This window comes from Sporosarcina sp. P19 (assembly GCF_002743165.1).
Lineage (GTDB): Bacteria > Bacillota > Bacilli > Bacillales_A > Planococcaceae > Sporosarcina > Sporosarcina ureae.
The window spans coordinates 115,343-230,685 of sequence record NZ_PDYR01000003.1; the positions used below are offsets into that span (position 1 = coordinate 115,343).

The window sequence follows — 115,343 nt, forward strand, 5'->3', positions numbered from 1 at the left end:
TCTTCTCATAATGTCATATCCTTTGTAGTTAATATCACTCGGTGTAATACATGAATCCGATCGCGCCTTCTCCAGTGTGGGTACTAACGATCGGTGTCGTAAATGTCAGCATCACTTGAATGCCCATCTCTTCAATCTTGCATTTAAGCGGCTCCGCCATCGCGAGGCCATTTGCATGCGCGATCCCGACACTACGAATTACTTTCCCTGCTGTTTCCTTCTTAAACTCATCAAACAAATACGAGACTACTTGTTTATGGCTACGTACCTTCGCGACCGGTGTATACACTCCGTCCTTCAGTGACGCAATAGGCTTGATATTCATCAGAGAACCTAACATCGCTTTCCCTTTGCCGATACGTCCACCTTTCACCATGTTATCAAGAACATCCAGTACGACGAATAAGGAAGAACTTTTACGTACATGATCAAGTGTCTCCACAATCTCTGCTACCGTTTTGCCTTCTTCGACCAGACGGCATGCTTCAAGCACTTGGAAAGACAGTGCGTGTGAAATATACATCGAGTCGATGACCGTAACGTCAGCGCTTGACGCATGAGCTGCTGTTTCCGCAGATTTCACTGTACCGCTCATGCCGCCTGTCATATGAATCGAAATAATTTGCGACCCATCCGCACCCAGTTCATCATAGAGGTTCTGGAATACGCCGACTGCTGGCTGTGAACTTTTCGGTAATTCTTTGGCACCGCGCATCAAGTCGAGAAATTCTGCTGGTTGGATTTCTACGCCGTCAACATAGGATTTTTCATTGATGGTTAGCGTTAACGGTACGACATGGATATTGTATTGAGCAATCTGTTCATCCGTTAAATCTGCAGTCGAATCCGTGACGATATGAATTTTTTTCATGATTTCTATCTCCTTCGCGTGTGGCTTTTGCGATTTTTTTCGCTGTATTTGGTATAGTGTGTTGCAGGAGGTGCTATCAGAATGGAAGAATCATTCGATTATAAGAATCTGCAGGAAGAACGTTGGAATGCGATCACGCATGCCATCGGATTCTTACTCAGCATACCTGCACTGGTGTTGCTGATCTTAAAAGGTGTGAAACAAGGCACCGGAATCGCCATAACGAGCTTTACGATCTTTGGCGTGTCCATGTTGTTACTATTCCTCGCAAGTACATTACTACATAGTATGCCGGTAAAATTGAAATCTTTTTTCGCAATTCTCGACCATTCCGCCATTTATGTACTAATTGCCGGAACGTATACGCCATTTTTATTGGTTACCTTACAAGGGGCACTCGGCTGGACGTTATTCGGCATCATTTGGGGATTGACCTTGTTCGGCATCTTGTTCAAGATCTTTTATATTCATCGATTTGCCAAACTATCGCTCGCCCTCTATCTCATTATGGGCTGGCTCATCGTGTTGGCGATTAAACCATTATATAATGCACTGCCTACTCAAGGCGTATGGTTGCTCGTGATCGGTGGGTTGTTCTATACAGCGGGCGCGTACTTCTTCATGTCACGCCGTGTACCGTATAATCACGCGATCTGGCACTTGTTCGTCATGGCAGGCAGCGCATCGATGTACTTTAGCGTTCTTCTCTATGTATAGAGAGGAACGTTATTTTTTATCCCAAATTTGGTACGTATACGCGGTGCCGTCTTTCGCATAATGCGGCTCGGACTTGCTTGTTAACGCATAGTCTTCTTCGTATTCTGGGAAGAACGTATCACCTGGATAATTTTTCTCAATGACGGTCACATACAATCTGTCTGCATCATCTGCCATCGACATCTTGAAAATCTCCGCGCCACCAATGACCATCACTTCGTCCGCATAGTCTTTAGCGAGTTTCACAGCGCTGTCCATATCATGAACGACCGTTACGCCGTCCGCTTCGTAGTCTTGATTGCGCGTGAGGACAATATTCAATCTACCTTTTAACGGGCGACCAATCGATTCAAACGTTTTACGCCCCATGATCATCGCCTTGCCCATCGTCTTCTCTTTAAAATATTGTAATTCTTCCGGAATATACCATGGCATCTCATCGTCCTTGCCGATCACTCGGCCTAGGTCATGTGCTACTAATAATGAAATCATTGTATGTCCTCCTTAAACTGCGATCGGTGCTTTAATTCTCGGATGCGGATCGTAACCTTCAATCGAAATATCCTCTGCCGTCAAATCAAAGATCGACCGACCATTGTAATTGACTTTCAGTGTAGGTAATTCTTTCGGCTCTCTCGCTAATTGCTCATGTACTTGATCGATATGGTTCTGATACAAGTGTGCGTCCCCTAATGTATGGACGAATTCGCCTACTTCTAAACCACATTCATGCGCAATTAAATGAATAAGTAATGCGTACGACGCGATATTGAACGGTACGCCTAGGAAGACGTCCGCGCTGCGTTGGTAGAGCTGGCATGATAACTTGCCGTCCGCTACATAAAACTGAAACAGTAAGTGACATGGTGGCAGCGCCATTTCATCGACTTCAGCCGGGTTCCACGCTGTGACGATGTGGCGGCGAGAGTCAGGATTATGTTTGATGCTGTCGATCACTTGTGCGAGCTGATCGATGACACCGTTCGCGCTATCCCACGCTCTCCATTGCTTGCCGTAGACAGGACCTAGATCTCCGTGCTGCTTCGCAAATTCTTCATCTGCTAGGATTTTCTCTTTAAATGAAGCGAGTTCCGCTTTATAAATCGTCGCGAATTCTTCATCTTTTAATACACGGCGGCCAAAATCTGTCATATCCGGTCCTGTATACACCGCACTGTTTACATACCGCTCAAATGCCCATTCATCCCAAATACCATTCCGTTCTTGAATCAACGTACGGATATTGGTATCTCCTTTAATAAACCATAGTAATTCCGAGACAATCAAACGAAACGCCGTCTTTTTTGTCGTTAGCAAAGGAAATCCTTGCGCTAAATCAAAACGCATCTGATAGCCGAAGACACTGTATGTCCCCGTACCCGTACGATCTCCCTTTTTTGTTCCTGTTTCCAGAATATGTTGACATAGATCTAAATATTGCTTCATGCTTCAAGCTCCCTTTACGTGAATATATCCCACTAAGTATATACTAATCATCGCCTAAAAAAAAATATTCACACCTGTTATAAATCAAACAAAAAAACACACCACGAAACGGCTGATTACGAAAGCCATTTCGGTGGTGTGTTTTTAGACCAGTAAATATCGCCAACTGAGTGATGCGCGACAAATCCATCATCCGCTGTATGGTAATGGAAGTTATAGAAGTAACCGTCAACAGGTCGTTTTTCCGTACGAACATGAAACTTGATCAGATCTTGATTCGCTGTTTTGTCATAGACGTGAAAAATCTTTTCCGCATAATCGCCTGAAGGCTGCTCAGTGATTGCGAGACGGCGATCTGCTGCATTATGTACGGTCGTTTGAATTACCGCTTCGATTCGTGGGAAAATCTCGTTATCGAATTCATTCTGGATTACGGGGCCGATACGCTGCCCAAACTTTTCATATGTTAATAGACGTGCGTGTGCGACCAATTGCTGTTCTTCGGTATAGCTGTCAAGCGTCAGTAAGTCATTTCGATTGTCTTGCAGTTCAAGGGAATACTCCATGCCTTCTGCGTGGGTTCCGGATTCATTCGGTTCATGCTTGTCTTGAAAGTTTGTCCAAATTTCATGATTGGGTGTAATGATGCCCAGTGTCAACACGGCGACAGATGCGATCATCAGCCGCTGTAACCATTGCTTCATTTCCATCACTCCTTCAACATTCCGTCATACATCTACATAACTCATACGAAAAGCGTCACAAAAGGTTTCATCTTTTACTATTTCATTGTACAATAAAGTCAAACTTCAATCATCAATTTTCACAAAATGTTCTCTGATTGCAAGTTAAGCGGATTTCAATCAACGCGCTACATATAAAGGAGGTCGCAACAATGGATGTTAACTTACTATTAGGTATTGGTATGCTGGTATTGACTTTGTACTTGAGCTCCCTTAATTTCACGCACTAATTCAATAGCGAAGAACGCCGTATAGCCTCGACAGGCTGGCGTTATGGTAAAACAAGAAAAAGACTGTATGGCTTAATAAAAAGCTATACAGTCTTTTTTCTATGTTAGTCGTTAAGTAAAGAAACGAGATCGCGCTACAGCCCATCTCATTTCTCAAGCACGCCATAATGCACTTTCGTATACGGGCGAATTTGCTGAATAAAGCCGAAGCGTTCGAACATCGGTGACTGGAAGTGGTCTTTCAGGACGACACGGCGTCGGCATACACGCAAAGCTTCTGCTACCCATTCTTCCGTGACAGTATCGGTCACACCAATTTCCCGCAAAACTTCAAAATTGGAAGACTCTTCGATCGGTGTCGTGAACATCGGATCGAGGAATACAACGTCACGTGAGTTCGTTTCGCAAGTTTTCAAGAAATCTACGGCTTCCGCATGAATGACTTGAACTCGTCTCATCGCTTCTTGCAGTAGTGGAAAGTCGATTGGGAAGTTATGCAATCCGACTTTGGTTAGAAAGGCGACGATTTGATCCACTTCGATCCCTTCCACTGTTCCTTTTTCTCCTACGGCGCTCGCCGCAATGATCGCATCGGAGCCGAGGCCAAGTGTGCAGTCGAGGAAAGAGTCTCCCAGTTTAAGATCGGCTGCCGCCACAAGTGGATCTATTTCACCTTTTAGGATACGTTTCAAGCGATAGGTAGCAGAGTTCGGATGAAAGAAGAACGACTCGTTACTACCTTTTTTGTAAAACGAATAGCGGTCCTTCCCCGCCACTAAAACATCTGCTTGATAGACGTCTTGTAGTGTAGGGATAGACCGCTTTTTTCGCTCGACGACAGGTGCCTGTAACGCGTCCGCTGCTTGATGCATCAGTGCAGTGGAATGTTCATCAGGGCGTCCTGCTGTCGTAATGATCACGTTCACTGAGCGACAACTTTAGTTAAGACGTCAACTAGGTGATCTTTAATTTGATCTTTCTGGAAGTTCTCGATTTGTTCACGTGGAATAAAGTATACAACTTTCCCTTCATTCCAGATTGCAATGGATGGTGAACTCGGTGGAATTTCTGGGAAGTACGAACGGAACGTTTCCGTCGCTTCTTTATCTTGACCTGCAAACACCGTAAATAGGTGATCCGGTTTCACTTCTTCTATTGCCTCGCGTACTGCTGGACGTGCTAAACCTGCTGCACAGCCACAGACAGAGTTGATCACAATAATAGCGGAACCTTCCAAGTCTTTTAGCGTATCGTCGACTTCTTCAGCCGTTGTTAGTTCTATAAATCCTACAGTTGTTAGTTCTTCGCGCATCGGTGTAACGATTCCACGCATGTACTCATCATAAGCGTTCATTTGAATATCTCCGCCTTTCATGGGGTTAAGTGTTTTATGTCGTACTGATTTCAATAGTAAAGGATAGAAGGAATTATTTCACGTGATTGAGTTAAATAGTTTTGAATATCAAAGTTCACGGAGGTGATAGTAAGCCGATTTTTAGATTCATTTTCGTTTCTTTCATACGTTTTATTTTTAATAATATTGCCCCGACTATTGTTTCGTCGTCCATATTCATCTTCAACAGTCTGCGTGCAGTTTGGTCAATTCTTCTTTTCTCTGCCGCTTCTTCTTACAGCTAGCAATGCAAAGTATATAAAATTGAGTGAAATGAACTCTACTCTATCTACACAAAAAAAGCACCTGTGTATTACTTTCACACAGATGCGTTAACAATTCATTTATTTTCAAAAATCTTCTCAGATAATTCTTCTCCTAACAACAATAACTTTCTCTCTTCATACGAGACGGGATGCCTTCTAACGTAGAATACATATAGGCCAATAATCATTAAGAGGATGACTGCCAGTATACTAAGTTCTGTCAAGGTTAGCCCGCCCAACGGATTTAGTGGCGTATAGAGTACCATTAGCCCAACCAACGACACTAAGCTAATTATTCCAACGATTTTACCGTAGCGAACTCTGAAAGGACGTTCTAATAAGGGGTGGTTTTTTCTAATTTTTAAAAATGCAATGACGACTAGCAACCAAGATAACGACATCATAAAGCCTGAAATATTAACAATACTTGTGAAGATCGTTTGGCTTGTTCCAAGAAATGCCGCTATACTACTAATGATAAACAATAAGAATATTGAGTAGGTAGGCGTTTGATTTTTTACACTCAAGTGTGCAAATCGTTCCGGAAGGTATTTCGCCCTTCCAAGTGCGAATATGACACGACTCCCCCCGATATAAGCTGCATTCCAAGAAGTTAACATCCCGATCAATGCTGCCAACGCGACAAGAGTTTTAGGAATTTGATTTCCATTAAACATAGTTACAAGTGATTCTATGACAACAAGCTGACTTTCCTCACGAACACCCGCAGTAGAAGAGAACGATGCACCAGCGATGATAAAAATATAGAACAATGTGCTTGCCCACACTGTAGCAATGACGACTCTTCCGATCGTTTTCGAATCAATTGTCGTTTCTTCCACCGCTTGCGCTACAATATTGAAGCCGGCCATAAATCCAGGTACCATCAGCATGACGAGTATAAGTCCAGAAGTAGATGTGAATAGTGGTTTGGCGTTGTCGAAATTACCAAGTGATACACCAGCAAACACATAAAATACTGCTGCAAGCAGCAAAACTCCGACTGTAATTGTTTGGAAAACCCTGGAAAACTCTATTCCTTTATAATTCAGTAAAGCGAAAAGTAAATTAATAAAAATAGAAATTAAAATATAAGAAACATATACAGTCTCACCGCCTAATTCATACAGCGGGCCATATTTTATCAAAGGAAAACCGAGAGATACTAGGATTAAAGGAAACATCAGCGTCTCTACAATCAAAAGGGTCAATAATGCATAGCCTACTGTTGCACCTGATAAAAATCCCCACTTATCTCCTAACCCAATAAATGAAAAAGATACATCTCCGCCCGCCCTTGGCATGGTTGAAGATAATTCAGCATACGTCAAACCAACGAAACTGCAGATAATTCCACCTATAATAAATGCAATAATTCCACCGAGACTTCCTCCAAATGTAGACCATGGCCCCGCGTAGATTACCCACGACCAACCAATGACTGCACCTACTCCAATTGAAAGTAGATCTACTGTGGTCAACGATCTTTTTAATTGAGTCTCACCCATAATTTCCACCTCGACTTTTTAAGTAAGTTTAAAATCGAATAGATTATTTGCGTTTTTCCAGAAGAACTTTTCTTTTACTTCATCTCTAAGTCCCCAACTATCAATCTCGGCAATAAATTCGGCAATCGGCATTCCCAGTGTCAGCCAATCAGACCCGAATACTATTTGATCTTGAAGAAGTGTATTCGCATATTGAAGGAACATCTCCCACCCCGTATTTTCCATGCCGATATACTTTGGCCGAAAAGCCGATGTATCTACAAATAACCGATTATACTTCAAACAAAGTGCGACTAGATCCGTTGTCCATGGCCATCCGCCATGTCCCGCAATTATTTTCAAGTTGTCAAAATCCATCAATGGTTCTTCTAAGTATTTCGGATGATCGACAAATACTGAGGTTTCTTTAAAATAGTTAATGGAGGCATGGATCCAAACTGGAATATTATGCTCGTCACAGAAAGAGTAAAGGGGATAATATTTTTTGTCATTCGCGTGTAATCCATGATCATATGGCGCAATTGCAACGGCTTCAAATCCTTGTTCTAAAACTGCTTTTTTGACGACTTTTAAGCTCTCCGTCCCTATGTGTGGATTATAACCAGCAAAACCTATGAATTGTCCTTTGTATTCCTTTAATAAACATGCCGTTTCTTCATGCGACACGGGGTTACTGTATTTTGAGCGTCCATAGTCCAAGTTATGAATTGCATGCTTCACAACATTTGATTTCTGAAGCATCCCAATGAAATTTTCCATAGAATAACTTTTTTCCAGTTGGGTAAATAGTTCATTTATGACATCTTCAAGAGGTTCTTCTTTTATTTTCTCCACAAGTTTTTGTTTTGGCCAACCAAGGAGCTGTGCCCACCTAGGCGCAAACAATTGAAGATATTCTGTATTCTTTTTATCGATCGTTACCACTTTCTCAAATTGGAAAATTGGAACTGTGTTGGATACATCTATAATCATGTCATCACTCCTTGTATCTTTTTTCAAATACCGGTGTCTTGTGTAGGGCGCGCTCGATAGTTCCAGCTTGTACCCACTCAAACTTTGGCGTAAAACGTAATTTGTCATGTAAGGTCTTTTTAATATTCAAATCGAGCTCTTGCAATTGTTGTGGTGAAATCCCTTCTTTATGTTCAATTTTGATGACAAGTGGCGGGACTACTCGTGGTGGTGGATTTTCTAGGACTATTCTCATTTCTCCAGTAACATTCGGCATGAATTCGGTAATCACTTCTTTTATTGCGGCAGGATAGATATTAGTACCTTTGACAATTATCATGTCATCCGAACGTCCAATCATCTTCACTCTCCGCCCGGTAAATCCGCATCCTGGACAAGGTATAGTATATACCTGCACTAAATCTCCAGAACGATAGCGGACACGTGGCAGTGCTTGCAAATTGAATTCAGTAATCACTATTTCACCGATTACACCATTCGTAATTTCCAATGGTTTTTGATTATGTGGATCAATCAGCTCGTTCGGGAAGGTTCCTAATTCAGGGGCCGTGCAATGAACACCATAATATTCATCCGAATCGCAAGAAAATCCTATTTCCCCTAGATAATCATAAACGCGGCATCCAAATTCCTCCTCTATTCTATTTTTCACTTCCGGAATGCCAATTCCCACTTCGCCTACAGTAAATATTGCCTGAAGACCTAAATCTGAAATTGGTCTATCAAATGTTTCTCGATACTTTTCTATTAAATACTCGGCTAACGATGGTGTAGTCATAAGAGCTGCAGGTTTCGTCAATCTGGCATAATTGATGATAGCATCCGATCCGCTTCTGATATCAACATCAATCGGCAGGCAACCGTGAGCTTTTATTCCCTGGATAATGGAACTCGTTGCGTAAATCCCGAGGGCGTGTGCAAAAAGGACTCGTTCCCCCTTCATGATTCCGCCATACGACAGCATATGGGAGATGAATTGACTCATAAATGTTAAATCATTCTTCGTGAATGTATAGGTAAATGTCGGTTGCCCACTAGTACCGCTAGTCGTTCCCGTAAACGCGATATCATCCGGGGAGCTGCATAGATGCATGCCAAATGGATGACCTCGCTTCTCTAGCGACTCTTTTTGACTGATACGTTCACGTTCCTTATCTAGAAAAAGCGGCAGTTTGAAATAATCATCAAATGAGTGGATTTCTGCAATGTTGATTTCATGTTTCTTGATCTGATCGGAATAATACATAGAATTCCGATTTATATATTTCAATTGATCTTTCAATAAAAAGAATTGATATTCTTCTATTTCTTCATCAGTCATTCTCCTGATGTCAGGGTTGTGATACGTTACTTGTCTACTAATTAGATTCGTCATTGATAAACAACCTCCTCATTAATTGCAAGCGTTTACATTTCTGATTATATACTCTATTATGAATGTAAGTATAATATCTAAAATTGATGAGTTTATAAGTTATTCTTATAAGTAATTATCTCAAGGAGGGTTTCTCATGCATGTAGATCAAATAAAATATCTCCTCACCGTAGCTAAGTACTTATCTTTCTCAAAAGCGTCCGATGCACTATTCATTTCTCAATCCGCCATTAGTCAGTCCATTTCAAAGTTAGAGAAAGAATTGGGTTTTACACTCTTCGTTAGATCAACAAAAAAAGTAGTAATCACGGAAAAAGGTTTATATGCAATTGAGATCATGAAAAAGATAGTCGCGTTAAACGATGAACTGTTATCCATACACACAAGTGACGAAGCAACTCACACAGTCCGACTATCCGTCGTGAAAGGGCTATATTTACCCTTCATATCTGATTTATTGAACGACACGAAATTCGGGTCTACTATGAAGTTTACCGAAAAGGACACTGCCTCTATCATTGATGATATTAAGATGGGAATTACAGATATAGGCGTTATACCGATTTACGAAGAGAACAATGACATGGTGAATACGTTACAAGTACTACCGCTTATAGATATTAAATTGTACGTTTTCGTAAGTGCTGATTCTCACCTCGCTAGTAAACAACACATCACCAGCCAAGACTTAGCTAATGAAAATATCGCCATGTATGACGGCCCTTACTTAAAGTGGTTGGTTCGTCTTATTAAGCAACACACTACAGATATAGATATCTTGTTCTATTCTACCAATCAAGAATTCATCAGGAATTTCGTCTTGAATAAACGGGCAATCTCTATTGATACGATCGCTGAGAATGCTATAAATCCGTACATCACATCCAAGGAAATTATATCCATCCCTTTACTGCTTGACTTTTCCCATAGCAGTTTTTTAGGCCTTGTTACAAGGAATGAAGATCAAAACAACCCTTTCTTCAAGGAAATCCTGAAACTTATTGAGTCACTTGTTACTTTAGATCAAGATAAACAAGAATTAGTCGATTCTCTTCGATGAGAGGTAGAATAACTTTAATAACCACACTATTTGTGACGTAATATGGCATACATCATTACAAAATACTACTGCTATAGCTGTATGAATCATCATTCATTCATGATAAAGTTATCTTACTATTCTATAAAAATGATAAGGAGTGTGAAATATGGGCAAATTAGTAGATAAGATTGCGGTCGTAACAGGTGCGGCACAAGGAATTGGAGAGAAAATCGCGGAACGTGTACTTCAGGATGGGGCTTCGGTCATCATGTTGGACGTTAATTTTGACAAGTTGCAACAAACGGCTTCCGCATTAGACTCTTCAGGTGAAAAGGTATTCGCTATGAAGTGCGACGTAGCCGATCCAGACGAAGTGACGAAAACATTTTCTACTATTTACGAGAAGTTCGGCAAGGTTGATATATTGATTAATAATGCAGGTATAACGAGGGATTCATTTTTCCATAAAATGACGCCGGAGCAATGGCATTCTGTACTGGACGTCAATCTCAACAGCATGTTCTATACGTGCCAAGCCGTCATTCCGCATATGCGTGCGCAGCAATACGGCAAGATCGTCAATGTCTCTTCCTCTTCCAGCTGGGGCAATTTGGGACAAGGAAATTACAGCGCGTCGAAAGCGGGTGTACTTGGTTTGACTCGAACGCTAGCTAAAGAAAACGGCGGTAAGCAGATAACGGTCAATGCGGTAGCGCCAGGTCAGATCAATACCGATATGACGAAGGATTTGCCAGAAGATGTGAAGAAGATCGCGACGATGTTAACGCCTTCTGGTCGTATGGGTGATCCCGCAGAAGTAGCTTCGGTTGTTGCGTTTTTAGCTTCAGATGATTCGAGTTTTGTAAATGGCGAGTGCATTAGTGTTAGTGGCGGATTTTTGATGGTGTAATGTAAAAATATACCTGCGTGAGAACTTTTTGATTGTCCTCACACAGGTATATTTTTTACGTCAAACGCTTGCTCAGAGGCTTGAATCTAATAGCTTTTTGCAGTCTAGGAATTAATATAATAGACAGAATCGTAACTCCAATATCCAGTGGTAAATAAGCAACCATCCAGGACCAAGCAAGTACATAACTGAAGCCAGCAGGCGCTTCTACCCAGTATACATACGCAAAATACATATAATTCGTACCGATTATGTAGTTCACTGCTATTGCGAGAATGCCTGCCCCCGTATAACTAAGCCACGACTGTTTACACTCAAAGAACTTCCCTACGATATATGCTACGAAGATAAAGGAAATAATGTAACCAAACGTCGGGCTGATGAAACTACCGAGTCCTCCTTTAAATTGTGCGAAAATCGGAGCACCTGCTAACCCAATAAATAAATAAGCGAACATAGACATGGCACCTAATCGGCTACCTAGTAATCCCCCTGCTAATATTGCAAATAGTAACTGAAGCGTGACTGGCACACCACCGATCGTCAGTAGTGGCGCAATGTTCGCCCCCACCCCCATCAATGCCGCAAATAATGCGCAAAGTACAATTTCTTTTGCTTTCATTTTCTGATCCTCCTACTTTCTATTGTTGTCTTTCAAATTATATGTTAACATAATTCAGTATTTAGTTAACACATATTTCAAAAAGGAGATAATAATGTGTCGATATTATTCATTACTGGAACAGATACTGATGCCGGAAAAACCGTAGCCACTGTGTTACTCAGTGACTTTTTATCTGAAAACGGTCGGCATTTCGTCCCGTTTAAACCTATCCAAACAGGAGCGGTTTTACGCAATGACCACTTTGCAGCGCCAGATATTATGACGTATGAGCTGGCATCGGGCAAAGAACAACTTTCCCCCGACTATTTATTCACCACGCCTTGCTCGCCTCATTTGGCTGCTAGTTTGGAAGACAGACAAATCGATAGCAATAGATTGACTCAATCCATAAGGAAACGTAGCGAAAGTCATGACGGCATCGTAGTAGAGGGAGCGGGAGGATTATATGTGCCGCTTACCTCAGAAGGCTATTGCATGATTGACTGGATGGAAGAATTGATGGCACCTGTGGTATTAGTGGCACGAGCGGGAGTTGGGACAATCAACCATACACTCCTTTCAATCGAAGCAATGAAAGCTAGAGGGATTCGAATTGCAGGGCTTTTATTCAATGATATGACGCAAGACCACCCCAATGTCATTAAAGATAATGTGGAAATGGTCTATAAGCTGAGCGGTGTCCCAGTGATTGGGATCATTCCCTATCAGAAAGACATTCAAGAAACGTTGATGGATTCGGAAAAGAGAAAGAAATGCTACGAAGAATGGAATTATACAATTTTAGAGGAGGCGTTACAGAGTGGAAGCAAACCAATTACTCAAGAAAAGTAAGCAATATATGTGGCTACCATTTACACAAATGTCGGATTACGAGAAAGACCCGCTCATCATTGCAAGCGGAGAAGGCGTAACAGTTACGGATATACATGGCAAAACGTATTTGGACGGCTATTCCTCTTTGTGGCTAAATGTACATGGCCACCGAAAAAAGGAATTAGATGAAGCGATCCAAACGCAACTGCAGTCCATTGCTCATTCGACGTTACTCGGTGCTGCAAATATACCCTCGATTTTGTTGGCGGAGAAATTAGTGAAATTAGTGCCCGAAAGATTGACCCGTGTATTTTACTCGGACAGTGGCGCGACGTCTGTTGAGATAGCGGTGAAGATGGCGTATCAGTATTGGCAGAATAAAGGTCTGGAGAAAAAAACACGCTTTGTGACAGTTAGCAACGGATATCATGGTGATACGGTCGGTACGATGAGTGTTGGTTCTATTGAACTGTATCACAAAGTCTATACTTCCCTATTATTTGATGCGCTCGTCATTCCATTCCCATCCGTTTACCGCCACCCTTCAGGTGATGAGAATATCGTGCGAGATGAAAGTCTGCAGGAACTGCGCTTGCTATTTGAAGAACTCCATGAAGAAATAGCCGGAATGGTGCTTGAGCCGATGATTCAAGGAGCAGGCGGGATGAATACGATGCCAGCAGGTTATTTAAAGGGCGTTGAAAAGTTGTGCAACGAATTTAACGTTTTACTCATAGTCGATGAAGTAGCTACCGGTTTCGGTCGTACTGGGAAAATGTTCGCTGTTGAGCATGAAGGAATCCAACCCGATCTGATGACTGTAGCAAAAGGACTTACAGGGGGCTATTTACCAGTCGCCGCTACATTCGCGACCGAAGAAATCTACGATGCGTTTTACGGAGAATATGAGGAAATGAAAACATTCTTCCATGGACACTCCTACACGGGGAACCAGCTGGGATGTGCAGTAGCACTAGCTAACTTGGAAATTTTCGAGAAAGAGCAACTCGTAAAGCAGTCAGAGGAAAAGTCTACGTTTCTTAAAGAATTACTAGTGGACGTCAAGCAACTTCCGCATGTGGGAGACGTCAGACAATGTGGCTTGATGTGCGGAATTGAAATCGTAAAAGACAAGCACACAAAAGAGTCTTTCCCATTAGAAAGCCGTGTAGCTTACCGGGCTACATTGGAAATGAGAAAGCTCGGTTTGCTGACAAGGCCGCTCGGGGATGTCATCGTCCTGATGCCGCCTCTGGCTACTTCAAATGAACAGTTAGCGGAAATGGTTGCTCTAATGGTAGAAGGAATTAAGGCAGTAACAGAAGAATCGGTAGCTATAGGTAGTCTTCAGTAACCACTACAGATTTTATAAAAAGACTGCGCTCAAAACCATGATGGTTTCTAGCGCAGTCTTTTTGAATTACCTATTGTGTTAATAATTCTTTTATTAAATCGGAAGTAATAATACTATTTGCTTCTACAAACAGATAGAAGGTAATCATCACTTCACAAACCGCTCCACCATTTCCCTAGTTACATTAAAACGTGGTTCCGACTGATTTCCATCCACTTCTTCTACTCCTATTAATACGGAAATTACCCGTTCTCCATTGAATACCCCACTACCCGTAAAACACGAACCTGCCGCATCGGTATATCCAGTCTTTAATCCATCCATGCCAGCCATTTGCATACGCATACCAGGCAAAAGAAGATTCGTATTCCACATTTTCATTCCTTCGTCGGACATAAAGTGCGTCATACTGGTGAATTCCAATACTTCAGGATGCGTTGCGATGAGTCGGTCAGCGATAACTGCCATATCACGAGCGGTCGCCAAATTGTTTTTATTGTCCCCCCTGCCAAGATAATTGCCATCTAAACCATGTGGATTATAGAATACGGTTTTCTTTAACTTAAACGCACGTGCTTGTTCATTCATGATCGCAACAAAATCCTCTTCTGTCCCTGCCACAATTTCAGCTAACGCAAGCGCTGCGTCATTTGCTGATATGACCGTCATCGCCGTAAATAGTTCACGTACTGTATAGCTTTCATTCGCTTTCATGCCAAGCTTCGCAGCACTAGCGAACTGTGCCATATCCAGCACGGTGGGACTTGGCTGATACGTAGTTTCCCAGGAAATCGTTCCGTTTTTGATCGTATTCAAAACGATATATTGTGTCATTAATTTTGTCATGCTAGCAATCGGTAATGATTCTTTGCTGTTTCTCTCATATAACACCTCACCTGTATGTGCATTCAAGAGAATCATGGCCTTTGACGAAGCACTCCAATTCTCATCTATTACTTGCACATCATTCCATTGGGTCACCACTGCATAGATGCCCAAACAGATGAGTAACACTAATAGTAATTTCTTCATTTATACACCCGCCTATAGTATTCATTATGAAGTAGAAGTGTGAAGAATGGTAGTGAACGTTTCTTAAGATTGTATGAAGAATAGTAAAATACTCTTAATGTAGAAAACGTGCTCTACTCTTAGTGAAAAGGTTTCATTTAGTTTGTCTAGTAGAAAATTGGCAGACCGCTAGCGGGTTATTTATTACTAGAAACCTCTTCGCTTGCTAACTACTTTAGAACTGAATTTCGAAAACCGAAATATAATCTCCCTATATTTGTAAGCGTTTGCTATACTCTAACTATTCAGTCTATCGCACTATTAAAATGCGATAATCTACCTTAATTGGAAAGGAGAGCTACTGCTGGAGAAAATTAAAAACATTTCTGAAAGGGTGAAGTGATTGAAGAAACGATTGAATTGGATTCTAGTGCTTCCATTAAGTTTTTTGCTTTTATTCAGTACATTACCAGGAACGATATTGGCTAGCGATTGGGATACGGACTATTCAAATTATCGTCAAGTAGCAACTGGACTTGATGGTATGGTAACGACAGCGCATCCATTAGCATCGAAAGTCGGTGCTGATGTATTAGCGAATGGCGGGAATGCGATTGACGCCGCTGTCGCTATTCAATTTGCACTGAACGTGACAGAGCCTATGATGTCTGGTATTGGTGGCGGAGGCTTCCTCATGTATTATGATGCCAATACGGATAAAACACAGATCATCAACAGCCGTGAACGCGCACCAGCAGGAGCTACGCCAAATATGTTTTTAGATGAAAAAGGTGAACCGATACCCTTCTCTAAACGTGTGGAAGGTGGAAATTCAGTTGGGGTACCTGGAACGTTAAAAGGACTGGAGGAAGCACTTTCACGCTTCGGTACTCTTCCAATGTCTGAATTAATTGATCCTGCAATTGACTTAGCGCGAAATGGTTTCCCGATTGACTCGGTACTAGCGGAAGCTATTGAAGAAAATAAGCTCAAACTAGCTTTCAAAGAGTCTGGAAAAGTATTCGTACCTGACGGCAAGCCTATGCGTGAAGGCGACTTATTAGTACAAAAAGATCTAGCGAATACATTTGAATTAATTAAAAACCAAGGTACAGATGTATTTTACAAAGGAGAAATTGCACAAGCTATTGCAGGCGCAGTACAACAATATGGCGGCACTATGACACCTGAAGATTTACGTACATACGCGATTACGATGGATGATCCAATTTGGGGCGATTACAAAGGCTATCAGATCGCCAGCATGCCACCTCCTAGCTCTGGAGGCGTCTTCCTTCTTCAGATGCTTGGTATTCTGGATCACTTCAATCTGTCTCAATACAACGTAAAATCATGGCAGAAATATCACCTACTGGCGGAAACTATGCACCTCGCATACGCTGACCGTGCCATGTATGCTGGAGATCCTGATTTTGTCGACGTTCCATTAAAAGGACTATTGAATCCACAATATATCCAGGAACGCACGAATTTGGTCAACTTAGATCACGTGATGAAAGAGCCAAAAGCTGGAGATCCATGGAAGTATGAAAATAAACCGAATGCGACTGTAGCTACAGTACAGCCTGTTCCAGACAAACTCGGTGAAACGACGCACTACTCCGTAACGGATCAATGGGGCAATGTTGTGTCTAACACGACAACTATTGAACAATTATTTGGTAGCGGAATCATGGTACCAGGTTACGGAATTGTCCTGAATAACGAACTAACTGACTTCGACGCAGTACCAGGCGGAGCAAACCAGGTGGAACCAAATAAACGTCCGCTCAGCAGCATGACACCTACTATCGTATTTGAAGATGGCAAGCCGGTTCTTACGGTTGGTTCCCCTGGTGGACCGACAATTATCACATCAGTCCTACAAACGATTATTCACTCGATTGAATACGGTATGGAGCTTAAAGCGGCTGTAGAAGAGCCTAGAATCTATACAAACAGCACATCATCCTATCGTTATGAGAGCGAGATTCCACAAGAAACAATGGATTACTTGCGTGTACTTGGTCATCAATTTGGCGACAAGCCGACTACGATCGGGAACGTACAAAGTATTCTAATCGATCAAAAGGAAGGCGTCTATAAAGGCGTTGCTGATTCCAGCCGTAACGGAGCCGCAATTGGTGTGAGTAAATAAATTATTAACTATAAGGAAGAGCATCTTATCCCCTGCTTTATGAGCTAGGGACGAGGTGCTTTTTTTAGTTAAACACACGTCATATGTAAAAAAATGTTGACACTTTTCTATAACGATTTTTGGCTTTCTAACATACATACGGAAATACTCTCTGAAATCACAAGAGAAATCAGTTGAATTCCGATGTTATGGGCATAATAGCTAATAAAACGTGTTACTGGAAAAGGGGTAGGTTCGTGAAAACAAGCTGGAATATTTTCAAATTGGATTTGAAGCATATTAGCAAAAATTGGGTAGCTGCCCTATTGATTGGCGGGCTGACCTTTTTACCTTCTTTATATGCCTGGCTGAATATCTACGCAACCTGGGATCCTTATGCCCATACCGACCAATTACCCGTTGCGATTGTCAATGAAGATGAAGGTACGATGGTACGTGACAAACACATTGATGTCGGTAAAGAACTGATAAAAACGTTACAAGATAATAAAGAGATGGATTGGTCATTTACCACAAACCAAGAAGCGATGGATGGAGTAGAATATGGTGACTATTTTGCGGCAATTTTTATTCCAAAAGACTTTTCCAGCAAACTTGCGACGGTCACTTCAGGAGAGCCTGAAAAAGCGGAAATCCACTATTTCGTCAATGAAAAGCTGAATTCTATTGCCCCTAAAATCACGGAAAAAGGCGCTTCTGTCATTGTCGACAACGTAAGCCGCCGTTTTATCTCTACTGTTAATGGCGTGGTACTCGATTTGTTTAATGAACTTGGTATAGAAATCGAGAAAGATTTACCTGACATCAAGAAATTCGAGCAATATATTTTTGATATACAGAAGCAATTACCAACGATTCACCTGACGTTGGAAGGAATCGTAACCGATGCAAATTCTGCGAAGCACATCATCAACAAAGCGCAACAGCTACTGCCTGAAGCGAAACGAACTACGAATTCAGGACTCAAAACGATTAATGATACGATCGATCAGCTGACAACATCGCAGAATCGACTAGAAGCGGCTGCACCGCGTATTAAAGCAGATTTGGAGAAAATAGCTGCTATTACGAATGAAACGAATGATTTTCTTAAACAGATTCAGCAACTATCACCTGACTTCACTGAATGGAAACGTGCGAAACAAGCGGTTGACGACCGTGTAACTGGCAGTATGGAAAAACTGGATGGACTTGAGCAAGACCTGCTGAATATCAAGAATGTAGCTGAACAATTAAACGGTGAACAAGCGAATGGAACAGATGCCACTCTGTCCCAGCCAATAGACGCCGCATTACTAAAAGTCGACAATCTTAAAAATCTACTAAATGAAATTCAACAAAATGCACGTACGATGGACTCGCTCGTTCAAGGTGAAGAAGAGCGGCTGCGCAATAGTATAAATGATTTGCAAAAGATTGCCGAGAACACATCCATCCAAGCCGATTCATTCCTAAAAGAATATACCAACACGATAGAACCTTACATCCGCAAAGAAATTGCCCAAGCATTGAAGACACTTACTAGTGCCAAAGCGTTGCTGTTAGAAGTACAGAACACCATTCCCGAAGTACAACAAACTTTAAGTAGTGCAGACAAACACTTGACGCAAGGTACACAGCAAGTCGAGAACGCATTAAACCAATACCCATATGTCTATGAAAAAGTAAACAAGCTCGCAAATCGTATCGAGGATATTCAAGGCACAACAGATATTAATGAAATCATCGACTTACTGCAAAATGATACACAAGCCGAGCGTAGCTTCTTTGAGGAACCGATAATATTGAATGAAACGAAGCTATTCCCGATCAAAAACTATGGTACCGGCATGACACCTTTTTATACAGTACTTTCGATTTGGGTCGGTTGTTTATTGTTAATTTCCTTACTCTCTACAGACATTAACCGGGAAGGTACATTCACATCTAGACAAATTTATGTAGGTCGGCTTTTCACATTCGGTTTGATCGGTTGCATACAGACGTTAATCGTGACGACTGGCGATATCGTGCTGCTTGGTGTAACCGTCAAAGAACCGCTACCATTTTTCTTATTTGGTTTATTAATCAGCATAGTGTTCATGTCAATCGTCTATACGCTCGTCTCAGTGTTCGGTGATGTAGGCAAAGCGTTGGCCATTGTCTTACTCGTGCTACAGATTGCAGGATCTGGCGGCACGTATCCAATTATGCTGCTACCTTCATTTTTCCAGTGGATCAATCCTTACCTACCTTTCACGTACGCAATTGACTTGATGAGAGAGGCGGTTGGCGGAATCGTCTGGGCCCGAGCTATAAAGGATATGTTGTTTTTAGCAGTCGTTGGAATGCTCATAATTAGTTTCGGAGTAGTATTTAAAGAAAAAATGAATAAAGCAACCAATCACCTCTTAGCGAAATCACGTGAGACCGATCTATTTCATTAAACTATTGCCTATAATTTGCCTGCTGACAGTAAAGTATTTCTATAACCGCACTGAAGTAGTGATATTAGGTTAAGGTGAAACATATGACTTTCAACTTAAATAACATGCAGCACAACAAAACCTCCCTACGATAGTAAGGAGGTTTTACGTTGTCTTACTTATATAATTTGGCACTTTAGCGCGTCTGTAGAATAAAAAGTATCTTGTTGAATATACGTGTAGTTCCCTTGCTTGATCAATCGGAACTTTTTCATATCATTACTTACCTTATATATACCAAGCACCAATTCCTCGAGATATCCTCTATTTTCAATACTAAAAAAGACGACAATCCATTCACATTCGAATGAATCGTCGTCTTTTATTTTTGAGAAATCAAAGCGTATAGTGACATTGATTTTTCACATGCTAATCTGGCTGGTTAGAACCGATTACTTCGTATAACCGTTCATTTGAGATTGAGCCTGACGCACTAATCGCTTTGTAATTTCTCCGCCGACGGATCCGTTGGCACGCGATGTGGAGTCTGGTCCAAGGTTTACACCGAATTCGTTAGCGATCTCTTCCTTCATCTGGTTGATCGCTTGTTGTACGCCTGGTACTAAAAGTTGGTTTGAGTTGCTGTTGTTGTTGTTTGTCATGTTGTCCACCTCCTTCTGACAATAGAATGAGCATTTTTTAAAAAAACATACTAAAAACTTTTAGAAACCATTATTTTTTATTTACTTCATAAAAAGAGCACTCGTACAAGGAAAATAAACAACCTCTACCGCAAGTACTTTGGCAGAGGTTGTAGGCTTATGAATGGATCTTCCCTTCTATTAGTGTTCCCTTGCACAATTGTTTACTCCGCTCTAACTCTTCGGTCATTTGTTTCTTCACGTCACTTGACCAGCCAAGTTGAACAGCTAGGAAATCGATGACAGGCTCTTTCCATTGATCGACCCAGTCGATGTCAAAGAGCAATGCGCCCGTACGTCTCCAGAAGAAGTCTACTGGTGTGCAAACGAATTCTTTTGAAATGGAATACCACACTTGCGCGTAAATTTCGATCGGTAAATTGGCTCTCTGCGCGTCAGCCTTCCCGTTTTGAATTACGCCGAACAAATCATGTATGTTCGAACCATAATGTGTCACGAGCGCATAAGCTGTTTTCTTCGTTAATCCTAGACTCATCCCTTCTTTTACCTTTCTCTGAACGAAAGTCTCAAACGCTTTCGAACCACCTACATGGCCACCTGAAATAGGGAGCTTTTTTGTACGGCTAGACGGCACCTTCTTGCCATATTGAGTCTTAAGATCTGCTGCGATTTGATCGACAATCGTTTCTGCCATTTTGCGATACCCGGTCAACTTACCGCCAGCAATCGTTAATAAACCAGAATCCGAGATCCAAATTTCATCTTTTCGGGATATCTCTGAAGCGCTCTTTCCTTCTTCTTGTATGAGAGGTCTAAGGCCCGCCCAACCCGATTCAATTTGCTCTTCGGAAATCTCAAGTTTCGGAAACACAAAACGAATGGCCTTCAGCAAGTACTCTTTGTCTGCCTGTGTGATCTGCGGCTCGGTCAAACTTCCTTGATAATCTGTATCCGTCGTTCCTATGTATGTTTTGCCATCCCGCGGAATTGCCAACACCATGCGACCGTCTGGTGTATCAAAATAAATAGTTTGTTTTAAAGGAAATACACATTGATCAAAGACTAAATGAACGCCTTTAGTTAAATGAAGCTTCTTATGATCAGGCATAGCATCTTTGTGGCGGACTTCATTGACCCATGGACCTGCTGCATTGATTACTTTCTTCGCGCAAATCACTCGGGATTTTCCCGTTAGCTGATCGACCGCTTCGACTCCCGCCACTTTTCCGTCTTGATACACGAAGTCTGTCACTTTTGTATAATTTAATACCGATGCTCCATGCTGGACAGCTTCTTTTATCACTTCAATAGTTAGGCGCGCATCGTCTGAACGATACTCTACGAATTTGCCTGCACCAAGGAGACCTTTTGGATTCAATTTTGGTTCAGCCTGTAATGTCTGTTTTTTTGAAAGCATACTTTTACGTTCTGACCTCTTTACTTTGGCTAACATATCATAGACACGTAAACCGATCGAACTGCTAAATTTCCCAAAAGTTCCTCCTTTATAAATGGGCAACAGCAGCCATGTGGGCGTCGTCACATGTGGTCCGTTTTCATAAACTACCGCACGTTCTTGTCCAGTTTGTGAAACGATTTTAAATTCGAGTTTTTTTAAATAACGCAATCCACCATGAATCATTTTCGTAGAGCGACTAGAAGTCCCCGCTGCAAAGTCCTGCATTTCTACTAACACTGTATTCAGCCCCCTGCTCGCTGCGTCGAGTGCTATACCTGCTCCAGTCACACCGCCTCCAATTATAAGTACATCAAATTCTTCTGTTCGTATATTTTCTAGTATGTCTTCTCGTTTATAACGAGGTTGTTGATTAATCATATGTAGTCAAACTCCCATCTTTACTCGTTCAATAGCATAATACTACAACTAATCGAAATATTTTTAAAGTTAATTGACAAACTATTTAATTCGTGTGATAATTTCTACATATTTAGTAGGAATTATTGTCACATATAGTACAACTAGAAAAATCGGCGCGTAGACTTTTACCACAGCATGAGATAGACATTTGTTTGTAACAGACCTATCCCCTTAGTGGATTGGTCTTTTTTATACTATAGGAGGTTGTATGGATGGACGTAGTTGTCAACGAACAGAAATATACTACATATCGCTTTTTAGAAATCGAGGATATTAAACAGTATGTTAGAAGCCTAGATCTTTTTCCTGAACCTGAAGATATAAAAGTAATCGAAGTGAGTGATGGCAAGATCAATCACGTTTATAGATTATATAATGAATTCAGGTCCATCATTTTTAAACAAGCAGTTCCTTACGCACGAGTTGTCGGAGAGTCGATGCCTCTGCCAATTGACCGTGTACGCGTTGAAGCGGAAGTGATGGAGCTCTACGAAAAAATCATTCCGAAAAGTGTTCCTTCCGTCTTACATTTAGACGTAGTGATGGCGGTCGTCGTGATGGAAGACATGCTTCCGCTTGAAGTTGGACGTACTGCATTAATCAATGGAAGTGAGTCCGCACATTTCGCTGCTGATATTGGCAAAATGTCAGCTGAAGTACTTTTTAAAACATCCGATTTCTACATGCCTTCTTCTGATAAAAAGGAGCTACAAGCACGATTAGCGAACCCAGAGATGCGGCAGTTGACTGAGCAACTGGTATTTGATTGGCCTTATAGCGACCACGAGACCAATGAGTGTGAGGACGGTATGCGCAATGAGGTGAAATTCCTCAGTCAGGATCAGCGCTTATTACTTGAAGTAGCTCAACTTAAACATAAATTCATGACAAAATCGGATGGCCTCATTCATGGCGATTTGCATAGCGGCGCAATTTTCACAGGAGAAAATCGAACGGTCATTTTCGATACGGAGTTTGCACTTTTCGGTCCATTTGGTTTCGACCTTGGACAATTCATTGCGAATTTGTTTTTGAATGGCATTGCCTTCCCTGCGTTTAAGGAAAAGCGTTTTGAACAAGCAAAAGAAACATGGTATGCATTTGTGGAAACATTTTCAAATCTGTGGCAGAACAATACAAATGAGCGCTATACGAAAGTCGATGGATTTTACACCATTATTATAGAAGAGATATTTACTGACCTCATCGGCTATGCTGGATGTGAATTAGTACGACGAGCAATCAGTATCGCACAAATTCCAGATATGAATACCGAAGAAGATGAAGACTTGCGCATGGCCGCTAGAAAGAAAGTCTTAGAGCTTGGAAAATATATGATTATGGAACGTAAACATATCCATTCGTTAGAACAATTAAGTCATTGGTTTCAAGCATCTAGATAAATACTAAAGGAGGCAATTCGATGGGCGTTACAGCGACCTATTTATTCCCTACTCATCCTGATCAGGAAAAAATTGCAGAACAACACGCGCTTGGGTTGACGATTGGTTCATGGACCGATATCCCCCATATTGAGCAGCAACAATTGAAACATCATAAAGGTGAAGTAGTATCAGTAGTTAAAGGCGAACAGAAAGACACGGTGACGATTTTTTATCCGTCAGCTAACTTTTCTGCGGATTTACCGGCAATTTTTACTACCGTGTACGGTAAATTATCCTTTTTCGAAGGCTATGAACTGATTGATTTGCAGTTTGACAATTCATTACTTGCACAATTCCCTGGCCCACGTTTTGGTGTCAATGGAATTCGTGAAAAGCTCGGCGTCTATAATCGCCCACTATTAAAAGCGATTTTCAAAGGAGTTATGGGACGGGATTTATCCTTTTTCTCCACTCAACTCCAAGAATTATTAGCGGGTGGTATCGATTTGATCAAGGACGATGAAATTCTTTTCGAAAATGAATTAACTCCTTTTCATAAACGTGTAACTATAGCTAAAGACATAATCGATCATCATTATGAGAAAACAGGTGCACATGCTTTATATGCCGTCAATTTATCAGGTAGATCTCATGAATTGCATGAAAAGGCAGAGCGCGCAACCGAACTAGGTGCGAGCGCGTTACTATTTAATGTGCATGCCTATGGTCTAGATACGCTACAATCACTACGAGAAAACGATAACATCGGCTTACCTATCCTGGCTCACTCCGCTTTGTCTGGTGTGCTCGCTGGTCAAGCTGGTAGTGGATTTTCCTATCCTTTACTTGTCGGTAAGTTGACGCGGCTCGTTGGTGGTGACCTCTCGCTATTCCCGAGTCCTTATGGAAATGTGGCCATCTCACGAAGAGATGCGTTAGGGATTAACGAGGAGTTAATAAAAGACAATGGACTTGAACGAACGTTTGCCGTGCCGTCTGCTGGTATTCATCCAGGAATGGTACCGCAATTGCTTGAAGACTTCGGTGACAACTTGGTAATCAATGCAGGTGGCGGAATTTTTGGACACCCTGATGGTCCAACACTTGGTGCACAAGCTTTCCGCGCAGCAATCGATGCAAGTGTTGAACATATTCCGTTACAAGAAGCTGCAAAAACATCTAGACCTTTGCAGCACGCATTGGATCAATGGGGCACTATTGACGTTAAGTAAAGTGGAGGGTAAACAATGAGTAAAGTAGTAATTTTTTGCGATTTTGATGGGACGATTACGAAAAAAGATAATATCATTAGCATCATGAAAGAATTCGCATTGCCTGGCTGGAAAGAGATTACAGATGATATTTTACAGCAAAACATTTCGATCCAAGATGGTGTGCGTCAGCTGTTTTCGTTAATTCCGAGTACGTTACAGGAGGACATCGTCTCTTTCGTAATGCGAGATGCAGAAATCAGAGAAGGATTCAGCGATTTTGTTCAGTTTACGAGGGAGCAGAATATTCCACTCTATGTTGTCAGTGGCGGGATCGATTTTTTCGTTCATCCTGTACTTGAGCGTTTTGGACCTTTCGATCATATCTATTGCAACAAAGCGACATTTGACGAAGAACGAATTGCGATCCATTATCCGCATGCTTGTGACGCGGATTGCACAAAGCAAGATTGTGGTTGCTGTAAACCGTCCATCATGCGCAAGCTCTCAGACGAGCAACAGACACGCATAGTCATCGGAGATTCGGTAACAGATTTTGAAGCAGCGAAATTGGCTGACGTAGTCATTGCAAGAGACTTCTTAGCGGAAACTTGCGAGAAACTGGACATTCCTTATACGCGCTTTGAAACATTTACTGATTGCATCGATATTGTGAAAGAACAACTGTAATTTCAAATAGATAGGAGCGACTACTAATATGGCAACGATTACGATTCAAGGGACGAACGAAGTGATTGAAGGACAACAAGAAGTTACCCAGTTCCTAACACAACAGGAAGTTATTTATGAACACTGGCCGATTGATCAATTACCTGCTCATCTCCGTGAAAAGTTCAATCTGACAGATTCTGAGAAAGAAGAGATTCTTCGCACTTTCAAATCGGATATTGACGCAATTTCTGAACGCCGCGGTTACAAAGCTGCAGATGTTATCTCGTTATCCAAAGACACACCGAATATTGAAGAAATGCTGAAAAACTTCGAACGGGAACATCATCATACCGACGATGAAGTCCGTTTTATCGTCAGTGGACATGGCGTGTTCGTTATCCAAGGTAAAGATCAGCGCTTTTTCGAAGTGCATCTAGATCCTGGTGATTTAATATCTGTACCTGAAAATATTCGTCATTATTTCACCTTGGCGGCAGATCGCCAAGTAGTTGCACTTCGGATTTTCGTTACACCTGAAGGCTGGGTTGCAGTGTATTAATTTAAAAATTACTGTTCAAAATGAAAAGCACCTTTTCTCATATGAGAAAAGGTGCTTTCGATATATCTAGAAAAATTAGACGGAAACGGTTACACAGAAAAAATTATTATTAATCAAAATAATACCAGACAGAAGCACCTTACATAACAATTGAACTCTAACGAGCAATTCAACTTCTTAAAAGTAAATAACTGGTAGACTTGACGCACGCATTCGGGCCCACTTCCCCTCACTTTTCTATTTTTGACGCAGCATAATTTGAAACACTCCTCACGCACGATGACGGATTCTTCGCCAAACCCGAAGAAGCTTCTCGTTTTCTCGTACGTAGTTTTTAGATATTGCCGTAAATAATAAAAGGTGTTGCTGTGCGCATTTCTGCGTTTGCAATACCTTTTCTATTTTATTTATTATGACTGCTGAAACCTATAACTTCTGTGATTTAATATTTCTTGTATTACGTAATAAATTATCTGATTATTGCGTGTAATACCTCCGTTAAGGGTATGTACTGAATAGAGAGTAAAAATGAGTGAGGTGAGTTAATTGGCAAATTTCAACGAAGAATCCATAAAACTACAAGCGGAGTTACAATCGAAAGATCTAAAAAAAGCGGTAGACTACTCGATGTTTTCATTCGAATCAACAGAACAAGTAGAAAAGCTGACAAATATTGTTGGTCAACAACGTGCGCGGTCCGTGATGAATTTTGGCTTGCACGTGAATAAACCCGGATATAATTTATACGTCGCGGGAATAGAAGGCGTCGGGAAAACGTCGTTTGTCACTACCGTCGTAAATGACTTTTCAGAGAGAAAAGCTACCCTTTTTGACTGGTGCTATGTAAATAACTTTGAAGATGAGTACAAACCTAAAGTGCTAAAACTTCCCGTTGGATTGGGTAAACAACTTCAAAAATCGATGGAAGACCTGTTGAAGGATTTAAAAGTAGACATCCCCACTGCCTTTAATGAAGAAAATCGATTAGAGAATCGTTCATCGATCATTCGAAAGTATAAAGATCAAGTGGACCAAGTGTATAAACAGACCAATGAAATAGCTACAGAGAACGGATTTATACTTAAACAGTCCGATTCCACGATTGCTACAATTCCGATTGACGAGGACGGAAAACCTATAAGTGAGGAAGCTTATAACTTATTGAATGAGGAACAACTGGCAGCTATTGAAAGTAAATCTGCCAAATTACAAGAAATTATTCTAGATGCGACGAAAACCATACTTCATTTTGAACAGGATTTGAAAAAAACGTTGGTACGCTATGATCATCAGACGGCTATTACGACTATCGATTTTCATATTGATGAATTAAAAAAGAACTACAAAGACTGTCCTGAAGTGATGCACTATATTAAAGCAGTACGAAAAGATCTCGTAAATAACTTTCACACGTTTTTACCCAGTCCATCTAAAAAGGACGAAAAGCAGCTAGGCAATCTGTTCAAAGACGAAAATCAAGCGCTAAAAAAATATACGATTAACGTGTTAGTTGATAATAGCGAAACAACAGGCATGCCTGTTATATCTGCAGATAACCCTACCTTTTATAACATAATGGGTAAAGTGGAATATGAAAATCGAATGGGTGTCATGAGTACTGATTTCACGAAAATAAAACCGGGCTACTTGCATGAAGCGAACGGAGGGTATCTTCTCATTCAAGCAAAGGATATTTTTTCGAAAAGACAGTCTTGGGAAGGATTAAAAAGAGCATTATTGATCCATAAATTACAAATTGAGAATATTGGTGAACACGCAAGCATCATTGCTACCGCATCCGTAAATCCAGACCCGATTCATCTCAATGTAAAAGTGATTATTATTGGAAATATGGATATTTATCAAGCTCTTTATCATCATGATGAAGATTTTCGTAAACTATTTAAAATTCGCGTAGACTTTGATGTGGAAATGAAATACAACCAAGAAAATATTGCAGGGCTAGTAAGTTTCATTCATACCCATTGCAAAAAACACGGACTTCGACATTTTGATCCGACAGCTGTCGCAAAAATCATTGAATACAGCTCGCGTATCTCTGGCGATCAAAATAAATTGTCCACTCGCTTTAATTTACAAGTAGAATTACTTTACGAAGCGGATACATGGGCAGGAATAATGGGAGACGACCTTGTTTCGGCCAAACATATTGAAAAAGCTATTCAGGAAAAGAGATATCGCTCGAACTTATATGAAGAAAAAATTCAAGCGAGTATTGACGAAGGAAGTATTTTGATTGATACGACTGGAGAGAAGATTGGACAAGTAAATGGCTTGGCAGTCTATGATTTAGGGCAATATCATTTTGGTAAACCCTCACGTATTACAGCCACTACATTTATGGGCAAGAAAGGCTTTGTCAATATTGAAAGAGAAAGCCAAATGAGCGGTAACACGCATAATAAAGGTGTGTATATATTAGGTGGCTATTTAGGTCAAAAATTCGCTCAAAAGTATCCATTAGTACTGACTGCACATATCGCTTTTGAACAATCCTATGGTGGCGTGGATGGTGATAGCGCGTCAAGCACAGAATTATATGCAATTCTCTCAAGCCTGGCAGAAATACCAATTAAGCAAGGGTTAGCTGTAACTGGATCTGTCAATCAAAACGGGGAAATTCAGCCAATCGGCGGCGTTAATGAGAAAATTGAAGGTTTCTATAATGTATGTAAAAGTAGAGGACTAACAGGTGAACAAGGCGTCCTCATCCCCCATCAAAATGTGAAAAATTTGATGCTGAATGACGAGGTCATTGAATCTGTTCGTGTTGGACAGTTCCATATTTATAAAGTGCGCACGATTGAAGAAGGAATAGAAATTTTAACTGGTGTACCGGCTGGACATCCGAATGAACATGGAGACTATGACATAGAAACCGTCTATGGAAAAGCTGCAGCGAAATTACGGATGTTTATGGAGTTTTCTAGAGAACAGGAGAAATGAAAAAGGATCTGCGTATGAAATGCTTGTGAGGGTTACACCTCATAAGCGTTTTTAGTGCAGATCAATTCTTTGATTACAAAACTACATAGACGTCTCACTATTCAGTCAATAGTAATAGAGCACTAAAATACTCCTATGTATTTCCAATTAGCTTACATTTTCAAGTCATTTCTGTTACATCTCCTTCAAAGTTGACGAAAGGTTGTACAATGAATGTACGATAGTTTTCTCGAGGAGCCTGATTATGAATAAGAAACGTTTAACCTGGGTAGATGTCACCAAAGGTTTTTTAATGATTCTTGTCGTCATTGGACATTATCCTGGACAGTTGGATTTCCCACTTGTTAAGTATATTTACTGGTTTCACATGCCAGCTTTCTTCATTTTAAGCGGATTGTTTTTTAAGCCTGTAGTTGAAAAAAGTTTAATGAAAATTTCGATTCAAAAACGGTTCATGCAGTTGATTGTTCCTTATTTATTTTTCCTCGTCAGCATTACGCTAATCCGTTACGGGATAGAGATTGGTTCGGGCAACAAAGACTTATCATGGTATGTAAATGATATGTGGACACTTGTTGTCGGCGGACGTTTTGTACGGGGGGCCTATGGTGTATTCTGGTTTGTTACGACGCTATTCTTTACGTATTTGTTTTTCTTATGGATGACTAAAAACTTTAACCGCACGAAACAACTTATTATATTAGCCGTTTTTTATAGTATCGCCCACTTTGAAAGCTTGTTCGCTATGCATGTCATTGGGGGTTCCCCATCTGAAGCGGCGCAAACGATCCCGATGATTTGGAACATCGATGTCGCACTGATGGCAGTTGTCTATTTTTCACTCGGCTATTACTTGAAGAGTTTTTGGATGAATGTCTCGCATAAATGGTTGTTTGCTGGTGTGCTTGTTAGTATATCAGCCGTTTTACTCGATAATTATAACATCATTGACTATCACTTGAGTATGAAATTTTTACGCTACGACCATTTCGTCTTAGACTTGATCATCCCGCTTTCTTTCACAGTCGTGTTAGTTGGTATTTTCCAACTCATAGCAGCTAAATCATCGTTAAATTGGCTACAAAAAATTGAAAAGCATTCCTTGACCATTATGTATTTGCATATCTTTACAGATATTTTATTAAATGATTACTTTACGTATGGGATCATTGGTTTCACCGCATTCGGTTTGTTCGTTCCCATTGCAGTTTCGATCATCATCCAAAAGTTTCTTCCCTATGGAAAGCTGTTCCTTGGTGGATTCTCACAGAAAAAGACTACTGCTGATCGAGCAATAACGTAAAAAAGTACCTGTGCACGAAACTTTCATGAATGGTTACACATTCACGTTTGTTTATGGCACAGGTACTTTTTTATGAATACAGCAAGGAGTTACTCCACCTGTTGTATTTTCAGCCCTTCAATAGTACACATGATCTCTTTGTAGTAATTTGAACGGATAGAAAAACCGCTATATTCTTCATGAGTCGTGCAGGAAAACCAAGCAAAGTTATTCTTCTTAAAGGTTAAATCTTCAGGTAATTTGGGAGCCACCCAGTCATACAGAGTATTTGCGTGGTGTTTTAATAACCTACAGGTAATTTCGTTTGACTCCATAACAAAAACAGTTGCAGCTGGCCCTTTTGTCGTTGTATTCGCCCACTCTTTCGTTTGATAAACTTCCAAAGTGTGCGGTTTGAATTGCTCAAGGATATCCTGATTGTAGGTGAGTTCTTTCCGTGTAACGAAATAAAATGTATCGGAATGCTCACATAGCACATGTATAAGTTTTCTATATATCTCATCTGTAGGGTTCTCAGTAATATCCCAGCACTCCATCTCCCCACCTCTTTTCTAGTAGAATATTCTAGATGCCCATTATCTTAATAAGATGGTAACGTTTATGAATATGCTAAATGCAGCCACAATGAACAGAAAAATCGCTAATCCTTTTCTTTTTTCTTTCAATTGACTCCATCCCAAAAGTAAAAGCATTACGCCCAAAAGAATCTGCACATATGGCAAAGTGACATTTTCACCAGTTAGTAAACTATAACAGGATACAGAAGCTACTATGACGCCTAATATAGCAATTATTATGTACATTATTTTTAAAGTCCTCCATTTCCTCACATCAACTACTCTCGACCGTGATTGGCAATGCTATATTAAGTATTTTCAACAAAGCCCTCCGCTAACTCAACACTCGCTCCATATGGTATTGAAACACTATAAACACTTTATTTAAAACCGTATCATTAGCTGGAAAATCTATGTCACATACAACCGAGACAACTGCGTTCCATATATCGTCGTTGTCCAATACATCTTTTCTGTACATTTTCGGCTTTATAAGATCTATCCCTCAGGTATTTCAAAAGTAGTACGTTTGATTTTCCTTTATTCTCTAAATTTCAATAGGCTCTATTTTTCCATGATAGCAAATACAAAGATTTTACTACTAGTTTAACAGGAACACCTCTGAACATCATCCCTATAAAATATATGCCGGAAGAATAAACAACTGTTTTTGCTTACTTTAACAGCCATGGAATATTTAATTGTATTTCAAATTGAACAGTTGGCTTAGGAAAATCTACTGGAACTAAATCTAAATCTTCTTCGCTAAAACTTATTTCTACCTCTTCAGAATTAGGTGTTGAAACACCACTTTCGCTAGTAGTCGGTATCTGTAATTGCGGGCCATCAATAATTTTGCCAACTATATGATAAAATGCACCATATAAATGCGTGCCATTGTCATTTGCCATATACTCGGAAATCTCCCCTTCTTTACGTGGATCAATACCCAGCAAATTAAATAGATGTTTAACTTCTGGTGAGAATGTGTCACAAGCTAAAATATAATTAGTACAATAAACGCAGTCGCAATCTTCTGTGATCACGTGGTACTTATCATAAAATTTCCTTGTTTGGCTTTTATCTATTTCAAGTACATAGCGCCCCACTTTAATTCGATCCATAATTTTACCCTGCCCTTTGAGTTGTTTCGGCTTATCTACTTCTCTTAAGCCTAATACGTTGCAATAAAACTGTTTCCCTTCTTTCTCTGCACCCTTCGGAATAGTAATTTGTGCATGATGTAATCCAAGAATCATCCTCTATGCATTCATAACTCTACTTTGTTTTCAAGTGTTGCTTGGATACTTGCACAATAACTTGATTTAAGGATGATCGATTGATGTTGTCCCTATTATCTCCGTATAAAAAATCATCTATCATTTCACTTATTGCATACCAACGATCGTGTTCTTCATTGAAGAAATGATCTCGAACAATTGTGTATACCTCGTTAGCATTTTCAATTGCTATACGTGGATCATCCACAATTTGACTTAACAAATATCGTACATAATGTTTGGCGCTTTCATCATATGAAGGTCCCGTAATGTTTAGCTCGTACCAAGCCCTATTAAAATACTCTTCTACTTCAAATATATTCAGAGGTTCTGTTAGAGAAGCAAGCATATTTAGATAATGCGTAGATATTCCATTTTGCAACATAGTAGAAGCCCACTCTATATAATCAATGGCTAGTACTTTCCTTTCAAACTTCTTATAATACAAAACTTCAGTCTCCATAACCTGTCTCCTCGCTTTGTAGGTAACTGCTTATCACTATATTCTTGAATATTACCTGATGATAGAATAAAATCTTCGAAGGTTTATTGAGCTTTTGTAGAATTCATATCACCAAATACTTTATAAATAACACTACCAAAAGCAAATTGAATAGGGATTAACGAAAATATAATAGCTATAAACTGACTGAGTGTCTTGACCCATCCTGTCAGGCCAAGCCTATCATTAATCAAGTAATTTGCTAGTTGAATAAGGCCAAATACAATACCTACCGCGACTATAAATGCAAGCAAGATGAAAACAATTTGCGAAACTTTGATCTTTTTTATATTTTTCATTTTACTAATACTACCATCAGAAATGGAAAAGCACATATAAGTTAACGGCACTAATAATAAATACCAATCTGTATAACCAAATGCGATCCACGAAACACCTATTCCTAAAAGTAGAATCCATCCAATGGTGTTAAAAATCTTTTTATTCATCTAACCACCAGCCTTCCTAAAGTAAGTTATAGCACTGTTTGAAACTTTATTGTTTTTTGCGGGAAACATGGTGTTGTAGCCCGCAAGTAAAATTGAGCCTATGCCATTCCTAATCCGAAAATAGCCCTATAACTAGTAGCGTGATCAATATGTTGTTCCCTCGCATTACATAATTTCACCTAATATAGACCAGATACGTATGCAGCAACTCCATCTAGTCATCCTATCATGTACAGTAAATTATCTTTCTTAATTTTCATACGAATGAATGCTACATAGGTTTCATTTCATCTTTAAATAGATCGATTAGTGAATCATTTTATGTATTGAAATAAAAGTCCAGTTATTTTTCGAGTCCAAAAACAGTATATACTGCAACACTAAACCCGCTGTAATTTTTTAAATCAATCTAAAAAGCACCTGTATGAGAACGTTCATGAATGTATACAAACATGTCCGTTTTTCACACAGGCGCTCATTTTTTATTTCATTATAAAGCTACTTTTTTCAATGCTTTTAACTGTTCCGTATTAAAGTGGTAGGTTTCATTGCAAAAATGACAATTCGCTTCTGCCTGTCCATCTGTTTGAATCATGTCTTGAATTTCTTCACGGCCTAAACTGATAATCGCATTGGAGATCCGGTCCAGAGAGCATTGACACTGAAATTGAACGGGCATACTTTCTAACACCGTGACATTTTCCGATCATAGTACGTGTTCAAGTATTTGTTCAGGTGTGCTTCCTTCTTCGAGTATATAAGAAAGTGGCGCAATCATTTTCATTCGTTCTTCAATCCTAAAAATTACTTCCTCATCTGCGCCCGGCATGAGTTGAATAATAAATCCACCTGCGGCTTTAACTGTATAATCTGGATTCACTAACACGCCTACTCCCACAGCAGAGACCGTTTGTTCAGATTTAGCAAGATACGATGTATAATCTTCTCCAATTTCCCCGGAAATGAGAGGGATTTGTCCTACGAAAGGATACATCAGCCCCACATCTTTTGAGACTGTTAGCAATCCATTCGTTCCAACTGCCTTTCCGACTTCGTTCAATTCTATGGCAATTTGGGGATTCGAGACATATCCTCGAACTTCACCTTTTGCGTTCGAATCCACAATAATTGTACCGAGTGGGCCGCCACCATTAATTTTTACCGATACTTTCTCCTCACCCTTTAACATAGAGCCAAGAATTAAACCAGCAGTCATGGAACGTCCAAGGGCATCTGCAGCTGTTGGCCAAGCCGCATGCCGTCGCTGTGCTTCTGCTACTGTTGTAGTTGAATTCACGGCGTACGCGCGCACTTGATTTTGATACGCCACCGCTTTTACTAAATAGTCATTCATTCTATACACCCTTTCTATAGCCCTACACGTTTAGTTGAGCTTTGTTTCTCGTAATTTTTCGGGTGTTACATTATTTCCAAATGGATCGAGACTTTTTATACTATCATATGATTTTCAATATGCATAATGTTCAACTTCGCTCACTAAAAAGAGTGTTCAAGTCTATACATCCATTAAAAAAGCTAGCATGCAGATGGTAGTAGACCGACTGCATGCTAGCTTTGACTTTTAGTTCTATGAACGTACCGGTTGAACTTGCGATATCGTCAATCCATCACCAATCGGCAACAATACTGACGTCAAACGAGGATGCTGTGCTGTGTATTCATTGAACTTCCTCATGTTCTCTGTGTATTGCTTATCTAGGAAGGACGGGTTGGCTACTGAACCGCCCGCCAACACGTTATCAGCTACAATTACCGCATTCGGTTCAGCTAGCTCTAAACAGCCGTCTAAATAGTTTTGGTAATTTTCTTTATCCGCATCAATGAAAAAGAAATCGAATGTTTTCCCTTCCGCTTTCAATGCTTTTAAGCTATCTACAGCAAGTCCTGTCTTATACGTCACTTGTTCACCAAATCCTGCCTTCGTTAAATTAGATTTCGCTAACGTCGCAAATGACTCCTCTAATTCCAGTGAAGTCAAATGTCCTTCCTCGTTAAATCCTCTCGCAAGACATATACCGCTATATCCGCCAAGTGCACCAATTTCAAGAACATTTTTGGCACCCGTCAACGAAACGAGCATCGTTAATGTTTTGCCCGACGCTGGAGAAACCGAGATCGAACGCATACCATTTTCTTGGATGGATAACAGCACATCCTCTAGAACTTGATCAGTTGAAACAAAGGTTTGGTCAATATATTGGTTAATAACTTTCATTTTATAAATTCTCCTCCAACTAGTCGATTGAATGCAGCATTATTCATTTAACACACTTTCCGCCAGCACTTTAGATTTATCCCCATAAACTTTAGTAATATGTACATCTCCCCATGCACATAACGAGCTTAAAATGGCTTCTAGACTTTGGCCGTACTCACTCAATTCATACTCAACTTTAGGCGGTACTTGATTATAAACAATTCTATTGATCACTCCGTCCGCTTCTAATTCACGTAATTGTTGAGTTAACATCTTTTGTGTAATGTTTGGCATCAATCGTTTTAATTCACTTGTCCGCTTTCTACCATGTGTCAAATGACAAAGTATTACACACTTCCACTTACCACCTATTACTTCCAATGTTGCTTCCACACTAATATTATATTTTTTGCTCATTTCTATCGCCTCCTCTTTTGATAGGCACTAAAAGGTGCCTACATTACTTTAAAGTGCGTACTTCTCTTTTAGATTTCTATACTTCATACTAACATTTGCAAGTACATTTCACTACATCAACTGTATTCATGTCGTGAATGTGGCATGCAACTTATTAGTAGGAGGAACGTGAGAAAATGTCAATTGATAAAAAACGCAGTACATTTGCATTGCTTGCATTAGCTATCAGTGCATTTGCGATAGGTACTACCGAATTTGTGAGTGTCGGACTATTACCACTCATCGCTCAAGATTTAGATATTTCTGTTTCACTAGCCGGATTAACTATTACCTTATATGCTGTAGGGGTGATGATTGGGGCTCCAATCATCACCAGTTTAACTTCTAGATTACCTAGAAAGTCCGTCTTAATCTGGATCATGGTCATATTTATCATCGGAAACTGTATAGCCGCAGCCGCAACAAGTCTAAGCGTATTACTGTTTGCGCGAATCATATCCGCATTTTCACATGGCGTGTTCATGTCTATAGGTGCTACAATCGCAGCGGATTTAGTGCCAGAAAATCGTAGAGCAAGTGCTATTTCCATCATGTTTACAGGATTAACAGTTGCTACGATTACAGGCGTTCCTTTTGGTACATTCATCGGTCAACAGTTAGGATGGCGTTCTGCTTTTGTTTTAATTGTGATTATAGGTGTGATTGGGCTTATTTCAAACAGCCTCCTAGTTCCTTCAAACTTACGGCAGAGCGCACCAACTACATTGAAGGATCAAGCGAAACTTTTGACAAATAGTCGTTTACTAATAGTATTTACTATTACAGCTTTAGGTTATGGCGGAACATTCGTTGTGTTCACCTACTTATCTCCATTACTGCAGGAAGTGACCGGATTTAAGCAAAGCACGATTGTACTCATCTTGCTCGTCTACGGGATCGCAATCGCGATAGGAAATATGATTGGCGGAAAACTGGCCAATAAAAACCCAATAAATGCTTTATTCTATATGTTTATCGCACAAGCCGTCATTTTATTCGTATTAACATTCACTGCACCATTTAAAGTGGCGGGCTTAATAACTATTATACTGATAGGTATATTCGCTTTTATGAATGTTCCAGGACTCCAAGTATATGTCGTCATCTTAGCGGAACGATTCATTCCAAGTGCAGTCGACGTAGCCTCCGCCATAAATATTGCTGCCTTTAATGCGGGTATCGCCATTGGTGCGTATCTCGGTGGAGTCGTTACGGATTCGATTGGCATTATTCATACACCTTGGATTGGTGCAAGTATGGTAATGTTCGCAGCCATCTTAACGGGCATTAGCCGTTTGCTAGAGCGTAGAGACAATGTAACGATACCTACACTGGAAAAGGTGATGTAATATAATCATGAAAATATATTCATCACGTCCAAGGTATGGAATAGCGAACTAGGATATGAAAAAACACTTGCAGCTTTTGACGAGAGTATAACTAAACTTGCTCTTGACTACTTGGATCTATACCTCATTCATTGGCCTGTAGAAGGTCAATTTAAAGACGCGTGGCGCGCACTGGAAACCTTGTACGAAGAAGGAACAGCTAAAGCGATCGGCGTAAGTAATTTTCAGCCGCATCATTTAGAAGAATTAATGAAAGACGCAAAAATCAAGCCGATGGTCAATCAGGTCGAGTACCATCCTCGTTTATCCCAAAAAAAGAAGTACAGGCATTTTGCCAAAAGCACGACATTCAGCTTGAAGCATGGTCACCACTCATGCAAGGTGAGCTACTAGGGAATGCGGAATTACAACAAATCACAAATCGCTACAACAAATCCGTAGCCCAAGTAATTTTGCGTTGGGATTTACAAAATGGTGTAGTAACGATTCCCAAATCAACGAAAGCCCATCGCATTGCTGAAAATGCGGATGTGTTTAACTTTGAACTCACTTCAGAAGATATGGAACAAATCAATAAGTTAAATCAAGATCAGCGAATCGGACCAGATCCTGACAACTTCGATTTCTCCTAATCAAGAAAAAGTGAAAACTGTCCAGCCGAATTACGGCTCGGACAGTTTTTCAATTTATACGAAAAACCCCTCACCGCAAAGGTAAGGAGTTTTTTATCTTGTGAAGTCTATGAAATAATAAACGAGAATGGTGTTTTGTACAAAATTTTCTATTCCTTCATTCCATTGCCTAGTACAGAGTCAAATAGTCGCTTTGCATACGTATGTGAAAAGTGAAATACTCCATCCTTCTTCACACTCTCGTCTACCATTCGGCCATCCTTCATGACATAAATTCGATCACATGCATACATGACAGCTGGTAAGTCATGTGCAATGAATAAAATCGACATACCCATTTCCCGATTCAGTTCAATAAGCAGATCAATGATTTCTCTTTGAATCAATCGATCTAAATTGGATACGATTTCATCACAAATGAGCAAATCGGGTTCAACTAACAGTGAGCGAAGCAAGTTGACGCGTTGCTGCTCACCGCCACTCAATTCTGAAGGATATCTATGTAAATACGTCTCTGATAATTTAACTCTTCCAAGCATTCGTCGAATATGCGCTTCACGATCTCCTTTCATCGTACGGAGAGGTTCTAGCAATATTTCGCGCACCGTCCATGAAGGATTAAGCGCTGCTGATGCGTTTTGAAAAATTAATTGGCTCGCTTGATAAAATGACTTTCGGTTTTTCCGTGTAACTAGTTGACCGTTGAATGCAATTGAACCATCGTCAGCTGATTCAAGTTGCATCACGACACGAGAGAGCGTACTCTTTCCACTACCACTCTCTCCTACTAACCCCACAACTTCCCCTTTACTTACAGTCATATCAATCCCATTCAACGCCTTTTTCGTCTGGCTTCCACTGAAATAACTTTTCGAAACATTTGATACTTCTAACATCTGCCGTCCACTCCTAAAATCTACTCTCCAATAACCGCTTCGTATAGGCATGATAAGGATTCGAGAAAACCGTTTCCACTGTCCCCGTTTCTACTATGGTTCCCTGCTGCATAACCGCCATTTCATGAGCGGCTTCAGCAACGATGTCGAGGTCATGAGTAATGAGCAGAATCGTCGTATTCCGTTCTTCATTAAGACGAATTAGCAATTGAATGAATTCTTTTTGAAGCACCATATCGAGTGCCGATGTGGGCTCGTCCGCAATGAGTAAAGCAGGTTCAACGTAAAATGCGCACGCAATCATACATCTTTGCAACATCCCGCCGGATAACTGAAAAGGATATTGCTCAACAACGTCCCAAGCAAGGCCCAACTGGTCTAAAATCAATTTCATTTTCTCGTTAAATACATCTACCGTATCACCAACGCGTTCCCCTGAAAATGCATACAGTTGACGTCCCATTTTCACAGACGGATTAAAACTGTTCGATGCGTCTTGGAAGATAGTGAAAATATCTCGTTTCCTCACGCTCTCCATCTCCTGGTCAGATGCATCCAACACATTTCGACCTTCGTACATAACGTATCCGCTTACTTTCGCGTCTACTGGCAACATGCCAAGCAAGGCGGATACCGTCATACTCTTTCCGCTACCACTTTCTCCAATCAAAGACGTGATCCTTCCACGCGGTATTGTGAAATTAACGTGCTGCGTAATGTGCTTACCCTTTATATTAATAGTTAAGTCTCTTACATCAATCATTGACACGCCTCCGCTTCGGATTTTTCCACGCCTCTCCGATAAAATTAATGGAGAGAATGGTCAAGAAAATCATAATGCCTGGAAACAATGCAATCCACCAAGCACCAATTAAAATATCATTTTGCGCGTAGTACAACATATTCCCCCAGGAAGGTATCGCTGGAGGTATTCCGATGCCGAGAAAACTAAGTGATACTTCCATAAATATCGCGCCAGCAAAATTAAATAGCGTTACGACAAAAATAGCGGGAATACTGTTTTGCAGCAAATGACCCCAAAGTATTTTCCAAACAGGTGTACCGAACATATTGGCCATTTTAACAAACTCTTCTTCTTTGAGCCGAATGAATTCCGAACGCACAATTCTTGCGGTAACAAGCCATCCGGTCAATCCAATGAGAAGTGTCATGCCCCACATACCGCCTTGAATAATCGCTTGAAATGACAAAATAATAATAATCGCAGGGATGGTAATCAGAGCTTCCAACAACCGCATCATGACGGTATCGGTCAAACCGCCAAAATAACCACTAATGCCGCCATAGACAATTCCAATGAACAGCGACAAAATAACCGAACCACTTGCTACAGCTAGCGTCACTTTCCCACCTTCTAATAACCGCGATAGAACGTCTCTGCCTAAATGATCCGTTCCTAACCAATGGTCGCTACTCGGTGCACTATATACTTCATCCATGTTCATCTCATTCGGACTAAACGGGGCGAGTATGTTTGAAAACACTGTCAAAAAGACAATCAATCCAAGTAGACTACACCAAAACAAAAGTGCTTTCCGTGACTTCATTTATCGGGCGCCCCCTTTGCGCATCTTCGGATCCATGGCGTACATAATGAGATCGACAATAAAAAGCGTAATGACGACTAGGATACCTGTCACCATAATGCTCCCCATTAATAAAGGGAAATCCTTTGTTGTGACTGCTTTCACCGTCAATTGTCCTATTCCAGACCAAGCAAACAAAGATTCCACAATAATAGATCCACCAAAGAATGACGGAATGGTCATAGCGATGTAATTCAAATAAGGAATGGAAGCGTTACGCACTACACCTTTTCGAATGGAGCTTTCCGTTACACCATTTGCACGTGCAACTTTCACATAGTATTGACTGTTTTCTATCTTAATACTTTCCTGTAGAAAGCGTGCATAAATCCCCACATGCGTTACAATCAACACACTGGCGGGCATAATGAGATGACTGATTTTATCTATAACACCGCCATTCCCCTCTACATCGCCCGATCCAGAAGAAGGAAGAATCCCTAGACTTACAGCAAAGAAGTAAATGAACAAAATACCAAGCCAAAAGGCAGGTATGGAAGACGTTGCGATACTAAATGTGGACAGTCCTTTATCCCAAATAGACCCCTCCCTCATGCCCGCCACTGTGCCAAGCCAAATGGAACCAATGATAATAAAAAACATCGTCACACTAAATAATAGTAACGTATTAGGTAGCCGTTCCATGATGATTTCAGAAACGGGTCTGCCTTCTTTAGAGGAAGTTCCTAAATTCCCTTTGACCGTTTCACCTAGCCACGCAATGTATTGCTGGGCAACAGGACGGTCTAATGCATACGCACGGGTGATGCGTTCTTTTTCGGCTGCAGTTAACGTCTGTGCATTACCTCCATAGAAAGCGGCAGCAGGATCTCCAGGCGCTGCTTGCATAATGAAAAAAGAGAGGAAGCTAACGATGAAGAGGACCACAATCCCCATCACCATTCGCTTCCCTACCCATTTACTGATCATTCCACTTCCACTCCTCGACATTCCAAAGGAAACCAGATCCATGATGACCTAGCGTTCGTTCTTTCACACCACTGACATTTTTGTTAATACCGTACACTGCATTCTCGTAGGCAATGAAGTCAAATGCCGGATCATTCGCAAGTTCTTCTTGGAATTGCATGTAAATCGCTTTACGTTTATCCGGATCAGTCTCTGTACGACCTTTCGCAAGCAGTTCATCCACTTTTTTATTCGAATAACTACCATAGTTATAACCGGAGCTCTTGATGCTCGATTCATCCGTATGAAACAATATGTGCGTATGATGATCTGCGTCATACGGACTGCCCCATCCAACCATAAACGCATCTGCGTCTTCAATTGTAATTGCGCTCCAGTCGAGTGCAGCTACTTTTACATCCGCACCAATGTCTTTGAAACCTTCAGCAACATAATTTGCCATGTTCACACGAACGGTATCACTTGCAGGGGCAGTAATCGTAAATGAAAGTTTTTCTCCATCTTTAACACGAATACCGTCCTCATTTTCTTTCCAACCCGCTTCATCTAACAACGCGTTCGCTTTCTCGAGGTCATACGTATATTTTTCTATTTGCTCATTGTGGAACTCATGGTTTTGCAATGGTGAATAGGCAACAGAACCATGTCCTTTTAAAATACCTTTTACGATTTGCTCTCGATCGGTTGCGTAACTAAATGCACGACGTACGTTGACATCTTTCCAAAGGTCCAAATTCATATTGAATAAAATGCCGCGATAGTCCGCGGATTCTATATCGTAAATAGTTAAGTTCTCTTCTCTTTCCAAGTTTTCAACTTGTACAGGATCCAACAGTGCAACATCCACCTCGCCAGACTTCAACTGAAGTGCACGAACATTACTGTCTGGAATAAACTTAAATATTACTTTTTCAATCGAAGGCTTCGTTCCGAAAAACTCACTATATGCTTGTAATGTCAATGAATTTCCACGATCCCATTTATCAAACATATATGGCCCTGCACCTATCGGATGGCTGTTAAAGTCAGCTGTTCTCATATCGATTCCTTCAAAAGCATGTTTTGGAAGAATCGGTACGGTTAACTTGTCCAGTAACGGTGTAAATGGCTGTTTTAATGTAATTTCGACGGTATAGTCATCCAGCGTTGTAGTAGTTGCCACTTCTTCAAAATCAGATTTCAAAAATGAAGCATTTTGATCATCCATAATACTCTCAATCGTGAACACTACATCATCTGCTGTAAGCTCTTCTCCGTCGTGGAATGTAATACCTTCTTTTAGCTTAAACGTATACGTAAGTTTGTCCTTTGACACATCGAAAGAGTCTGCGATATCCGTAACTACTTTATTACTTTCATCAAATCGCATAACTCCACGAAACAATAGTGCATCTAGATTCGTTTCTTCGAGGATCGGGTTAAGCCCTTCGAACTCCTCTTCAGAAGCATAAATGAGGCGATTCTCTTTAGATGGAGTTGATTCTTTTGCATCCTCTTTTTTACTACAACCTGCCACAATAACTACAAGTACCATGAAAAGTACAAGTATCCTCTTATTAAATGTAATCATTACTATCTCCTTTTTATGGAACATATTTTTCCGCATTCTACAATTATTTCATGTTCGTCTACATTTGTCCTGCATAACGGTTTACTTTTTCACTATAGACGAATTACAAATTCGGTAGAACTTTTCTAGCGCCTAAAATCAACCACGTGCTCAGTACAAATGGCATCGTCAATGCGGGAAGTCCTAACGGTAATAACCAAATACTAACACTCGCCATGAGAGGAACTGTAATACATGCCGCCACCACACCTGTAATGGGTGCAAAGCGATTTTCCTTCGTGTTGTACACAACCGATACGGCTAGAATGGTTAAAATAGCATTGTAACCATATAACCCTAGCATGACCAGCCTATGTTCTCCAGCTAAAGCAAGGGCTGTAACACATGCAGCTACGTTACCGATCACCGCATATATGCCCATTTTCCTGCTAGCCAAAAATACTGCAATAAATAATAAAAGACCAGGTAAAGCTTCTGTGAGGAAAAAGATTTGACCGATACCATTGAAAGTTGCTTGGAGTAGATTGATCTTGCCTTCTATATGCAATTCCCAATTAGCTAAACTTTGAGGAGACAGGGAGTCACTTAACTTGATACTCTCGAGTTTGTAGGACGCAAGCAATGTAAACCAAGTTAATAGAATGAATGGTAATGTCAAGATTGGGATGTCAAAGTTGCCTAAGAAATACATGAGCGTAGCTGTGAGTATCGCAGTGACCGCCGCTCCTACCAATGCCACAATCCAGGCAGTAGGTCCGGTCAAAAATGTTTGCAGCACCAATCCCGAAAGCACAGAGTTATAGCTCATTAAACCTTTACTGACCAATGCTTGATCTGCTCCGCCTACTTTTGCAACGAGTGTACCAATCATGGCGGATAAAAGTGCAATGATGCCTAATGAAAATGACGATACCGAAATAGCTAATAAAATTAGAAGGCCTGTTATCGTGTTTTCAATATAAATGATTTGGGATATTCCTTTAAGAGATGCTTTAAGAAAAGTAGTGAAACTTCCTTCTTTTATCATGTGTTTCGTTTGATTTGCTCTTATTTTTCGCCCCAAATTGTCTCACCTATTTCATTTACTTTAGTGTCATGCTAATTCAGATGATATTGCATTGTTCTGAAGCGTGTTAGTTCCCCTATCATCTAATTTTTTGCTAATGAGCGCGCTCTTATACATTAAACGAACATGAATTTGGAGTAGTGTTATACACGTTAGTTTGTGTTCCGGATGGCGGACGATGAACCATACCCTACTACAAGAGCCGTTCTTCGTTACGGCTTTCGCTGACCCTCCCAGTGTCGCCTTCTTCGACTCCGATCAACTAAATGTCTACTCTAAGCTTATTCCTTAAATACAAGGGTAACTGCTAAACATTCGTACTCATTCATTTACTGTGTAATGTAATTCAACAAATTGATTGAAAGTTCTAGTACTTCTAAGGGAAAGATCGAGTTTATAATTGTCTGGTTTAAATAAAGGAATTCCTTCTCCTATGATTGTTGGTGCAATTGTTACAATCAGTTCATCGACTAACTTTTCCTTTAAAAATGTATGTAGTATATCTCCACCACCAACTATCCAGATATCTTTACCTTCTTCTTTTTTCAAATTACTAATAAAGTCAACAATATCTTCATTTATAAATGTAACGTCTTTTGTATCCGTTACCGAAGACCTGGTAAAAACGTAACTATTTTTATTTGTATAAGGGAATTGACCTTGCTCTTGTTCCATAATCCAATCATATGTCCTCTTACCCATTAAGACTCTATCGATGGTTTCCGAAAACTCCGAATAGCCATTATCTCCTTCCCCCTCAACCTCAAATAACCAATCAAGTGAGTCATCTTTTGTGGCGATATAACCATCTAAACTTTGAGCAATAAATAATACTAACTTCCTTTGTTTTTTCATAATAATCCTCCTACTTACTTTCAAAAACAAGAATGTATGTTCCTGTGAATATTAGCAGAGTTACGCCACTAATTCAATTCATCAATAGAGATAGCAAAACAGTCTTAAGAAACAGTTGATTTCCGTTCCAAACGGACGGTGAACCCGCAGGAGTCGCTGTCTTCCACTCTAAACTTATTCATTAAAACACATGATAGTTTAAGGAGAGACCTTTAAAGTTAGATATCGAAATCATTTAATTTCAATAATCCTAGCCCGTTTCAGTAACAGGTCAACTTCCACAATCGCACTCGTTGGAATAGTATTTAATGATCTATTTACTTAAGCGAACAGCCAATTACTTCATTCATGTTTCATTTAATAGTTTTTTAAACACACTACACTTTTTTAAAAACCGTCACTTCACTGGGTGAACGAGATCAAGGACAAACGCACGTACGCCTTCTATTACGGAATATTTCAGATGGTAGTAAGTCTTACTGCGTGTGAAGTTCCTTCTATTATATACTTGGCCTCTATCATCACACGTCTAAGATGACTTTTTCTCAGTCTTCTCTTATACTACTAGTACATCAACGGAAAGGAATTACTACATGATTACACAATTTTTCTCCTACTACAAGCCACATCGGCGCTTGTTCTTAATCGATTTTTTCAGTGCCATTTTCGTAGCGCTTCTTGAACTAGCTTTCCCTCTCGCTGTTCAGTGGTTTATTGACGGACTTCTGCCGTCAGGAGATTGGAATCGAATTATCACCGTGAGCTTTTTACTATTGCTCGTCTATTTAGTAAGTACGTTTCTTCATTATATTGTTAGCTATTTAGGGCATAAGCTCGGGATTAACATTGAAACCGATATGCGCCGTGAATTGTTCGAACATGTGCAGAAGCAATCTTTCCGATTTTTTGACAATACAAAAACGGGCCATATTATGACGCGCATCACAACCGATTTATTTGATATCGGTGAACTGGCTCACCATGGACCTGAAGATGCTTTCATTGCGATCATGACTATTTTAGGTGCGTTCGGCATCATGTATACAATTAATCCCGAACTCGCTTTAATCGCCATCGTGATGGTTCCGTTGCTTGCAGTAGTCGTCTCTTACTCTAATAAGAAGATGAATGCAGCGTGGCATAAAATGTATCAAAATATCGCGGATGTCAACGGGCGGGTGGAGGATTCTGTATCCGGCTCACGCGTTGTGAAATCCTTTACAAATGAAGATTTTGAAATACGTCGTTTCCAGGAAGACAATGGTCAGTTCCGCTTAGCTAAACTAAAAGCGTATAAAGTCATGGCTTGGGCTACGTCTTCGATGTATATGCTCACTCGCCTCGTCACACTCGTCATTTTGATTGTAGGCGCTTGGTTCACAGTGAATGATAAATTAACGTACGGTGAACTAGTCAGTTTTATTTTATTCAGCAATATTTTAATTAAACCTATTGATAAAATTAGTGCTTTGCTAGAATTATATCCAAAAGGTATGGCGGGCTTTAGTCGTTTCCGTGCGTTAATTGACCAAGAGCCAGAGATAAAAGATCGAAAGAATGCAAAAGTCGTCGATCAGTTACGCGGAGATATTACACTTAACGACGTAACATTTGGTTACGACCCGGAGCGACCGGTCTTACGCAATATCGACTTAACGATTCATGCTGGACAAACCGTTGCGTTCGTCGGTCCGTCAGGTGCTGGAAAGACAACTATTTGTTCACTTATCCCTCGTTTCTACGAAGTCAATGAAGGTTCTATTTCAATTGATGGATTAGATATTCGGGAAATGACACAGAAATCATTACGTAGTCAAATCGGGATCGTGCAGCAAGACGTCTTCTTATTTACAGGAACAATTCGTGATAATATCGCGTACGGTAAATTACATGCGACAGACGAGGAAGTAGTTGAAGCTGCAGAAAAAGCACATCTTACCGACTTGATCAACAGTATGCCGAATGGCTATGAGACGCAAATTGGTGAACGTGGATTAAAACTATCGGGTGGTCAAAAGCAACGCCTAGCCATTGCTCGGATGTTCTTGAAAAATCCACCGATTCTCATTCTAGATGAGGCGACTTCCGCGCTCGATACAGAAACAGAGCGCATCATCCAACAATCACTAGAAGAATTATCCGTTAATCGCACCACACTCATCATCGCGCATCGCCTCACTACGATTCGCAATGCCGACCAAGTCATCGTGATGACAGAAGACGGTATCGAAGAGCAAGGAACGTATGAAAATTTAGTACGACAAAACGGGACATTCGCTCAATTGCACCAAGCTAACCAAGTATAAATAAACAGTAAAATACCTGTACCGCAAACTTACATGTTTGTGACACAGGTATTTTTTTAATATGGAGTTCAAGATAGAACGCTTTCGAAATTACTCCAAGCGCATAGTCGTGATGCATGTGTTATCCCCATCGAACGTAGTAATTTCAGATACTGTCTCTTTCGTATCCTGTTTAATCGTTACCGTGAATGTGTCGTCACGTGGAAGCCACAAGTCGATAAATCCATTAGTTTCAGTTGTTTTGACTTCATCGAGAATTACATTACCTTCAGAATCTTCTATGTGCACATCGAAATCTTCCTCAACGAGTTCACCTTGACAGCCTGTCAGACTATGGACGTCACACGGGTGTGTAGTGTTCACGAATGGAGCAATCGATACAAAAAACTCATCTTCTGGAAGATCGTACTTCGTCACGTTTTTATCATCATCTGTGACAATTAGTTCAGACGATGTAATGGAAGCGGAAGCAGCTACAGCATTTCTCACTGTATAGTCGTTTACTAATTCTTTAATATCTACTGTCTCTTGTGGTGTTGGTGATGGTTGTACTTCATTATTCGCATTTTCATTGCTGCAACCGACTGATAAAGCGGTGACCAGTAATAACATGACCATCAATTTCCCTTTCATCTTCTCACAACCTATTCCATGTATTTTTGTGTCTGTTTAGAAGAGCACATGTAACGAATGTTTGACCTTTTATATAACGTGTACTTGATCTTTACCTACATACAATGAAAAGAGCTGCGCGAGGCAACTCCATCATTGGATCATCACTTTTCTGATAGCTCGTCTTCAACAACCCACTTGTGATTCTGTACTTCTTCTCCATCAGTTGTTGACTCATAATCGATCATATAGACAGTAGTCTGTTCTACAGATTCAATTTCTGCTTTTGCGCCTTCCATTCCATCCATATGATCCGCGAGTACAGTCACTTCAGCTCCTTTTTCTAGAGGAGCAGATGCAGGATCTTCTATTTCTTCGTGCACGACCCATTTATGATCCAACACTTTTTCGCCGCCATCTGTCGGTGTATAGTTAATGGAATAGGCAGCCGTTTCAAATGCGCCAACGATAGTTGCAGTAGCCCCTTTCATCCCTTCCATATGATCTGTTTCAATAATAGCCTCAGATCCAACCGGGTATGTCGGGTTTTCGGCTTCCGTTAAACCTTCAGGAATACTTCCGTCACTCGAATGGTCCATTCCTTCCATATCATTGTGTGAAGTTTCTTCACTTTTAACGGGTTCTTCTGTTGGCGTCGCCGCTCCACATCCTGCAAGCACTAGAGCAAACGCCGCACTTATTGAAAGTACTTGTTTTTTCATATGACTTCACTCCTTTATTAAATTAATACCAGTATAGCAATTTCTGTTCTTGCTTTAAGCTAAATCCTTAAACTCCTTAGAAACTCCTCAATTGACCTTATGATTAGAGATATCCTTTTTCCTTTAAAATTATAAAACAATCATCCCCGATAATGGGATGATCAATCAACTTCTATTACACTAGCACCCTCAGTCAATCTCTTCGTAACCTGAACGTCTTCAGGTGAAAGATCTGCCTACCGCTGGGATGGTTATGGAAACACATTATAAGGGCTGTACTAGCAAAGAATTTAACGGGTCAATAAAAACGATCTTCTTATGAAGCACCTCATTCTTTACATTTAGCTAAATTAAAACAAAACGCTACAGAGTCAGTGTCGTCATTTCCGTTGTAAGATAAAACGCTACATCTTCTAACTATCGAATACTATAACGGACATCAACTTTTCCAGCGGAGAGCATTTTACTTACAAACAACATGCCAGAATGAACTTTTGGGGTTTCCTTATAGGCCATACCTTCAGCACTCAATTCAAGAGCAGGTATATTAACTACTGCTCCAATCCACGAGCATTCAGTTGTCCCGTGAATTCCGGTGTTGCCGAAGGTCCAATGAATTATAATTAGAAACTGTTCTACGAGCAGCTGTAATATATTTTTTCGTCATCATTTTGGTAGCTGGTTCTTCACTAAACTAGTACCAAGTGGCACTTGCGTTCATGTCCACTCTTTCCGCACCCCGCGGAAGGATTTTTATGGCATAATAAACCTACAGTTTATAGCGTATTGCTTTTTACGAGATGCGAACCAACGCTTCTCTTTTTTTACGCACATTTTTGCGATTACTGCTTCATACCAGTCCATCTTTTTTAAATTGAAAGCTGTGACGTTCAATATTTCCCGTGGATTTACACCTTCTAGTACCATGTATAGCGCTAACTCTTTCGTCCTTTTTTCGTCAAATTGCCACGAACAAGAGATAGCGTAATCTCAAATAACGTCACCTGGATCAACAGGGCTATTAACATCAACGAAAGACTTTAATACAGCCTTCATTGCTTTAGAGCAGATTCAACACGCTCAACTTCCTTTCCTAACTTAATTCCCTGATCCAAGTATTGTACGACTTCTACCTCTGCTAGTACCATTTAAAACGCCTCCTGTAGATTCCAATACTTCTGCTATCAATGACCTTCAAGTCACTGTTTTTAATTTTTCCTATTACTTTTAAAACAGAAAAAGCCGACCGCATCCCGAAGGATTCAATCGACTTTTAATATATATCCCCGCATTTTAACGAAAATAGCCTGTATACAACTCAATCGCTCTGTTTGCCAGTGACTCATTAATATTCATATATAATGAAGTTCCTTTCCCGCCTTGAATCGCATCAACTACGACTTGGTCTGTCAACATCCCTGGATCCATTTTTTTCAGCGGCTTTAATAATCGCATAAGCAATCTTTTTAATCTAATAAACTAATTTCAGCATTTGCTTTCGTGCCTGCTTTTTTCACAGTGGCAATTGGATAAATTAATTAGGATGTGACTTTTCCGCACTAATCAGATAAGTTCTCCATAGCACGCGCTGTTAGTATACGGTAATATACATTCTCGGGAATGTTTTTTAACCTAATCATTACTTTCTACTCGATATCCCATTTAATAGTCTTCCCCTCTCTCCCAACCAAAATAATAGTCAGTCATTCCAGGCCTTGTACCGCTCGAAATAATACATTGCTTGCATTTTCAATGTTTTTTAGTGTACCGTACTTTTCTCGACAATAATTTTTTCTCTCCATCGCTCTTCATGAAAATTATAAACGTTTTTATGTCAGTGACATATGAACCGCATCATGTACTGCCATGCTTTGTAAGGATATGTAATGTTCCGTCCACGGAAGTAGCTTGCAAAATCGATACGACGTGTCGGTCCAACCCAACCAGCTCTTGTCGTGGCGTGGTTTTCGTCAGCAAATACAGTTTGTACTTCGTGTAGGCTATCCGCCATACTAATTTGAATAGAGTATCAACAGTATAAAAATGAACTATACATTGATGAGACAAGGTTAGTTGGAACGGTTGTACAATTAAATCTTAAACCAATTGCCGTTAACACCCTGGTCAAGTAGAATTTGTTCTCGGAATTAGTGACGAATGTTATGGACGAATTCAAGATATAGTCCATGAATCTCGAAAGAGAATGGGAAGTAATTAAAAATGTCGATATGTCACAAATAGACAAAAATACTCTGAACAGAAAAGAATTTTGCGAAGAGCTGTGATGTCACAGAAGAAGATGATAAGAATAACTTAATTGAAAATGTTTATATTGTTTTATATGCAAATACCCGTGGTACCTACCATAATAACTGCAACTTTATATTTTTAATCAAAATACATTATCCATCTACCTTTTGAATATAATTACTAAAAAATAGACATAGTGATTCTACCAAGAACCACTATGTCCACATATTAAGGAATACGCGAAACTCATATTAAACTATATTACTCTTATTTAATAATTGCTTCTCGATCTTTAGCTCTAGACTTTCTAAGCTCTTCTAGCTCACTTCCAATAGGATAGGTGGGTAAATTAGGCTTTATTGCACCTAGCATTACTAGCATAAGAGCCTCATCCTTCCCATCATTTCTAATGCCCCTATATATACCAGGAGGACTACTAATACAATCCCGAGCATTTAATTTAATTTCATGTACTTCACCTTCACTATCTTCTTGAATTAATGCAGTGACATTACCCTTTAAGACAAAGAATACTTCTTCTACATCATCATGTAAATGTAATGGACCAATGCAACCAGCGGGTAATACCATTGTACTAAGAGTGAAATTCTCTCCAGTAATAATATTGGAATCATTATTTGCTGTTGCACCACGACCTATATACCTCATTTGTGCTCTCCTGTATTTCGGGTTAATCTCCTCTTGAAATTTTAATACATTCCAATCCAAAGTCCTGTCTTCCAATTTGGCTACATACTTTTTTTCAAATTCTTCAATTGAAAACCTTTCATCCGCCATAGTTGAAACCTCCTCTAATTTAGTTTTATCTACAAAACTAAGTTTTGTTTATAACTAAATGTTAACATTGTTTTATTCTTTGTCAATAATTAATTCAGACTAGTCTAATTATAAGAAAATGCGTGAGTAGAAATTATATATAGAAATTAGAGTCACTACACAGATCAGACTTAATAGAGTCCTCAATACATAAAGATGTTTAAATTCTTAGCAAAACAATTTATTAATTAAATTTTACTATTTCTAGAAAATTCATATTAATGAAAAGCACACCATACAAATATCGTCTTCAACCTATAATTAGGGTTTCCCGTGAAGTTTCAAAAAATTAATTTTATTATGAAATAAAATATTGTAAATAAAAAACCACTCGTAAGAATGGCGATTTATTGTAATTTTGTAAGTTAAGGAAGTATATTATTTCTATAAGAATAGTAGTAGCGATTAATATTTTCGCATACTACCATTACCTACTTAGTTTGACCACCAAATTCAAAATCACTTCATAAAAGCCAAATCAGAAGACTAAATAATAGCCAAGAAATGATCAAATCGTCTGCATTTCTGATTGATTCTGAATCTTTTTCTTAGCCTCCTGAACTTCTTTGTTTTCCGTTTTAAGCGTAAACAGGTAAGCGATGAACCCCAAAGCTGTGATAGCAATCAACATAATTAGCGACGGACCAAAGTCTCCTCCGTTAATATCACGCATCCACCCCATCACATAACTGGAAAACCCACCGAATATGTTCGTGAAACCCATGAGCCCCGCTGCACGACCAGCAGTTTCTGGCGTTGAAAATTGTACGATAAATAAGTTACTTAAATGAAAGATTCCTCCCAATGTTCCCATTGCAAGTCCTAATGCCAAAGCGGATATGATGGCGATCGAAGCTTGAGTGGAAACCGTTAACAAGATTGCACAGGAAGCAAACAAAATTGTTGCTATTAAACTAGGGCGCTTCGTTTTATCTGCTAAATAACCACAGATCAGAACGAAACCAAGTGCAAACAACCAAGATAAGGATGTGATTCCTGTCATAGCATCTACATCAAAATTCCTGGCTTGCATCAGGTACGTTGGTAGCCAAATACTAATACCGAAAAATAAGAAAGAAGTGATCACCATACCAAACCAAACAATCCAGTAACGGGAATCTTGAACGTAACTTTTCTTCTTTTCTCCAGTAACCGGAGTATCATCCTGTCTTATGTACGACAATTCTTCTTTGCTGACGCCCGGATGGCTTTCCGGGTCATTTCTTGTTAAGAAAATCAACATCGGCATTACAAGAAGTAAATTCAACCCAGCCAATATAAAGAAAGTCGCATGCCAACTGAGCGTGGCAATGATCAATGAAATAAAAACTGCACCAATGGCCGGTCCTGCATAGTTACCCGAAATCCAGGAAGACTGCGCGCGGCCCAATTCATTTTTATTGAACCAAGTAGCGATGAATTTTCCACAGACTGGGATCATCATCCCTTCTCCGATTCCTAAGAAAATCCGTGTCGCCATGAACATGCCATAAGTGGTGGCAAGTCCGCCCATCAGCATCGTCACTATCCAAATCGAAACCCCAATGATTGCTGTTTTACGGGCACCGAACTTGTCAATGAAGAATCCCCAAAAAAAGTTGGAGATTGCATATGCTACCATGAAGATAAAGGTTAAGAAGCCAATCTTCGCATTCGCATTGGCCCCTGTCATTCCAAGATCACTTAGAAACTGTGGATCAGTCTGGACAATGGAAATTCCTAATTTGTCTATTTGTCCGAAAAACCATAGAAAGAAAATAGGTGTCGCTATATAAAACCAACGTTTATTATTTTTAATTTTCATTTTGGTTCCTCCCATACTATTCTATTAAGGAACTTCGCGATTGGAGACCCTAAGCTTGTATACGATTCTTTTCGTTAATTTTCATTTTGATTACTTATCTAATATGCCTCTCTATTACCAATAAACATATCGATTTCTCACATATAGTAGTAAGCGATCTAACCCATAACCAAAGAGTGAAATAAAAATTACGACTGCCAATACTTTGCTTTGGGATAAGGTCGCTGATAAATAAACGAGAAAATAACCAATGCCATTATTCGAACTAATCATTTCTGTCAGTACGGCAATAACCACCCCTATTGGTAGCGCAATTCGGAAACCGGTAAAAATTGACGGCGCTGTTCCTGGCAAAAACACTTTCCAAAACAGCTTGCGATCGGTCGCCCCCATATTCTGACCAGACCAAACGTACAAATGATTCACACTTTTCGCACCGTAGTATGTACTTACTACAATAGGGAAAATACACTCAAGAAAAATGGTGAATATTTTAGAGCCAGAACCTAACCCGAACAAAAGTACAAATATAGGATATAAAGCCACTCTTGGTATAGGATAACCGGCTGTAAAAATTGGTTGCATCAGGTCATCAATAAATGATGACCTGCTCATTTGAATCCCAATTGGGATTCCAACGATTGCTGCGAGGAAGAAACCCGCCAATATCCGATAGATTGTAACTCCCATATTTGTCCATAGATCGCTTGTGGCAAGTAGCTCAACAAAGACCAATAGAATTTCTCCAAGACCAGGGAATAACTGTCTTGGAAATAGTTCTGCCAACACGAACCCTTGCCACAATAGAGCTATTAGTATTAACGCTAAATATTTCACAATAAAATTTTTTATCGCTTTCATATACGTCCTCCCTCAATGTGCTGGCGTCTATAGCGCTACAAAATTTCGCGACAACAATCAATCTACTATCGATTTTGCCACCATAAGACCCGCTGCCTCAAACCGATTAACAATCGATCGAAAAGAAAACCTAATGCTGCGATAACTATGACTGCAGCTAGGACAATATCCGTACGGCCATACGCATCAGCATTCAAAATCATAAATCCTAAACCTTTACCAGTTGATGAACCAATCATTTCCGATGAAAACATCATCACAAAAGTTAACGCTAGAGCAACACGCCAACCGTCAAATATTTTAGGGAGTGCCGCTGGAAGGACAATCCGGGACAACATTTTGAACTTAGAAGCCCCCATGTTTTCTGCTGACCACAGATAAAGTTTATTGATCCCTCGAACACCATCCAATGTCGCAATAAAACAAGGGAAAAAAGCACTTGTGAAAATAATCAGAATCCTTGTCGTGTCTGTCACGCCAAACCAAACTAAAAACACAGGAAGTAAAGCAATTTTAGGGATCGGATTGAAAAAGGATACGACCGGATCAAAAAACCTGCCAATCGAAGGGAAAAATCCTGCTAAGATCCCCAAGCCTGTCCCGAATAAAACAACCAGCAAAAATCCGACAATCGATCGATATAAACTGATTCCAATATGAGGAAATACTTCACCTGTCATAAAAAAATCACTAATAATCCCAAGAACAACTGCCGGGCTGGAGACATAAGTGGGGAACCAATCCATCAATGATAATATCTGCCATACAGATAAGAAAAAGAGAAGCTCCACTATAGAGACAACTATAAAGCGACTTTTCTTTAAGCTACTCCGCATTGAATTGGCCTCCTATACTTTTCACGTTCTCCTCCTCATGCAAAAGATCCCAAATATGATTCCTGTAATCAATAAACTCATAAGACTTACGTATCGATACATCACGGGGTCTTGGTAATTCAATTTTCAAGATTTCCTTAACTACCGAAGGACGTTTCGTCAAAACGACAACATAATCACTTAAATAGACAGCTTCTTCAATATCATGTGTAACGAATATTACGCTTTTCTTCGATTCCGACCAGATCCTTTGAAGTTCTACTTGCATCGTCTCTCTAGTTTGAGAATCAAGCGCGCCGAATGGTTCGTCCATAAGTAGTACTTTAGGATCAAAAGCAAGCACTCTAGCAAGAGACACCCTCTGCCTCATGCCTCCCGATAACTCGGAAGGCAGATTGTCTTTGAATTCCCAAAGTCCGACAAGCTTCAAAAAGTATTCTACTCGCTCCTTGATTTCATCCTTAGGAAACTTTTGTGCTTCCAAACCCCATGCCACATTGTCGTAGACCTTGCGCCAGGGGAACAGAGTCGACTCTTGAAACATCATTCCCCGGTCTGGAGCAGGTTTACCGACCTCTTCCCCTCGGACACTCACTACTCCGGAAGTCCTTTCAATAAAACCGCCGACAATATGGAGGAATGTGCTTTTTCCACAACCACTAGGACCGACGACACTGACAAATTGCCCTTCTTTTATATCCAAATCAATCCCTTTGATCGCTTCGATTTCTTCTCCTTTACGTTCAAAGACTTTACGCAGGTTGGATATTTTAATCGCACTTTCTCTTGTACTCACTTCATTCACTGGACTTTCTTTCGCTTTTGTGACGACTACACTAGGATTCATCTCCAGCACCCCCATTCGAAATATCACTTATCATTCTTGCAAAAGATAAACACTACATTTAATTCCTTAAAAATGAAGTGTCTACCAATGCATCCAAATCAATTTCTTGTTCGATCCAACCTTCTTTTAATAGAATCTCCTGTACAAAATTCCAACCTTCACGATCAAACGAAACATCTGTTACACGATGGTAATCTGTCAAGTTGAGATATGTTTTCGGTTCCGCTAACACAAATTCTGCGTCCAGTAATATTTGACGAGCTTCAACTGTATTTTCAAGATAATATTGGGTCATGAACTGTAAGTCTTCTACAAGCGCCTGTACAGCCTCTTGGTTCTCTTCTATAAATTTAGGGTTTAAAAATAGATTAAGAAAGTCTTCTTCTACCGGGACACCGTCCTTAGAGCTGAAGACCGAATCCAAATCTCCGGAATTTTTTGCCATGTCATAAAATGGTTGAGGGAACATACCTACGTCAATTTTTCCACTTCTTACAGCTTCCTCCATTGCAGGGATCGGAAGTACTGCATAATTTATATCTTTATCTGGGTTTAACCCTGCTGCCCTTACACTTGACCGGACCCACATATCACTAGGAGATTTAAAATCCGGAATACCGATTGTTTTTCCCTTTAAATCTGCTGCCGATTTATAGCCCGCTTCTTCTAATCCCATGAAAGTTGAATTAAATCCTTCTTCCATGCTCTCTTTTGCTATATTAGCAACAACCTTCATATCAACGCCTTGCGCGACCGACATTATTGAAGCTCCCTGCCCCAAAGTTCCACCGTCTATTTGATTGGCGCGATAAGCGTTCAATCGATCCGTATTTGCTCGGAACTGTTGAAGATCCAGCGTGTATTTGTCCCCATAATTGGGTGCCATATCAGACGCCACTTTGATCAGCCATAAGTTTTCTTCTGTCGCATAGCCAACGCCTAATTTAATTTCAACCGGTTCATCCCCTTTTTTTCCCTCGGCTGACGCTTTTCCATCTTTTTGGTTATCAGAACCACACGCACCCAATAATCCGACCAGTAAGATCAAAACAAATCCAGCAGTAAGTCTCTTCAATTTCATTCCCCCTATTTTATATGTGATAACAGTAGAACCCCTAAATGTATTGCAATAATTCTTCATTCTCCCTTAGGAACCGGTCCTCTGTGCCTTCCTTTGTTTTTATAACAAGAGTTGTGATCAGTAAAACAGGTTGACAACCTGAATGTCTCAATCTGCGGTAAAGTGACTATTCAGTCATTTTACCCGTCAGCAAGTTCAGCAATCTGCTAAATAATTATTCGAGTGGAAAGACTTTTAAAAAAACCATTCAGAACAGCACGACATTAGTAAAAGCCTTAAACCTATCGTAAAATGTAGTACGGTTTCCTTTAGTTTGGTTTTAAGCTACATTTATTTATTAAGGACAAAGTTCGGATCTTTTACCCTTATGTTATCACCTATTTCAAAAGACATAAGATCTTCACCAATGACAATTTGACCATCATAAACCTTACTCGTTCTAACAGCCAAATTAGCCTCTGTCTCAGTGAGACCATCAAGTAATACAATATGCGAATAGACGGCAAGTTTTGGACTTACTTCATTAAATACTTTCCCAGCTTCTTCAGGCGTCGTATGGAGCTCCAGGATTTTTTGAATAGACGGTGATTTATTATCCGGCCTAGCTGCTGCAACTTCATGAATAAGCAGGTCTGTCCCTGTAGCAAAATCAATTAGATTTTCGTTATATCGAGTATCGCCAGAAATTACTACGGAATGACCTTGGTAATTCACCCTGTATCCGTAACTCGGTTCAACCGGTCCGTGATCAACTAGAAAAGCTATAACTTCTACCCCTTTTTTCTCATAAACTCTTCCTTGTTCAATATCATGGCCAACTGCATTCAACCCACTTAGGGTTTCGTTCTGATTCTTTTTACGTACTTCGATATCGGCAATATAGGCTTCTCCCATCTTTCCTATCATATCTTTAGTTCCTTTAGGTCCCCACACCTCAAATGGCGTTTCTCTTTTTCCACCAGTTGGCAATGAACCCGTCAGCCAAACATCGGGAATTCCAATTGTATGATCGGAATGCAAGTGGGTAACAAACAACTTGTTAACCCTTCCAGGTAACACACCGGTTTGACTTAAGCGTAAAGCTGCTCCTCTTCCAGCATCAAAAAGTAGCTTTTCCTCGCCAACTTCAACTAGCGTTGCAGGTCCAAACCGTTCCATACTCAAAAGAGGTGAGCCAGTCCCAAGGAGAGTAACTTTAAAATCACTTTTCTTTTTTTCTCCTGCCTGTTTCATCTGCTTCTCTGCCGTTGCATAATTTTCACTAGGTTTCATTTCAACAGGTTCATTGTTATTAATCTCATCAGCCGAAACACCTCTCTCTTGTTCAACGGAGGAGCCACATGCCCCTAGCATCCCTATTATCAATCCTAAGAATATGCCCCCAATAAGTCGCATTATTTATTCTGCCCCCTTACATTCTTTTACTGGTTGAATATCTATGAGGCATTTCTTTTTTGTGCCTGATCGATAATTAATTCCCCTTATTTTAATCAACATTCCTAACCACAAAACTTAACCCCCCCTTTTTTGTAAGCGTTTTCACACAAACCTAATTACTATGCCATGTAACATTCAATCTATATGTTTTGTATGCAAAACATATTTTCGTTTAATCTATTATATAAATTTTACACTTTTCTGAATTTAATGTCAACATGAAAAATTGAAATGTTGATATAGTTTTTTAGCGGGACTCTGTGTAAAGTTTCTCCTATTAGTAGATTGGTTATGTAATAATTTGTTTTAATAAAAAGAGGTCGGAACGTTGATTCATCGCGTCGATTTTTACCCTAGATGGAAAACTGTTACATTTTTTCAAGCAGCAAGTCGACATTGAGAATAATTTATTATTTCAAATTGAATAGAAAATTATATTATATTTTTTATAATAGGCCCTATACACATTCCTAAATTAAAGTCCATAGATAGGGATAAATCCTAATACGAAAAAGACGATATTTCGTTCGTTTCAGACCGAAATGTCGTCTTTTAAAATTGTGTGCACGTGGGCGTATAATGGCACTAAGACTATTTAACTTTGATTTTAATGAGATTAACTTTCAAATAATCCAATCAGTACTATAAACCCCTTCTTTGGTATTCAAATAGGCATATTGTTCATTCAGATCCTTGCCTTGCTGAATGACATCCCAGCCTTTTTTGAAAGTTGGGTAACCTTTTCTTCAAATTGTCCAATTCCAAAGAAATATGGTGGATCCCTTCTACGTACTTATTCATTTGCTCATTCCAAATACTCAGGTTTTTTCCTGGTTGAAAGAGCTCCATCCCAATTGTAGGTGTTTTTAAAATATGAATACCGAGTCAACCTCTGTCGCTTCTCTTTTATATGCTACTTAGGTCATTTTTCTAGCCTAAGCCTCAATATTAGAAGGAATGTCAAAATTCAGCAAATCTCCTAAGCGAGTAGCAGAGCATTGATGTCTTCCATTACGAGTGTAATTTGGGTTAAAATCCGCGAGCCAAAGAGTGACTCTGTAAGAGGGTTCCCCACTTATTTTAGGCTGTGACATCTCTCTTTCAAGCAATTTAAATACTGTTACAACAAAGCTCCTGTATCTAAATAGGAATGACACCCTTTTTTCACATATGTGAATTCAACTGACTGCAGCAATGAATAAACTCTTTTAACCAAAGGTTCAAGACAAGTAGCAATTTTGTCTACAAAAAAGCTAGGTGGTGGATCCCTACTCCCCTCCAAATAGTCTCTCATCGTACTTAGCTCAACATTGACTTCCATTAGTTCGATTTGGGTTGACGGTGTGACAATGAAAACAAGCTTACTCTGCGTATCTAAGAGGACTCCTTTATAAAACACTTGCGATTGGTCATGACCTTCTTTCAAAAACCATTCAGGTTCCATAATGCCTAGCAACTTGCTGAATGATGATATGGCTTGATCTATATCCTTTACGATGTATGAGATTTGTGCTAGAGAATTGGTTCAATGCATTCCTTTATTCTATACTGCAGCACCTTTCAGTAATCAATTTCGCCTTTGGACGACATATTATTAGAAACCCGTACCAGGCATCCCTCTCACACCAAGGCCTCCATCACTCTCTATGACGGTTCCTGTTATCGCCTTAGCGTTATCAGATGCCAATAGGACATAGGCGCCGTTGTGATCACTTGCCTCCTGAGCAATTTGCAGTGGATTTCTACTTGCAATATTCTTCTTTCTCGTTTCCCTATCTATCTGTTTCACGCTATCTTGCAGACATGGGATTGCGGTAATTTCCGTAACAGTTCCACCAGGTGACACGCCATTTACTCTAATTTCAGGAGCCAACTCATAAGCCAACTCTCGGATAAGTCCTACAATTGCATGCTTACTTGCCGTGTAAATAGGGCCACCGCCATTCGGATAAAACCCCGAATTGGAAACAGTGAAGATGATATTCCCTTTCGTTTTTCTCAGCTCTTCAGCAGCAGCTTTTGCCGCCAATAAGCCCCCTTTTACATTTATATCGAAAATGGTTGAAAACGCTTCGTCTAGATGCTCTTCTGGCAGTCGCCCCAATGCGACAAAGCCATCGAATACGCCGGCATTGGAAACTAATATATCTAGTTTCCCAAAATTCTCCACCGTCTTTCGGACAGCTTCTTGATGGCTTGAATATTTTGTTACGTCGCCTTTCACTGTTAAAATATCATCTTTAAATTCTTCTTGTAACGCATTAAGCTTCTCTTCTGACCTTCCCAAAATACAAACTTTAGCACCTTGATTTATATACTCTCTAGCGACTGCTTCTCCAATACCGTTCGTTCCACCTGTTACAATTGCAACTTTTCCACCTAATGTTTTCATCACATTACACTTCCCTGCTATTTAAGTTAATCTTTCATATAACAACTGTAGCTACCCTAATTTTAACGGGTAGCTACATAATTGAATGTCCATTTAATAACGCCTCGGCGTAATTGAGTCCGGATTATGAATTGCGCATGGGGCCTACAGGAGCTAGGTCATGCAGTCGTTGCGAAAGGACGTCGCGAACTTAGACTACCTTCCTTAACTCTTTTCAAAATCCGTGACAACTGCCGGAAACTTAACTTGATTTAGCCGGGGTTTGCCCCCCACCGAAATGGATACATTTTCAGCATTCATCCCACCACCTATAGAAGTAGGGGTAGTTCTACTGAATCAAATTAAACAAAAATCGCCAAGTTTCTCGTTCCTAAAGATGTCTGATCTGCTAAGAACCAGCGTGAAACTAACTTCCAATCACCATTTTCTTTGCGGAGCACGTCTTTACGCTCACCTGAGATTAAATCAGCAGTCGTATCTGTACTTCTACTTCTATACAACAGCAGATTACTATGAACAGTCACTTCATTTTCCGATATTTCTTTAATCTTCACATTCGAAATATTCCTTCTTGTGCGTGATGGTGGCAATTCAGCCCATGCCATATCTGTTTTTAAACGATCAATTCGGAGTTTCAAAGTTGTCGAATCATCGTCAAATAGTAAAGTAGCTTCTGAGTAGTCAGGTTTTGACTCTTCCATTTGGTTAATTCTTAAAGGCATTGTATAACTAATTTCTTCTGACAATAATTCATACCAACCATCGAAATTCAATTCATCCAAAAGCTCTGATTCTTTATAAAGCCATTGCTCAATTTCATATTGCAGTATAATATTCTCATGCATCCCATTCACCTCTCATTCAGCCGTTATTTGATCAAGCCAGTTTCTGAAAAATGCTCTGGAGTTCGCTTCATTAAATTTATCTTTATAAACAATACCAGGTCCAACGAAGTCTTCTACTTGATCTTGATGCATACCCATCGTGTAGTTAAATACAATGTTCTCCTGCAAATGATATGGATTTTTACTGTTTTGCGTGATATCTGTAAAATTTTCTGTATCGTCTTGCTCGAAAATTCCAGAAGCTCCGAACGTTAGTGTAAAAGCTTGTTCTGACAATCTCTTCCATTCATCTGCCGCATTTTTTTCAACAAGCATCCATGATGATATCTCCATGGAGTCTGGGCCTGTCGGCTTCCAGATACGAAGGGATGTTTGAGAGATTTTCTGCCCTTTTAAATCCATGGAAGAAATGAGAATCATAATATTCGGAGAGACACAAACAATCATATTTTTCATCTGCTTCAAAATGTTGTATTGATCTTCATTGAGTCGTTCTTTATATTCATCGATTAAGCTTTCAGGGAAAGCAAAACCGTCAGGGTTCGGCATGCCTAGGTTCAATCCATGCCCATTACCTGTATAAATTTGGTAACCATATTTTGAATAATCCCCTGTCGGAACAAGACCTAATTTTGCGATCGACCCGTGGGATACCAATGTATGGTAAGAGTCTGAAATTGTATTGTCTGACCCTAGTTTCCAGGTGCCATCTACATTCCATTTTTGTGGAAGGCCAACAACTTCCATTTCTGCACGGTTAAATGCCAGGTCGAGATACCATTTAATATCTCCCAAAAATTCATCAAGGGAAACAGCATCAGCATCAAGCGTCGCAAAGATCAAGTCTGCATAGACATCATGACGAATTTCTTTCAAGCCCATTTTACTTTTATCCATCGTATCACCGTAAACGACTTTCTGGAACGGTATTCCGATCAAGTCACCAGTGTTTTTAAAGTTGAACCCATGGTAAGGACACGTAAAGCTTTTTTGATTTCCGTTATCCATCCGGCAAAGTTTCATACCGCGGTGTGTACAAACATTTAGCAACACATGAATTTCACCATCTGCACCATGTGTTACGATGACGCTCTGTCCGCCCATTTCCCGTGTCACAAAATCTCCTTTGTTCGGGATTTCCGACTTATGGGCGACAAATAGCCAGTCCCTTAAGAAAATTTTCTCCATTTCAAGCTCATAAACTTTTGGATGTGAAAAAATATAAGATGGAATCAAGCCTTCTTCAGGCTTAACCGTATATTTTAAATATTTAATTAATTCACTTCTCGTCATTTCGTCCAGCCGTGGAACTTGTTTAGTCCTCGTAGTAGTCATACAAACGACCTCCTTATTTTTATAAGCCAATCTTTATAGTAGATTGCAATTTTTTCAGTGTGCCTAGCACACTTAAAGCGGCTAACATACTCGTGTTAGGGTTCGTACGCATCGGTTCGTTTTCAATTTGAAACGTCATAGAACCAAAGGTACCTTCCGCTTGAATTTGATGATGATTTTTCGTCACTTTCGAATCAGCAATAATTTCAACTTTCGTATTTTTCACTCCAATTCCAGCGAGTGATAATACAATCGAAACATTGATATTTTTAGGGAATTTTTCAATCGCTTCTGCAGCCGATCCTTGGAAAATCACTTTTTCCCCTACAATGTCCTCTCCAAATGAATGTGCCGGTTTCCTCGTTGTTAATAAAACCTTTTTCAATTCTCCTAATCCATTTGCATTTTGGATTGCGTCTATTCCTCCAATTGCACCAGATGGTAAATATATTGAGCGTTTGTGTTTGTTACCCAGAAGTTTAATTTCTTCTAAAAACGCCTCATTAGCTAGTGCTCCGATACTAATTATGATCACTTCTTTTTTCTCAAGAACCTTTGGAATATGCTGATGAGCCGTTGCTATGTCGGCTGCTTCCACCACGATATCTATTTCGGATTCGAGGAATTGATCAATATCATCGAACAACTGAACTCCGTAATCAGTAGCGAGCTGTTCATATTTTTTAAAGCTGCGCACAAATAAACTTTTCACTTTCAATCCGTCCAACTGCATTTGTTGTATTTCTTTCATGATGAATGTCGCAATAGAACCGGCTCCGATAATACCTATGTTCATTTAGACAACTCCTTATTCGGCAAATCCATATGAATCAGTGAAATGTTCAAAGCCCCCAAATTCTGTTACGCTCGATAGACCACTTTCTTTGATACCAGGAAAATCGAGGCGTAAATCTTTGAAGATCGTATGATTGTTGAAGAATATGGCGCCAGCTTCGATACGATCAGCCAACCGTTTTGCTGTATCGATGTCAGTTGTCCAAATAGATGCCCTTAAGCCATATTCCGAATCATTCGCATAATTGATTACTTGCTCGGTATCATTGAATGGCATCACCGGAATTACAGGACCAAATTGCTCCGCTCTCATGATCTCACTTTCCTGATGCACATTTGTAACGATGGCTGGAAGCATGAAATATCCGTCTTCCCATGTATCCTCGTTCAATTTTCTACCAAAGTAATGCACTTTGGCACCTTCTTTTTCTGCACGGTCAATCAAATCTTTCACGAAACGAAATTGTGATTCATTATTCAATGGGCCCATTTTGACATCCGGTTGGATCCCGTTTCCGACAATTGTTTTGTTAAATTCTTCGCTTAGTTTATCCAACAACTCTTCGTATCGTGATTCGTGGACATAAATGCGCTTAATGGCAGAACATACTTGCCCAGCACCTTTCAAAACTCCATTTCTTAACTTTTGGATTGTTTCCTTGTTCAAATCAGCATCGGCCAATATAATGGCAGGGTCATTACCACCCAGTTCCATATTCAATTTCTTCAAAGTGCATGAGGACTTTTCCATCAATATTTTCCCTGTACTTGTGCCACCTACAAACGCGATTGTCCGGACTTGTTCGTCCTTCGCGATTCGATCGCCAATAAGACCACCCGAACCTGTCACAACGTTCAACACCCCTGACGGTAGACAGTCAGCTAGCTCTTTCATGAAGACCATAATCGTCAATGGACAATCTGTCGCAGGTTTGAAAACGACTGTGTTTCCTGTCAAAATAGCCGGTATGACACGCTTAAACGTTAAGATCATCGGAGAATTCCATGGGGTGATGATTGCCGTCACACCTCTCGGACGCCTCCGGACTTCGACCTGTTGGGCCTGTCCGGACAGATCTCTAGGCTCGTACCAGTTTTTCAGGTTTGCTGGCATCTCATTTAATATCTGTACACATCTTTGAATATCTAACTTTGCTTCTTGCAAAGTTTTACCATTTTCTCTGACAAATAAAGTCGTATATTCATCGATACGGTCTTTCACACGCTCCCATACTTGGTGAACACGCTCAATCCGTTCATCCAATGATGTTTGCGACCATGTTGGATACGCATCTGCCGCTGCCATAATCGCCCGATCTACATCTTTTTCGGAAGCCAATCCGATAAAACCGACGACTTCACTTGCGACGGCAGGATTGATGACGTCTTTGCACTTTTCTAACGTTATCCATTCACCGTTCACTAATATCTTTCCTGAAATTTGCAAAGTTGCTTCCGTTTTATAGACCAAATTGTCTCCCTCATTTCCATTGAACGACCTTATTTTATTTTCTTTGGTTGAAATGACGTAGCGACACCCGGGGGCCCGCCGAATGGTTTAGCCATCGGTCCGACTGCTTCCATATCAACGACAATCAAAGTCATCTTATTCGACCCTGTCGCATTCTCCAATGCTTGGTCAAATGCATCGGGAGAGTCTACTCTCATCGACTCTATCCCCATCGAATGTGCCAGCTGTACAAAATCCGGACTGACTAAATCGACACCGACTTGACGGCCATATGCTGCGTCTTGAATATTACGAAGTACACCGTAACCGCTATCATCAAACACAAGGATGATCATCGGAAGGTTCTCTTGGACTGCTGTTGCAAGCTCACCAATGTTGACCATGAAGCCGCCATCCCCTGCTAATACGACAACCCGCTTATTAGGGTTCGCTTTTTGTGCACCGATTCCTGTCGGTAAAGCTTGGCCAATTCCGCCTCCAGAGGCATGAATCGAATGGCGTGGTTTATAAATTTCGAACAGTCGGCTTCCCCAAACGTTCGCCGGAATAGTGACATCTCTTACAAAAATCGTTTCTTCATCCAGTCTGTTTCTCATACTGTCCAAAATATTTTCATAAGGTCCTAATGTTTTGCGGAGCTGAGCCCTCAGTGTTTCACGCAATTGACTGACTTCTTCTCCATAATCGTTACCTGGCTTTGTGTAATCGCTCGAATCCAGTTGTGAGGCCAGACTTTCCAAGACTATTTTGATATCCCCGACTAACCCATACTTCGCCTCATAATTTCGACTGACCGCCAAATAATCGGCATCGATCGTAATATGGTTTTCCGGCACTTCAACTGACCAGCCAGAAGTTTCATTACTCCGGAAACGTACACCCACGCTAATGAGTAAATCTGCATTTGCCAAAAACTGTTTCGTTTCAGGAGACGCACCAAAATGTCCAATACATTGCGGATGGTCTTCCGGAATGATTCCTTTAGCTGATTGGCTCGTAATGACAGGCGCGCCCGTCATTTCCGCCATCCTTCTGATTTGTTCGGAAGCACCTGATAAAATTGCACCGTTACCAACCCATAATACTGGCCGCCTTGCTTCCTGAATCGTCTGCATGACGGCTTTAGGTACAATGAATGCTTCTTGTGTTGAATGACCAGATACCATTTCATCGTAAATCGGAGTATCCGGAATAATAGCTGATTGATAATCAATCGGAATTTCGACACTTATTGGACCCGACGGCGCTTGGAATGCTTCCTTGATTGCTTTACGGATAAATCCTGTTGCCTGCTCGGGAACCTTTAATTGATAAGCCTTTTTACAAGCCCCCTCCATCATTTGGAGCTGATTTTTGCATTCGTGGATATAACCTCTACCTGTCCCAATCTGTTCAGAAGAAACTTCACCGGTTATATGTAATAATGGGACGCCGGCACTCCATGCTTCCACTAAAGAACCTGCCGCATTTCCCGCTCCTGTGCCTGTACTCGTAATTGCCACGCCTAGCTTGCCAGTTGATCTTGCATGTCCGTCAGCCATATTCACTGCGCCACTCTCTCCACGTGCGCAAACTAATTCAATACTTCCTTCACGTAAAATCGCATCATAAATCGGCATATTGTGAATACTCACAATACCGTAAGCGGTTTCAACTCCCGCATTGACTAATTCTTTTACGATTGCATCTGCGACCGTAAACTGCTCTTGAATACTTTCCACCCCAAGTCCCCCTTGTCCTATAAAACTTTACTTAATCCACCCGATACTTCTATATTTGCGCCTGTAACATAGCTGGCACATTCCGAAGCTAAAAACAAAATGACATTTCCGACTTCTCCAGGTAAACCGACCCGAGCAAGTGGGATTTTTCTATTTTCCGCCAACTCTTTGTAATAAACTTCCGGATCTACATCTGGTGCACGTTCCAACCTTCTCCGTTCCCATTGATCCGTTTTGATTAATCCGAGGCTAATTGTATTGACAAGTATATTATCTTTCGCCAACTCATGCGATAAGCTTTTCGTTAAATTCAGCAATCCTGCTCTCGTTGCGGCAGTTGCAACCATATGTGGCTCCGGTTCTTTTGAAAGTGTCGCGTTCATATTGATAATCCGGCCTTCTCCTTGTGCTTTCATGAACGGAACAACTGCTTGGACCGCGTAAATAATTGCAAAATATTTCAGATTGATTTGTTCTTGCCATTGCTCATCGGTAATATCGAAGAAGCGTGACATAATACTCCGTCCCGCATTATTTACGAGTACGTCTATTCTTTGAAAATGTTCACCTATCGCATTGATGAAAGTTTCTACGTCCTCACGCTTGGACACATCACATGTCATGCCGAATAGATTATCCCGGTTCGAATCGTCCGTCAACTTTTCAATTGCTTGATTTAAGCGATCTAGGCTCCGTCCACAAATAGCGACTTTCGCCCCTTCTTCCAGCAGCATCCTCGTTGTTTCAAAACCGATACCCGCCGTGCCGCCCATGACGACAACGACTTTATCTTTTAAATTTAACTCCATCTCTCCCTGCCACCCCTTTTATCCATCACTTCGTATTTACTAAAGCCCAACCGGGATCCGGCTCTCCTGCCATCTTCGCTCTAGTCTCCGACGAAGGAGGTCCCGCAATTCCCCATCTATCGGATAAATGCGGTACACGCTTCCAAACTTGAGCACGCCACGTTTTTTTATCTTCAATTACATCTACATAACATGTATACTCCATGACAAATCCGCCTGGATCTTGGAAATAACAGAAGATGTTATTTCCTGGTCCATGTCTTCCTGGGCCCCAGATTTCCCTGTACCCTTTCTTCCGGACGTTGCTGATGCCGCGCATTACTTCATCCACACCTTCTACTTCATAGGCGATATGGTTAACCGATGCATGCCCCGCCTGGTTGAATGAAATTTCATGGTGATTTTTATCGCACCGCAAGAACACCATTTGATTTTCACTCCAATCCGAAACCATAAAGCCTAGCACTTCAGTGAAAAAATCCGTCGACCGCTGGATATCAGTTGTGTTCAAGACGATGTGGTTCAAGTAAAGCGGATTTGATTCAACTTTTCTTTGCCATGGTTCTGTATGGATGTCTACCCATGTGGAAAGTTCAAAGCAACGATTTTCATAGTCTACGAAACGAAGGCCATAACCGCCGCCCACTTCATCCAGAAAGCCGGGCTGTTGAATAATCTCAACGCCTTTCTCTTTCAAAAAGGCTGCCGCTTTGTCTACTGCTATTTTGTCTACCATTCCAAATGCAATATGATGAAGACCTCTTATTTCTCCTCTTTGTAAATGAAGAATATGATGTTCAGGACTTGAACCGCGGAAATATACCTGATTATCATCTTGCGAGACAACGTCCAATCCCCAGACATCTCTATAAAATTCGATTTGTTCTTCTAGATTAGGTGTTATTAAACTTATGTGACGTAAATGTGTTATTTCAAGCATTGAGTTTCCCACCTCTCCAATCTTACTTAACTAAATGACATAAAATCGTAATCTTTAACTCAAGCAGGGTCTTCACAATTTTTAATGTTTCGCATGGAAAACATTGTTTCACCTGATAGTATTCATCCTATCGTAGTCTTGTGTTTTTGTCAACTGAATTTTCAGACTTATCCACAATCAACTATAAACTCAGTAACTAGGCATAGCATAATTTGCCGATAGACGCAAATTATGCTATGCCTAGAAGGTTACGAATTCTTTTGGAACATATTAAATAGTGAGGACCATAAATGAAGATATTTCTTTAGCTGTTTGACAAACTGTCGGAATAATCTTTTCTACCATTAGCTCCTCGTCGGCTGTATGTTGTGTTGTTGCTATATTTATGGCTGCAATTACTTCATTATTTTTTCCAAAGATCGGGCAAGCGATAGACCAAATCCCTGTTTCAAACTCTCCTTTATGGAAGACGTAGCCTTTTTCTTTAATAGACTGTAATCCATCGCGCAATTCCTGGATTTTGACTTTCGGTGCATCCGGTATCTGCAAGACCTTCAGCTCCGACAACAACTCTTCTTTATTCTCTTCGGGTAAATGTGCCAAGAGACATTTTCCCATCGCCGTTGCATGGAGAGGCAGATGCGACCCGACGTTTATTGTAACCGTAGCAACACTTCTAGCCGGAAATCTGGCAATATACACAATTTCATTTCCGTCCAATATCCCCATATGTGATGACATTCCCGTTTCATCTCTTAACTTCTTCAAGTAAGGCGCCGCCAGTTCCGGTAGTTGGAGACTATTCAAATAAGTGAAGCCTAGTTCAAGCACTTTCGGTCTAAGTCCATAGCGCTTGGTATGACTATCTTGATAAATATAGCCACACTCTTCCAATGTATATAAGATGCGGTAAGGAGTTGTTCGGCTGACGCCTAAATTACTAGCTATTTCCGCCAGGGAAAAGGTCGGATTTTCCACACTAAACATCTTTAAAACTTCAAGTCCACGTAAAATGGAATTTGAAAGATATTTTTCATTATCACTTTTTTGCTTTTCCTCATTCTTTTTCGTATTCACCACTATCTTTTCCTCCACTCTAAAAAATCAAGTACATATTTATTAAATACCTTGGGTTTTTCCAGGTAACTGAGATGGCCCGCATCCGCTATTGTCTTCAAACGTCCTTCTTTCAGCCTGTCGACTATAATTTCCGACTCGCAGATAGGTGTCACGCGATCCTCTTCTCCACAAATGACAAGTGTAGGAGCCGAAACCTTTGAATATTCATCCATTTGATTCAAGTGATATAAACTGTTGGCAACTGATTTATAACCTGCCGGTCGGACCTCAGCCATAATGTTTTGCGCATATTCTAAAATTGCAGGATCAGCATTTGGAGCGAGCAGTGCCGACGTTCTTTGTCTTGCCAATTCTTCCGGTGAAGAATTTACCACGAGATCATGCCGAGCTTGTCTTTTCTTTATATTTTCTTCTTCATGGAGCCCAGCTGCTCCCCGGGTTGGTGCGGCAATTATCAATTTGGTAACCATTTCAGGAAATCTTATCGCAAAATCGATTGCTATGGCCGACCCCATTGAATGCCCTAACAAATAGACTTCCTCTAATTGAAGACTATCAAGAAACTTCTTTAAATGATCCGCAAACTGGGAAAAATGTTGTAATTCTGGAATAGGATCTGCACTTTGACCATAACCGGGAGCATCCCAAGCAATTACAGTATAATCTTTCTTCAGCCCTTCCAATTGACGGATCCATGACTTTGAGTTATTTCCTAAGCCATGCAATAAGACAAGCGGGGGTCCACTTCCTTCAATAAGATAATGAATAGACAGATCCACCAACTTCACCTTCGACATAAAACTCCTCCTCATACATTTTTATCGTTTTTTCTGTGTTTTAGCAATAAAACAAAGTTCCCGATATTTATATCGATTGTACGTACTAATTCTACGTAAAGTCAAGTGACTTCCGAATATTCTGACTGGCCATTCCCAATACAATATCAGTTCGAATAGTATTTCAAAATAAGCAAAAAAGGAAATAAGAAGCGATCTCTCATTCCCCTTGTCTATAATTGAAATAAAGAAGCCACATCGTCTTTAGGCGATGTTGCCTTTGAAGTGCGAAAACCAATATAGAAATCAATCTTAAGATATTATTTTTTCAACTACACATAAAAACGGTTCATCAGCTACTTTTATCGAGTCTGTTGGGCATCCCTCATAAGCATCCATAAGGTCATCTACTATATCTTCTCCTACTGGAATAACACCTGTATTATTATCGAGAATACTATAAGATAGACCATCATCATCATAATCAAATACATCGGGGGCTGTAGCTCCACACGCATTGCATGCGATACAAGTCTCTTGGTCCACTAATGTATACTTCTTCATATCGGAATTCCCCTTTCATCCTTTATTCTCAATTGCGCCACCGCACAATTAAAGCTGAATCTATCAATCCGTTATAAAGAACTAGATGAACTCGTTTACAAGTTCATCGAAAAGTTTAGGCTGTAACTCGAGATTCATATGGGCCAAGGGTTGTTTTGCATACCCTTTTACTAACTCCTGATAAGAAGGCTTCACTTTCTGATAAACAATCCCAGTTACTAGGCTATTATGTTTCATTAAAGTGTTCATGGCCATTTCCCGGTTTGAAGCATCATATCCTTCTATATCATTTAATTTAGTCAAATTCTCTTTGAACCAGTCATACGTATTAACTTTATTGTAAGTGACACATGGGCTATAGACGTTAATGATGGAAAAGCCTTTATGTTGTATTCCTGCTTCTATTGTCGCAGTCAATTCTTTAATATCCGCTGAAAAACATTGCGCCACAAAACTAGCCCCACTTGTAATTGCCATCTCCATCGGAGATAATGCTTTTTCAATTGATCCTTCCGGCGTTGACGATGTGATAAACCCATTCTCTGAACGCGGTGATGTCTGACCTTTTGTCAATCCGTAAATTTGATTATCCATAACAATATAGGTTATATCCATATTACGCCGCATCGCATGAATTGTATGTCCAATCCCAATCGCAAAACCATCGCCATCTCCCCCAGCTGCAACGACAGTGAGATCACGATTCCCCATCTTTACTCCTTGAGCAATCGGAAGCGCCCTTCCATGAATCCCATGTAGACCGTAGGATCTAATATAGCCTGAAATACGACCAGAACAGCCGATTCCAGAGATTACCGCCAGATCTTCTGGAGAAAGATTCAGATTAGCAGCACTACGCTGGATCGCTGCTTGTACAGAGAAATCTCCACAACCTGGACACCAATTTGGCTTCACACCATTTCTAAAATCTTTAATTGTTGATGTAGACATGTTCTAACAACTCCTTGCTCGCGTCGTAAATATAATGTGGTTGGAATGGATCACCATCATATTTCAACATGCTTTGAACTTTATCAACATGACCAACATTCATTTTTATAATATTGGCAAGTTGCCCCGTCGCATTGCTTTCTACGACAAGTACATGATCTGCCCCGTCTATATAAGGCTTGATAGCTGCCGTCGGGAATGGATGAATGAGTCGAATTTGCAAGTGATTTACGTTCAATCCTTCTCCTCTCAGACGTTGGACAGCTTCTTCAATCGCACCACGCGTTGCATTAAATCCTATAAGTAAAAGATTTGTTTTTATTGTTGGAACATTCACTGTGATTGGATTTGGAAAACGTTCTGTTAAGTTAGATAACTTACGCATTCTTTTATCCATTTGTTGTTTACGATTATGTGCGGTTTCATTTGGTCTACCCGTTTCGTCATGCTCTACACCCGTTACATGATGAATGCCACCTTTTACCCCTGGGATAACTCGTGGAGAGACACCATCTTCTGTCACTTCGTAGCGTTTAAAGTAACCCTTTTCTTCTCTTTGTTCAATGTCACTAGTAATTAACTTCCCCCGTCGAATGTGTACTTTATCAAAATCAAATGTTTCTACGGTTTGTTTTGCTAACGAAAGCTGTAAATCGGATAACAAAATAACAGGGCACTGGTATTCATCTGCAATATTAAATGCTTCTATCGTATCGTAAAAAGCTTCTTCAGCTGTACTTGGCGCAATGACAACCTTCGGAATCTCTCCATGATTTCCATAGATAATAGCCATTAAATCCGATTGTTCTTGTTTTGTTGGTAATCCAGTAGATGGCCCACCACGCTGTGTATCAACGACAACAAGAGGGGTTTCTGTCATGCCGGATAGGCCAATCGCTTCCATCATTAAGGATATTCCAGGACCAGAGGAAGCAGTGAAAGAACGAGCACCCGCATAGTTAGTACCGATTGCCATCGTCACAGCAGCAATTTCATCTTCTGTTTGAATGACTGTCCCACCAACTCTTGGCAGCTTTTTAATTAAATATTCCATAATATCAGAGGCCGGTGTAATTGGGTAAGCTGGCATAAAACGAACGCCTGCTGTCAGAGCCCCGAGCGCAATCGCATCATTACCAATCATAAACATACGTTTATGATTATTTTCAGCCTTTGCAAGAAATAAAGTAGAGGCTTTTTCTCCTAGGCTTTGTTGCATATACGTATACCCTTCTTGGATGGCCTCCATATTTCTCTGTACCATATCTCCGCCTTTCCTGCCAAATATCTCCTGGATGACAACAGAGAAATCCCCAATCTTCAAATCCATAACTGCACAAGTAGCACCGATCGCTACCATATTTTTCATCAAAGAAGTGCCTAGTTTGGAAGCGATTTCAGTAAATGGAACAGGATACAGCTCAGCCGTCGAGTCTTCCGGCTTCACTGGCTTAAATTTCGTATCAGCAATGATAATACCTTTTTCATGTAATTCATGATAGTTCAGATCAATCGTTTCTTGATCAAATGCAAGAAGTATGTCTAAATTATCGGCAATTGTTTGGACTTTCCTAGTACTAATACGAATTTTATTGTTCGTATGACCACCTTTAATTCTTGATGAAAAGTGGCGATATCCATATAAATAAAAACCGAGTCGGTTCAGAGTTTTGGAAAGAATCTCACCAGTACTTTCAATTCCTTCCCCTTGCTGTCCTCCAACTTTCCACGATAGATCTTGTTTCATGAAATCTGCCCCTTTTTTGCACGGTTATTGTTAAAATCACAAGAATTAACATTCAGCCGCTGATGTAAGTCAATAAAATCAAAATACATAGCAATTCAAACAGCAAGTCGATATTTATAGACAAAATCACTTCAACTTATATATTTTCGTTAATCTTTATGCAAAGATTGCTGTACTATGTTTCGGTTGTAAACGCACATTCGGGTCAATGTACTGCTTTGCATTACTTGCTGCGACCGGTGCCTCACCAAATCCGGTAGCGATCAGTTTTACTTTCCCTTCATACGTGGCGATGTCCCAACAGCATATATACCAGGAATGTTCGTTTCCATTTTATTGTTAACGACTATGGAGTTTTTTCAATCATCAATCCCCAATCTTTAATTGGACCGAGCGCGGAAACGAATCCATAGTTGACGATGAAGTCATCGAAATCAATCACTTCACAGTTTTCAGTTTTAGGCTCTTCGATGATGATTTTTTTGATACCAACTTCTTCTCCGATCAGTTCAGGCGGCACATAAGGGGTTTTGATTTGGCACTGGATTTTTTCAACTTTTCCACGCTATGTTCATGAGCACGGAACTTATCGCGTCGATGGATGATGGTGACTCCCTTCGCAATTGGTTCGAGCATCAATGCCCAGTCGACCGCTGAGTCTCCCCCGCCGCATACTACCACTTCTTTATCCGTAAACCTATTCAAGTTGTCAATGAAATAATGAAGGTTTTTCCCTTCGTATTGATCCGCACCTTCAATCCCTAATCGACGAGGTGCAAATGCCCCGTTTCCTGCTGTAATAATGATTGATCTTAAAAAATTAATTAATTCATTTATTCCTTTAAATTATCGATCAATTCTTGTGCGCGGACTTTCAGCAATCCAGCAATATCGTAAATATACTTTTCCGGATAAAGTACTGACAACTGTCCGCCTAACTGAGTAAGCTTTCTATAATCTTTACACTAGCTTCCCGCATTCCTCCGTAGAATGCAGTAAATAACCCGGCAGGGCCACCCCCAATTATTGTGATGTCGTATACTCTCCCATCTGTCTTCATTAAATCCCTCATTTTTCTTCGGTTCATGTCGATGCACCTCTACCGTTGAGTAAAGTATGAGAGTATGTATCAATTACTCCGAGGCATAATTGCATCTCAATTAAGAATACAAGTCATCTATCTAGCTATGGTTGATACTAGTCAATCCACAAAGCAATTGCTTTGTCTCTACGGCTTGGAATGACTTGTGAGAACAACAGGAGACTGGATGACCCACTGGACTGAATATTAAATTAATTTCGTTTCACCATCTATTGAGATAAAAGTTTTCTATAGCTAAAGCTTCACTTTTAGTACAAAAAGTGAAGCTGAATTCGGATCAGTTGACCCATTGATAAATTAGCGGTCTGCCTGCGCAACAATCGCTTCTCTTTCTTTCGCTCGCTCAACGCGGATCTTTTCAAGTTCGCTTCCTTCTGGGTAAGTCGGTAGTTGTGGCTTTGCCGCACCAAGCATAACAAGCATCATCGCATCTTTGTCTCCGTCGTTGCGGATTCCACGTTGAATGCCCGGGGGTACGCTGACACAGTCACGCTTATTCAGTTTGATTTCATAATCTTTTCCTTCATGCTCTAAAAGGACTGTCATTTCACCTTCCAAAATAAAGAAAACTTCTTCCACATCCGAGTGTAAGTGCAAGGGTCCAATTGAACCTGCTGGTAAAACCATTGTACTTAATGTGAAATTGTTTGCTTCAATTACATCTGAATCCTTATTTGCTGTTGCACCACGTCCAATATAGCGCATTTGGGCACGGCGATATCTCGGATCTAATTCTTCTTGGAACTTTAAAACGTTCCAATCCAGTTTTCTATCTTCCAACCTCGCAATATATTTCTTTTCAAAATCTTCTACTGTTGTGAATTCCATGTTTTCTTCCTCCCTATTTTTTAGACCTCTTGACGAAAACGCTTATTCAAAGAAATCTATTGTTTTATATATAAAACATTGTTTTATATATTTATATTGTACTTCTAAGTAAATTTATTGTCAACACAAGGTTTGGAATTTTCCAATAATTCTTTCGCCAATTAATTAGATGGTTTAAAAAAATTCGGACATCACCCGAAGATTGTGTGATGGCTTTTGTGGATGATAAATCCGTTTGATACCGCAGTTGCTCCCTCGTGTAGGCATTTAACTACTCAACCGATAAATATATAAAAGTATCAATTGTTGACACTGGGTTGGACAGATCATTCAACCCTTATTCCGATTAAATTTTCCTCAATAAGTTAATCAAAAAAGAATCGGTACAGGAAAGAAACGAAACCACTGATAAGCGAACATCAAGCTCTAAGCGTCGAATCGAAGCCTTGAATCTAAGCCGGTAGTGGTTTCTGACTTTTAAGATAGTGCCTTAAACGAGAGGATCATATCTAATTATGTGTAATTAGATTCTTGGTTCACGCCAGCCCCTCTATTTAAAGTTACAGTAATTAAAATTTCATTTGTCATAGGCACGGTTTAGCCATCTATGGATAAAAAGGACACTTTGGGCTCTAACTATGTAATACTTGATAATGGAATCCTCCTCTTACGTAATCGAAATAAATAGAGTGAGTGGTTAATGATTTTAAGTTCAGATACAATATAGCTGCGTATGCGATGTTCATGTCCATGTAGAGCTAAATTAAGTTTTTATTATTCAAAAGAGTTTTCACTTTTATGCAGCATGTACAATTGGAATCTCTTTTGTCATTTCAAAATTCTAGCCTTTATTTTCACATGCCGAGCTAGTAAATCGCTGATTGACTCCTTACTAATAGCAGTGCTTTCCTGCGCAACTTCCATACGTGCTCCGAAATTGATCAGGCTATCGTGTCACCCCTGCGATACTCTACTCATTACTGTTTATAAGAACGGTAGGTCATAATCGCTTACTGCAATTGAGCCTTGCCTGGTCCATATTAATTATTACTTTGATTCTGAATGTTCATTTGCCATCGTACGGTTTAGGTTACTGTAGACGATTCCCTTGCCCTAGAATTTTAGGTTCATGGGATTGTATATAGTCAGCTACAACCTCAGTAACATATACACCATCCTCTTTGACATTTTCATAATCACGATTATCAATACAGTCATTTACTGCCGCCTGGCCATCTGTTCTAAGATAGGTCGCCGCATTTTCAGCAGGTTTTCCCCAAACTTGGACCATGATCCATAATGAACTCAGCTTCATTTTCACCATTGACATTTAAAATGGACGGTTCACCGCAAACGAGAAATTGCAAACAGAGACACCATTTGGCGTATATTTAAGTTATTCCCTTTCGTTAGACGACCTACCAAACTAACGTTATTCATAAGTTCCTCCTATTTTCGTAACTGTTTATCAGCCACGTCCCATTTTCTTATCCATAAGAGTGACGGATATTTTAAATGACTAAAGACATATTGCCATTTTAAAAGGGATTTATTTTACGTTTATCTATCTTTTGCTTTTCGATTTTTTCTATTTTCAACAAGTGATACAAGAATGCAACATTGAGAACTATCTTCTCTATTCCGAAATTGTAAGTGTAGAAACCAATCTTCCATGCAGTTTTTCCTATTGCGATTCCTTCATTAGCCCAATCAGCACGATCAGCTTTCTCCTACATATATTCAGTCGGTAGTCGATTGAACAACAAATGAATTTATGTAGTACTACATGATTACATGACATTTTGGAGAAGGTCATTTTGCCGTTCATCCTGACTTTCAATATGAGCGATTACCATGTACAAGGGAAAGTGCATTACCAGTTCTTTGTATTCATACCTTTTCCAGTTATGAAGTACAATCTCTCAACTCATTTAAATAGCAGCATGGTTATACCGTTTGTAGTCACTCCAAACATTATTCCGAAGTTGATCTGCATCCATGAAGCATATTCCTCAGCAACTTTTAGGATTTTGGAAAGCATGATTAAACCACCCCTTATCCGCATCACCAAACTTTTCAAAGAACGTAATTCCGTTTTCTATGGGAGTCTGCATCGGATCAAGGAAATTGATGCCATTCTCTTTCTTAACGACCAAAGCTGACTCCTACTTATGAACATAACTAAAGGGTCCGATTACATCCTCTTTTACTTTCACTAAAACCCGATTCACTTCGTTTGTAGCCTTATCTAACACCTTCAATTTTGTAAATAGCACGGTTTTAGGGCTAACCCTTTTTTAAAATTTTATGGAATAAAATTCACTTCAACGTTATTGTCATTTGTTTGATGAATTGAAGCTTCATTAGCTTGTTGATTTCCCGCAACGACGTCTTGTTTGTCGGGGGGGTAGAGTAGATTCCATTGGCACTTCCATGTTTGCTCTATTACTGTTATTGTTTTCCTTTCGCGATATTTCCTCACGAGGGTATAGACCACCAAACGGGAACTGACAAAGGAGAACGAAGGACTTGGCAACCTTTTGAATCATCGTGCAAGGTATGTGATCCAACCCATTTTTATTGCATTATCGGTTGTATAACTCTCCCGACTTAGCTAAATAGCATTCCTAAAAGTCCACAAACACAGCAACAGATTTAAATTGCTTGTTATGTATAACTGCATAGGCACCAACAGCCTGACCACGTTTCTGACCGAATTCGTGCCATACATATCCCTCTGAAGAATGAACTCAAATGTCAGCTTCACTTATGACGTTAGCCTTTGGAGGGCCTACATAGCCGCCTTGTGCGCCAGCTACTCCAAATAACCCATCGCGAGTAGTAGAGAAAGGTGTATTTGGGTCATTCTTTGTTTCATATCGCTGAAAAACCTGTTCCAAATCAACGACTTCTGCTCATTCATAAAAGTCTACACTTTTTCCATTTCAACCATCTTCTTTTATAATTCGAGAAATAAAAAAGTTCGATATCACCCATATAGAATCAATTGAACTTTAATAAACCAATACAACAGAAACCGAAAGTTCTTTTGTTTTCATGTCATTTTATTTAATTACTACTAGCATAACAATTTCTCGTCTGGCTTTAAGCGAAGCTTTAATGTCCTTAAACTTCTTAAACTCCTTAATTGCAATAAGGCTAATGTAAAGATGTTGGTATGGACTTTGTATAAGCATTGCTAATCAAACACGTAATCGGTGCTTTCTGCATACATTTTCGATACGTTTATCTTATACTGCTCAATAGAGGGAAAAGGAGCGCATGCTATGAATAAAATTTCAACGAAGTTAGCGGCTTCATTCATCATTTCATTTCTTATTTTGGATACATTGCTGATGGTCTATTTACATCAAACCATCACACATGCCCGGGTGGATGAAGAACTAGATCGACTCTTAAAAACGGGTAGCAATCATCGAAATGTGTTGGAAGATAATTATACGGAAACGACTCTACACCATATTATTCTTATGGAAAGCGGTGGCGAACGAGACGTCGCGATTCTCGATGATAGAGGAAATATCGTACAGCATTCATTGGATAACGAAGAAATTCTCACTCCATACGTATCCGAACTACACGACACGCAACTAACGGAAGATACTATACTACCCGTGGATTGGGAAACGTCTCCTTATCTTGTCAGCATGCATCCGTTTGAAGTAAAAGGCAATTCAGGGACTCTCGTCATGTTGCAAAGTACTATTCCAATCCGACAACTTGTCAATCAACTTAACGCCCATTTTCTACTTGCAGGTGGCGGAAGTATTGTCGTTTTGTTTGTTGTTTACTTATTACTATCCAAATGGTTGACACGTCCACTCATTCGGATGAAAGAAGCAACGGAACAGATGAGTGAAGGTTTGTATGATGTGGACTTGCCGAAGTTGTCTAATGATGAGCTGGGAGAACTGGCAGCCTCCATCCGGAAATTATCGAATGACTTGAGTCGTGTCAAACGTGAACGAAAAGAATTTCTAGCGTCTGTATCTCATGAAATGGGAACCCCCCTTACGTATTTGATCGGCTATGCCAAAGTCGCTCAGCGTACAGAACTGAATGATACAGAACGATTCAACTACTTATCGATAATTGAAGAAGAAGCTGAGCGCTTAAAAACACTCGTGAAAAACTTGATGGATCTAGCGCAAATGGATGAAATGACGTTCACTGTGACGAAATCCGAATTCGCTGCTGAGGAGTTCATCCGAGATATTGTGCAGCTTGTCCAACCATCATTTGATTTGAAAGGAATTACGCTTCTGATCGAACAAGTCCGCGATTTCCCTATCGTGGCAGACCGAATGCGCCTCGAACAAATTATTCTTAATCTGTTAGACAACGCGCTTCACTATTCTGAAACCGGTAGCACCGTAATCATTCGTGCGTTTCAAGATAAAAAGCATGTACTATTACAAGTCGAAGACAGCGGATGCGGCATCGCAGTGGAAAATCAGCAACAAATATTTGAAAAGCTGTATCGTGTCGAGAAATCTCGTTCCCGTTCATTTGGCGGTGCTGGTCTTGGTTTGGCGACAGTGAAGGAATTGACAGAAGCGCACGGTGGCACGATCGAGGTAGAAAGTGAATTAGATCAAGGGAGTATCTTCACGGTACGATTATATTGAAGGTAGGTGACGCATATGAAGACCATTTTGCTTGTTGATGATGAACAACGCATGCTCGATCTGCTCGAACTATTCCTCGCACCACACGGATATCGCTGTTTGCAAGCGACTGACGGCCAAAATGCAATTGAGTTATTCAAGGTGGAGGATGTACATCTCGTGTTGCTCGATGTCATGATGCCTGGTATGGATGGATGGGAAGTTTGCCGCAGAATGAGAGAAGTTTCAACTGTACCTGTAATTTTATTAACGGCTCGATCCGACAAATCCGATGTTGTAAAAGGACTTGACCTAGGGGCAGATGATTATATTACGAAACCATTTGACGAGCGTGAACTCATCGCGAGAGTGCGCGTGGCATTACGGCGTACAGAGAACGAAAATCAATCGAAGACTATTCATGAAGGTCCATTTACTCTTGACTTGGAGTCCTATTCCATCCTGTATGACACGTATGAAGTTCGACTTACGTTAAAGGAGTTCTATATTATAGAAGCAATGATGACTCGGCCAAATCGGACGTTTACCCGGGAAGACTTGCTTCAAGTAGCTTGGGAATATGACACGTATACAGAGGTTCGGACAGTCGATTCGCATATTCGAAATCTACGGGATAAGTTGAGGAAACCAAATTTTCCAATTGACGAGATTTTGGTGACAGTTTGGGGCATCGGCTATAAGTGGAGATAACTACATCTCATGCTATAAAGATAAAAAAGGCTACTTTCCATGAATGAATGGAGAGTAGCCTTTTGATATTGATCAGTGTGCCAACGACAGGCTCTATTATTGTGATAAAAATAGGAATAGGTATGTCCTGCTGCAACGGACCAAGGTGATTTTTTCTTAATTACGTAAAATAACATACACAAGATACACGACGTAAGCTACAGCTAGCATGAGCCCTTCACGCTTACCAATTTTGAAGCCCGTTCTAGAAAATAGCAACAATACTAAGGTCAAAACAATCATAATGATGACGTCGATAAATACTTTATCGTTCACCGCGATGGGCGTAATGACAGAGGAAGCCCCGAGAACAAACAGGATGTTGAAAATATTGCTCCCGACGATGTTCCCTAAAGCAATTTCACTTTCTTTTTTCAAAGCCGCTAAAATTGATGTAACCAATTCAGGCAATGACGTTCCGATTGCGATGATTGTAAGACCGACTAATGTTTCGCTCATGCCAAGAGAATAAGCGATTTTCGTGGCGTTATCGACGACCAAATCTCCTCCGAATATAATCGCCGCCAGCCCGACTAGCGTAATAAGTATATTCTTCCCCCACTTCACGTTCTCAGTGGGTTGTGTAAGCGTGGCATTTTGACGGCTTCGGAGGCCAAGTTCAATCACATAGTACATAAAGATTGAAAGGAATATCAAGAAAATGATTCCATCGCCGCGCGTAATCATATTGCTGCTGAAGCCTTGCAGTGCCATATCACTCATCAACACCAACATGACGATACTTGCTAATAAAGTGAACGGAATCTCTTTTCGGATGGTCTCACTTTGTACCTTCAACGGAAACAGAAATGCTGCCATTCCGACAACAATGGTGATATTGAATATATTACTTCCCACTACGTTTCCTACTGCGACGTCCGCGTTTCCGCCCATCGCTGCAATAATACTGACCGTCGCTTCTGGTGAGCTAGTTCCGAGCGCTACAATGGTGAGACCAATCAAAATAGGTGGAATTTGCAACAGTCTTGCGATATTTGAAGAGCCATCCACGAAATAGTCGGCTCCTTTTATTAATAATACAAATCCAATAATGAGTAAAACATAGGACATATATTGGTTACCTCCTCCATAGTAATGATATTTCTAATTAGCTGTATGCAAGCGTGTCTAGACTACAATAAAAAAATTGCTTCAATTACTGCATACTTGATGCATATTATGACAAGCACCATGATAAAAACAAAATATGTATGTGACTTTACTTCCCCATAGCATTCATCCTTCTCAATCCTAGATATGTTATACAATGTAAACTCTACTACACTGATCCTTCCTCTTTTATTTTTTCATTTTTGATTATCTCACGTCATCACTATTTATGCATCTTACAAGTCATACAAAGACATTCCCTTCTCATCATTACATGCTTTCTTGAGTGGTGTTGAAAAGATCTTATAAAAATAGCTTGTCCATAGAATGATCTTTACAGACAAGCCAGCGATATACTTTCCCACTAACTTCCTACCAGACTGAATGCAGAGTATATCGAAGGTTTTTTCTGATTCTGCATTTCTGCTTCCTCACCAATCACACTAGTTACATGTAAATAACGGAACTTATGAAAATTAACAGAATAATTAATCTTTAAAAACCGATTAAGGTATGGTATACTATTCCTGTTCGAACAATTAAATACTAATACTAGGGGTGTCCAACGTTATTGGACTGAGATGGAATGACAGTACACGCATTCCGGACTCTTTGGACCTGATCTGGCTCGTACCAGCGTAGGGAAGTTTTCATTTTATCAGCGACGCGTATTTATGCGTTTTGAAGACCAGGTCCTATCTACGGAACTGGTCTTTTTTGTTGCCGATTCCCATCACTTGAATCGAGTCATGTCGCCCCTTAAAAGGAGACGATGACAAAATGCAAGAGAAGCGAGAAGAAATCCATATCCATGAATGTTTTCCAGCTAGTAGAAAGGTCTACGTACAAGGAAATCGTCCAGACATACTTGTACCGATGCGCGAAATTGAGCTATCACCAACTATAACTGAGCAAGGTGAAATAGCGAATGAACCTTTCCGTGTCTATGATACAAGCGGTAAATATACGGAAGCTGGTTATCAAGTGGATATCAAAAAAGGACTTCCACTTATCAAGAAGAACTGGATAGTTGAACGAAATGACGTGGAAGAATATGAAGGCAGGCAAGTGAAACCACGGGATAACGGATATCGTTCAATGGAAAATATGCAAAAAGAAGCAGAATTTCCATTGTTGAAACGTAAACCATTACGAGCAAAAAACGGCATGAATGTTACACAAATGCATTATGCGCGCAAAGGAATCATTACACCTGAAATGGAGTTCATAGCAATCCGTGAAAATGTAACCCCTGAACTGGTACGGGATGAAGTAGCGAAAGGACGGGCAATTATCCCGTCTAATATCAACCACCCAGAGGCGGAACCGATGATTATCGGAAGTAAATTCCATGTGAAAATCAATGCGAATATCGGTAATTCTGCCGTCTCCTCTTCAATTGCTGAGGAAGTGGAAAAGATGACATGGGCTACACGCTGGGGCGCAGACAATATCATGGATTTATCAACTGGAAAGAACATTCATACAACACGTGAATGGATCATCCGTAACTCACCTGTCCCCGTCGGAACGGTTCCATTATATCAAGCGTTGGAAAAAGTAAACGGCAAAGTGGAGGATCTCTCATGGGAGGTATTCCGCGATACATTGATTGAGCAGGCAGAGCAAGGGGTCAGCTATTTTACAATTCATGCGGGTGTTCTGCTGCGTTATATTCCCATGACGATTCATCGTGTGACTGGAATTGTCTCACGAGGTGGCTCTATTATGGCCCAGTGGTGCATGTTGCATCATAAAGAAAGTTTTCTCTACACACACTTTGAAGATATATGTGAAATTATGAAACAGTACGATATCGCGTTTTCATTAGGAGATGGATTACGTCCAGGCTCAATAGCTGATGCCAATGACGAGGCTCAATTCGCTGAACTTGAAACTCTTGGAGAACTGACGAAAATTGCTTGGACCCATGATGTGCAAGTCATGGTAGAAGGTCCTGGACATGTACCTATGCATTTAATTAAGGAAAACGTTGAGAAGCAAATGGAGATTTGCCAAGAAGCACCTTTCTATACGCTCGGTCCTTTAACGACAGATATTGCGCCTGCCTATGACCACATCACATCTGCTATTGGTGCGGCTATGATCGGTTGGTTCGGGACAGCGATGTTATGTTATGTAACGCCTAAAGAACATCTTGGTCTACCGAATAAAGATGATGTGCGTGAAGGCGTCATTACGTATAAAATTGCAGCCCATGCAGCTGATTTAGCAAAAGGTCATCCGAATGCATACAAACGTGACAACGCATTATCAAAAGCCCGCTTCGAATTCCGTTGGCGAGATCAATTTAATTTAAGCTTGGATCCTGAACGCGCGATGGAATATCATGATGAAACATTGCCTGCTGAAGGAGCCAAGATCGCCCATTTCTGTTCGATGTGCGGACCTAAGTTTTGCAGTATGCGAATTTCACACGACATTAGAAAATATGCTGATGAAAACAGTTTAGAAGAGAAGCTAGCAATGGAAAATGGCATGAAGGAGAAAGCTGAAGAATTTAAAAAATCTGGTGCTGAAATCTATCATTGATAAGGAGTGAAGGAGTTATGACAACTGAACAGTTAATACAGCAGATCTCTGTAAAACGCCGAAATCTTCTTCAGTTAGAAGAACAGTTGGCTCTCCTGCAAGCACAGTGCATACACGAATATACAGAAACCGTAACATATAGGAAGTGTATGAAATGCTTGAAGATCGAGAGTGTCCATTATTAATACATGTTCTGCTATTCAAAAACAGGATTTGTGCTCTTTTAGCTTCCTGAAAAATTTATCGGTATTGTGACGTACTATCGTTTTCCATTCACGCGTCCGATTACACAAATACGTTTAGCCGTTGTCCTTTAAACGTTGGATTTCATGTTGGTACAATAAAAAGCGACCCACCACGCCTCTTTGCAATGCGGACCTAGGTGGGTCATTTTTATCAGGATAACAGGATCTGAAATCGCAGAATTTTTCAATGATCCCCTTTACTAAAAAAGATACGTTTAATCAAACTCTTCATATTCATTCGGGTGCTGCCCTTCTACTCTTCCCGCTTCGCCTTTATCTAAGGAATCAATTTGTCTCATATCTTCTTCGGTCAATTCAAAGTCGAATACAGTGAGATTCGCTTTTTGATGGGCATAGTTAGATGATTTTACGACCGTTAAAATATCATTCTGTATATTCCAACGAATAATAATTTGCGCTGGTTCCTTATTGTATTTTTTAGCTATCGAAACAATCGTTTCATTTTCTAACACGTCATTTAATTCACGCCCTAAAGGACTCCAAGCTTCTGTTACAATACCGCGGCTTTTATTGTATTCTACTAGTTCGTTATTGTTAAAATACGGATGTCGTTCAATCTGATTGGTCGCCGGCGTTACACCTGTTTCCTCAATGATACGCTCTAGATGTTCCGGTAAGAAATTAGAAACACCAATCGTCTTAATCAGTCCGAATTTCTGCGCATCGACTAATGCTTTCCACGCTTCTACGTATTGATCTTGTTTTGGAAGTGGCCAATGAATCAAGTATTTATCAAAATAGTCGATTCCGATACGGTACAGTGACTCTTGGATCATCAGAATTGCTCTTTCGTAATCATGTGAAGCTCCAGGAAGTTTGGAACTGATCATCAGTTCTTCCCTAGGTACAGATGACCGCCGAACCGCCTCTCCTACCATTCCTTCATTATTATAATTCGTTGATGTGTCAATCAGTCTGTACCCCGCTTCAATCGCTGTTAACGTACTGACTACACCTTGCGCACCTTTTACTTTAACCGTTCCGAAACCAATTGAAGGAAGGCTCGTTCCATCATTCAATCGCATCGATTGTACTTTCAACTGTTCCATTTTTATCTTACTCCTTTTTTAAAAGTAAACTCTTCTATTCGTCTCATCCATGTAATTTCCCTTGCTGAAAGTGAACTAAACATTCATTCCCCTTTAGAATCAAAAAGCACCTGTGTCTGCAATACACATGAATAGCTAAACATCCACGTGTATTGCCGGCACAAGTGCACTTCTTACTTTTCCTTAAACGATCGAAACAGCATATAGCAAAATAAAACAAAGCCAGAGAAAGCGATAATGAACTGTACCGCAAATCGATCTACTTCCGCCACTTGTTGTAACACTTGGAGTGGATTGAAAACTATATCCCAACTATTGAAACGTAGAAACCTCCCAATATAAACACCGATTCCTGTCAGCAAACTGACACTTAAAATACTGGCGTAGCCGATCTTTCTTGAATACTTCATTCTGACAATCTGTTCGAAAATATAAACAGACTCCAGTCCTACTACGATGGAATAAAAGAAGCCCATGGCAATCACTAACAACTTCGTCCATATCAAAATGTCATGGCTGTATACTATACCGCCACCTGGCGCATATGGTCCTACATTTGCCATCCACCTGAACTTTTCATTCGCTATATGAATAAAATCCGTTACGAGATAGACGGAATTAGGGAAGAAAAATAACCAAAGCAATATCCAGAAAACAGACCAACTAATTTTTCTCTGCCCTACCGTCATGACCGCTTGACGAATGAAGAATAACGGTATTATGGCCAATAACACATTCCATGACAACGCCGCATAGAGGAAATCCAAACTCTTAAAGAGCATGACTAGACAGACGCCCCAATAAGCAAACATGAATAATACTAGTACTTTATGTTTTTCAAAAAATATCTTCACGGAACCTCCCCTAGTAAGAATTGTTATATATTACTTCTCTATCTTGAGTTAACTACTAGTGTAAACGAATCCAATCTAGTTAAGTTGCACCTACATAAAAGATTGTATAGAGTTCTGTAGTTATAGAAAATGGATTTCAAAAATCGACAAGATGCATTACAGCGCATTAAAAACGCACGTAAATTTTTGATTTTAGAGAAGACTCTGAGTACGAGGCTGCAATAACATCGCAAGCACAAATGGAAGAGCGTGTTTTACTACTTTTAGATAGACTTCGATATGCAGAAGTAACTTCTGTACCGAATGACGGAACAGATCCTGTCGTTTTTGGTGCACCTGTGATATTCATAAAACTACCGGATGGCGAAATTGAAACCTATACAATAGTTGGTGTCGAAGAAGCTGATATAGTGAACGGGATCATTTCAATTGAATCACCACTTGCCAATAGCTTAGTAGGACGTTCTATTGGTGAACAAGTAGTAGTTAAAACACCAGGCGGTGAAATGACTCTTCAAATCGTGGCAGTACGATGAATAATATCAATAATTTGATTGTATACCGTCAGGGGTATATAGTGAAACTGTATAGATCATATAAAACCTATTAACTGGAGGGTTTAAATTGAAACGCATTAAAACTATAGAGGAATGGCATACTGTTAGGGAAAGTTCAATAAAACAATCTGTTCTTCTCTTTAAAATGAGTTTGACATGTTTCAGTAGCCTATCCGCAAAAAAAGAATTACATAACCTCGTTACGGACTTACCCCTCTATGTCATTGTCGTACAAACGGATCAAGCTATTTCGAAAGCGATTGAAAGTGATTTACACGTGAGACATGAATCGCCGCAATTGTTAATTGTAAAAGATCAAAAAGCAACATGGCAAGCCACACATTATCACATTAAAGAAAGCCTAGTTCGTGATGCGATTGAAATGTATAGCTGATCATAAAATACCTGTGCATGAGATTTTCAGGAATGTATATACATTCACGTTCATTTCAAACACGGGTATTTTTACACATTCCGACCCAACAAACAAAAATGAGTTTTGTTTGTTGGGTCGGAATATAGTAGTTATAGTAACACTCCTGTATTCTCAACACCGTACTATCACTTCCCCATCTCCCTTGTTTAGCACCCGTAGCTTTAACTCATAGCTACGTATTCACTTTTGAAAATGAGGCAACTCCACACATGACACATATATGTATAGGTGCACTTCCTCAAGTATTTCACCACTTTATTTATTCAATTTTATCATCCAAACAAGAAGATCTTGCAGAACTGTTGTATGGAGAGTGTAGTAAATATACTGTCCCTTTTTCTCCGATGTGACAAGCCCTGCGGTACGTAAGATGTTTAAATGATTGGAAATGCTCGGCTTACTCATCTTGAATTCTTCATGTATTTCACTGGCAGTTAAAGAACCTTTTTCACTGAGTAGAGTGAGTATTTTTCTTCTCGTTTCATCGTTTAGAGCTTTAAAGATTTCATTCACAGTAAATTACTCCTTCATAAATAGTAATTAGATGTTTATCTAAATAAGTAATTACCTAATTATATAACGAGATTGCAAATAGTCAACCTGTAATATGGATATGCAATTTTCATGTTCGATTAGATAAGTTTGAAAATATTATTAACTATACGAGGTTCCCAATATGCACGGGAGCACCTTCTCAACCTTTCTATAAATCAACATTAGAAGTCACTATGAAAGGTTAGCGCATACAATTCACTGGTACAGATTGATAAGGAATGCAAATAAAAAATTAGTAAAACAATACAAAAAAACACTGAAAATAAATTCAGTGTTTTCGCTTGTTATGTAATACGTCTTCATCTTCAAACTACGATTGCGCCTTCTGATAGAAATTCATTTCTTAAAACTAATCAATTTATATTTAAACATGATGGTCGTTCCCAAATTCATTATAGAGTGAACAAAAACAGGAACTAAGAGATTGTTTGTTTTAAAATAGACCCAACCAAAAACTAGACTTGGGATGGTGATATTTAATAACATCATAGGCTTTTTGTAGTATTGGATATGAAAGACTAGAAACAATACAGTCGTGGATAGTATCGCAACCCATTGGTGACCTGTATATACAAAAAATAAGTTCTGGATAATGCCTCTAAATAATAGTTCCTCAAACAATGCGACTAAAAACATGAAAATAATAAGTGATGACAATGTACCGTCTTGATACGTTTTATTCATGTCATCAATGTAGTTGGAAGGAATAATAAACGTTAAGACGACTCCGAATAGTAATAACGCAATGGAAGCAATACCTGTAATCACTATAGATTCTATTGGCTCGTCAAAGGAAAGTAGACTTTGGATAGTTAATACATTATAAACTACTAAACCAAAGATGACTGCTATACACATAAAGGAAAATGAAGAAAATGCAAACATCACGTCTTTAGTAATAATATCGCGTTTTATATTTTCTGACCCGCTCTTTATATGATCCAGACATATGACGTCCTCTCTAGATGCCTTTAATGTAGCTGAAATGATAAAGGTTTCATTAATTTAACAGTTGCTAAACGATCGTCTACGCTTCGACCTTCTTATTATACTCTATTAGTTGCTATAGTAAAATGTCCATTGATACGAGACCTTTGTTAAGTCTGTTAAAAGCATTAAAAGCACCGCATATACGCGATGCTTTTAATGCTTTAATTCGTTATCAATTCAGGCTTTGAACTACTGAACGGCTTAAAAATTTATCCGCACTTTTCTATTCTTATTTCAGTTCACTCAACAGCTCACCTAATTTTTTCACGCTAGCTGTTTCATCTGTTACCGTTTGTTGCAATAGCTCTTTCTGTCTACCGAGCGCATCCGTCAAAGTAGCGATTTCTACTGACAAATCTGGCTTCGTTTGTTCTTTCTTCGCTTGTAAAGACTTGATCGTGTCGAATAGGTCTTCATGGTCGACAATTCGTCCAGCACCCCACATGAGCTGCTCTTTCGGTGCTTTTATGACATAGTCCGTGAAGTAGTTGAATACTTCCTGATCGAAGTCATACGCATACCAGTTGTTGTCAATTGCATACAAGTACTCGTCCAGTGGCGTGGCGATATCACCTGTAGTTAATGCCTCAATGGAAGCAGTTAAGTTTTTTACGTTATTTTGCGCATGTTCATGAGGGAAAATCGGTTCATCTTCCCACGTCAATCGCACAAATTGGTCTTCCGCATATTTATAAGCAGCCAACAAGTCGCTATTCAACTCACGACTTTCCTCGTACAGCTTCTTCGCTCGGTCTGCATCCTCTTGTTTTAGCGCTTCCGCATACTCTTTATTAATGTCAGCGACTTTTGCATTCACTTCTTCTGCACTAGACATCGCGTGATCGATCTCTTTCGTCAAGTCGTCCGAAGCAACAGATGCCTGTTTAAATGCATCGGCATCGATCAAGTCTTTCATTGCCTGCAGACGTGTTGTGAAGTCTAACGGTACAATTGCCGTTTGATCGTAATGTATTGTCAATAAACCATAAAGGTTTAAGTGGAATTTCAGTGCCTCGGCGTTGAACGCGTCTTCGCTGTCGAATTGAGAATGATAATGAGAGTGCATAAATTCACTATCTTGGAAATCATTCCGAAGCGCTGGCACACCGGCAATACTGAATGAGAAATCATCTGACCATGTACGTAGTGGAGAAACGACTGAAATCCCATCTTTGTACACGTCGGATAATGGCGGTACTTCTTTTGCGAATTCCGTCAAGTAGTTATTCAACTCGTAAGTCGAGCGAATTTCATCTTGTGTCGTATGTTCAAATGCTGGAAGTTCGAAGTTCATATTCGCAAACGTCTTTCCGACCCACTCGGGATGAATATTGAAGATTTGATTGTAGGCACCTGTCGACCAGTCGTATCGAGTATTCGACTTACCCCATTCTTCCGCTGCAATCGCATTGAAAATAATAGTCTTTTCTGGTTGATAGCCGCTGTCAATCATCCCTTTGGCGATTCCCAACATCATGCCGATTGCTGCATTGTCATCTTGGAAGCCCGCGAAATACGAATCATAATGGCCAGATAACAGGATATAGGAATCCGGATCTTTTCCGACGATTTTCCCGTAATAATTATACGCTTCTTGATCCATCTTCACAGTAGATTTTGCATCAAATTTCACGGTAAGCGTGTCATTTTTACTTGCTTCTAGTGCCTTTTTCAGTTCACCTGCATCGGTCTGAGACATCGAGAATGCAGGAGCATCGTCCGGTCCACAAATATCCTGTGTATTCAACGCATCTGGATCCACTTCGGCATAGCCAGCTTCCTGCACCGCGATGACCCCCGCCGCCCCTTTCACATGCGCTTGATAAGTAGGGTAATTAATCCACCATTCTTCTCGCTGATTGATATCGATTAACACGAGTTTCCCTTCGATATCCAACCCTTCTAAATCTGCTGCAGTCCCTTTACCTGCATAGACGATCTCAAGTTCTTTCACACCGTTCGTATCAAAGTTCACTTGATAGCCGCCTAGTACAGCTAAATGCTCTTTACCAGCAGTATCTGTAAAGGTTAAATCGGCCTTCTCAAATTCCCAACTATCTACCGTAAATGCATCTTTCGTCACTTCGGTCAGTCCGATTTTCTTCATTTCTTCTCCAATTTTCTCCCCTGTCTTTCGTTCTGCTTCTGAACCCGCAGTACGATAGCCAAGTTTCTCATTGGTTTTATATTCTTCCATTCCTTTAGCGAATTCAAAAGCATATTCCACATCTACTTTAGACAAGTACTTGTCCTTTTCATCTGAGAGTGGAGCGGTCTTTACGTCCTCTACAGGCTCTTTCTTCTCTTTGGAAGTATCTTCTTTTGGCGTACACGCAACGAGTGACGTTGCAACGAGCATGGACAACGTTAAGTAACTCACCATCTTTTTCATTTATCACAGTCCTTTTCATTTTTTGCAATCAATTCATTAAACGATAGAGAGAGAGTTTTCGCAATAGTTTTTTGGTTTTAATTACGAATTCTATTGAATATTTTTGATGAGTTATATTTATAATGGATTACAGCAAACAAAACGCATTTATGTTTGCTTTGATTCTACCGATGAATGGAGTTTGTTTGAATGGCCATTTGTCTTTCAGCGTCCAAAACTTTATCAATAGTGATTTGCTGAACTCTAAACTCAACCTTTCTAGTTTTTCTATTTCAACTAGGTTAAAATTCTCCATTCTCAACTTCTCCCTAATTTTTACAAACCAAAAAACCGCGTAAATTCAAGTTGTAAAACTTGGTTTCACACGGCTTTAATTTTGCTGTCATTATTTCTTTATCCATTTCGATTCAACAGGAATCCCTGCATCAGCAAATAGATTATATACCGGGCATCTTCTTTCTACTTCTGCTTTTAATTGCTCAATCGCCTCGTCTGACTCATTTGTAGTGATTTCACAAACAAAACGAACTTTTTGGAAATGAGTTTTTATGCCTGCTTCCCCCATCAAACCTCTAGCATCCACGATTCCCGTCGTATCAAAATTAATTGCTGTAAAAGTAAAGTCTTGTTCGTAAGCAATTAATGGAATCATTACTGCTTTACAGCCATTTAGCGCAGCTGCGATAAACTCAAGTGGATTTGCCCCAGTATCAGTTCCACCTAAGTGAACAGGTTCATCCATCGGAAATCCTTCAAAGTCTCGGATCGTATGTGTAGAGCGAACCCCTTCATCCCACTTCGCTGTAGCAGAAATCTTTACTAACGTATTGTTTGTTGTTGACATAAAACGCATCTCCTTTTAATTCATACTATTATAATATGTATTGTAGCATATAGAAGTACTGAATGTAATAGGAAATGAAAAGTTATTGTACAAATTCACAGAAATTTATAAAATATGTGAGAAATATACGATAAGATCAGCTAGTCAGTCATTATACACTTTGACTCGCTTGATAAATAGTGAACAGACAAAACCAATAATTTATATGATCGTCGCAAATAAAAATGCATTCTGTACACCTGAAATGACCGCTTCCGCTTGATGAGCAGCTGTAATCGGGTCGCTGATATTTCGTAAGAATGTATTTTGTGACGTATTTAATATAGTAATCCCAATCGCTGTACCAATTGCTCCAGACGTTTGGATCACGGAGTTAACGATCGCCGTACCATCAGGGTAGCGGTTTAACCGTAGCGAGTTTATTCCATTTGTTTGAGATGGCGTCGGCACCATCGACATACTCATCATTAATAACATAAAGAAGATGATAATTAAGTAAAGACTAGTTGTCGATGAAATCGTGGCAAAAAATAACGCGGCAACCGTACTAATTGTAAATCCACCAATAACTAAGCCTCTCGGACCATAGCGATCAAAAATACGTCCGCTGACCATCGACATAATACCGTTAAAAATACCACCAGGTAACAGTAACAGACCTGCTTTCGAAGCAGATAAACCAAGTCCTGCTTGCATAAATAAAGGCAATAAAATATTGGAGGAGAAGATAATTAGATTCGCAAACAACGTAATGATAATGCCTAACGTAAACATTGGATGCTTAAACACCTCCAAATGAAGCATCGGTTCTTTAATAGATAATTGACGAAAAGCATATACAACAAGGGCGATCAAGCCGGTTACAAACGCTACAATTACAATCGGACTTGACCATCCTTCACTTTCGCCCGCATAGCTAAATCCAAAGACAATACCGCCAAAACCAATAGTAGACAAAATTATGGATAACACATCTTTTTTTTGCTTCTGAACAGTGGATAAATTCGGCAAGTAAATAATACCAAATATCAATGCGAAAATGAGGATCGGAGCGATTATCCAAAATATCATATGCCAATTGAAATAATCAATAATCAATCCGGCAGAAATCGGACCAATAGCAGGCGCAAACATCATCACAAGGCCTACTAACCCCATCGCAGTCCCTCTTTTCCAAGGTGGAAAGAGAATAAGAACTGTATGGAATAACAATGGCACCAATAAACCCGTACCGATCGCTTGAATAATTCGTCCAGTTAACAATATAGTGAAACTCGGGAAGCCGCAGCAATGAGTACACCTACGATAGAAAAACTCATACTCGTGATAAAAAGATTTCTTGTCGGAACACGTTTGATGAGTAATCCTGAAACGGGAATGATAATACCGAGTACGAGTAAATACCCCGTAGTTAACCACTGCGCCGTAGATGCAGAAATAGCGAATTCTTTTATCAAGTCATTCATCGTCATATTTAATGCTGTTTCACTAAACAATCCGATAAACCCGCCAATCAATAGCACTGTCATGATCGGGGCGACTTTTAATTCTTTATTTTTTATTTTTTCTTGTATTGAATCTTCCATCGCATGGCCATATCAGTTTTTTAATGGAAAATAATCTCTTTTGCGGGGATGCCTTGTTTTCAGCAGGATGCGGTCGGGTTTTTACCGTCGATTACAAAGCACAATATGAAACTTTGCAGAAATTTAAGCGCTTGGATGATGCTATAACTGTGTATCCCGGTCATGAGTATACCGAAACTAATTTACGTTTTGCATACGACATGCATCCGGAAAACGAAAAAATTTCCAAATCATTAGAAGAAGTCCAGGAACTGCGTGCTAAAGGACAGCCAACACTCCCGACAACAATCGGCAGGGAGAAGGAAATCAACCTCTTTCTGCAAGTAGAAACATTGGAGGACTTTATCGAATTGCGCAATGCCCGTGATGCCCTCTAGAATAATTACTGGGCTGCTTTTTGCTGAATGATATATCGCAACAAGTGTAGTGATATAGTATCTATGATAAGATAAGATCAATAAAATTACGGAGGATGATAGTAATGAACCAAGTGCTCGTTGAAATTTGTTTACGTGTTAGAGATATTGATGCTACTTTAGATTTTTATACTGAGCTTTTTGATTTTGAAGTAGCCAGTCGCAGAGAATTCCCTAAAGATAAATTTGATTTAATCTATCTAAATTCACCGGGTTCTTCAGTACAAATAGAACTTACTTATAATTATGATGCAGATCCATACGTTATAGGAGATGGTTTCAGTCATTTAGGCGTAACAGTAGATGATTTAGAAGAAATGCATGAAATTTGTAAAGCTTCTTCTTATGAAACAGGTGAATTGAAAGGACTTTCAGGTGGAACACCTTCTTACTTCTTTGTGACTGACCCTGACGGCTATAGAATCGAAGTAAAGCGTAAGCACTAAAACTTTTTAAATACAAATATGATTGTAAAAAGCCTAACCCTCGCCCCTCTAATTACAAAACAGGGAAACGAGTGTTAGGCTTTTATTTTCATGTCGTTTCATTTCTCGTTAGGCGATTGCCAGTTTCAATATGATTTGTTTGCGGAAACATATCGACAGGCTATATGCCTTTGACTTGATATCTGTGTTCAACTAAAAACGCTAAATCTCTCGCCTGTGTTTCTGGATTGCAAGAAATATAAACGATTTATTCCGGCTTTAGTTGGCACATAGAAGTTAGAAGCTCTTCGTCGCCACCTGCTCTTGAAGCATCCATAATGACTGCATCAATCGCCTCGTTTTCATTGCTAGTTCGACCATGAATTTCCCCACATCTACTCGGTGAAAATGTACGTTGTTAATGTTATTCCGTTTTGCATTTATAACCGCCCTTTTACACCATTATTATTGATTTCTACTCCGATAACTTCTTTAACTTGATCAGCAATGAACATAGAAATTGTTCCAATACCTGAATAAGCATCGATTATTTTTTCATGATGCTTTTTATCTTCTGCATGATCGGATCTACGATTGGATCTTGGATTAGACATTTGACAATATCGACGATGTCGTGACTATTGGTTTTATACATCCCAGCAATTATGCTTCGGCTTTTAGTTGTTGAACAATCGCACCCGTTTGTGGGTGAGTTATCCTTTTCCAGACATTAATGCTGAATGTCTTCTAACATCCGAGGATTATTTCCATTGTCTGAATACCTGACGAAATACTCTTTACCTTCTTCGACCAGGTTCCAAACCGTCTTTTCTTTTATCATGATCTTAAACGTTTCTTCTTTGTGGGGATTATTCGAGTCAAGCACCTCAATCCAATATTCTTTGTTGTTGCTTGACTGACCTTTTTCAAGTACAAGTAACGATGTGGCTGTTGAAGTCCCTTCACAAGAAGCAAGTAATAATGTAAAAAGGATACTAAAGGTCACAAAAGTATTTTTCATAGATTTCCCTCCAAAGAATGAATAAAGAATTCATCAATCTCGCCCGATTGAAGCACTAACCTTATGTAAGAAATGCCCCCTTTAGTTTAATTAGACTGATATCCTTTCTTAGTAATATCAAGTATATACGTTGATCTTCCTAAAATATTTGGTACAGATGCGGTTCACTTTAAAATTAGCTCAATTAGCTGTTCTTTCTCCTCTTTGTCATCAATATGACAATTGCCCTTTCAATAACAGCAAGCCAATATCAGGAGATCCAATCAAATATAGGCTAGGCAAAAATCTATATGATTATGTTATCAATCTGATAATATAATCATATAGATAACATTGAGAGGTGATTTTCCAAATGGAGATTAGCATCAAAGAAATAATGGACTGCATCGTTAACCCTGTTAAAAGTCAAATCATTCTTGCTATCCAACAAAAAGGGGAATGTACGGCAAAAGATTTATTAACATCACAACATGATATCTCACAGGCCACGCTCTATCGTACGTTAAATCGTTTGGTGGATAGTGGGATTTTAAAGATTGTTGCAGAAAATAAAGTCCGCGCCGTTACGGAGAGAGTTTATGCATTGAATGAAAGCTTTTTGAATGTCCACCAATCTGTCATTGAGCAGAATGATGGTGAAGCATATTTTAAATTGTTTACAAACTTTATCATTATGTTGATGAAAGAGTTTCAAAATTACGCTGATACACCCTCAATAAATATTATTAAGGATGTATCAGGATTTAGCGCAACGCCTATCTATGCAACTGGTGAAGAAATGTTAGAGCTCGGTAATAAATTAAAAGAAATAATTGCGCCTTATCAAACTAGAAATCCATCAGTCGATGAACAAAAAATACGTATTCTGGCAACTATTATTACACCCCCTAACAAAAAATAAATGTGAGGTGATTGTTATGAAAACAAAGAATAAAAGGAGAAAACGTCATATGATCATCATTAGTATTATTGGAGTATTGCTACTCTGCATAGGAATTATATCTTTACGATTGGTATATTTGTCGAGTGTAACAAAGGGAGAATCCATCGCCAAATATGATAATCCTAAAAGCGCAATTCTGGTATTAGATATTCAAAATGACACAATGGGAATAGACCAATACGGCGACACGGGACCATTAATGGCTAACATCAATAGAGCAATTGAATATGCCAAGGACTCTGAAATGGAGATAATATACACTAAACAAGAGTTTAAGGGAAATCCGTTAGATTCAATACTTTCAAATGGTATGTACAAGGCCGATAGCGATGGGTCAGAACTATATAATGAATTATCCATTCAATCGGATAATATTTTTAGCAAGCTCCGCACGGATACCTTTTCTGTGGAACATTTTGAAAATTATCTTATTAAAAATAAAATTAATACCCTTTACATTGTTGGCGCAGATGCCAGTGCTTGTGTTTATAAAACAGCTTTAGGCGGCATAAACAGAGGATATCAAGTTATTATATTAGAAGACTCTATATTTTCATTAAATAAAAAAATGCTAAATACAATGCTTGAAAAATATAAATTGAAAGGGATCGAAATATCTACTAGTCAGGATTTCATTCAACTATAAGCAATGGATTTATATGGGGAGAAATTCTCCCCTATCAACTTAGAAATAGTTGTACTACTTATTTATTGGACAATGGATATAATGCATAATAATAATCATTGGTTTTGTTGGTTGCTAATTTAACAAAACCGGCCCGATTGCTGCATACCGTTCTTACTGAGTATTCACTAATACAAGCAGTCATTATAGCATTCGTAATTGTAAGTTCCAATGCTATCCATCTATCCATTTACATTAAAATCCGCAAAATAAATAACGATATATTATTGTTCGTAATAGTACACTTTCCTAGACGCAAAGGAAGTGAAAAGTAAGGGTCAAATATGCTCTATTTAGCATTAATTGGAACGTGACAATCTATTGAATAGGTCTTCGACCATGGAAGTAGCTTATCCAGTGCTTCCGAATCCGTCAGTTCTATTAAAGGCAACTGTTCAAATACTTAGGTTAAGTAAATCAATGGATTTAACTGATTTTTTTTGGAAGTTTCCACGATAATATAGGCGTTTGCGTTTGCGTTTGCGATTGCTTTTGCGCCTTTCATCGAATGAGAGAAGAGCCAATTTTTCTACCGATCACGAAGGGCTTTATGGCGCGTTCACTTCGATTATTATCGATTTCTAAGCGTCCATTTTGTAAAAACATTGTTAGATGAGGCAATTGGTTTCGGCAATATTTGATAGCTTGTCCGAGTGCGCTTTTAGGAGTGACGCGGTAGCTTTACGTTTGTACCATACTGAAAAAGCATCCCGCTTATACTGTTTTCACACCCTTTTATTCAAAAATAACCATTTTGAACTAATTTAGACCAATTTCAAATTTTACTGCTTGATAATCTAACATGAATGAAGGATAAGAACTTTCCCCGCAGAACATTAATTCGTTATAAACACAGAAACTTACAAATGATAAAAACCCATTAGTTATTCCATTGAGATACTCTTCTTTAGGTATATTTACGACTTTGTTTACATCATAATTCAACATACGATTTGGATCTTCTAATCTAAGATTAAACATAGTGTCTTTGTCTGAAACGCCGACCGTAATTAAGGAATCTAGAAATACAATAGTAAAATGTTCATCCAAATCGTGACTCAGTAAAGGAGCTATGATGGTTTGCCATGTAAATAATAAATCGGTTGTTTCGAAATCTTTGGTGAAAATGACTTCAGAATTATAAGTTGCGGTAATACAGCCTTCTAAGTAATCCCCGTCATTAGTGTCTATAATTAGTTGGGCAGCTTTTAAAGCTAAAGGATCGTGAATAGATAAGAACTGCTCTTTTTTCGATGTCATATACCCTAAATCGGGAAAGTGATTTGATATATAACTCTTAATACTAAACACTTCATTCACCTCTTTTTCCCGATTACGATTTAAATCCTATCGTTTACAACGCAATCGCTAGAATCTGTTTATGCAGAGAAAACGTTTGCTGTCGGTTCACACCATATGGAAATTCCAATACATGTTATAGGATATAAAATAGTGTTCTTGCAATATAGTAGGCACTTAAAAAGATTAACAAAGGTTTTATAAAGGCTTTATCTTCTTTTTTATAAACAACCATTATGGAAATTGAAAATATAAGAGGTAACCATACAAACCAGAAAAGAATATTGTTAAAAATAATTTCTGGAATTTCAATCACTCCTTTAAATATCGGATCCGTTAATACCCACTGTATTATGTATTTTCTTCAGTAATGGAAGTGTAGTTCATATGTACATACACTGCATGAGTTTACAACCGGTCTAAATAAATCGAAGTTATCACCATTATATCAATATACTGGACAATTACTTTAATTATTTAATAAAGAGGCTAAGGCAAAACTCAATAAAATGAAAAAACTGCGTGAATCCAAGTTACAAGAACTTTGGTTTCACGCGGCTTTAATTTTGCCTTTTGTTAATTGCAATTTAGGCTTTTCTTCATTATACAATGTGACTCGATTCTAGCGTACTGCGGATTCACCGACTACAAAATCTACTCTTTTAATTGAGACGGTTCTCCAATGATTCAATTGCTAATTTAAGCGCGGTTACACGACGCTCATTCACCGTTTTTTGAGGACTACCATCTTTCGCTTTTGCTAATTGCTTTTCAATAGACGGAATGATACTTTGTAGAATATCTTTAGATTGTACGACCACTTCTTTGTCATAGACAAAATCTCCATCATACCAAACGTCTTGTAAGCTCTCCAACCCAATCTTTACAGCGTCACGTCGTTTTTTTACAAGTGTTGTATTAGAACCTTTTTCCGTCATACTTGTATAAGCATTCGAAAGTTTAGTAAATGTGGAATCTAAAGATTTAATGGACAATTCTTGTACTTCTTGGCTAACCGTTTTCATATAGGAACCTCATCTTTCATTTCAAATAACCCAAAAATTATTAGTTTTTATACAGATACTCTTTATTAAAGCTGCGGGAGTGACAGCGCTTTTCCGCTATTGCTACTGTATAGACTTTTCACTCCCTATTCCCTGCACTTATCAAAATTAAAGTTACGCTATTTTAATAGGTGTTTCTTTCACGATTTTATAAACTGCTATAGCCGTGATCGTCGCTATTGCCAATGATGTAATAATCGCAACTACAACATTAGGTACTGGAATTTCAAAGTGAAACAATCCCATCAATGGTTTAGGTGTATTGAACGCCCACAGTAAATCATTTACAGATACGACTACGAGAGCAACCACAATGGTTACAAATCCACCAGCCCCTCCATAACGATAAAATCCTAATCCAATTAGCCATCCAACTAGAAAATAGATCATGACTACGAAGAAATAAGAGACACTAGTCAGTAACCAACTGTTTACTCCAAGTGAGGATAATACAACTTCTTTGAACACGTTGATGTTAAGTACACGAACTAGCCAAGTTAGAATGGTTGTTAGACCTATGACCGTAATTGCTAAGCCTATCGCTGACAGCAATGCTCCTTGAAAATACGACTTTCTAGTAACGCCATACTTCACATACGTCGTTAGGAATACTGAGCTTGAAATGATCCCACAAACGAGCATAAATATTGTGGTTGTTTGAAATGTAAAGGTAAGCAACGACATGGACCTTATGTCTGGTTCATCGAAGAACCAAACAATTGCAAAGTAAGCAACATACAAAATCGGCAAATACCACGCTACCCATTTCATTTGGAATAAGTACAGATCAGCACCTATTTTCTTTCCCATTGTGTCCATTTTACATTCCCTCCTTTGTTAAATGAATAAATAATTCATGAAGTGAAACATTTCCTATTTCTAGATCTTTGCGCTTTATTTCGTCCTCTTTTTCTTCCGTTAATTCTCCGTACAGCATCATCGACTTTGTGCCACCTAGCTGCTCTTCATTTAATACATGAAGTCCGGCGACCACTTCTATTACATCGCTACTTGGACCTGTAACAGAATATCCTCTTTCTAGAAGCGTATCCACTTCCTCTTGAAGTAGTAATGTACCTTGATGAATAATAAGAACTTCGTCAAATAGGTATTCCATTTCCGAAATTAAGTGTGTAGATAAAATGAAAATTCGAGGATAGCGTGCTTGCTCTTTTAAAATTTCATTATAAAAAATTTCACGTGTCGGAGCATCCATCCCTTGATATGCCTCGTCAAAAATCGTGACTGGTGTTCTACTCGCTAGTCCGATTGTTACATTAAAAGCAGACTGCATACCTGCTGATAATTTCCTTAGTGGTTTATTTGTTGGGAGGTGAAATACTTTAACTAATTGTTCCGCATATTTCCGATCAAATGTAGGACGATAGCGTTCGGCTAAATCAAAGTATTTATTGATTGTGTCATAATTATCTTTATAGTCTGTTTGGTGAACAAACGTTACTTGAGCCATCGCTTTCTCGTTTTCAAAAATATTTTCTCCATCTATTTTCATTTCCCCACTCGTCGCCTTTCGGTAGGCGGCTAATATAGATAGTAGACTCGTTTTTCCGGCACCGTTGCGTCCGATCAATCCATAAATTTTCCCGCTTTCCAACACAAAGTTAATATCACGTAACGCTTCAAACTCGTTATAAGTGACACGTACGTTCTGTGCCTCCACTTTTCTAGTCATCCTTTACACTCCCCTTCAACTTTTCCATTATTTTCACTACATCATCGTCTACCAACTTCAGTTTCTTTGCTTCTTTTAACATCGGCAAAACAAATTCCTCAGCAAATCCTTCTCTTCGTTTGAGTATCAATTTTTCTTTTGCGCCTTCCATCACAAACATTCCTACACCCCTTTTTTTATAAATAATCTCTTCTTCAACCAGGAGGTTAATTCCCTTCGAAACCGTGATGTGATTGATCTTATAAAACTGAACGAGCTGGTTTGTCGATGGAATTTGATCATGCTCTTGTAATTGATTATTAATAATCTGATCTTCAATCCTTTCTTTGATTTGAAGATAAATAGGCTTTTTATCATCCAATGATTTACTCATCGCTTACGTCACCTCTTCTCATGATATGCTGTACTTAGTTATATGGTTATATGGTTATGTATATAACCATATAACAAATGAAATTTCTAGTCAACTAAAAAAACGATCACTTTGGATGTGATCGTTTTTGAAAAGGTTATTTTTTAACAATATAGGTGTATATTGTCGCCATACATTATTCAATAGGAAGGAGAGTAAAAGATATACACTTTCAGACTCATCTATAAGATAAGAGCCGTATCTCAATGTGTTGAATCTTAAAACGCACTTATTGCATATTGTCGAGCCTAAACTTCACACCAATTTTCTCGTCTGGTGATAATTGGTTTTTCCATAGATCATAGCTTTTTTCCATCATTGCCCGGGAAAGTTTTTCTGCTTGTTGATCGTCACCTAATAACGCAAAGGCCAATAACTTTTTATAATAACTTAATGAAGCTTCTCGGCGAAATGAGCTCTCAAAGTATTTCAACGCCATTTTCACATAAGCTGGCTCAAAGCTGTTTAGCATGAGCGAAAAGAGTGGATTCTCTGATAATCTAGCTAACTCCTTTTGAACTTTCCAATCATACGACGCAAAAGCTTCCGCTGTGTCTGGTAACTCATCGATTTCGGCGAGTAGTCCCACTACTTTAGGATAATTGAGCAGTATCGCTTTTTGTACATATTGAGGTGTTAGCGCGATACGCAATTCCAAAAAGTAGAGAACCAACGCTTCGGGCACTTGATCAAAATATTCTACAATATCTACAATTGTAGTGATATTTCCTCCATTCCAATAATCATTGACTATAGCACGCTGTCCTTTTCGTAACGTCAGCCAACCCCCATGACTCAGGCGCTGTAAGATTTCTCGAATAGCGGGCCGTCCCAGTTCATAAATAGCGGCCAACTCTCTTTCCGTCTCGATTTGATTGCCCGCCAAATATTCTCCTTGAAGAATAGCTTTAATCAGTTCTTTTTCAACAGTTGCTGTTCGATTCATGGCTAGATCTCCTTTATTCAACACTTACGTACGATTCTCTAAGTTTTTAGCGGTATCGCTTTTATCGACCTCTTTTTGATCTTTATACGTTCCGAATGTTTTATCGATAAATGTATGTGTAACACCAAACCAATAGTTTTCATTTTTAAAATGATGCCAAAGATGCGCTTTCTTAATACGTCTCCCCATTTCGGTACGCGGTTGAACGGGGCGATGCGCAATATAATGTTTCCATTCATAATACATGAAATAAACGATGATTCCTGTAAGATAAGCAATCGTGAATAGCAAACTACCTGTTATGAAATAGAAAACAAGCGCAAACACGGAAAAGCCAGGTAAGCTGAACCAAATCGGCAAGAATAATAGCTTTAAATTTGCCGGATCCACGTGATGATCAAAATGTAATCGTTTAATCGTTCTCAATAAAAATGGATTCGTTGGCGTTTTCATATGGAATAAAAACCTATGAATCATATACTCACTCATTGCATAAGTAGCCATCCCTACAATAAAGGAAATCCACACACCCAGTGAGAATGCATGTAAAAGAGTATAGCTTATGAGTGGAATAAACAGCACCAACATTATGGTGATATCCGGAAACGTGATGAACTCTTTCATATATTTCGTATTCATGATCCGTCCTCCTATCTTATAGTTAATCAATCTATGAAGCATGTTAGCTAGTAAGTTTTCTTGGTATGACCAGAATATACTTTGGAATTACCAAAAGTATATAGTATTCAGAATTTATAGTCAATTTTGTTTTATAGAAAATAAAAGCACCACATGAGAAACCATCATGAATGTGCCTTCTGTAGATGCTATTCTATTCCTCCAGTAATAGATGCATGGTATAATGCTCAAGCGGCAAGTTATGAATAGCAACGAACTTATTTCAGCTAAGGATATCTGCTTCTGGTTGTCGCCAGAGTGGATATCCTTTGTTGCGTCAAAATACGTTTCATGCATATGTACTTTGCATCAGTCTTTTTTAGAAAGGAAGTAAATCGTGTCCTCATTACAAATCGTTCAAGTACGTCATCCAAAAGCTATGGCTTTCACTCTGATGTTTGGAGCTTTTATTGGGTTGTTTGGTGAAACAGCTTTAAATATGGCTCTGACAAATATTATGGCCGATTTCTCGGTCAACTCCGCTACCGCTCAGTGGTTGACAACAGGATACTTATTAACGCTCGGTATTCTAGTACCTGTGTCTTCTCTCTTAATCCGGTGGTTTACTACGAAACAATTGCTCGTTGCGTCTTTGGCCTTTTCCATAGCCGGTTCATTTTTAGCTGGGCTCGCTCCGAGTTTTGCCGTGTTATTTATAGGTCGTGTCGTGCAAGCGATTGGAACAGGAATATTATTGCCATTAATGATGAACGTCATTTTATTAATATTCCCGATCCATAAACGCGGCGCCGTTATGGGCGTCATGGGGCTTGTGATCACGACAGCTCCCGCGATTGGACCTGCACTTTCCGGTTTAATCGTCGACACACTCGGTTGGTCATACATTTTCTGGGTCAGCCTGTTATTTTATCTAGGATTAATCGTATTTGGTCTCAAACAAATTGACAACGTCTCACAAATCACGAAGCCTACAATTGATGTCATTTCGATTGTATTATCAACGGTAGGTTTTGGTGGAGTCATTTATAGTTTGAGTACTATGGCAGAAAAGTCTTTAACGTCTGCATACGTATATCTTCCACTAGTAGTCGGTTTCGTTTCTCTACTTTTATTTGCGGTAAGACAGTTCAAGATGAAGCAGCCGATGATCAATTTACGTGTATTTAAATATCCGATGTTCACGTTAGGGATCGTACTATTGTTCATTGGCATGTTTTTAATCTTATCCACTGCCATTTTACTGCCATTGTATATGAGAACGTCTTTGCTCGTCAGCGCAGCAGTAGCGGGACTTGTTTTATTACCAGGCAGCGCGTTGAACGCATTGTTGTCTCCAGTAATAGGTATGCTGTCAGACAGATTCGGCGTCAAAACAATATTACCGATCGGCTTCCTATTAACTGCGATTTCGAGTGTATTATTCATTATCATAATTTCCGCTGAAACGCCTATTTGGCAAGTAGTCATCGCTTTCTTAATATTCTTCGTAGGGATTGCCATGATTATCATGCCTGCCCAAACGAACGGATTAAATGAATTACCGCGCGAACTCTATGCAGATGGTTCGGCTGTCACGAATACTCTCCAACAAATCGCTGGTGCTACGGGAACAGCTTTGGCGATTACATTCATGATACATGGAGAAAACTTATTTCTAGAAGCTTCTCCTAGTGCTTCGTCTGTTGATGTGATTGCAGAGGGTACGAAATATGCATTTTACTTTATAGCTGGATTCGCTATTACTGGTTTTATTGCATCGTTGTTTGTGAAACGGGTTCGGGTGTAAGTGGACACAGTTGGTAGAGGTACCAGGTCCCAACACAATTCTGAATAGTGTCTGGACCTGGCCTGTTAAACTGAAGATGAAAAAACCGCTAATTTGTCTCCATTAGCGGTCTTTCTTATTGGAAAAAGTACTTGGTCATGAAAACGCCACGTTAGTTTAGTACATAAATACTTACTCACTTCTTAAACACATACTTCTTCCCATCCTGGCTAGTTACGATCAGCTGCTTGTCAGTGACCGACATGTGCTTTCCTTGTATATTCGACAGTTTACTAGTCTTCTTTTCAAGCAAACTATACTTATATATACCTGTTTTATTGAAGTAAAACATCGTCGAATGATCGAACAGCACCGATGCATTATTTTGATTTTCATTTGGAATAAATGACTTTTCTTTTGGATCCTCGTAAAATAAGATTCTTGCATCAAAATCACGTTCTTTTTTTCTGTCCGATCCATTCATAGCGACAGAGTTGAGTGTCAACTTACTATCTATTGGTATGTTAGGTGTTCGGTAATAATCTCTTTTCGTTGCTTCATTTGTATAATAGATGCGGTCATTCCAAATAAATACGTTTCGCATCGTCTCACCGGATAATGACGGCATAATCATAGAATCTTTCGGTCCCGTAAAACGTTCTGTTTTCGTCCGAATGACACCATACTCCATCGGCAATTCTGAAGCTTGGCCAATTGCACGTAAATAGGGAATGAATACTTCATCATTATAGACAATTAAATCAAACCAATTTTCCATATAACTAATCCAGATCCCGTCGCTACCTTCGAAATCTAGCTTACTCAAGATCTCTTCACTTTTATCCGTTTTCAAATCTTTTTTCATCAATCCATTACGTATACTGTACGAAAAACCATTCTGCTCAACCGTTTTTCCTTTTTTGCTGACATATGAATGGTATCGACCTAGTTTCATCGAATCGTCAAGCGCTCGTGTCAGAAAAGCCGAGAACTGCGCGCGCGTCACCGATTGGGATGGCATATACTTGCCTTCTGATCCGCCAGCAATGCGTTGTTTGGCAATGCCATTAATGTCGGCATACGCCCAGTGCGCCGGAACCACATCGACAAATGTTGGTTGGCTATCAAAAGGTATATTGAATGAACGACGTAAAATGGCTGCCATTTGCGCTCGTGATGTATTTTCCCCCGGGCGCATTAAACCTTGATCACCGCGGAGAATTCCCTTTTCATTCACCGTCGCCATAATTTTATAATAGGATGACTTTTTCGAAACGTCTTTAAAGACTATTTTTGGATTATCCACGAGTGGAATCTTTAGAGCCTTAATGAGCATGGCAAATGCTTGTGCTCGTGTGATTGGTTCATTCGGTTTAAATGTTCCGTCTGGATAGCCACCTATAATATTGCGGTCGTATAAATACTGGATTTCCTTCTTCGCCCAATGTCCATTCATGTCTGTAAACTTGGCCGCATGTGCTTGAAACGGCATGGCTGCAACGATACATAATAATGCGATGAATGACGCTGTGATTTTTCTCTTCATCTGTTTCTCTCCTTTATTTGAAATACGCATTGTGTACTTGTTCCCATTGCGCACCGTACAGACGGAGAAACTCAAAAAAAGTTTCAAAAAAATACCAGGTCCTCACACAATAGTGTCAGGACCTGGTATCTGAAAATTAGTTATCACCTTGCAATTTATAAATAGTAGATGGCGTGACGTTGATTAAGCCTTCCAATTCTTGGACTACAGGTATTTTAAATCACTTTTTCAGTTTCTCCACTCAATATTTATTACAACCCATTTTCACGAATCAAATTTAGTTGACACCTATATCTTTGACGTCTTCACTTTATAATATAACATATGTTTATCTGGAACTTTCACTTCTACCGCATAGCGCACTTCTTTTCCGTCGGTAAAGCGGACTGTCGCGATGAAGTTGCCTGGCTTGTTGACACGAATGAACACGTCCGGCGAATCGGCATACCCCTCAAACGGCATGTTGCCGGATAGGACTTCCCCGTCCGTCCGTACAAAACGAATATTTTCAACCTCTTCATCCGCCGTCAGTTTCAGTCGCACACGCGTCTTCAAAACATCGCTCGCGTATAGCAACTGCACCTTCAATTTGCCATCGACCTTCTTCACATCCACATAGTATTTATGATAGTAGCGTTTGATATTTTGATTTTCCATACCATAATTACCGCCTAGCTGCAACGTTCCTCTTCCTTCTTTCAACGGTGTCACTTGTACGCGATCGCCGGTATATCCTGACGGCGTCTGTCTGCCTTTAATGATGGCTACGTGATACAACTCCGAGTTGACCGCAAATTCATCCGTGTTCTCATCGGTGATTATTTCCGAGAAACGCAGCATCGGACCCCATGTCTTTAATGAATATGTCTCGGGATGGACACGCTCCGTTAGTTGCATCAACTTCGCCGCTTGTCCTCTCGTCACCCATTCATTGATGCCGAATCTGTCGGACGTTACGCCTGTCGTAATGCCGAGTTTGTGCAGAATCAAGACATTCGCGCCATGCGACGTGTTGGGCTTAACGTCATGGAATGGATTTTCGTTTTCATTGAAAGCATAGCGCGGCAAATCGAACGCTTTGACGAGGATGGAAGCCAATTGTCCCCGTTTGACGGGATCATTTGGACCGAAACTTCCATCTTCATAGCCCCCGATCACTTCGAGCTCCGCAAGCTTAGCAATGGCATTATGATAGCCATTCGCTTTCGAGACGTCCTTGAATCCAGGATCCTTCACCATGTAATCCGGATTCAGTCCCATCAACTTCGCAATAATTGCCGATGCCTGACCACGCGTAATTGGATTGCCCGGCTTGAACATGCCATCCGCATACCCCGTAATAATATGACGTTCGGCCAATTCATTGACCGCCTCTGCAAAGTGCTTTGTTTCGGGAACATCCGTGAATTTCTGGTTACTTGCGGCCATACTCGATAATGGCAGGCTGAGGGCAAGAGCCACCGAGCCAACTGTCATCCAAATCTTTTTCATCGTGTTTCTTCCTTTCTATCATGTAATCATAGATCGACGTACAGACGGGGAAATCCGTAAATAGTTTCATCGTATCCACAATATATTTGTAGACAAAAGCAGGTCTATTCGCAATCGTAGAAAGGCGCCATGTCCCAACGCTATTCTGAATAGTGTCGGAACCTGGCACCTTAAATTGATCGCGAGTGTGTTATTCATTGTCATCATTTCAGCTGAAACGCCTTTTGGGCAAGTGGTCACCGTATTCCTCATTTTTTCATAGGTATTTCCATGACTACCATGCCTGCCCCAAAATACGTTAAATGAATTGCCGCGCGAACTTTACACGGGTAGCTCGGCTGTATCTTTAACTATTGCTTCTTGTATTTGATAATAAAAGAACCAAGAACGCTCTCTACTTCTTCTACTTTCACGATCAACTCATCGCCCTATTCAACATTCGGATTGTCACTTGACACAAAATTCAAATGTTCACCCGTTTGAATATTATATCCAAAAGCACTATCTGGAACAAGTTCATGTACTGTTATAGAAACATTTTTACCCACTGGATTTTCACCGTTTTTCAGCACCGTTTCGAATTGCTCAGTCGTATAATCTGATTCAGCACTACCGCAAGCTGTAAGTAGTAGAGCAGCAATCATTAGAATCACTATTTTCTTCATCTGTTTCTCTCCTTCGTTCGTAATAAGCTCTGGGACCCTAACCAATTCCGCATCCTACAGACGAAGATATTCAGAAAAAGTTTCAAATAAAAAATACCAGGTCTTAACGCAATAGTATCGGGACCTAGTACCTGGAAATTAATGATTAGATGTCTTTATGGAACACATAAATCTCAGAAGGCGTAATTTGATTAACCATCGCCTCTTCTCTATTTAACAGTTAATTAATACAAGCAATACATTTTAACTAGAGAAACCTATTTTATAGATACCATTGTACTGTATACTTAGTAACGTCATAACCTTTTACTTACAAAATATCAAAATTCACTTAATATTTAGATGTTTGAAGGTGGAAAGCGCCAACTCCTGTCCTTGGAGTTGGCGCTATAAATAGTTCAACGTAAAGTCGAAGTACATCGTTATAAATATAGAAGGTAAACTGTCAGCTATAAACGCTTCCGTAGGTAGGAATATCTCTGAATAGATCCCATATTGTGTAATAAAATATTTTGATGGCTTACTATTAAAACAGGTAATCGCCCATATTATTAATAGAAGCTCTATTCACAACATGTGTGACTCAATGAGCGATCTTTTTTCTAAATACTAACTAATCGGTCTCTGTCCATTAACAAAACGCCAGTACCTGTACGCAATAAAACAGTAGGTGACGTAACTAGTTCATTCAACATACATGCTCCAAGATTTGTAATTTCTACTTGAACATCTATTGAATGTGCTGACATTTGTATCTTTTCATGTAAAAGTTGAAGTGGCTGAAGAGCTGTAAATCTTTCCTTATACAAAATAATATCTACATCACTGTATTCTGTACACGCTTGAATTCCTGTCGCCATCGTAAAACCTATACTTCCACCAATTCCCCAGCAGTTATCTTTTAATAGATCCCTGAGATATTCGATTGTGTCTTCATGACTGTTAGGTGGAACACCATATGTCGCTTCTTCAGCCGTGATGACTTTTTGAATACTGTCTTTAATTGTGAGGGCAGCAAATCGTTCAGAACGATTTGCGCCTCTAAATCCAATAGGAACAATATGATCCAGTGTTTTCATTCTCCGCACGACAGCTATCGTGTTCGCTGTTTTTTCATTCAGTACCCAGCTTGGTATCGTTCCACTACTTATAATTGCTTGATTTGACTCCAAATAGACAATGTCATGGACGTTTATTTCCATTGTGATCTAATAGCATCCCGCACAGCAATTGAAGCTTTGCGGCCATTTTCAACAGCTTTTTCTGATGTTAAACGAACACGCAATGAATCCTCTTTTGATTGTAATATGTCAGTAGTCGCAGCTTCAATTGAGCTTTTTACTTTATTGACTTGTTCATCTGACGGTTGATCAGCATCTATATCTTGAAGTAATTCATGTATTGCTCCTAACGAGTAGAATGATTGAACATCATAGGCCATAGATGGGACTGTTTTTGCAAATTCATCTAGTTCTTCAACTGAACGCATCGTCACGAGAGCAGCTGATTTCTTTGACATGACATGTACCTGAATTGCTTCATCATCAAACGATAAGATTCTATTACTTTGCATACCATGTGATAAAAACGCGCCCGAAATAGCTTTTCCCACAATTAGAGTAACAAGTGGATGGCCATTCTGACGTGCAGCGGCATAAGCTTCTACACTTGCAGCACAAGCTAGGTAAATACCAAATAGTTCCTCATGGTACCCAAATGCTTGTCCTGGCACATCTACAATCGGAACAATAACTCTCTTTTCATCCAAATCAGCATCTTCTTCTATCGCTTCGCGTACATACTTTGCTACTGTCCATGCTTCTTCTAGACCAAACTCACCGTTTCTCGCTCTATAAAACTTTGATTCGTCATTTGGTACGACTGCAATATAACGCACTTTTTTTCCATCTTGTTCTTTATCTGCAACTAATACAGACGGAGTTGGTGATATGGATGGAGCATTATCAGTCAGTTTTTCAAACCATATATGTCCACGACTTTCTTGTTGACTACTTTGCTCATGTTTTTTCGTGGCCTGATATTGCGCACGATTCTTTAAATGATTCTGCGCCTCTAGAGGTTCAATTTTTTCCTTTACAGATATTTCATCGAGCATGCTCAAAAATTCTGTATACTGCAACGTTCGCTCAGCATACTTATTTTCAGTCCAAATGGATTCGATTGCTTTTATATAGTTCTGTAAGTCATCTTCCACAACCTTATCAATCAACGCACTTTCAAAACGGCCAGTTCCGCCAATCATTCTCCAAATGAATTGCTTATTCTTCGAGTTAAGTTCTTTAACGCCCGCTTCTTGCTCTACTACTTCAGGGCCGTTCATTCCCAATCTACCCTCTCTCGTCATGATGAGGGCTGAACATAATCCAGCAGTTAGTGACATCCCTCCGAATGAACCGATTTTCCCCGGAATTATACCAATCACTGGCACATGTTTCTTAATAGCGACAATCGCAGAACTTATTTCAGCAATAGATAGCAATCCATAGTTCGCTTCCTGTAATCGAACTCCACCTGTATCGTATATGATTATTGGATAGATCAAGTGACCATTTTCACAGTCTTCTAGCGCCCTCTCTAGAGCACCTGCAAATTTAGCACCTGAAACTTCTCCAATTCCTCCACCTTGGAAATTTCCTTCTATAGAAATGACAAGTGTTGACTTACCGGCAACAGTTCCTTTTGCAATGACCATTCCATCGTCACTTTGCGGAACTATGTTTTGCGCCTCCAAATGCGGTGATTCAAAGCCATCAAATGGACCTAACATCTCTACCATTGATCCTTCATCAAGCAAAATTTGCGCACGTTCTCTCGCTTTACTTTCAACTAAACTAACTTGCAACATGTTAGACATCGGTACTCACCTCCGCAGCTTGAGCCAATCGAATCGATACGACACCTGGCGTAGCACCAAAATCATTAATTTTAATAGAAGCCAAAATTTGTTGTTGAGCCATAAATCGTTCAATGACTCGTTCCCATGTATCCGCATATCCTGTAATGCCCGTTCGAATTTCTACAACCGTTTCTTTACCCTCTATTGGTTCCATCAAAATTTCTAAATCACCTGATCCTACTACTCCAATATGCGTCTTACTTTGAATGGGTTTATTCGCTGGAAACTTGTAAACTAACTTCTCCATATGAAAACCTCCTTTTTTTTGTTAGCCAATTCGAAATGAAAAATGTAGTTGCTAATAAATCTGCAGATCCACCTGGTGAAATCCAAGACTGCTGGAATTCTTTATCGAGACGTTCTACTGCTTCAATCGAAAAGTTTTTTATTATGTTATTTGCTTCCGTTTTAGCAAATTCTAATGCACCCAGTCCACCTCGATGAACTATACATGTATCATTAAGATTTGATATTAGCGCTAGCAATGTTAGTAACTTCGCTTCTAGTGGGTTGTGATCAAAACGCGCTTTCTCATAAGTTGGATAGCTGTACTTGCGAATATGTGGAAAGCCATATTGTGCTTCTTCTCTCGCGCCTGGCATTCCATATTTTTTCTTTACATTTAATCCGTTCGTTGGCTGATTTGGTATCATTCTGTCTGGTAGTTTCGCCAATTCTGCTGCATCATCAAGAACTTGTGGAAAAGAAATATCTCCTTTTCTACGAGCAGTCGCCGCGCAGATCAATCCAATTGACCAGATTGCTCCTTTATGTGTGTTGACTTCATTCGTCGCAGCAAACATAAGTTGCTCACCTGTTCGTCCGATTTCACCAAACTGCTCACGTAATCGAGTAGTAGGTGTTTTCCCATAATGTAATAGAGCCATGTTGTAAAATGTTTCATGTAAACTTAAAGCCGATTCACACATTAATGAAAGATTCAAGTCTACATGAGAGCCGTTATTGTGCAAATCGACCAAACCAGGTTTAGGTGTTAATTCCACTTCTTCAATTAAAGCTGCTACTGCTTCATTCGCTATAGCCACGCAAATCTTTTGGTGCATGTGACATTCACTCCTTACCAACTCTTGAATCTCGCAGGCGGCTCATATAAACCACCTGACCACTGAACCAAATCATCAATACTTTTTGCGGCTAGTAATGACCGATTGGCTTTCCCTCTTTGGATATTCATATCTTCAGGCATCGCTACCATCCCACGATCTCGTAATTGCTGTGTTTTTTTTAGATCATGTTCCATTCCAAGTGGTGTTACTCCAGCGATTGAAGCAATCATTTCTCTTCGCTCAGCAGGGCTATCTGTTTTATACAAATAGGCAATTCCCTCTTCTGTTACTACGTGTGTAATATCTTCTGCATAAATCATGACTGGCGCAACTGCTAAATTAGCTTGTTTTTTCACATCAATTGCATCTAATCGCTCCACAAAAACAGGCGTATTTGCATCTTGAAAAGTTTCCGCGACCTGAACAACTAACTTTTTACCTCTTGCAAGTTCATCTGTAGAAGTCATCATATTATACCAAGCCTCTGTTGAATGACGTCGGCCTCCAGGATTGTGGCCCATATTTGGCGCTCCACCATAGCCTGCTAAACGACCTTTTGTTACGGTAGATGAATTCCCATACGCATCCATCTGTAAAGTAGAACCAATAAATAGATCTGCTGCGTACTGACCTGCTAATTGAGCTAATGTTCGATTAGACCGCATACTACCATCCTTACCCGTGAAGAACACGTCTCCTCTTGCTTGAACGTACTTTTCCATACCAAGTTCTCCACCAAAACAATAAATACTTTCTGCCCAACCGGACTCTATCGCGGGGATCAGTGTAGGATGTGGATTGAGTATCCAGTTTTTACAGATCTTCCCCCTTAGACCTAGACTTTCACCGTAAGTTGGCAATAATAATTCAATAGCAGCTGTATTAAAACCAATTCCGTGATTTAACGATTGAACTCCATGTTTTTCATAAATACCTTTAATGCACATCATGCCTTGTAACACTTGAATATCCGTTATATGTCGTGGATCACGTGTAAATAATGGCTCCAATTCGTAAGGCTTATCTGCTTCTACAATGAAGTCTACCCAAGAACTCGGGATGTCGACACGAGGTAATTCATCGACAATTTCGTTCACCTGGACAATGACAATTCCATCACTAAATGCGGCTGCTTCTACAATCGTAGGTGTTTCTTCAGTATTAGGTCCCGTATACAAATTACCTTTTCTATCGGCTTTATCTGCAGCGACTAGTACCACGTTAGGTATTAAATCCACAAATAATCTTCCATATAGCTCCACATACGTATGAAGATCACCAAGTTCTAATTTACCGTCCTCCAGCATTTGCGCAATTCTCATGCTTTGTGGTCCGGCATAGCTCATATCTATTCGCTTCGCAATGCCTTCTTCAAATATATCTAAATGCTCCGGTCGAGATACACTTGACATGATCATATGCAAATCATGGATTTTTTCTGGATTCACCATTACTAATGATTGAGATAGAAATGAAGCTTGTTTTTGATTGTTTCCTTCAAGCACTACACGATCACCTGGTTTAATTAGTAACTCTAAAGCCTCTATAATTTTATCCGTAGGGATGATCAAACCATCAACCAACTTGTTAACGCTTTCAATTATTTGTTGTTTTTTTTCAACTCTCTTATTCCATGATCTTCTAGTAGTATTTATCATATCTACACTCCTTTGTTTTTCTCTACATACAGACAATCATCTATTCCATTTGTAGTGACCGCATAACTATGAATATCAGAAAAGCCTTGATTTGCTAGTCGCTTCAATACCTCTCCAGGTGGCATTTCAATAAATTGCCGTACACCACTTTCATGTAAAACAGTTGTAACATCATGCCATCGAACAGGTAACGCAATACTCTCTGCTAAGTCATCTGAAATATCTTCAGCCCGTCTTAACACTCGAGCATTTCTATTTGCTATTACAGGGATAGATGGACGTCTCAATTCCAAAGAGCCTAATCTTTCTTTCAATTTTTTCTGAACTG

At 39.7% G+C, this 115,343-nt stretch carries 105 protein-coding genes, 5 pseudogenes and 1 riboswitch (2 of these 111 running past the window's edge); of the genes and pseudogenes, 26 read left to right on the forward strand and 84 right to left on the reverse strand.

Features of this window, described 5'->3' with window-relative positions; translation table 11 throughout:
- Together CSV74_RS05390 and CSV74_RS05395 are read right to left on the reverse strand one after the other, a co-directional pair.
- A protein-coding gene (locus CSV74_RS05390; protein WP_037561780.1) for an SGNH/GDSL hydrolase family protein crosses the window boundary here: on the reverse strand, nucleotides 1–9 show its beginning. The gene continues 795 nt to the left of window position 1, outside the view; only the first 9 of its 804 coding nucleotides appear in the window; its start codon is at nucleotides 7–9; the stop codon falls past the left edge of the window.
- Between the two features lie 25 nt (nucleotides 10–34).
- The gene (locus CSV74_RS05395; RefSeq protein ID WP_099690864.1) at nucleotides 35–871 is read right to left on the reverse strand and encodes a DegV family protein; all 837 of its coding nucleotides are present in this window, start codon (nucleotides 869–871) and stop codon (nucleotides 35–37) included.
- Nucleotides 872–952: 81 nt separating this feature from the next.
- Here CSV74_RS05395 and trhA point away from each other — a divergent pair, with 81 nt between their 5' ends.
- Entirely contained in the window at nucleotides 953–1,588 is a 636-nt protein-coding gene (gene trhA, locus CSV74_RS05400) for a PAQR family membrane homeostasis protein TrhA (protein ID WP_029053846.1), read from the forward strand.
- Nucleotides 1,589–1,597: 9 nt separating this feature from the next.
- Here the strand turns inward: trhA and CSV74_RS05405 are convergent, their stop codons facing one another.
- From CSV74_RS05405 to CSV74_RS05440, 8 genes are all read right to left on the reverse strand, one after another.
- Nucleotides 1,598–2,080, reverse strand: coding sequence for a dihydrofolate reductase (locus CSV74_RS05405; protein WP_099690865.1), 483 nt, complete (start codon nucleotides 2,078–2,080; stop codon nucleotides 1,598–1,600).
- Between the two features lie 12 nt (nucleotides 2,081–2,092).
- Complete coding sequence (locus tag CSV74_RS05410; RefSeq protein WP_099690866.1) at nucleotides 2,093–3,034, reverse strand: thymidylate synthase; 942 nt, start codon at nucleotides 3,032–3,034, stop codon at nucleotides 2,093–2,095.
- Nucleotides 3,035–3,150: 116 nt separating this feature from the next.
- A complete protein-coding gene (locus CSV74_RS05415) occupies nucleotides 3,151–3,738 on the reverse strand; it encodes a YpjP family protein (protein ID WP_099690867.1) in 588 nt (195 codons plus the stop codon).
- A 415-nt stretch (nucleotides 3,739–4,153) separates the two neighbouring features.
- Complete coding sequence (locus CSV74_RS05420) at nucleotides 4,154–4,933, reverse strand: class I SAM-dependent methyltransferase (protein WP_233190787.1); 780 nt, start codon at nucleotides 4,931–4,933, stop codon at nucleotides 4,154–4,156.
- A complete protein-coding gene (locus CSV74_RS05425) occupies nucleotides 4,930–5,361 on the reverse strand; it encodes a BrxA/BrxB family bacilliredoxin (RefSeq protein WP_099690868.1) in 432 nt (143 codons plus the stop codon). The genes CSV74_RS05420 and CSV74_RS05425 overlap by 4 nt, the downstream gene beginning before the upstream one ends.
- Nucleotides 5,362–5,740: 379 nt before the next feature.
- Nucleotides 5,741–7,174 carry an APC family permease gene (locus tag CSV74_RS05430; protein WP_099690869.1) on the reverse strand — a complete coding sequence of 478 codons (1,434 nt, stop codon included), beginning with the start codon at nucleotides 7,172–7,174 and terminating at the stop codon, nucleotides 5,741–5,743.
- A gap of 18 nt (nucleotides 7,175–7,192) precedes the next feature.
- Nucleotides 7,193–8,146, reverse strand: a complete 954-nt coding sequence (locus CSV74_RS05435) for an amidohydrolase family protein (RefSeq protein WP_099690870.1) — start codon at nucleotides 8,144–8,146, stop codon at nucleotides 7,193–7,195.
- Nucleotides 8,147–8,150: 4 nt separating this feature from the next.
- Nucleotides 8,151–9,521, reverse strand: coding sequence for a phenylacetate--CoA ligase family protein (locus CSV74_RS05440; RefSeq protein WP_099690871.1), 1,371 nt, complete (start codon nucleotides 9,519–9,521; stop codon nucleotides 8,151–8,153).
- A gap of 136 nt (nucleotides 9,522–9,657) precedes the next feature.
- On the opposite strand from CSV74_RS05440, the gene CSV74_RS05445 reads away from it, so the two are divergent.
- Both CSV74_RS05445 and fabG read left to right on the forward strand, forming a co-directional pair.
- Nucleotides 9,658–10,581: a LysR family transcriptional regulator gene (locus CSV74_RS05445; RefSeq protein WP_099690872.1), complete on the forward strand. Its 924-nt coding sequence runs from the start codon at nucleotides 9,658–9,660 to the stop codon at nucleotides 10,579–10,581.
- 148 nt (nucleotides 10,582–10,729) lie between these two features.
- Nucleotides 10,730–11,473, forward strand: a complete 744-nt coding sequence (gene fabG / locus CSV74_RS05450) for a 3-oxoacyl-ACP reductase FabG (RefSeq protein WP_099690873.1) — start codon at nucleotides 10,730–10,732, stop codon at nucleotides 11,471–11,473.
- Nucleotides 11,474–11,528: 55 nt separating this feature from the next.
- On the opposite strand, the gene CSV74_RS05455 is transcribed toward fabG, so the two are convergent.
- The gene (locus CSV74_RS05455) at nucleotides 11,529–12,095 is read right to left on the reverse strand and encodes a biotin transporter BioY (protein WP_099690874.1); all 567 of its coding nucleotides are present in this window, start codon (nucleotides 12,093–12,095) and stop codon (nucleotides 11,529–11,531) included.
- 96 nt (nucleotides 12,096–12,191) lie between these two features.
- Here CSV74_RS05455 and bioD point away from each other — a divergent pair, with 96 nt between their 5' ends.
- Together bioD and bioA are read left to right on the forward strand one after the other, a co-directional pair.
- Nucleotides 12,192–12,929: a dethiobiotin synthase gene (gene bioD / locus CSV74_RS05460; protein ID WP_158231750.1), complete on the forward strand. Its 738-nt coding sequence runs from the start codon at nucleotides 12,192–12,194 to the stop codon at nucleotides 12,927–12,929.
- 7 nt (nucleotides 12,930–12,936) lie between these two features.
- Nucleotides 12,937–14,265 carry an adenosylmethionine--8-amino-7-oxononanoate transaminase gene (gene bioA, locus CSV74_RS05465; RefSeq protein WP_233190805.1) on the forward strand — a complete coding sequence of 443 codons (1,329 nt, stop codon included), beginning with the start codon at nucleotides 12,937–12,939 and terminating at the stop codon, nucleotides 14,263–14,265.
- A gap of 147 nt (nucleotides 14,266–14,412) precedes the next feature.
- Here bioA and CSV74_RS05470 read toward each other — a convergent pair whose 3' ends face one another.
- Entirely contained in the window at nucleotides 14,413–15,297 is an 885-nt protein-coding gene (locus CSV74_RS05470; RefSeq protein ID WP_099690877.1) for a D-alanyl-D-alanine carboxypeptidase family protein, read from the reverse strand.
- A gap of 382 nt (nucleotides 15,298–15,679) precedes the next feature.
- On the opposite strand from CSV74_RS05470, the gene ggt reads away from it, so the two are divergent.
- Complete coding sequence (gene ggt, locus CSV74_RS05475) at nucleotides 15,680–17,434, forward strand: gamma-glutamyltransferase (protein ID WP_199170315.1); 1,755 nt, start codon at nucleotides 15,680–15,682, stop codon at nucleotides 17,432–17,434.
- 236 nt (nucleotides 17,435–17,670) lie between these two features.
- On the forward strand, nucleotides 17,671–19,860 hold the full coding sequence (locus CSV74_RS05480; RefSeq protein ID WP_199170316.1) for a YhgE/Pip domain-containing protein: 2,190 nt from the start codon (nucleotides 17,671–17,673) through the stop codon (nucleotides 19,858–19,860).
- Between the two features lie 431 nt (nucleotides 19,861–20,291).
- On the opposite strand, the gene CSV74_RS05485 is transcribed toward CSV74_RS05480, so the two are convergent.
- Together CSV74_RS05485 and CSV74_RS05490 are read right to left on the reverse strand one after the other, a co-directional pair.
- Nucleotides 20,292–20,501: an alpha/beta-type small acid-soluble spore protein gene (locus CSV74_RS05485; RefSeq protein ID WP_029053858.1), complete on the reverse strand. Its 210-nt coding sequence runs from the start codon at nucleotides 20,499–20,501 to the stop codon at nucleotides 20,292–20,294.
- A 157-nt stretch (nucleotides 20,502–20,658) separates the two neighbouring features.
- Entirely contained in the window at nucleotides 20,659–22,338 is a 1,680-nt protein-coding gene (locus CSV74_RS05490) for a glycerol-3-phosphate dehydrogenase/oxidase (protein WP_099690878.1), read from the reverse strand.
- A gap of 254 nt (nucleotides 22,339–22,592) precedes the next feature.
- Here CSV74_RS05490 and mtnK point away from each other — a divergent pair, with 254 nt between their 5' ends.
- The 6 genes from mtnK to CSV74_RS05520 all read left to right on the forward strand — a co-directional run bounded on the left by mtnK (nucleotide 22,593) and on the right by CSV74_RS05520 (nucleotide 30,477).
- Nucleotides 22,593–23,783, forward strand: coding sequence for an S-methyl-5-thioribose kinase (gene mtnK / locus CSV74_RS05495; protein WP_099690879.1), 1,191 nt, complete (start codon nucleotides 22,593–22,595; stop codon nucleotides 23,781–23,783).
- A 20-nt stretch (nucleotides 23,784–23,803) separates the two neighbouring features.
- A complete protein-coding gene (locus CSV74_RS05500) occupies nucleotides 23,804–24,997 on the forward strand; it encodes a 2,3-diketo-5-methylthiopentyl-1-phosphate enolase (protein WP_099690880.1) in 1,194 nt (397 codons plus the stop codon).
- Nucleotides 24,998–25,012: 15 nt separating this feature from the next.
- Nucleotides 25,013–25,666, forward strand: coding sequence for a 2-hydroxy-3-keto-5-methylthiopentenyl-1-phosphate phosphatase (locus tag CSV74_RS05505; protein ID WP_099690881.1), 654 nt, complete (start codon nucleotides 25,013–25,015; stop codon nucleotides 25,664–25,666).
- A gap of 28 nt (nucleotides 25,667–25,694) precedes the next feature.
- Nucleotides 25,695–26,207 carry a 1,2-dihydroxy-3-keto-5-methylthiopentene dioxygenase gene (locus CSV74_RS05510; protein ID WP_099690882.1) on the forward strand — a complete coding sequence of 171 codons (513 nt, stop codon included), beginning with the start codon at nucleotides 25,695–25,697 and terminating at the stop codon, nucleotides 26,205–26,207.
- A 546-nt stretch (nucleotides 26,208–26,753) separates the two neighbouring features.
- Nucleotides 26,754–29,174, forward strand: coding sequence for a Lon protease family protein (locus CSV74_RS05515; RefSeq protein ID WP_099690883.1), 2,421 nt, complete (start codon nucleotides 26,754–26,756; stop codon nucleotides 29,172–29,174).
- Nucleotides 29,175–29,418: 244 nt separating this feature from the next.
- Entirely contained in the window at nucleotides 29,419–30,477 is a 1,059-nt protein-coding gene (locus CSV74_RS05520; RefSeq protein WP_099690884.1) for an acyltransferase family protein, read from the forward strand.
- An 89-nt stretch (nucleotides 30,478–30,566) separates the two neighbouring features.
- Here the strand turns inward: CSV74_RS05520 and CSV74_RS05525 are convergent, their stop codons facing one another.
- From CSV74_RS05525 to CSV74_RS05560, 8 genes and pseudogenes are all read right to left on the reverse strand, one after another.
- Nucleotides 30,567–31,013: a hypothetical protein gene (locus CSV74_RS05525; RefSeq protein ID WP_099690885.1), complete on the reverse strand. Its 447-nt coding sequence runs from the start codon at nucleotides 31,011–31,013 to the stop codon at nucleotides 30,567–30,569.
- A 39-nt stretch (nucleotides 31,014–31,052) separates the two neighbouring features.
- Nucleotides 31,053–31,280, reverse strand: coding sequence for a DUF3953 domain-containing protein (locus tag CSV74_RS17110; protein WP_099690886.1), 228 nt, complete (start codon nucleotides 31,278–31,280; stop codon nucleotides 31,053–31,055).
- A gap of 884 nt (nucleotides 31,281–32,164) precedes the next feature.
- Nucleotides 32,165–32,293: pseudogene (locus tag CSV74_RS05535) on the reverse strand (VOC family protein); the annotation flags it as partial.
- Between the two features lie 19 nt (nucleotides 32,294–32,312).
- Entirely contained in the window at nucleotides 32,313–32,777 is a 465-nt protein-coding gene (locus CSV74_RS05540) for a hypothetical protein (protein ID WP_099690887.1), read from the reverse strand.
- Nucleotides 32,778–32,860: 83 nt separating this feature from the next.
- Nucleotides 32,861–33,265 carry a disulfide bond formation protein DsbD gene (locus CSV74_RS05545; protein ID WP_099690888.1) on the reverse strand — a complete coding sequence of 135 codons (405 nt, stop codon included), beginning with the start codon at nucleotides 33,263–33,265 and terminating at the stop codon, nucleotides 32,861–32,863.
- A gap of 490 nt (nucleotides 33,266–33,755) precedes the next feature.
- A pseudogene (gene hslO, locus CSV74_RS05550) lies at nucleotides 33,756–34,619 on the reverse strand (Hsp33 family molecular chaperone HslO).
- A 234-nt stretch (nucleotides 34,620–34,853) separates the two neighbouring features.
- Entirely contained in the window at nucleotides 34,854–35,501 is a 648-nt protein-coding gene (locus CSV74_RS05555) for an O-methyltransferase (protein ID WP_029053872.1), read from the reverse strand.
- A gap of 39 nt (nucleotides 35,502–35,540) precedes the next feature.
- Nucleotides 35,541–35,900 (reverse strand): winged helix-turn-helix transcriptional regulator, encoded by a 360-nt coding sequence (locus CSV74_RS05560; RefSeq protein ID WP_037561785.1) that lies wholly within the window; start codon nucleotides 35,898–35,900, stop codon nucleotides 35,541–35,543.
- Nucleotides 35,901–36,076: 176 nt separating this feature from the next.
- Here CSV74_RS05560 and CSV74_RS05565 point away from each other — a divergent pair, with 176 nt between their 5' ends.
- Both CSV74_RS05565 and CSV74_RS05570 read left to right on the forward strand, forming a co-directional pair.
- Nucleotides 36,077–37,288, forward strand: coding sequence for an MFS transporter (locus CSV74_RS05565; RefSeq protein ID WP_099690889.1), 1,212 nt, complete (start codon nucleotides 36,077–36,079; stop codon nucleotides 37,286–37,288).
- A gap of 9 nt (nucleotides 37,289–37,297) precedes the next feature.
- A pseudogene (locus tag CSV74_RS05570) lies at nucleotides 37,298–37,920 on the forward strand (aldo/keto reductase); the annotation flags it as partial.
- A 149-nt stretch (nucleotides 37,921–38,069) separates the two neighbouring features.
- Here CSV74_RS05570 and CSV74_RS05575 read toward each other — a convergent pair.
- From CSV74_RS05575 to CSV74_RS05605, 7 genes are all read right to left on the reverse strand, one after another.
- Entirely contained in the window at nucleotides 38,070–38,816 is a 747-nt protein-coding gene (locus tag CSV74_RS05575; protein WP_099690890.1) for an ABC transporter ATP-binding protein, read from the reverse strand.
- A gap of 13 nt (nucleotides 38,817–38,829) precedes the next feature.
- Nucleotides 38,830–39,579, reverse strand: coding sequence for an ATP-binding cassette domain-containing protein (locus tag CSV74_RS05580; protein WP_099690891.1), 750 nt, complete (start codon nucleotides 39,577–39,579; stop codon nucleotides 38,830–38,832).
- Nucleotides 39,572–40,384: an ABC transporter permease gene (locus tag CSV74_RS05585; protein WP_099690892.1), complete on the reverse strand. Its 813-nt coding sequence runs from the start codon at nucleotides 40,382–40,384 to the stop codon at nucleotides 39,572–39,574. The genes CSV74_RS05580 and CSV74_RS05585 overlap by 8 nt, the downstream gene beginning before the upstream one ends.
- Nucleotides 40,385–41,353, reverse strand: a complete 969-nt coding sequence (locus CSV74_RS05590) for an ABC transporter permease (RefSeq protein WP_029053878.1) — start codon at nucleotides 41,351–41,353, stop codon at nucleotides 40,385–40,387. It lies immediately after the preceding gene.
- Nucleotides 41,343–42,923 (reverse strand): ABC transporter substrate-binding protein, encoded by a 1,581-nt coding sequence (locus CSV74_RS05595; RefSeq protein WP_099690893.1) that lies wholly within the window; start codon nucleotides 42,921–42,923, stop codon nucleotides 41,343–41,345. Before CSV74_RS05595 ends, CSV74_RS05590 begins: the two co-directional genes overlap by 11 nt.
- A 103-nt stretch (nucleotides 42,924–43,026) precedes the next feature.
- Nucleotides 43,027–43,986 (reverse strand): urea transporter, encoded by a 960-nt coding sequence (locus CSV74_RS05600; RefSeq protein ID WP_099690894.1) that lies wholly within the window; start codon nucleotides 43,984–43,986, stop codon nucleotides 43,027–43,029.
- Between the two features lie 324 nt (nucleotides 43,987–44,310).
- Nucleotides 44,311–44,844: a dihydrofolate reductase family protein gene (locus tag CSV74_RS05605; RefSeq protein WP_099690895.1), complete on the reverse strand. Its 534-nt coding sequence runs from the start codon at nucleotides 44,842–44,844 to the stop codon at nucleotides 44,311–44,313.
- Nucleotides 44,845–45,437: 593 nt separating this feature from the next.
- Here CSV74_RS05605 and CSV74_RS05610 point away from each other — a divergent pair.
- Nucleotides 45,438–47,150 carry an ABC transporter ATP-binding protein gene (locus tag CSV74_RS05610; protein ID WP_099690896.1) on the forward strand — a complete coding sequence of 571 codons (1,713 nt, stop codon included), beginning with the start codon at nucleotides 45,438–45,440 and terminating at the stop codon, nucleotides 47,148–47,150.
- Between the two features lie 90 nt (nucleotides 47,151–47,240).
- Here CSV74_RS05610 and CSV74_RS05615 read toward each other — a convergent pair whose 3' ends face one another.
- The 27 genes and pseudogenes from CSV74_RS05615 to CSV74_RS16595 form a co-directional block, all read right to left on the reverse strand.
- A complete protein-coding gene (locus CSV74_RS05615; RefSeq protein ID WP_099690897.1) occupies nucleotides 47,241–47,783 on the reverse strand; it encodes a CueP family metal-binding protein in 543 nt (180 codons plus the stop codon).
- A 143-nt stretch (nucleotides 47,784–47,926) separates the two neighbouring features.
- The gene (locus tag CSV74_RS05620; protein ID WP_099690898.1) at nucleotides 47,927–48,484 is read right to left on the reverse strand and encodes a YdhK family protein; all 558 of its coding nucleotides are present in this window, start codon (nucleotides 48,482–48,484) and stop codon (nucleotides 47,927–47,929) included.
- Nucleotides 48,485–49,777: 1,293 nt separating this feature from the next.
- Nucleotides 49,778–49,939, reverse strand: a complete 162-nt coding sequence (locus tag CSV74_RS16590) for a hypothetical protein (RefSeq protein ID WP_158231751.1) — start codon at nucleotides 49,937–49,939, stop codon at nucleotides 49,778–49,780.
- A 1,062-nt stretch (nucleotides 49,940–51,001) separates the two neighbouring features.
- A complete protein-coding gene (locus CSV74_RS05625; protein ID WP_099690899.1) occupies nucleotides 51,002–51,532 on the reverse strand; it encodes a cupin domain-containing protein in 531 nt (176 codons plus the stop codon).
- A 547-nt stretch (nucleotides 51,533–52,079) separates the two neighbouring features.
- Nucleotides 52,080–53,375, reverse strand: a complete 1,296-nt coding sequence (locus CSV74_RS05630) for an MFS transporter (RefSeq protein ID WP_099690900.1) — start codon at nucleotides 53,373–53,375, stop codon at nucleotides 52,080–52,082.
- A 114-nt stretch (nucleotides 53,376–53,489) separates the two neighbouring features.
- Complete coding sequence (locus CSV74_RS05635) at nucleotides 53,490–54,236, reverse strand: ABC transporter permease (protein ID WP_099690901.1); 747 nt, start codon at nucleotides 54,234–54,236, stop codon at nucleotides 53,490–53,492.
- A gap of 65 nt (nucleotides 54,237–54,301) precedes the next feature.
- Entirely contained in the window at nucleotides 54,302–55,072 is a 771-nt protein-coding gene (locus CSV74_RS05640) for an ABC transporter permease (protein ID WP_099690902.1), read from the reverse strand.
- Nucleotides 55,062–55,919, reverse strand: a complete 858-nt coding sequence (locus tag CSV74_RS05645; protein ID WP_099690903.1) for an ABC transporter ATP-binding protein — start codon at nucleotides 55,917–55,919, stop codon at nucleotides 55,062–55,064. Before CSV74_RS05645 ends, CSV74_RS05640 begins: the two co-directional genes overlap by 11 nt.
- Nucleotides 55,920–55,977: 58 nt before the next feature.
- The gene (locus CSV74_RS05650; protein WP_158231752.1) at nucleotides 55,978–56,994 is read right to left on the reverse strand and encodes an ABC transporter substrate-binding protein; all 1,017 of its coding nucleotides are present in this window, start codon (nucleotides 56,992–56,994) and stop codon (nucleotides 55,978–55,980) included.
- A 336-nt stretch (nucleotides 56,995–57,330) separates the two neighbouring features.
- Entirely contained in the window at nucleotides 57,331–58,395 is a 1,065-nt protein-coding gene (locus CSV74_RS05655; protein ID WP_158231753.1) for an MBL fold metallo-hydrolase, read from the reverse strand.
- Between the two features lie 1,636 nt (nucleotides 58,396–60,031).
- Entirely contained in the window at nucleotides 60,032–60,829 is a 798-nt protein-coding gene (hcaB, locus tag CSV74_RS05665; protein WP_099690906.1) for a 3-(cis-5,6-dihydroxycyclohexa-1,3-dien-1-yl)propanoate dehydrogenase, read from the reverse strand.
- Between the two features lie 341 nt (nucleotides 60,830–61,170).
- Nucleotides 61,171–61,674, reverse strand: coding sequence for an aromatic-ring-hydroxylating dioxygenase subunit beta (locus CSV74_RS05670; protein WP_099690907.1), 504 nt, complete (start codon nucleotides 61,672–61,674; stop codon nucleotides 61,171–61,173).
- Between the two features lie 12 nt (nucleotides 61,675–61,686).
- Entirely contained in the window at nucleotides 61,687–63,009 is a 1,323-nt protein-coding gene (locus CSV74_RS05675) for an aromatic ring-hydroxylating oxygenase subunit alpha (RefSeq protein ID WP_099690908.1), read from the reverse strand.
- 19 nt (nucleotides 63,010–63,028) lie between these two features.
- A complete protein-coding gene (gene nadX / locus CSV74_RS05680) occupies nucleotides 63,029–63,805 on the reverse strand; it encodes an aspartate dehydrogenase (RefSeq protein WP_099690909.1) in 777 nt (258 codons plus the stop codon).
- Nucleotides 63,806–63,817: 12 nt separating this feature from the next.
- Nucleotides 63,818–65,275, reverse strand: a complete 1,458-nt coding sequence (locus CSV74_RS05685) for an aldehyde dehydrogenase family protein (protein ID WP_233190789.1) — start codon at nucleotides 65,273–65,275, stop codon at nucleotides 63,818–63,820.
- Between the two features lie 29 nt (nucleotides 65,276–65,304).
- Nucleotides 65,305–66,996: a thiamine pyrophosphate-binding protein gene (locus CSV74_RS05690; protein WP_233190791.1), complete on the reverse strand. Its 1,692-nt coding sequence runs from the start codon at nucleotides 66,994–66,996 to the stop codon at nucleotides 65,305–65,307.
- Between the two features lie 17 nt (nucleotides 66,997–67,013).
- Nucleotides 67,014–67,805 carry an SDR family oxidoreductase gene (locus CSV74_RS05695; protein WP_099690911.1) on the reverse strand — a complete coding sequence of 264 codons (792 nt, stop codon included), beginning with the start codon at nucleotides 67,803–67,805 and terminating at the stop codon, nucleotides 67,014–67,016.
- A gap of 25 nt (nucleotides 67,806–67,830) precedes the next feature.
- Complete coding sequence (locus tag CSV74_RS05700) at nucleotides 67,831–68,745, reverse strand: VOC family protein (RefSeq protein ID WP_099690912.1); 915 nt, start codon at nucleotides 68,743–68,745, stop codon at nucleotides 67,831–67,833.
- A gap of 270 nt (nucleotides 68,746–69,015) precedes the next feature.
- A complete protein-coding gene (locus CSV74_RS05705) occupies nucleotides 69,016–69,825 on the reverse strand; it encodes an IclR family transcriptional regulator (RefSeq protein ID WP_233190793.1) in 810 nt (269 codons plus the stop codon).
- Entirely contained in the window at nucleotides 69,825–70,622 is a 798-nt protein-coding gene (locus CSV74_RS05710) for an alpha/beta fold hydrolase (RefSeq protein WP_099690913.1), read from the reverse strand. The genes CSV74_RS05705 and CSV74_RS05710 overlap by 1 nt, the downstream gene beginning before the upstream one ends.
- A gap of 291 nt (nucleotides 70,623–70,913) precedes the next feature.
- The gene (locus CSV74_RS05715; RefSeq protein ID WP_099690914.1) at nucleotides 70,914–71,165 is read right to left on the reverse strand and encodes a ferredoxin; all 252 of its coding nucleotides are present in this window, start codon (nucleotides 71,163–71,165) and stop codon (nucleotides 70,914–70,916) included.
- A gap of 81 nt (nucleotides 71,166–71,246) precedes the next feature.
- Complete coding sequence (locus CSV74_RS05720) at nucleotides 71,247–72,116, reverse strand: 2-oxoacid:ferredoxin oxidoreductase subunit beta (RefSeq protein ID WP_099690915.1); 870 nt, start codon at nucleotides 72,114–72,116, stop codon at nucleotides 71,247–71,249.
- Nucleotides 72,097–73,863 (reverse strand): 2-oxoacid:acceptor oxidoreductase subunit alpha, encoded by a 1,767-nt coding sequence (locus CSV74_RS05725; RefSeq protein ID WP_099690916.1) that lies wholly within the window; start codon nucleotides 73,861–73,863, stop codon nucleotides 72,097–72,099. The genes CSV74_RS05720 and CSV74_RS05725 overlap by 20 nt, the downstream gene beginning before the upstream one ends.
- Nucleotides 73,864–74,019: 156 nt before the next feature.
- A pseudogene (locus tag CSV74_RS05730) lies at nucleotides 74,020–74,923 on the reverse strand (NAD(P)/FAD-dependent oxidoreductase).
- 339 nt (nucleotides 74,924–75,262) lie between these two features.
- Nucleotides 75,263–75,793, reverse strand: a complete 531-nt coding sequence (locus CSV74_RS05735) for a cupin domain-containing protein (protein WP_099690917.1) — start codon at nucleotides 75,791–75,793, stop codon at nucleotides 75,263–75,265.
- A 1,090-nt stretch (nucleotides 75,794–76,883) separates the two neighbouring features.
- Nucleotides 76,884–77,108, reverse strand: a complete 225-nt coding sequence (locus CSV74_RS05740; RefSeq protein WP_233190795.1) for a single-stranded DNA-binding protein — start codon at nucleotides 77,106–77,108, stop codon at nucleotides 76,884–76,886.
- 1,435 nt (nucleotides 77,109–78,543) lie between these two features.
- Nucleotides 78,544–78,693: a hypothetical protein gene (locus tag CSV74_RS16595; protein ID WP_158231755.1), complete on the reverse strand. Its 150-nt coding sequence runs from the start codon at nucleotides 78,691–78,693 to the stop codon at nucleotides 78,544–78,546.
- Nucleotides 78,694–79,080: 387 nt separating this feature from the next.
- On the opposite strand from CSV74_RS16595, the gene CSV74_RS05745 reads away from it, so the two are divergent.
- Both CSV74_RS05745 and CSV74_RS05750 read left to right on the forward strand, forming a co-directional pair.
- Nucleotides 79,081–80,442 carry a HAMP domain-containing sensor histidine kinase gene (locus tag CSV74_RS05745; protein WP_099690919.1) on the forward strand — a complete coding sequence of 454 codons (1,362 nt, stop codon included), beginning with the start codon at nucleotides 79,081–79,083 and terminating at the stop codon, nucleotides 80,440–80,442.
- A gap of 15 nt (nucleotides 80,443–80,457) precedes the next feature.
- Entirely contained in the window at nucleotides 80,458–81,132 is a 675-nt protein-coding gene (locus CSV74_RS05750) for a response regulator transcription factor (RefSeq protein WP_099690920.1), read from the forward strand.
- Between the two features lie 156 nt (nucleotides 81,133–81,288).
- On the opposite strand, the gene CSV74_RS05755 is transcribed toward CSV74_RS05750, so the two are convergent.
- Nucleotides 81,289–82,242, reverse strand: a complete 954-nt coding sequence (locus CSV74_RS05755; RefSeq protein ID WP_099690921.1) for a calcium/sodium antiporter — start codon at nucleotides 82,240–82,242, stop codon at nucleotides 81,289–81,291.
- 583 nt (nucleotides 82,243–82,825) lie between these two features.
- A riboswitch (TPP riboswitch) is annotated at nucleotides 82,826–82,943 on the forward strand.
- A gap of 118 nt (nucleotides 82,944–83,061) precedes the next feature.
- Between CSV74_RS05755 and thiC the strand changes: the two genes are divergently transcribed.
- On the forward strand, nucleotides 83,062–84,834 hold the full coding sequence (gene thiC, locus CSV74_RS05760; RefSeq protein ID WP_099690922.1) for a phosphomethylpyrimidine synthase ThiC: 1,773 nt from the start codon (nucleotides 83,062–83,064) through the stop codon (nucleotides 84,832–84,834).
- A 460-nt stretch (nucleotides 84,835–85,294) separates the two neighbouring features.
- Here thiC and CSV74_RS05765 read toward each other — a convergent pair whose 3' ends face one another.
- Nucleotides 85,295–86,149, reverse strand: a complete 855-nt coding sequence (locus CSV74_RS05765) for an aldo/keto reductase (RefSeq protein WP_199170317.1) — start codon at nucleotides 86,147–86,149, stop codon at nucleotides 85,295–85,297.
- A gap of 173 nt (nucleotides 86,150–86,322) precedes the next feature.
- The gene (locus CSV74_RS05770; protein WP_099690923.1) at nucleotides 86,323–87,003 is read right to left on the reverse strand and encodes a DUF1361 domain-containing protein; all 681 of its coding nucleotides are present in this window, start codon (nucleotides 87,001–87,003) and stop codon (nucleotides 86,323–86,325) included.
- Nucleotides 87,004–87,242: 239 nt separating this feature from the next.
- Between CSV74_RS05770 and CSV74_RS05775 the strand changes: the two genes are divergently transcribed.
- Together CSV74_RS05775 and ytxJ are read left to right on the forward strand one after the other, a co-directional pair.
- Nucleotides 87,243–87,539: a GreA/GreB family elongation factor gene (locus CSV74_RS05775; RefSeq protein ID WP_099690924.1), complete on the forward strand. Its 297-nt coding sequence runs from the start codon at nucleotides 87,243–87,245 to the stop codon at nucleotides 87,537–87,539.
- An 88-nt stretch (nucleotides 87,540–87,627) separates the two neighbouring features.
- Complete coding sequence (ytxJ, locus tag CSV74_RS05780) at nucleotides 87,628–87,954, forward strand: bacillithiol system redox-active protein YtxJ (protein ID WP_099690925.1); 327 nt, start codon at nucleotides 87,628–87,630, stop codon at nucleotides 87,952–87,954.
- Nucleotides 87,955–88,251: 297 nt separating this feature from the next.
- Here ytxJ and CSV74_RS05785 read toward each other — a convergent pair whose 3' ends face one another.
- The 6 genes and pseudogenes from CSV74_RS05785 to CSV74_RS05805 all read right to left on the reverse strand — a co-directional run bounded on the left by CSV74_RS05785 (nucleotide 88,252) and on the right by CSV74_RS05805 (nucleotide 94,363).
- Entirely contained in the window at nucleotides 88,252–88,509 is a 258-nt protein-coding gene (locus CSV74_RS05785; protein ID WP_099690926.1) for an autorepressor SdpR family transcription factor, read from the reverse strand.
- A 378-nt stretch (nucleotides 88,510–88,887) separates the two neighbouring features.
- Nucleotides 88,888–89,319 carry a CPBP family intramembrane glutamic endopeptidase gene (locus CSV74_RS05790; protein WP_233190797.1) on the reverse strand — a complete coding sequence of 144 codons (432 nt, stop codon included), beginning with the start codon at nucleotides 89,317–89,319 and terminating at the stop codon, nucleotides 88,888–88,890.
- 451 nt (nucleotides 89,320–89,770) lie between these two features.
- A complete protein-coding gene (locus CSV74_RS05795; RefSeq protein WP_199170318.1) occupies nucleotides 89,771–91,933 on the reverse strand; it encodes a M28 family peptidase in 2,163 nt (720 codons plus the stop codon).
- 127 nt (nucleotides 91,934–92,060) lie between these two features.
- The gene (locus tag CSV74_RS16600) at nucleotides 92,061–92,228 is read right to left on the reverse strand and encodes a hypothetical protein (protein ID WP_158231756.1); all 168 of its coding nucleotides are present in this window, start codon (nucleotides 92,226–92,228) and stop codon (nucleotides 92,061–92,063) included.
- A gap of 90 nt (nucleotides 92,229–92,318) precedes the next feature.
- Nucleotides 92,319–92,777 carry an OsmC family protein gene (locus CSV74_RS05800; RefSeq protein ID WP_099690928.1) on the reverse strand — a complete coding sequence of 153 codons (459 nt, stop codon included), beginning with the start codon at nucleotides 92,775–92,777 and terminating at the stop codon, nucleotides 92,319–92,321.
- Between the two features lie 201 nt (nucleotides 92,778–92,978).
- Nucleotides 92,979–94,363, reverse strand: a pseudogene (locus CSV74_RS05805) (DHA2 family efflux MFS transporter permease subunit).
- Nucleotides 94,364–94,386: 23 nt separating this feature from the next.
- Here CSV74_RS05805 and CSV74_RS05810 point away from each other — a divergent pair.
- On the forward strand, nucleotides 94,387–94,740 hold the full coding sequence (locus tag CSV74_RS05810; protein WP_099690929.1) for a hydroxyacylglutathione hydrolase C-terminal domain-containing protein: 354 nt from the start codon (nucleotides 94,387–94,389) through the stop codon (nucleotides 94,738–94,740).
- A 104-nt stretch (nucleotides 94,741–94,844) separates the two neighbouring features.
- Complete coding sequence (gene gloA, locus CSV74_RS05815; protein WP_099670167.1) at nucleotides 94,845–95,225, forward strand: lactoylglutathione lyase; 381 nt, start codon at nucleotides 94,845–94,847, stop codon at nucleotides 95,223–95,225.
- A 419-nt stretch (nucleotides 95,226–95,644) separates the two neighbouring features.
- On the opposite strand, the gene CSV74_RS16605 is transcribed toward gloA, so the two are convergent.
- Together CSV74_RS16605 and CSV74_RS05820 are read right to left on the reverse strand one after the other, a co-directional pair.
- Nucleotides 95,645–95,818 carry a hypothetical protein gene (locus tag CSV74_RS16605; protein WP_158231757.1) on the reverse strand — a complete coding sequence of 58 codons (174 nt, stop codon included), beginning with the start codon at nucleotides 95,816–95,818 and terminating at the stop codon, nucleotides 95,645–95,647.
- 116 nt (nucleotides 95,819–95,934) lie between these two features.
- Nucleotides 95,935–96,225: a hypothetical protein gene (locus tag CSV74_RS05820; RefSeq protein WP_099690930.1), complete on the reverse strand. Its 291-nt coding sequence runs from the start codon at nucleotides 96,223–96,225 to the stop codon at nucleotides 95,935–95,937.
- Nucleotides 96,226–96,577: 352 nt separating this feature from the next.
- Between CSV74_RS05820 and CSV74_RS05825 the strand changes: the two genes are divergently transcribed.
- Complete coding sequence (locus CSV74_RS05825; protein WP_099690931.1) at nucleotides 96,578–97,126, forward strand: helix-turn-helix domain-containing protein; 549 nt, start codon at nucleotides 96,578–96,580, stop codon at nucleotides 97,124–97,126.
- 49 nt (nucleotides 97,127–97,175) lie between these two features.
- Nucleotides 97,176–97,814, forward strand: a complete 639-nt coding sequence (locus CSV74_RS05830; RefSeq protein WP_158231758.1) for a cysteine hydrolase family protein — start codon at nucleotides 97,176–97,178, stop codon at nucleotides 97,812–97,814.
- 540 nt (nucleotides 97,815–98,354) lie between these two features.
- Here CSV74_RS05830 and CSV74_RS17115 read toward each other — a convergent pair.
- The 8 genes from CSV74_RS17115 to CSV74_RS05870 all read right to left on the reverse strand — a co-directional run bounded on the left by CSV74_RS17115 (nucleotide 98,355) and on the right by CSV74_RS05870 (nucleotide 103,906).
- Nucleotides 98,355–98,474, reverse strand: coding sequence for an IS66 family transposase (locus CSV74_RS17115; protein ID WP_369823687.1), 120 nt, complete (start codon nucleotides 98,472–98,474; stop codon nucleotides 98,355–98,357).
- 138 nt (nucleotides 98,475–98,612) lie between these two features.
- Nucleotides 98,613–99,164 carry a hypothetical protein gene (locus tag CSV74_RS05840; RefSeq protein WP_099690934.1) on the reverse strand — a complete coding sequence of 184 codons (552 nt, stop codon included), beginning with the start codon at nucleotides 99,162–99,164 and terminating at the stop codon, nucleotides 98,613–98,615.
- A 650-nt stretch (nucleotides 99,165–99,814) separates the two neighbouring features.
- Nucleotides 99,815–100,177 carry a hypothetical protein gene (locus tag CSV74_RS05845; protein ID WP_099690935.1) on the reverse strand — a complete coding sequence of 121 codons (363 nt, stop codon included), beginning with the start codon at nucleotides 100,175–100,177 and terminating at the stop codon, nucleotides 99,815–99,817.
- Nucleotides 100,178–100,330: 153 nt separating this feature from the next.
- Complete coding sequence (locus CSV74_RS05850; RefSeq protein WP_099690936.1) at nucleotides 100,331–101,035, reverse strand: hypothetical protein; 705 nt, start codon at nucleotides 101,033–101,035, stop codon at nucleotides 100,331–100,333.
- Between the two features lies 1 nt (nucleotide 101,036).
- Nucleotides 101,037–101,909 carry an ATP-binding cassette domain-containing protein gene (locus CSV74_RS05855; RefSeq protein ID WP_099690937.1) on the reverse strand — a complete coding sequence of 291 codons (873 nt, stop codon included), beginning with the start codon at nucleotides 101,907–101,909 and terminating at the stop codon, nucleotides 101,037–101,039.
- The gene (locus tag CSV74_RS05860; RefSeq protein WP_099690938.1) at nucleotides 101,902–102,282 is read right to left on the reverse strand and encodes a GntR family transcriptional regulator; all 381 of its coding nucleotides are present in this window, start codon (nucleotides 102,280–102,282) and stop codon (nucleotides 101,902–101,904) included. The genes CSV74_RS05855 and CSV74_RS05860 overlap by 8 nt, the downstream gene beginning before the upstream one ends.
- Nucleotides 102,283–102,550: 268 nt before the next feature.
- The gene (locus tag CSV74_RS05865) at nucleotides 102,551–103,267 is read right to left on the reverse strand and encodes a GntR family transcriptional regulator (RefSeq protein WP_099690939.1); all 717 of its coding nucleotides are present in this window, start codon (nucleotides 103,265–103,267) and stop codon (nucleotides 102,551–102,553) included.
- 24 nt (nucleotides 103,268–103,291) lie between these two features.
- Entirely contained in the window at nucleotides 103,292–103,906 is a 615-nt protein-coding gene (locus tag CSV74_RS05870) for a sterol desaturase family protein (RefSeq protein ID WP_099690940.1), read from the reverse strand.
- A 418-nt stretch (nucleotides 103,907–104,324) separates the two neighbouring features.
- On the opposite strand from CSV74_RS05870, the gene CSV74_RS05875 reads away from it, so the two are divergent.
- Nucleotides 104,325–105,692, forward strand: coding sequence for an MDR family MFS transporter (locus CSV74_RS05875; protein WP_199170322.1), 1,368 nt, complete (start codon nucleotides 104,325–104,327; stop codon nucleotides 105,690–105,692).
- Between the two features lie 175 nt (nucleotides 105,693–105,867).
- Here CSV74_RS05875 and CSV74_RS05880 read toward each other — a convergent pair whose 3' ends face one another.
- From CSV74_RS05880 to CSV74_RS05920, 9 genes are all read right to left on the reverse strand, one after another.
- Nucleotides 105,868–107,217, reverse strand: a complete 1,350-nt coding sequence (locus CSV74_RS05880; RefSeq protein ID WP_158231759.1) for an S-layer homology domain-containing protein — start codon at nucleotides 107,215–107,217, stop codon at nucleotides 105,868–105,870.
- Nucleotides 107,218–107,505: 288 nt separating this feature from the next.
- The gene (locus CSV74_RS05885) at nucleotides 107,506–108,708 is read right to left on the reverse strand and encodes an S-layer homology domain-containing protein (protein WP_099690943.1); all 1,203 of its coding nucleotides are present in this window, start codon (nucleotides 108,706–108,708) and stop codon (nucleotides 107,506–107,508) included.
- A 428-nt stretch (nucleotides 108,709–109,136) separates the two neighbouring features.
- Entirely contained in the window at nucleotides 109,137–109,373 is a 237-nt protein-coding gene (locus tag CSV74_RS05890; protein WP_233190799.1) for a putative periplasmic lipoprotein, read from the reverse strand.
- A gap of 602 nt (nucleotides 109,374–109,975) precedes the next feature.
- Nucleotides 109,976–110,575, reverse strand: coding sequence for a phosphoribosyl-dephospho-CoA transferase MdcG domain-containing protein (locus CSV74_RS05895; protein ID WP_099690944.1), 600 nt, complete (start codon nucleotides 110,573–110,575; stop codon nucleotides 109,976–109,978).
- Complete coding sequence (locus tag CSV74_RS05900) at nucleotides 110,566–112,248, reverse strand: biotin-independent malonate decarboxylase subunit beta (protein WP_099690945.1); 1,683 nt, start codon at nucleotides 112,246–112,248, stop codon at nucleotides 110,566–110,568. The genes CSV74_RS05895 and CSV74_RS05900 overlap by 10 nt, the downstream gene beginning before the upstream one ends.
- On the reverse strand, nucleotides 112,241–112,537 hold the full coding sequence (locus CSV74_RS05905) for a malonate decarboxylase subunit delta (RefSeq protein WP_099690946.1): 297 nt from the start codon (nucleotides 112,535–112,537) through the stop codon (nucleotides 112,241–112,243). The genes CSV74_RS05900 and CSV74_RS05905 overlap by 8 nt, the downstream gene beginning before the upstream one ends.
- Entirely contained in the window at nucleotides 112,503–113,354 is an 852-nt protein-coding gene (locus CSV74_RS05910) for a triphosphoribosyl-dephospho-CoA synthase (RefSeq protein ID WP_099690947.1), read from the reverse strand. Before CSV74_RS05910 ends, CSV74_RS05905 begins: the two co-directional genes overlap by 35 nt.
- A 14-nt stretch (nucleotides 113,355–113,368) precedes the next feature.
- A complete protein-coding gene (gene mdcA, locus CSV74_RS05915) occupies nucleotides 113,369–115,015 on the reverse strand; it encodes a malonate decarboxylase subunit alpha (RefSeq protein WP_099690948.1) in 1,647 nt (548 codons plus the stop codon).
- Between the two features lie 2 nt (nucleotides 115,016–115,017).
- Nucleotides 115,018–115,343, reverse strand: partial view of an ACP S-malonyltransferase gene (locus CSV74_RS05920; protein ID WP_099690949.1) — the final stretch only. 601 nt of this gene lie beyond the right edge of the window; 326 of the gene's 927 nt are visible here — the last part of the coding sequence; its start codon lies off the right edge, out of view; it ends in the stop codon at nucleotides 115,018–115,020.

Bases quoted from the DNA above. Each gene is read 5' to 3' on its own strand.
- CSV74_RS05555 (WP_029053872.1), bottom strand. From the start codon at position 35,501: ATGAAAGTTATTAACCAATATATTGACCAAACCTTTGTTTCAACTGAT.
- CSV74_RS05765 (WP_199170317.1), bottom strand. From the start codon at position 86,149: ATGGAACAGTTGAAAGTACAATCGATGCGATTGAATGATGGAACGAGC.
- CSV74_RS05635 (WP_099690901.1), bottom strand. From the start codon at position 54,236: ATGAAAGCGATAAAAAATTTTATTGTGAAATATTTAGCGTTAATACTA.
- CSV74_RS05795 (WP_199170318.1), bottom strand. From the start codon at position 91,933: ATGAAAAAGATGGTGAGTTACTTAACGTTGTCCATGCTCGTTGCAACG.
- CSV74_RS05525 (WP_099690885.1), bottom strand. From the start codon at position 31,013: ATGGAGTGCTGGGATATTACTGAGAACCCTACAGATGAGATATATAGA.
- CSV74_RS05715 (WP_099690914.1), bottom strand. From the start codon at position 71,165: ATGAAGAAGTATACATTAGTGGACCAAGAGACTTGTATCGCATGCAAT.
- CSV74_RS05850 (WP_099690936.1), bottom strand. From the start codon at position 101,035: ATGGACACAATGGGAAAGAAAATAGGTGCTGATCTGTACTTATTCCAA.
- CSV74_RS05820 (WP_099690930.1), bottom strand. From the start codon at position 96,225: ATGAAAAATACTTTTGTGACCTTTAGTATCCTTTTTACATTATTACTT.
- CSV74_RS05875 (WP_199170322.1), top strand. From the start codon at position 104,325: ATGGCTTTCACTCTGATGTTTGGAGCTTTTATTGGGTTGTTTGGTGAA.
- CSV74_RS05435 (WP_099690870.1), bottom strand. From the start codon at position 8,146: ATGATTATAGATGTATCCAACACAGTTCCAATTTTCCAATTTGAGAAA.
- CSV74_RS05410 (WP_099690866.1), bottom strand. From the start codon at position 3,034: ATGAAGCAATATTTAGATCTATGTCAACATATTCTGGAAACAGGAACA.
- CSV74_RS05505 (WP_099690881.1), top strand. From the start codon at position 25,013: ATGAGTAAAGTAGTAATTTTTTGCGATTTTGATGGGACGATTACGAAA.
- CSV74_RS05585 (WP_099690892.1), bottom strand. From the start codon at position 40,384: ATGAAGTCACGGAAAGCACTTTTGTTTTGGTGTAGTCTACTTGGATTG.
- CSV74_RS05510 (WP_099690882.1), top strand. From the start codon at position 25,695: ATGGCAACGATTACGATTCAAGGGACGAACGAAGTGATTGAAGGACAA.
- CSV74_RS05865 (WP_099690939.1), bottom strand. From the start codon at position 103,267: ATGAATCGAACAGCAACTGTTGAAAAAGAACTGATTAAAGCTATTCTT.
- CSV74_RS05580 (WP_099690891.1), bottom strand. From the start codon at position 39,579: ATGATTGATGTAAGAGACTTAACTATTAATATAAAGGGTAAGCACATT.
- CSV74_RS05430 (WP_099690869.1), bottom strand. From the start codon at position 7,174: ATGGGTGAGACTCAATTAAAAAGATCGTTGACCACAGTAGATCTACTT.
- CSV74_RS05670 (WP_099690907.1), bottom strand. From the start codon at position 61,674: ATGCATGAGAATATTATACTGCAATATGAAATTGAGCAATGGCTTTAT.
- CSV74_RS05700 (WP_099690912.1), bottom strand. From the start codon at position 68,745: ATGCTTGAAATAACACATTTACGTCACATAAGTTTAATAACACCTAAT.
- CSV74_RS05630 (WP_099690900.1), bottom strand. From the start codon at position 53,375: ATGAAAATTAAAAATAATAAACGTTGGTTTTATATAGCGACACCTATT.
- CSV74_RS05645 (WP_099690903.1), bottom strand. From the start codon at position 55,919: ATGAATCCTAGTGTAGTCGTCACAAAAGCGAAAGAAAGTCCAGTGAAT.
- mtnK (WP_099690879.1), top strand. From the start codon at position 22,593: ATGGACGTAGTTGTCAACGAACAGAAATATACTACATATCGCTTTTTA.
- CSV74_RS05540 (WP_099690887.1), bottom strand. From the start codon at position 32,777: ATGGAGACTGAAGTTTTGTATTATAAGAAGTTTGAAAGGAAAGTACTA.
- CSV74_RS05455 (WP_099690874.1), bottom strand. From the start codon at position 12,095: ATGAAAGCAAAAGAAATTGTACTTTGCGCATTATTTGCGGCATTGATG.
- CSV74_RS05560 (WP_037561785.1), bottom strand. From the start codon at position 35,900: ATGAGCAAAAAATATAATATTAGTGTGGAAGCAACATTGGAAGTAATA.
- CSV74_RS05445 (WP_099690872.1), top strand. From the start codon at position 9,658: ATGCATGTAGATCAAATAAAATATCTCCTCACCGTAGCTAAGTACTTA.
- bioA (WP_233190805.1), top strand. From the start codon at position 12,937: ATGTGGCTACCATTTACACAAATGTCGGATTACGAGAAAGACCCGCTC.
- CSV74_RS05845 (WP_099690935.1), bottom strand. From the start codon at position 100,177: ATGAAAACGGTTAGCCAAGAAGTACAAGAATTGTCCATTAAATCTTTA.
- nadX (WP_099690909.1), bottom strand. From the start codon at position 63,805: ATGAACATAGGTATTATCGGAGCCGGTTCTATTGCGACATTCATCATG.
- CSV74_RS16600 (WP_158231756.1), bottom strand. From the start codon at position 92,228: ATGGAGAATTTTAACCTAGTTGAAATAGAAAAACTAGAAAGGTTGAGT.
- CSV74_RS05870 (WP_099690940.1), bottom strand. From the start codon at position 103,906: ATGAATACGAAATATATGAAAGAGTTCATCACGTTTCCGGATATCACC.
- CSV74_RS05755 (WP_099690921.1), bottom strand. From the start codon at position 82,242: ATGTCCTATGTTTTACTCATTATTGGATTTGTATTATTAATAAAAGGA.
- CSV74_RS16590 (WP_158231751.1), bottom strand. From the start codon at position 49,939: ATGCGATTATTAAAGCCGCTGAAAAAAATGGATCCAGGGATGTTGACA.
- CSV74_RS05800 (WP_099690928.1), bottom strand. From the start codon at position 92,777: ATGTCAACAACAAACAATACGTTAGTAAAGATTTCTGCTACAGCGAAG.
- CSV74_RS05655 (WP_158231753.1), bottom strand. From the start codon at position 58,395: ATGCGACTTATTGGGGGCATATTCTTAGGATTGATAATAGGGATGCTA.
- CSV74_RS05880 (WP_158231759.1), bottom strand. From the start codon at position 107,217: ATGAAGAGAAAAATCACAGCGTCATTCATCGCATTATTATGTATCGTT.
- CSV74_RS05775 (WP_099690924.1), top strand. From the start codon at position 87,243: ATGGAAGAGCGTGTTTTACTACTTTTAGATAGACTTCGATATGCAGAA.
- CSV74_RS05590 (WP_029053878.1), bottom strand. From the start codon at position 41,353: ATGATCAGTAAATGGGTAGGGAAGCGAATGGTGATGGGGATTGTGGTC.
- CSV74_RS05565 (WP_099690889.1), top strand. From the start codon at position 36,077: ATGTCAATTGATAAAAAACGCAGTACATTTGCATTGCTTGCATTAGCT.
- CSV74_RS05425 (WP_099690868.1), bottom strand. From the start codon at position 5,361: ATGAACGCTTATGATGAGTACATGCGTGGAATCGTTACACCGATGCGC.
- CSV74_RS05830 (WP_158231758.1), top strand. From the start codon at position 97,176: ATGATCATCATTAGTATTATTGGAGTATTGCTACTCTGCATAGGAATT.
- trhA (WP_029053846.1), top strand. From the start codon at position 953: ATGGAAGAATCATTCGATTATAAGAATCTGCAGGAAGAACGTTGGAAT.
- CSV74_RS05605 (WP_099690895.1), bottom strand. From the start codon at position 44,844: ATGAAAAAACAAAGGAAGTTAGTATTATTTATTGCTCAAAGTTTAGAT.
- CSV74_RS05725 (WP_099690916.1), bottom strand. From the start codon at position 73,863: ATGAAACAAGATCTATCGTGGAAAGTTGGAGGACAGCAAGGGGAAGGA.
- CSV74_RS05485 (WP_029053858.1), bottom strand. From the start codon at position 20,501: ATGACAAACAACAACAACAGCAACTCAAACCAACTTTTAGTACCAGGC.
- CSV74_RS05640 (WP_099690902.1), bottom strand. From the start codon at position 55,072: ATGCGGAGTAGCTTAAAGAAAAGTCGCTTTATAGTTGTCTCTATAGTG.
- CSV74_RS05745 (WP_099690919.1), top strand. From the start codon at position 79,081: ATGAATAAAATTTCAACGAAGTTAGCGGCTTCATTCATCATTTCATTT.
- CSV74_RS05825 (WP_099690931.1), top strand. From the start codon at position 96,578: ATGGAGATTAGCATCAAAGAAATAATGGACTGCATCGTTAACCCTGTT.
- gloA (WP_099670167.1), top strand. From the start codon at position 94,845: ATGAACCAAGTGCTCGTTGAAATTTGTTTACGTGTTAGAGATATTGAT.
- CSV74_RS05595 (WP_099690893.1), bottom strand. From the start codon at position 42,923: ATGATTACATTTAATAAGAGGATACTTGTACTTTTCATGGTACTTGTA.
- CSV74_RS05520 (WP_099690884.1), top strand. From the start codon at position 29,419: ATGAATAAGAAACGTTTAACCTGGGTAGATGTCACCAAAGGTTTTTTA.
- CSV74_RS05620 (WP_099690898.1), bottom strand. From the start codon at position 48,484: ATGAAAAAACAAGTACTTTCAATAAGTGCGGCGTTTGCTCTAGTGCTT.
- CSV74_RS05695 (WP_099690911.1), bottom strand. From the start codon at position 67,805: ATGGAGTTAAATTTAAAAGATAAAGTCGTTGTCGTCATGGGCGGCACG.
- CSV74_RS05675 (WP_099690908.1), bottom strand. From the start codon at position 63,009: ATGACTACTACGAGGACTAAACAAGTTCCACGGCTGGACGAAATGACG.
- hcaB (WP_099690906.1), bottom strand. From the start codon at position 60,829: ATGAAAACATTAGGTGGAAAAGTTGCAATTGTAACAGGTGGAACGAAC.
- CSV74_RS05470 (WP_099690877.1), bottom strand. From the start codon at position 15,297: ATGAAGAAATTACTATTAGTGTTACTCATCTGTTTGGGCATCTATGCA.
- CSV74_RS05900 (WP_099690945.1), bottom strand. From the start codon at position 112,248: ATGTCTAACATGTTGCAAGTTAGTTTAGTTGAAAGTAAAGCGAGAGAA.
- CSV74_RS05895 (WP_099690944.1), bottom strand. From the start codon at position 110,575: ATGGAAATAAACGTCCATGACATTGTCTATTTGGAGTCAAATCAAGCA.
- CSV74_RS05615 (WP_099690897.1), bottom strand. From the start codon at position 47,783: ATGAAAGGGAAATTGATGGTCATGTTATTACTGGTCACCGCTTTATCA.
- CSV74_RS05405 (WP_099690865.1), bottom strand. From the start codon at position 2,080: ATGATTTCATTATTAGTAGCACATGACCTAGGCCGAGTGATCGGCAAG.
- CSV74_RS05575 (WP_099690890.1), bottom strand. From the start codon at position 38,816: ATGTTAGAAGTATCAAATGTTTCGAAAAGTTATTTCAGTGGAAGCCAG.
- CSV74_RS05490 (WP_099690878.1), bottom strand. From the start codon at position 22,338: ATGATTAATCAACAACCTCGTTATAAACGAGAAGACATACTAGAAAAT.
- CSV74_RS05855 (WP_099690937.1), bottom strand. From the start codon at position 101,909: ATGACTAGAAAAGTGGAGGCACAGAACGTACGTGTCACTTATAACGAG.
- CSV74_RS05810 (WP_099690929.1), top strand. From the start codon at position 94,387: ATGGAAAATAATCTCTTTTGCGGGGATGCCTTGTTTTCAGCAGGATGC.
- CSV74_RS05610 (WP_099690896.1), top strand. From the start codon at position 45,438: ATGATTACACAATTTTTCTCCTACTACAAGCCACATCGGCGCTTGTTC.
- CSV74_RS05395 (WP_099690864.1), bottom strand. From the start codon at position 871: ATGAAAAAAATTCATATCGTCACGGATTCGACTGCAGATTTAACGGAT.
- CSV74_RS05735 (WP_099690917.1), bottom strand. From the start codon at position 75,793: ATGGAATTCACAACAGTAGAAGATTTTGAAAAGAAATATATTGCGAGG.
- CSV74_RS05545 (WP_099690888.1), bottom strand. From the start codon at position 33,265: ATGAATAAAAAGATTTTTAACACCATTGGATGGATTCTACTTTTAGGA.
- CSV74_RS05500 (WP_099690880.1), top strand. From the start codon at position 23,804: ATGGGCGTTACAGCGACCTATTTATTCCCTACTCATCCTGATCAGGAA.
- CSV74_RS05740 (WP_233190795.1), bottom strand. From the start codon at position 77,108: ATGAAGCTGAGTTCATTATGGATCATGGTCCAAGTTTGGGGAAAACCT.
- CSV74_RS05750 (WP_099690920.1), top strand. From the start codon at position 80,458: ATGAAGACCATTTTGCTTGTTGATGATGAACAACGCATGCTCGATCTG.
- thiC (WP_099690922.1), top strand. From the start codon at position 83,062: ATGCAAGAGAAGCGAGAAGAAATCCATATCCATGAATGTTTTCCAGCT.
- CSV74_RS05890 (WP_233190799.1), bottom strand. From the start codon at position 109,373: ATGAAGAAAATAGTGATTCTAATGATTGCTGCTCTACTACTTACAGCT.
- CSV74_RS16605 (WP_158231757.1), bottom strand. From the start codon at position 95,818: ATGTCTAATCCAAGATCCAATCGTAGATCCGATCATGCAGAAGATAAA.
- CSV74_RS05905 (WP_099690946.1), bottom strand. From the start codon at position 112,537: ATGGAGAAGTTAGTTTACAAGTTTCCAGCGAATAAACCCATTCAAAGT.
- mdcA (WP_099690948.1), bottom strand. From the start codon at position 115,015: ATGATAAATACTACTAGAAGATCATGGAATAAGAGAGTTGAAAAAAAA.
- CSV74_RS05910 (WP_099690947.1), bottom strand. From the start codon at position 113,354: ATGCACCAAAAGATTTGCGTGGCTATAGCGAATGAAGCAGTAGCAGCT.
- CSV74_RS17110 (WP_099690886.1), bottom strand. From the start codon at position 31,280: ATGTACATAATAATTGCTATATTAGGCGTCATAGTAGCTTCTGTATCC.
- CSV74_RS05885 (WP_099690943.1), bottom strand. From the start codon at position 108,708: ATGAAAAAGATTTGGATGACAGTTGGCTCGGTGGCTCTTGCCCTCAGC.
- CSV74_RS05720 (WP_099690915.1), bottom strand. From the start codon at position 72,116: ATGTCTACATCAACAATTAAAGATTTTAGAAATGGTGTGAAGCCAAAT.
- CSV74_RS05625 (WP_099690899.1), bottom strand. From the start codon at position 51,532: ATGGCGGATGAAAGGTTTTCAATTGAAGAATTTGAAAAAAAGTATGTA.
- CSV74_RS05415 (WP_099690867.1), bottom strand. From the start codon at position 3,738: ATGAAGCAATGGTTACAGCGGCTGATGATCGCATCTGTCGCCGTGTTG.
- fabG (WP_099690873.1), top strand. From the start codon at position 10,730: ATGGGCAAATTAGTAGATAAGATTGCGGTCGTAACAGGTGCGGCACAA.
- CSV74_RS05440 (WP_099690871.1), bottom strand. From the start codon at position 9,521: ATGACGAATCTAATTAGTAGACAAGTAACGTATCACAACCCTGACATC.
- CSV74_RS05710 (WP_099690913.1), bottom strand. From the start codon at position 70,622: ATGTCGAAGGTGAAGTTGGTGGATCTGTCTATTCATTATCTTATTGAA.
- CSV74_RS05860 (WP_099690938.1), bottom strand. From the start codon at position 102,282: ATGAGTAAATCATTGGATGATAAAAAGCCTATTTATCTTCAAATCAAA.